This window comes from Spirulina subsalsa PCC 9445 (genome assembly GCF_000314005.1).
Classification (GTDB): domain Bacteria; phylum Cyanobacteriota; class Cyanobacteriia; order Cyanobacteriales; family Spirulinaceae; genus Spirulina_A; species Spirulina_A subsalsa.
Genome location: NZ_JH980292.1, coordinates 3,366,099 through 3,481,441 on the forward strand (window position 1 = coordinate 3,366,099; position 115,343 = coordinate 3,481,441).

At 46.7% G+C, this 115,343-nt stretch carries 104 protein-coding genes, 1 tRNA gene, 3 pseudogenes and 1 CRISPR repeat array (2 of these 109 cut by a window edge); of the genes and pseudogenes, 56 read left to right on the forward strand and 52 right to left on the reverse strand.

Going from position 1 to position 115,343, the window contains the following annotated elements; genetic code table 11:
• Nucleotides 1-362: the 3' portion of a TIGR00297 family protein gene (locus SPI9445_RS0115270; protein ID WP_017305640.1), read on the forward strand. It extends 382 nt beyond the left edge of the window; the window shows 362 of its 744 coding nt (coding positions 383-744); its start codon lies off the left edge, out of view; it ends in the stop codon at nucleotides 360-362.
• A gap of 89 nt (nucleotides 363-451) precedes the next feature.
• Here the strand turns inward: SPI9445_RS0115270 and SPI9445_RS0115275 are convergent, their stop codons facing one another.
• Entirely contained in the window at nucleotides 452-673 is a 222-nt protein-coding gene (locus SPI9445_RS0115275; protein ID WP_017305641.1) for a hypothetical protein, read from the reverse strand.
• Between the two features lie 90 nt (nucleotides 674-763).
• Between SPI9445_RS0115275 and SPI9445_RS0115280 the strand changes: the two genes are divergently transcribed.
• On the forward strand, nucleotides 764-1,408 hold the full coding sequence (locus SPI9445_RS0115280) for a pseudouridine synthase (RefSeq protein WP_017305642.1): 645 nt from the start codon (nucleotides 764-766) through the stop codon (nucleotides 1,406-1,408).
• The gene (gene bcp, locus SPI9445_RS0115285) at nucleotides 1,402-1,872 is read left to right on the forward strand and encodes a thioredoxin-dependent thiol peroxidase (protein WP_017305643.1); all 471 of its coding nucleotides are present in this window, start codon (nucleotides 1,402-1,404) and stop codon (nucleotides 1,870-1,872) included. The genes SPI9445_RS0115280 and bcp overlap by 7 nt, the downstream gene beginning before the upstream one ends.
• 171 nt (nucleotides 1,873-2,043) lie before the next feature.
• On the opposite strand, the gene SPI9445_RS0115290 is transcribed toward bcp, so the two are convergent.
• Both SPI9445_RS0115290 and SPI9445_RS0115295 read right to left on the reverse strand, forming a co-directional pair.
• The gene (locus SPI9445_RS0115290) at nucleotides 2,044-2,529 is read right to left on the reverse strand and encodes an acyl-CoA thioesterase (protein ID WP_017305644.1); all 486 of its coding nucleotides are present in this window, start codon (nucleotides 2,527-2,529) and stop codon (nucleotides 2,044-2,046) included.
• A gap of 63 nt (nucleotides 2,530-2,592) precedes the next feature.
• The gene (locus SPI9445_RS0115295; RefSeq protein ID WP_017305645.1) at nucleotides 2,593-3,717 is read right to left on the reverse strand and encodes an ATP-dependent 6-phosphofructokinase; all 1,125 of its coding nucleotides are present in this window, start codon (nucleotides 3,715-3,717) and stop codon (nucleotides 2,593-2,595) included.
• Between the two features lie 765 nt (nucleotides 3,718-4,482).
• Between SPI9445_RS0115295 and SPI9445_RS0115300 the strand changes: the two genes are divergently transcribed.
• The 4 genes and pseudogenes from SPI9445_RS0115300 to SPI9445_RS0115315 all read left to right on the forward strand — a co-directional run bounded on the left by SPI9445_RS0115300 (nucleotide 4,483) and on the right by SPI9445_RS0115315 (nucleotide 8,215).
• Entirely contained in the window at nucleotides 4,483-5,394 is a 912-nt protein-coding gene (locus tag SPI9445_RS0115300; protein WP_017305646.1) for a sulfotransferase, read from the forward strand.
• Complete coding sequence (locus SPI9445_RS0115305; RefSeq protein WP_017305647.1) at nucleotides 5,395-6,753, forward strand: sulfotransferase family protein; 1,359 nt, start codon at nucleotides 5,395-5,397, stop codon at nucleotides 6,751-6,753.
• Nucleotides 6,754-6,779: 26 nt separating this feature from the next.
• Nucleotides 6,780-7,963 (forward strand): annotated as a pseudogene (locus SPI9445_RS27050) (RNA-guided endonuclease InsQ/TnpB family protein).
• Between the two features lie 12 nt (nucleotides 7,964-7,975).
• Nucleotides 7,976-8,215 (forward strand): sulfotransferase, encoded by a 240-nt coding sequence (locus tag SPI9445_RS0115315; protein ID WP_017305649.1) that lies wholly within the window; start codon nucleotides 7,976-7,978, stop codon nucleotides 8,213-8,215.
• Nucleotides 8,216-8,263: 48 nt separating this feature from the next.
• Here the strand turns inward: SPI9445_RS0115315 and SPI9445_RS31440 are convergent, their stop codons facing one another.
• Nucleotides 8,264-8,524, reverse strand: a complete 261-nt coding sequence (locus tag SPI9445_RS31440; protein ID WP_237747972.1) for a hypothetical protein — start codon at nucleotides 8,522-8,524, stop codon at nucleotides 8,264-8,266.
• Here SPI9445_RS31440 and SPI9445_RS0115325 point away from each other — a divergent pair.
• Nucleotides 8,517-10,223, forward strand: coding sequence for an ABC transporter ATP-binding protein (locus SPI9445_RS0115325; protein WP_237747973.1), 1,707 nt, complete (start codon nucleotides 8,517-8,519; stop codon nucleotides 10,221-10,223). The genes SPI9445_RS31440 and SPI9445_RS0115325 overlap by 8 nt on opposite strands.
• A 69-nt stretch (nucleotides 10,224-10,292) precedes the next feature.
• Here SPI9445_RS0115325 and SPI9445_RS0115330 read toward each other — a convergent pair whose 3' ends face one another.
• Nucleotides 10,293-10,985 carry a lipoyl protein ligase domain-containing protein gene (locus SPI9445_RS0115330; protein WP_017305652.1) on the reverse strand — a complete coding sequence of 231 codons (693 nt, stop codon included), beginning with the start codon at nucleotides 10,983-10,985 and terminating at the stop codon, nucleotides 10,293-10,295.
• 240 nt (nucleotides 10,986-11,225) lie between these two features.
• Between SPI9445_RS0115330 and SPI9445_RS0115335 the strand changes: the two genes are divergently transcribed.
• Nucleotides 11,226-11,762, forward strand: a complete 537-nt coding sequence (locus SPI9445_RS0115335; protein WP_017305653.1) for an alpha/beta hydrolase — start codon at nucleotides 11,226-11,228, stop codon at nucleotides 11,760-11,762.
• Nucleotides 11,763-11,984: 222 nt separating this feature from the next.
• Here the strand turns inward: SPI9445_RS0115335 and SPI9445_RS0115340 are convergent, their stop codons facing one another.
• The 6 genes from SPI9445_RS0115340 to rimP form a co-directional block, all read right to left on the reverse strand.
• Nucleotides 11,985-12,209 carry a hypothetical protein gene (locus tag SPI9445_RS0115340; RefSeq protein ID WP_017305654.1) on the reverse strand — a complete coding sequence of 75 codons (225 nt, stop codon included), beginning with the start codon at nucleotides 12,207-12,209 and terminating at the stop codon, nucleotides 11,985-11,987.
• Between the two features lie 110 nt (nucleotides 12,210-12,319).
• Nucleotides 12,320-13,477: a low-complexity tail membrane protein gene (locus SPI9445_RS28660; protein WP_017305655.1), complete on the reverse strand. Its 1,158-nt coding sequence runs from the start codon at nucleotides 13,475-13,477 to the stop codon at nucleotides 12,320-12,322.
• A 282-nt stretch (nucleotides 13,478-13,759) separates the two neighbouring features.
• Nucleotides 13,760-16,774 (reverse strand): translation initiation factor IF-2, encoded by a 3,015-nt coding sequence (gene infB / locus SPI9445_RS0115350; protein WP_017305656.1) that lies wholly within the window; start codon nucleotides 16,772-16,774, stop codon nucleotides 13,760-13,762.
• Nucleotides 16,775-17,327: 553 nt separating this feature from the next.
• Nucleotides 17,328-17,603 (reverse strand): YlxR family protein, encoded by a 276-nt coding sequence (locus tag SPI9445_RS28665; protein ID WP_026079831.1) that lies wholly within the window; start codon nucleotides 17,601-17,603, stop codon nucleotides 17,328-17,330.
• A gap of 143 nt (nucleotides 17,604-17,746) precedes the next feature.
• Nucleotides 17,747-18,988, reverse strand: a complete 1,242-nt coding sequence (nusA, locus tag SPI9445_RS0115360; RefSeq protein ID WP_017305658.1) for a transcription termination factor NusA — start codon at nucleotides 18,986-18,988, stop codon at nucleotides 17,747-17,749.
• Between the two features lie 99 nt (nucleotides 18,989-19,087).
• Nucleotides 19,088-19,549 carry a ribosome maturation factor RimP gene (gene rimP, locus SPI9445_RS0115365; RefSeq protein WP_017305659.1) on the reverse strand — a complete coding sequence of 154 codons (462 nt, stop codon included), beginning with the start codon at nucleotides 19,547-19,549 and terminating at the stop codon, nucleotides 19,088-19,090.
• A 463-nt stretch (nucleotides 19,550-20,012) separates the two neighbouring features.
• Between rimP and cruG the strand changes: the two genes are divergently transcribed.
• The 3 genes from cruG (at nucleotide 20,013) to upp (ending at nucleotide 23,323) form a co-directional block, all read left to right on the forward strand.
• On the forward strand, nucleotides 20,013-21,218 hold the full coding sequence (gene cruG / locus SPI9445_RS0115375; RefSeq protein ID WP_017305661.1) for a 2'-O-glycosyltransferase CruG: 1,206 nt from the start codon (nucleotides 20,013-20,015) through the stop codon (nucleotides 21,216-21,218).
• 33 nt (nucleotides 21,219-21,251) lie between these two features.
• On the forward strand, nucleotides 21,252-22,397 hold the full coding sequence (locus SPI9445_RS0115380) for an AAA family ATPase (protein WP_026079832.1): 1,146 nt from the start codon (nucleotides 21,252-21,254) through the stop codon (nucleotides 22,395-22,397).
• A 287-nt stretch (nucleotides 22,398-22,684) separates the two neighbouring features.
• Nucleotides 22,685-23,323, forward strand: a complete 639-nt coding sequence (upp, locus tag SPI9445_RS0115390) for a uracil phosphoribosyltransferase (protein WP_017305664.1) — start codon at nucleotides 22,685-22,687, stop codon at nucleotides 23,321-23,323.
• Between the two features lie 118 nt (nucleotides 23,324-23,441).
• On the opposite strand, the gene SPI9445_RS30665 is transcribed toward upp, so the two are convergent.
• The 4 genes from SPI9445_RS30665 to treS form a co-directional block, all read right to left on the reverse strand.
• Nucleotides 23,442-23,570: an AraC family transcriptional regulator gene (locus SPI9445_RS30665; RefSeq protein WP_164674531.1), complete on the reverse strand. Its 129-nt coding sequence runs from the start codon at nucleotides 23,568-23,570 to the stop codon at nucleotides 23,442-23,444.
• The gene (locus SPI9445_RS0115395) at nucleotides 23,567-24,526 is read right to left on the reverse strand and encodes a PRC-barrel domain-containing protein (RefSeq protein ID WP_017305665.1); all 960 of its coding nucleotides are present in this window, start codon (nucleotides 24,524-24,526) and stop codon (nucleotides 23,567-23,569) included. Before SPI9445_RS0115395 ends, SPI9445_RS30665 begins: the two co-directional genes overlap by 4 nt.
• 198 nt (nucleotides 24,527-24,724) lie before the next feature.
• Nucleotides 24,725-28,363 (reverse strand): chromosome segregation protein SMC, encoded by a 3,639-nt coding sequence (gene smc / locus SPI9445_RS0115400; protein WP_017305666.1) that lies wholly within the window; start codon nucleotides 28,361-28,363, stop codon nucleotides 24,725-24,727.
• A gap of 78 nt (nucleotides 28,364-28,441) precedes the next feature.
• Nucleotides 28,442-31,756: a maltose alpha-D-glucosyltransferase gene (treS, locus tag SPI9445_RS0115405; protein ID WP_017305667.1), complete on the reverse strand. Its 3,315-nt coding sequence runs from the start codon at nucleotides 31,754-31,756 to the stop codon at nucleotides 28,442-28,444.
• Between the two features lie 319 nt (nucleotides 31,757-32,075).
• On the opposite strand from treS, the gene SPI9445_RS0115410 reads away from it, so the two are divergent.
• Entirely contained in the window at nucleotides 32,076-33,026 is a 951-nt protein-coding gene (locus tag SPI9445_RS0115410; RefSeq protein WP_202803706.1) for an aldo/keto reductase, read from the forward strand.
• A 7-nt stretch (nucleotides 33,027-33,033) separates the two neighbouring features.
• Here SPI9445_RS0115410 and SPI9445_RS0115415 read toward each other — a convergent pair whose 3' ends face one another.
• Nucleotides 33,034-33,780, reverse strand: a complete 747-nt coding sequence (locus tag SPI9445_RS0115415) for a Uma2 family endonuclease (RefSeq protein ID WP_017305669.1) — start codon at nucleotides 33,778-33,780, stop codon at nucleotides 33,034-33,036.
• A gap of 550 nt (nucleotides 33,781-34,330) precedes the next feature.
• Between SPI9445_RS0115415 and SPI9445_RS0115425 the strand changes: the two genes are divergently transcribed.
• Entirely contained in the window at nucleotides 34,331-37,810 is a 3,480-nt protein-coding gene (locus SPI9445_RS0115425) for a GAF domain-containing protein (RefSeq protein WP_164674532.1), read from the forward strand.
• A 35-nt stretch (nucleotides 37,811-37,845) separates the two neighbouring features.
• Here SPI9445_RS0115425 and SPI9445_RS0115430 read toward each other — a convergent pair whose 3' ends face one another.
• The gene (locus SPI9445_RS0115430; protein ID WP_017305672.1) at nucleotides 37,846-38,286 is read right to left on the reverse strand and encodes a hypothetical protein; all 441 of its coding nucleotides are present in this window, start codon (nucleotides 38,284-38,286) and stop codon (nucleotides 37,846-37,848) included.
• 181 nt (nucleotides 38,287-38,467) lie between these two features.
• On the opposite strand from SPI9445_RS0115430, the gene SPI9445_RS0115435 reads away from it, so the two are divergent.
• Nucleotides 38,468-39,319: a class I SAM-dependent methyltransferase gene (locus tag SPI9445_RS0115435; protein ID WP_033374868.1), complete on the forward strand. Its 852-nt coding sequence runs from the start codon at nucleotides 38,468-38,470 to the stop codon at nucleotides 39,317-39,319.
• 89 nt (nucleotides 39,320-39,408) lie between these two features.
• Nucleotides 39,409-39,481: transfer RNA gene (locus SPI9445_RS0115440), tRNA-Thr, on the forward strand.
• A 69-nt stretch (nucleotides 39,482-39,550) separates the two neighbouring features.
• Here the strand turns inward: SPI9445_RS0115440 and SPI9445_RS0115445 are convergent.
• Entirely contained in the window at nucleotides 39,551-40,198 is a 648-nt protein-coding gene (locus SPI9445_RS0115445; protein ID WP_017305674.1) for a phosphoribosylanthranilate isomerase, read from the reverse strand.
• 156 nt (nucleotides 40,199-40,354) lie between these two features.
• Here SPI9445_RS0115445 and psaK point away from each other — a divergent pair, with 156 nt between their 5' ends.
• Nucleotides 40,355-40,627, forward strand: a complete 273-nt coding sequence (gene psaK, locus SPI9445_RS0115450; RefSeq protein ID WP_017305675.1) for a photosystem I reaction center subunit PsaK — start codon at nucleotides 40,355-40,357, stop codon at nucleotides 40,625-40,627.
• A gap of 642 nt (nucleotides 40,628-41,269) precedes the next feature.
• On the forward strand, nucleotides 41,270-41,662 hold the full coding sequence (locus SPI9445_RS0115455; protein WP_026079835.1) for an FHA domain-containing protein: 393 nt from the start codon (nucleotides 41,270-41,272) through the stop codon (nucleotides 41,660-41,662).
• Between the two features lie 240 nt (nucleotides 41,663-41,902).
• Here the strand turns inward: SPI9445_RS0115455 and SPI9445_RS0115460 are convergent, their stop codons facing one another.
• The 3 genes from SPI9445_RS0115460 to SPI9445_RS0115475 all read right to left on the reverse strand — a co-directional run bounded on the left by SPI9445_RS0115460 (nucleotide 41,903) and on the right by SPI9445_RS0115475 (nucleotide 44,500).
• Nucleotides 41,903-42,667, reverse strand: coding sequence for an alpha/beta fold hydrolase (locus SPI9445_RS0115460; RefSeq protein WP_202803707.1), 765 nt, complete (start codon nucleotides 42,665-42,667; stop codon nucleotides 41,903-41,905).
• 4 nt (nucleotides 42,668-42,671) lie between these two features.
• Entirely contained in the window at nucleotides 42,672-43,184 is a 513-nt protein-coding gene (gene fldA / locus SPI9445_RS0115465) for a flavodoxin FldA (protein ID WP_017305678.1), read from the reverse strand.
• A gap of 287 nt (nucleotides 43,185-43,471) precedes the next feature.
• Nucleotides 43,472-44,500, reverse strand: coding sequence for a chlorophyll a/b binding light-harvesting protein (locus SPI9445_RS0115475; RefSeq protein WP_017305680.1), 1,029 nt, complete (start codon nucleotides 44,498-44,500; stop codon nucleotides 43,472-43,474).
• 401 nt (nucleotides 44,501-44,901) lie between these two features.
• Here SPI9445_RS0115475 and SPI9445_RS30670 point away from each other — a divergent pair, with 401 nt between their 5' ends.
• Nucleotides 44,902-45,873: a universal stress protein gene (locus tag SPI9445_RS30670; RefSeq protein WP_017305681.1), complete on the forward strand. Its 972-nt coding sequence runs from the start codon at nucleotides 44,902-44,904 to the stop codon at nucleotides 45,871-45,873.
• A gap of 158 nt (nucleotides 45,874-46,031) precedes the next feature.
• Here SPI9445_RS30670 and SPI9445_RS0115485 read toward each other — a convergent pair whose 3' ends face one another.
• The gene (locus SPI9445_RS0115485; protein ID WP_017305682.1) at nucleotides 46,032-47,108 is read right to left on the reverse strand and encodes an ABC transporter ATP-binding protein; all 1,077 of its coding nucleotides are present in this window, start codon (nucleotides 47,106-47,108) and stop codon (nucleotides 46,032-46,034) included.
• Nucleotides 47,109-47,242: 134 nt separating this feature from the next.
• On the opposite strand from SPI9445_RS0115485, the gene SPI9445_RS0115490 reads away from it, so the two are divergent.
• Entirely contained in the window at nucleotides 47,243-48,919 is a 1,677-nt protein-coding gene (locus SPI9445_RS0115490) for an ABC transporter permease (protein WP_017305683.1), read from the forward strand.
• 32 nt (nucleotides 48,920-48,951) lie between these two features.
• Here SPI9445_RS0115490 and SPI9445_RS0115495 read toward each other — a convergent pair whose 3' ends face one another.
• Nucleotides 48,952-49,935 (reverse strand): threo-3-hydroxy-L-aspartate ammonia-lyase, encoded by a 984-nt coding sequence (locus SPI9445_RS0115495; RefSeq protein WP_017305684.1) that lies wholly within the window; start codon nucleotides 49,933-49,935, stop codon nucleotides 48,952-48,954.
• Nucleotides 49,936-50,052: 117 nt separating this feature from the next.
• Between SPI9445_RS0115495 and cobW the strand changes: the two genes are divergently transcribed.
• From cobW to SPI9445_RS0115550, 11 genes are all read left to right on the forward strand, one after another.
• A complete protein-coding gene (gene cobW, locus SPI9445_RS0115500; RefSeq protein WP_017305685.1) occupies nucleotides 50,053-51,102 on the forward strand; it encodes a cobalamin biosynthesis protein CobW in 1,050 nt (349 codons plus the stop codon).
• Nucleotides 51,103-51,314: 212 nt separating this feature from the next.
• Nucleotides 51,315-51,821, forward strand: coding sequence for a photosystem I reaction center protein subunit XI (locus tag SPI9445_RS0115505; RefSeq protein WP_017305686.1), 507 nt, complete (start codon nucleotides 51,315-51,317; stop codon nucleotides 51,819-51,821).
• A 146-nt stretch (nucleotides 51,822-51,967) separates the two neighbouring features.
• On the forward strand, nucleotides 51,968-52,084 hold the full coding sequence (locus tag SPI9445_RS28680; RefSeq protein ID WP_071525295.1) for a photosystem I reaction center subunit VIII: 117 nt from the start codon (nucleotides 51,968-51,970) through the stop codon (nucleotides 52,082-52,084).
• Nucleotides 52,085-52,509: 425 nt separating this feature from the next.
• Nucleotides 52,510-53,046 (forward strand): phycobiliprotein lyase, encoded by a 537-nt coding sequence (locus SPI9445_RS0115515; RefSeq protein WP_017305688.1) that lies wholly within the window; start codon nucleotides 52,510-52,512, stop codon nucleotides 53,044-53,046.
• Between the two features lie 563 nt (nucleotides 53,047-53,609).
• Nucleotides 53,610-54,128, forward strand: coding sequence for a phycocyanin subunit beta (locus SPI9445_RS0115520; protein WP_017305689.1), 519 nt, complete (start codon nucleotides 53,610-53,612; stop codon nucleotides 54,126-54,128).
• A 119-nt stretch (nucleotides 54,129-54,247) separates the two neighbouring features.
• The gene (cpcA, locus tag SPI9445_RS0115525) at nucleotides 54,248-54,736 is read left to right on the forward strand and encodes a phycocyanin subunit alpha (protein WP_017305690.1); all 489 of its coding nucleotides are present in this window, start codon (nucleotides 54,248-54,250) and stop codon (nucleotides 54,734-54,736) included.
• A gap of 128 nt (nucleotides 54,737-54,864) precedes the next feature.
• On the forward strand, nucleotides 54,865-55,719 hold the full coding sequence (locus tag SPI9445_RS0115530; RefSeq protein WP_017305691.1) for a phycobilisome linker polypeptide: 855 nt from the start codon (nucleotides 54,865-54,867) through the stop codon (nucleotides 55,717-55,719).
• 205 nt (nucleotides 55,720-55,924) lie between these two features.
• Complete coding sequence (locus SPI9445_RS0115535) at nucleotides 55,925-56,185, forward strand: phycobilisome linker polypeptide (RefSeq protein ID WP_017305692.1); 261 nt, start codon at nucleotides 55,925-55,927, stop codon at nucleotides 56,183-56,185.
• Nucleotides 56,186-56,224: 39 nt separating this feature from the next.
• The gene (locus SPI9445_RS0115540) at nucleotides 56,225-57,040 is read left to right on the forward strand and encodes a HEAT repeat domain-containing protein (RefSeq protein ID WP_017305693.1); all 816 of its coding nucleotides are present in this window, start codon (nucleotides 56,225-56,227) and stop codon (nucleotides 57,038-57,040) included.
• Nucleotides 57,041-57,083: 43 nt separating this feature from the next.
• Nucleotides 57,084-57,698, forward strand: a complete 615-nt coding sequence (locus SPI9445_RS0115545; RefSeq protein ID WP_017305694.1) for a HEAT repeat domain-containing protein — start codon at nucleotides 57,084-57,086, stop codon at nucleotides 57,696-57,698.
• 377 nt (nucleotides 57,699-58,075) lie between these two features.
• Complete coding sequence (locus tag SPI9445_RS0115550) at nucleotides 58,076-59,188, forward strand: DNA-methyltransferase (protein ID WP_017305695.1); 1,113 nt, start codon at nucleotides 58,076-58,078, stop codon at nucleotides 59,186-59,188.
• Here the strand turns inward: SPI9445_RS0115550 and SPI9445_RS25820 are convergent.
• Complete coding sequence (locus SPI9445_RS25820) at nucleotides 59,172-59,831, reverse strand: BglII/BstYI family type II restriction endonuclease (RefSeq protein WP_017305696.1); 660 nt, start codon at nucleotides 59,829-59,831, stop codon at nucleotides 59,172-59,174. The genes SPI9445_RS0115550 and SPI9445_RS25820 overlap by 17 nt on opposite strands.
• A 124-nt stretch (nucleotides 59,832-59,955) precedes the next feature.
• On the opposite strand from SPI9445_RS25820, the gene SPI9445_RS0115560 reads away from it, so the two are divergent.
• Entirely contained in the window at nucleotides 59,956-60,153 is a 198-nt protein-coding gene (locus SPI9445_RS0115560; protein WP_017305697.1) for a hypothetical protein, read from the forward strand.
• A 71-nt stretch (nucleotides 60,154-60,224) separates the two neighbouring features.
• On the opposite strand, the gene SPI9445_RS0115565 is transcribed toward SPI9445_RS0115560, so the two are convergent.
• Nucleotides 60,225-60,923: a potassium channel family protein gene (locus SPI9445_RS0115565; RefSeq protein WP_017305698.1), complete on the reverse strand. Its 699-nt coding sequence runs from the start codon at nucleotides 60,921-60,923 to the stop codon at nucleotides 60,225-60,227.
• A gap of 79 nt (nucleotides 60,924-61,002) precedes the next feature.
• A complete protein-coding gene (locus SPI9445_RS0115570) occupies nucleotides 61,003-62,340 on the reverse strand; it encodes a TrkH family potassium uptake protein (RefSeq protein ID WP_017305699.1) in 1,338 nt (445 codons plus the stop codon).
• A gap of 147 nt (nucleotides 62,341-62,487) precedes the next feature.
• On the opposite strand from SPI9445_RS0115570, the gene SPI9445_RS0115575 reads away from it, so the two are divergent.
• The 7 genes from SPI9445_RS0115575 to SPI9445_RS0115605 all read left to right on the forward strand — a co-directional run bounded on the left by SPI9445_RS0115575 (nucleotide 62,488) and on the right by SPI9445_RS0115605 (nucleotide 69,416).
• A complete protein-coding gene (locus SPI9445_RS0115575; protein ID WP_017305700.1) occupies nucleotides 62,488-63,756 on the forward strand; it encodes a GTP cyclohydrolase II in 1,269 nt (422 codons plus the stop codon).
• Between the two features lie 225 nt (nucleotides 63,757-63,981).
• Nucleotides 63,982-64,986, forward strand: a complete 1,005-nt coding sequence (gene hpsE, locus SPI9445_RS0115580) for a hormogonium polysaccharide biosynthesis glycosyltransferase HpsE (protein WP_017305701.1) — start codon at nucleotides 63,982-63,984, stop codon at nucleotides 64,984-64,986.
• A gap of 15 nt (nucleotides 64,987-65,001) precedes the next feature.
• Nucleotides 65,002-65,961 carry a hormogonium polysaccharide biosynthesis glycosyltransferase HpsE gene (hpsE, locus tag SPI9445_RS0115585; protein WP_017305702.1) on the forward strand — a complete coding sequence of 320 codons (960 nt, stop codon included), beginning with the start codon at nucleotides 65,002-65,004 and terminating at the stop codon, nucleotides 65,959-65,961.
• Between the two features lie 17 nt (nucleotides 65,962-65,978).
• A complete protein-coding gene (locus SPI9445_RS0115590) occupies nucleotides 65,979-66,956 on the forward strand; it encodes a glycosyltransferase family 2 protein (protein ID WP_202803708.1) in 978 nt (325 codons plus the stop codon).
• A 36-nt stretch (nucleotides 66,957-66,992) separates the two neighbouring features.
• Entirely contained in the window at nucleotides 66,993-67,631 is a 639-nt protein-coding gene (locus SPI9445_RS0115595) for a class I SAM-dependent methyltransferase (RefSeq protein WP_017305704.1), read from the forward strand.
• Between the two features lie 88 nt (nucleotides 67,632-67,719).
• Nucleotides 67,720-68,325 (forward strand): class I SAM-dependent methyltransferase, encoded by a 606-nt coding sequence (locus tag SPI9445_RS0115600; RefSeq protein ID WP_017305705.1) that lies wholly within the window; start codon nucleotides 67,720-67,722, stop codon nucleotides 68,323-68,325.
• On the forward strand, nucleotides 68,322-69,416 hold the full coding sequence (locus SPI9445_RS0115605) for a sialate O-acetylesterase (protein ID WP_017305706.1): 1,095 nt from the start codon (nucleotides 68,322-68,324) through the stop codon (nucleotides 69,414-69,416). The genes SPI9445_RS0115600 and SPI9445_RS0115605 overlap by 4 nt, the downstream gene beginning before the upstream one ends.
• On the opposite strand, the gene SPI9445_RS0115610 is transcribed toward SPI9445_RS0115605, so the two are convergent.
• Nucleotides 69,326-70,483 carry a hypothetical protein gene (locus SPI9445_RS0115610; RefSeq protein ID WP_017305707.1) on the reverse strand — a complete coding sequence of 386 codons (1,158 nt, stop codon included), beginning with the start codon at nucleotides 70,481-70,483 and terminating at the stop codon, nucleotides 69,326-69,328. The genes SPI9445_RS0115605 and SPI9445_RS0115610 overlap by 91 nt on opposite strands.
• Nucleotides 70,484-70,491: 8 nt before the next feature.
• Nucleotides 70,492-71,967, reverse strand: coding sequence for an MBOAT family O-acyltransferase (locus SPI9445_RS0115615; RefSeq protein WP_017305708.1), 1,476 nt, complete (start codon nucleotides 71,965-71,967; stop codon nucleotides 70,492-70,494).
• Nucleotides 71,968-72,123: 156 nt separating this feature from the next.
• On the opposite strand from SPI9445_RS0115615, the gene SPI9445_RS0115620 reads away from it, so the two are divergent.
• The gene (locus SPI9445_RS0115620; protein WP_017305709.1) at nucleotides 72,124-73,335 is read left to right on the forward strand and encodes a URC4/urg3 family protein; all 1,212 of its coding nucleotides are present in this window, start codon (nucleotides 72,124-72,126) and stop codon (nucleotides 73,333-73,335) included.
• Between the two features lie 350 nt (nucleotides 73,336-73,685).
• Nucleotides 73,686-74,624 (forward strand): hypothetical protein, encoded by a 939-nt coding sequence (locus SPI9445_RS0115625; protein WP_164674533.1) that lies wholly within the window; start codon nucleotides 73,686-73,688, stop codon nucleotides 74,622-74,624.
• On the opposite strand, the gene SPI9445_RS0115630 is transcribed toward SPI9445_RS0115625, so the two are convergent.
• Nucleotides 74,608-75,702 carry a hybrid sensor histidine kinase/response regulator gene (locus SPI9445_RS0115630; RefSeq protein ID WP_017305711.1) on the reverse strand — a complete coding sequence of 365 codons (1,095 nt, stop codon included), beginning with the start codon at nucleotides 75,700-75,702 and terminating at the stop codon, nucleotides 74,608-74,610. The two genes, SPI9445_RS0115625 and SPI9445_RS0115630, sit on opposite strands and share 17 nt — an antisense overlap.
• Before the next feature lie 252 nt (nucleotides 75,703-75,954).
• On the opposite strand from SPI9445_RS0115630, the gene SPI9445_RS25825 reads away from it, so the two are divergent.
• Nucleotides 75,955-77,148 (forward strand): histidine phosphatase family protein, encoded by a 1,194-nt coding sequence (locus tag SPI9445_RS25825; RefSeq protein ID WP_017305712.1) that lies wholly within the window; start codon nucleotides 75,955-75,957, stop codon nucleotides 77,146-77,148.
• A gap of 127 nt (nucleotides 77,149-77,275) precedes the next feature.
• On the opposite strand, the gene SPI9445_RS0115640 is transcribed toward SPI9445_RS25825, so the two are convergent.
• A complete protein-coding gene (locus tag SPI9445_RS0115640) occupies nucleotides 77,276-77,470 on the reverse strand; it encodes a hypothetical protein (protein WP_017305713.1) in 195 nt (64 codons plus the stop codon).
• Here SPI9445_RS0115640 and rimO point away from each other — a divergent pair.
• The 4 genes from rimO (at nucleotide 77,469) to SPI9445_RS0115660 (ending at nucleotide 83,718) form a co-directional block, all read left to right on the forward strand.
• Nucleotides 77,469-78,794: a 30S ribosomal protein S12 methylthiotransferase RimO gene (gene rimO, locus SPI9445_RS0115645; protein WP_017305714.1), complete on the forward strand. Its 1,326-nt coding sequence runs from the start codon at nucleotides 77,469-77,471 to the stop codon at nucleotides 78,792-78,794. The genes SPI9445_RS0115640 and rimO overlap by 2 nt on opposite strands.
• A gap of 482 nt (nucleotides 78,795-79,276) precedes the next feature.
• Nucleotides 79,277-80,716 carry a DEAD/DEAH box helicase gene (locus SPI9445_RS0115650; protein WP_017305715.1) on the forward strand — a complete coding sequence of 480 codons (1,440 nt, stop codon included), beginning with the start codon at nucleotides 79,277-79,279 and terminating at the stop codon, nucleotides 80,714-80,716.
• Nucleotides 80,717-80,869: 153 nt separating this feature from the next.
• Nucleotides 80,870-81,979 (forward strand): threonine synthase, encoded by a 1,110-nt coding sequence (gene thrC / locus SPI9445_RS0115655; protein ID WP_086010356.1) that lies wholly within the window; start codon nucleotides 80,870-80,872, stop codon nucleotides 81,977-81,979.
• Between the two features lie 341 nt (nucleotides 81,980-82,320).
• Nucleotides 82,321-83,718 carry a TldD/PmbA family protein gene (locus SPI9445_RS0115660; RefSeq protein WP_026079839.1) on the forward strand — a complete coding sequence of 466 codons (1,398 nt, stop codon included), beginning with the start codon at nucleotides 82,321-82,323 and terminating at the stop codon, nucleotides 83,716-83,718.
• Nucleotides 83,719-83,968: 250 nt separating this feature from the next.
• Nucleotides 83,969-86,459: a CRISPR direct-repeat array (repeat unit 37 nt; unit sequence CTTGAAATGAGCTATAATGCCTATGAGGTATTGAAAC).
• A gap of 95 nt (nucleotides 86,460-86,554) precedes the next feature.
• On the opposite strand, the gene SPI9445_RS0115665 is transcribed toward SPI9445_RS0115660, so the two are convergent.
• From SPI9445_RS0115665 to SPI9445_RS0115675, 3 genes are all read right to left on the reverse strand, one after another.
• The gene (locus SPI9445_RS0115665) at nucleotides 86,555-86,980 is read right to left on the reverse strand and encodes an ExbD/TolR family protein (RefSeq protein ID WP_017305718.1); all 426 of its coding nucleotides are present in this window, start codon (nucleotides 86,978-86,980) and stop codon (nucleotides 86,555-86,557) included.
• Between the two features lie 254 nt (nucleotides 86,981-87,234).
• Nucleotides 87,235-88,188 carry a PEP-CTERM sorting domain-containing protein gene (locus SPI9445_RS25830; protein ID WP_017305719.1) on the reverse strand — a complete coding sequence of 318 codons (954 nt, stop codon included), beginning with the start codon at nucleotides 88,186-88,188 and terminating at the stop codon, nucleotides 87,235-87,237.
• Nucleotides 88,189-88,706: 518 nt separating this feature from the next.
• Nucleotides 88,707-89,111 (reverse strand): Fur family transcriptional regulator, encoded by a 405-nt coding sequence (locus SPI9445_RS0115675; protein WP_017305720.1) that lies wholly within the window; start codon nucleotides 89,109-89,111, stop codon nucleotides 88,707-88,709.
• A 205-nt stretch (nucleotides 89,112-89,316) separates the two neighbouring features.
• Here SPI9445_RS0115675 and purS point away from each other — a divergent pair, with 205 nt between their 5' ends.
• The 5 genes from purS to SPI9445_RS0115700 all read left to right on the forward strand — a co-directional run bounded on the left by purS (nucleotide 89,317) and on the right by SPI9445_RS0115700 (nucleotide 93,403).
• Complete coding sequence (gene purS, locus SPI9445_RS0115680) at nucleotides 89,317-89,592, forward strand: phosphoribosylformylglycinamidine synthase subunit PurS (RefSeq protein WP_017305721.1); 276 nt, start codon at nucleotides 89,317-89,319, stop codon at nucleotides 89,590-89,592.
• Between the two features lie 36 nt (nucleotides 89,593-89,628).
• The gene (purQ, locus tag SPI9445_RS0115685; RefSeq protein WP_017305722.1) at nucleotides 89,629-90,324 is read left to right on the forward strand and encodes a phosphoribosylformylglycinamidine synthase subunit PurQ; all 696 of its coding nucleotides are present in this window, start codon (nucleotides 89,629-89,631) and stop codon (nucleotides 90,322-90,324) included.
• A gap of 8 nt (nucleotides 90,325-90,332) precedes the next feature.
• The gene (locus SPI9445_RS0115690; protein ID WP_017305723.1) at nucleotides 90,333-91,184 is read left to right on the forward strand and encodes a ChaN family lipoprotein; all 852 of its coding nucleotides are present in this window, start codon (nucleotides 90,333-90,335) and stop codon (nucleotides 91,182-91,184) included.
• Nucleotides 91,185-91,409: 225 nt separating this feature from the next.
• Nucleotides 91,410-92,603: a M20 family metallopeptidase gene (locus SPI9445_RS0115695; protein ID WP_017305724.1), complete on the forward strand. Its 1,194-nt coding sequence runs from the start codon at nucleotides 91,410-91,412 to the stop codon at nucleotides 92,601-92,603.
• Between the two features lie 233 nt (nucleotides 92,604-92,836).
• A complete protein-coding gene (locus SPI9445_RS0115700; RefSeq protein ID WP_017305725.1) occupies nucleotides 92,837-93,403 on the forward strand; it encodes a hypothetical protein in 567 nt (188 codons plus the stop codon).
• Between the two features lie 50 nt (nucleotides 93,404-93,453).
• Here the strand turns inward: SPI9445_RS0115700 and SPI9445_RS0115705 are convergent, their stop codons facing one another.
• From SPI9445_RS0115705 to SPI9445_RS0115790, 16 genes and pseudogenes are all read right to left on the reverse strand, one after another.
• Nucleotides 93,454-94,752, reverse strand: a complete 1,299-nt coding sequence (locus tag SPI9445_RS0115705; RefSeq protein WP_017305726.1) for an RNA-guided endonuclease InsQ/TnpB family protein — start codon at nucleotides 94,750-94,752, stop codon at nucleotides 93,454-93,456.
• 247 nt (nucleotides 94,753-94,999) lie between these two features.
• A complete protein-coding gene (locus tag SPI9445_RS0115710; RefSeq protein ID WP_017305727.1) occupies nucleotides 95,000-95,791 on the reverse strand; it encodes an LmeA family phospholipid-binding protein in 792 nt (263 codons plus the stop codon).
• A gap of 281 nt (nucleotides 95,792-96,072) precedes the next feature.
• The gene (locus SPI9445_RS0115715) at nucleotides 96,073-96,786 is read right to left on the reverse strand and encodes a tetratricopeptide repeat protein (protein WP_202803709.1); all 714 of its coding nucleotides are present in this window, start codon (nucleotides 96,784-96,786) and stop codon (nucleotides 96,073-96,075) included.
• A gap of 189 nt (nucleotides 96,787-96,975) precedes the next feature.
• Nucleotides 96,976-97,092 (reverse strand): annotated as a pseudogene (locus SPI9445_RS32165) (transposase); the annotation flags it as partial.
• 270 nt (nucleotides 97,093-97,362) lie between these two features.
• On the reverse strand, nucleotides 97,363-97,560 hold the full coding sequence (locus SPI9445_RS0115725; RefSeq protein WP_017305730.1) for a ribbon-helix-helix domain-containing protein: 198 nt from the start codon (nucleotides 97,558-97,560) through the stop codon (nucleotides 97,363-97,365).
• Nucleotides 97,561-97,562: 2 nt separating this feature from the next.
• Nucleotides 97,563-97,913 carry a hypothetical protein gene (locus tag SPI9445_RS25835; RefSeq protein ID WP_017305731.1) on the reverse strand — a complete coding sequence of 117 codons (351 nt, stop codon included), beginning with the start codon at nucleotides 97,911-97,913 and terminating at the stop codon, nucleotides 97,563-97,565.
• A gap of 121 nt (nucleotides 97,914-98,034) precedes the next feature.
• On the reverse strand, nucleotides 98,035-98,262 hold the full coding sequence (locus tag SPI9445_RS0115735) for a type II toxin-antitoxin system HicA family toxin (RefSeq protein WP_017305732.1): 228 nt from the start codon (nucleotides 98,260-98,262) through the stop codon (nucleotides 98,035-98,037).
• Nucleotides 98,263-98,264: 2 nt separating this feature from the next.
• The gene (locus SPI9445_RS32170; protein ID WP_033374005.1) at nucleotides 98,265-98,471 is read right to left on the reverse strand and encodes a type II toxin-antitoxin system HicB family antitoxin; all 207 of its coding nucleotides are present in this window, start codon (nucleotides 98,469-98,471) and stop codon (nucleotides 98,265-98,267) included.
• A gap of 131 nt (nucleotides 98,472-98,602) precedes the next feature.
• On the reverse strand, nucleotides 98,603-98,794 hold the full coding sequence (locus SPI9445_RS25845) for a hypothetical protein (protein ID WP_017305734.1): 192 nt from the start codon (nucleotides 98,792-98,794) through the stop codon (nucleotides 98,603-98,605).
• Nucleotides 98,795-98,938: 144 nt separating this feature from the next.
• The gene (locus tag SPI9445_RS0115750) at nucleotides 98,939-99,184 is read right to left on the reverse strand and encodes a DUF4926 domain-containing protein (RefSeq protein WP_017305735.1); all 246 of its coding nucleotides are present in this window, start codon (nucleotides 99,182-99,184) and stop codon (nucleotides 98,939-98,941) included.
• 19 nt (nucleotides 99,185-99,203) lie between these two features.
• On the reverse strand, nucleotides 99,204-99,536 hold the full coding sequence (locus SPI9445_RS0115755; protein WP_017305736.1) for a DUF6883 domain-containing protein: 333 nt from the start codon (nucleotides 99,534-99,536) through the stop codon (nucleotides 99,204-99,206).
• Between the two features lie 60 nt (nucleotides 99,537-99,596).
• Nucleotides 99,597-99,956 carry an NYN domain-containing protein gene (locus tag SPI9445_RS29355; RefSeq protein ID WP_083883552.1) on the reverse strand — a complete coding sequence of 120 codons (360 nt, stop codon included), beginning with the start codon at nucleotides 99,954-99,956 and terminating at the stop codon, nucleotides 99,597-99,599.
• Nucleotides 99,957-100,033: 77 nt separating this feature from the next.
• Nucleotides 100,034-100,792, reverse strand: coding sequence for a class I SAM-dependent methyltransferase (locus SPI9445_RS0115770; protein ID WP_017305739.1), 759 nt, complete (start codon nucleotides 100,790-100,792; stop codon nucleotides 100,034-100,036).
• A gap of 818 nt (nucleotides 100,793-101,610) precedes the next feature.
• Entirely contained in the window at nucleotides 101,611-101,892 is a 282-nt protein-coding gene (locus tag SPI9445_RS0115775; protein ID WP_017305740.1) for an addiction module antidote protein, read from the reverse strand.
• Between the two features lie 9 nt (nucleotides 101,893-101,901).
• The gene (locus tag SPI9445_RS0115780; protein ID WP_017305741.1) at nucleotides 101,902-102,192 is read right to left on the reverse strand and encodes a type II toxin-antitoxin system RelE/ParE family toxin; all 291 of its coding nucleotides are present in this window, start codon (nucleotides 102,190-102,192) and stop codon (nucleotides 101,902-101,904) included.
• A gap of 541 nt (nucleotides 102,193-102,733) precedes the next feature.
• Nucleotides 102,734-103,303 carry a hypothetical protein gene (locus SPI9445_RS0115790; protein ID WP_017305743.1) on the reverse strand — a complete coding sequence of 190 codons (570 nt, stop codon included), beginning with the start codon at nucleotides 103,301-103,303 and terminating at the stop codon, nucleotides 102,734-102,736.
• A gap of 360 nt (nucleotides 103,304-103,663) precedes the next feature.
• On the opposite strand from SPI9445_RS0115790, the gene SPI9445_RS0115795 reads away from it, so the two are divergent.
• Entirely contained in the window at nucleotides 103,664-104,659 is a 996-nt protein-coding gene (locus SPI9445_RS0115795) for an integron integrase (RefSeq protein WP_017305744.1), read from the forward strand.
• 139 nt (nucleotides 104,660-104,798) lie between these two features.
• Here SPI9445_RS0115795 and mraW read toward each other — a convergent pair.
• From mraW to SPI9445_RS0115810, 3 genes and pseudogenes are all read right to left on the reverse strand, one after another.
• Nucleotides 104,799-104,990: pseudogene (gene mraW, locus SPI9445_RS0115800) on the reverse strand (16S rRNA (cytosine(1402)-N(4))-methyltransferase); the annotation flags it as partial.
• Between the two features lie 76 nt (nucleotides 104,991-105,066).
• Nucleotides 105,067-106,068 (reverse strand): cytochrome d ubiquinol oxidase subunit II, encoded by a 1,002-nt coding sequence (cydB, locus tag SPI9445_RS0115805; protein WP_017305746.1) that lies wholly within the window; start codon nucleotides 106,066-106,068, stop codon nucleotides 105,067-105,069.
• Nucleotides 106,069-106,321: 253 nt separating this feature from the next.
• Nucleotides 106,322-107,761 (reverse strand): cytochrome ubiquinol oxidase subunit I, encoded by a 1,440-nt coding sequence (locus SPI9445_RS0115810; protein ID WP_017305747.1) that lies wholly within the window; start codon nucleotides 107,759-107,761, stop codon nucleotides 106,322-106,324.
• A 298-nt stretch (nucleotides 107,762-108,059) separates the two neighbouring features.
• Between SPI9445_RS0115810 and SPI9445_RS0115815 the strand changes: the two genes are divergently transcribed.
• From SPI9445_RS0115815 to lysA, 4 genes are all read left to right on the forward strand, one after another.
• Nucleotides 108,060-109,244, forward strand: a complete 1,185-nt coding sequence (locus SPI9445_RS0115815; RefSeq protein WP_026079842.1) for an NAD(P)H-quinone oxidoreductase subunit H — start codon at nucleotides 108,060-108,062, stop codon at nucleotides 109,242-109,244.
• A gap of 439 nt (nucleotides 109,245-109,683) precedes the next feature.
• Nucleotides 109,684-110,379 carry a DUF928 domain-containing protein gene (locus SPI9445_RS25855; protein ID WP_017305749.1) on the forward strand — a complete coding sequence of 232 codons (696 nt, stop codon included), beginning with the start codon at nucleotides 109,684-109,686 and terminating at the stop codon, nucleotides 110,377-110,379.
• Between the two features lie 114 nt (nucleotides 110,380-110,493).
• Nucleotides 110,494-114,213 carry a CHAT domain-containing protein gene (locus SPI9445_RS27715; RefSeq protein ID WP_164674536.1) on the forward strand — a complete coding sequence of 1,240 codons (3,720 nt, stop codon included), beginning with the start codon at nucleotides 110,494-110,496 and terminating at the stop codon, nucleotides 114,211-114,213.
• A 393-nt stretch (nucleotides 114,214-114,606) separates the two neighbouring features.
• Nucleotides 114,607-115,343, forward strand: partial view of a diaminopimelate decarboxylase gene (gene lysA / locus SPI9445_RS0115830; protein ID WP_017305751.1) — the 5' portion only. It continues 664 nt past the right edge of the window; only the first 737 of its 1,401 coding nucleotides appear in the window; the start codon lies at nucleotides 114,607-114,609; the stop codon falls past the right edge of the window.

Sequence of the window (115,343 nt, forward strand, 5' to 3'; positions counted from 1 at the left end):
CCAAACTCTCCGACACTTGCGCCTCAGAAGTCGGTAAAGCCTACGGAAAACGCACCTTTTTAATCACCACCTTCCAACCCGTCCCCCGAGGCACAGAGGGCGCAGTGAGTCTAGAAGGCACCTTAGCAGGTCTTTTCGCCTCCGTAATCATCGCCCTAATCGGTTGGGGTGTAGGTTTAATCAGTCCTTGGGGTCTGCTTTGGTGTACCCTTGCCGCCTTCATCGCCACCAACTTAGAAAGCGTCATTGGGGCAACCTTACAGACTCAATTTGATTGGCTTTCCAACGAGTGGGTGAATGTGATTAATACCCTCATCGGCGCAGTTGTAGCTATTCTCGCCGCTTCGTTAGGTTTTCAGTAGTAGGGAACGGGGAACGGGGGGGAGAGGGGGAGCAGGGGGGTATCACCTATTCCCTATTCCCTATTCCCTATTCCCGACTCCCCCTATTCTCAACACTTCACATAAAGCTGTGCATCAATGTAGATGCGCACAGGGATTTGAGGAGAAGCCTTTACCGAAGCCGCCCAAATATGTTCCGCCATGCGAGGACTAATCGTTTCCACAATCAAGTTGCGACGGTGAAACCTGATATTCAGATAATCTAGACTACAAGCCGTGTTAGCACGAATCGTCCCCAGCCACTTTAGGAAAGCTAAGTCAAAATCTGTCATGCTTTATACCAAATTCCAGAATTTATGATTTCTTCATTATTCCCATAATAGGGAAAATCTTCAACCCGCAGCGTCCAGAGTGAACCTTTTATGCACCATCACTACATTCTCTTTTACAAACCCTACGGCGTTCTCTGCCAATTCAGCCCAGAGGGAGACAGCCCCCGAGAAACCCTAAAATCCTATATTCCCATCCCCTCCGTTTATCCAGCCGGACGCTTAGACCAAGACAGCGAAGGTCTATTACTGCTCACCAACGACGGCCGACTCCAGCACCAACTCTGTCATCCCCGTTTCGCCCACCTACGCACCTACTGGGTCCAAATAGAAGGCATCCCCCACCCTGAAGCCCTCACGCAATTGAGACAAGGAGTTAAAATCAAGGACTATCACACCCGCCCCGCCCAAGTCGCCTTACTCGAACAGGAGCCAAACTTACCCCCCAGAAATCCCCCTATTCGTTTTCGCAAAAGTATCCCCACCCGTTGGTTAGAAATGAGCCTCACTGAGGGCAAAAATCGTCAAGTCCGCCGCATGACTGCCGCCGTCGGTTATCCTACGTTACGATTAGTCCGAGTCGCGATGGGGTCTAACCGAAAATATGCTAAAGTAAGGTCTGTTTTTCCCACCAATCCCCATGCTTTATTCACCTTAGAAGGGCTAGGCTTGGGGGAATGGCGAGCGTTAAATGAGCAAGAACAGCAACTATTAAAAAAAGGATTAGTTTCGTGTTGAATATTGGGGATATTGCACCGGATTTTAGTCAAAACGACGCAAACGGTACAGCTACAGAGCTTAAACGTTTTCAAGGAAAATGGCTCATTTTATATTTTTATCCTAAAGATAATACCCCCGGTTGCACCACAGAAGCTCAGGAGTTTTCCGCCTTAGCTGATGAATTTTTAAAATTCAATAGTGTAGTTGTGGGAGTCAGTCCTGATAGTGAAAAGTCCCATTGTCGCTTTCGCGATAAACACAATTTATCCTTAATTTTATTAAGTGATCCGGAGCATAAAATGGCGGAGGATTATGGAGTCTGGCAGATGAAAAAGTTTATGGGCAAGCAGTATATGGGAATAGTGCGTTCTACCTTTTTAATTAATCCCGAGGGTAAGTTAACCCAAATTTGGACAAACGTGAAGGCTAAAGGTCATGCTCAAGTGGTTTTAGACAGTTTACAAAAAAACACGGGAGCATGAAAGCTCCCATCGTTTAAGTGGAAGATGAAATGCGACTCGCTACAACAAGCGCACCATGACGCTAAGAGGGTATCAGTTGAACCTTTCGTACATTGGTCAGCGTGAAAAACTCATCCTCAATGTGCCGGAGCATTTTCGGGAGATTGTTTCTTCCTATTCCCACTTTTCCAATCACTTTGATAACTGCACCAAGGCATCCTTAACCGTTGGAGGGAGTCGGCGCATAATTTTCCCCTTGTCTCGGTCTACGGCCACTAATGTGATTTTTGCGGTGAGTAATAATTCTTGAGAGTCGAGGCCGACCATTTGATAATCCCAATCGATTCTCACCCCGGTCATCTCTAACATTCGGGTTTTAATTAAGGCTGACTGTCCTAAACGCAGGGCGCGATGATACCGCACAGACAAATCTACAACAGGTAAATCACACCCAAGCTTGACTAATTCGGCAAAATCAATGCCAATAGAACGCAAACATTCCACCCGGGCTTCTTCGAGCCAAGTTAAATAAGCCCCGTGCCAGACGACCCCCCCATAGTCGGTATGGTGAGGTTGAGCTTTAACCAAATACTCAAACCAGCCCTCGGTTTTAGCGCGCAGGGCGTTGTCTCGTGCGATCGCCCTTGTCGGTGGTAATTGTGGCTGTTCTTGACCCATCGATTCCCTATTCTCACAACAAGCTTAGAGGAGAGGAGATTCTATCCCCCTCCTCTTTGCATCTTAGCCTATTGAGGCGTTCAGAATCTTGCTGTCTGCGAGGGGAAACATTTGGGCAGGGTGTCCTGAACCGTTGTGAGAGATTTCTAAGGTCCCTTCATGTTCACCAATATAAATCCCCAGACCGACGGCTGTTTTCACTAAGGTATCGTGAGGATCCACAATGCGAATCTTGCCTGTCGCTTCTTCAATGGGAACCGGTACCACTTGATGATTTTGCCAAGCGACAATCTTGTTGTAATTTTCTTGAGCGATTAAATCCACAGCGGCAACCCCAAAAGAAGAGGCTAAAATTCGGTCAGCCGGACTGGGCATTCCACCCCGTTGGACATGACCTAAAACCGTCACCCGCGTATCAATTCCGGTGAGTTCAGTAATCATATCTGCGAAGAATTGCCCGATTTTACCCACGCGACAAGTGCCATTACGAGTATAAACGGCTTCAGACACAATCATGACGGTATGATTAAACCCGTGTTGTTTCCGTTCGGCAATTTTCCGGCAAATATTCTCGATGTTGTAGGGAATTTCGGGGATCAGAATAATATGCGCTCCTCCGGCAATCCCGGCGTTGAGGGCAATATGTCCGGCATCCCGTCCCATGACTTCTAAGATCATAATCCGCTCATGACTTTCGGCGGTGGAATGGAGACGATCTAAGGCTTCTGTGGCTACGTTAACGGCGGTTTGATACCCAATGGCATATTCCGTTAAGTAAACATCATTATCAATGGTTTTGGGAATGCCTACAAAGTTAATGTTGCCGTATTTGGCGATGCGGTGCAGAATGGCTAAACTCCCATCTCCCCCAATGCCGATCAGGGCATTAAGATTCAGACGGTGGTAGTTTTCTACGATGAGATCTAAGCATTCTTCTAGTCGTTTTTCTCCTTTGTTGGTGGTGCCAAGTAGGGTTCCGCCTTTGGTGAGCAGGGACTCTACTTTGCTCAGTTGTAAGTCTATGTATTCGGGGGGTGTGGTCATTAGGCCGTTGGTGGCACCTTTAATCCCAACGACTTCCCACCCATAAGTGACGACGGCGCGATTGACTATAGCGCGAATGGTGGCGTTTAATCCAGCACAGTCGCCGCCACTTGTCAAGACTCCGATCCGTTTTTTTTCTCCCATGATTTGTTCCTCTAAGAACTAGAAGCACAGCCATCATTTTCGGGTCTTTCTCGGGGAGTTTTGAATTTTGCGGGGTTTGATTTTAGATTTGCCTTGGACGGATTTTCGGCGTTGACATACTCTCCTGCCTGAAGGTAGAAGATTCTCCAGACATCACTGTACATGGATTTCTGGTTCAGCGACTCAACTTAAATTAAAGATATGGCAAGAACTAGACGACTGCAACTTTTAGTTTCCGACGAAGAATAGGAGACTCTTGCTGATTACGCCAAGCCGAAGCGAATCCTTATGCCTGATGTACTTAGGGTCTGCGTTCCCTAGCCCCACGAGTAGAGTTATTCAGCAAGCCCTACTTAGAGACTCATTAAAACCCGCTCAGAAGTCGCCCTAAAGGGCGAGGCCTTAGACTCACTTTCTTGGGTAATGATTCCGCTTCTGAGTTTCCAAAACCCATACAGGACAAGAAACCGACACTTCCAAGGAAAAACCAGTGTTTCGGCCATTTTCCCGGAGCCTCTAACCACAACAGTGCTTTCCGTGAACTAACCGACGCTGAATCGAGGTTGCCAAAGATTTTGGGTCTAAAGCCCCGTCCTTCTAGGACGGCTTTTCAGGTTAGACTGTTTTTTAGAAAACTATCAATTCTGGACAAGAATAAACTCATCATTGTAAAGAATGAATGATTAATACTTAATGGTCAATTATTCCATTTGTGCTGAGAGACGTATTTTGATCTCACGGTTATGATTTGAGGTTAAAATCACGGTGCAACTTGTTGATTCAACCCATTTAAACCCCTTGAACCACCCAGAACCGAGAATTAACCAAAAAGTGTGTTTTATCGCTGGAACAGGTCACTCCGGCTCTACCTTATTAGGACTACTATTAGGCAATCATTCCAGCAGTTTTTTTTGTGGAGAAGGGAACAAAAGCCAATATATTGGGAAAGAAAACGCTCCGGCTCGGAAACGGTTTTGTAAGTTTTGTGGTGCGGACTGTGCCATCTGGGGAGAGCTTGCTCTCAACCCAGAACAGGATCTCTATGAACAATTGACTCAACGCATTCGGCACAAGCAGCATCAAGAGAAAACCTTGATGATTGATTCCACGTCTGGCACCCATTGGATTCGTAAGCAATGGAACTATTTAAAGGCAACTACTGCCCAACCTTACTTAATTTTCCTCCAACGGGATGGTCGCGGTGTGGTGAATTCTTATCGCCGTAAGTACCCAGAACGAGATTTTAGGGAGATTATAAACAACTGGTTGGATAATATCCGAGAGGCTCAAGCATTATTTAATGAGTTCACTGGGTCTAAAATGATTCTACATTATGAAGAATTAGCGGTGAATACCCATGCAGTATTAAAACGCCTGTGTGAGTTTTTAAATATTGCTTATGAACCGGAAATGATCAATTATGGCAACCGTGAGTATCATGTGTTAGGGGGAAACAATGGAACACAATACTTGGTCGCCCAAAATCGAGCCAATGCCCAGGATAAATTTTTAGGTCGGATGTCTTCGATGAACCGTCAATATTATCAAGGTCACAAGCCGGAAATTGTTTTAGATGTGCGTTGGCAAACTGAACTATCCGAGGAGCAGAAAGCTATCTTTGCTGACTTGGCTGGTGAAATTAATCAATCTTTTGAGTGGAACACTTCGGTAAACTAAATGAACAAAAAAATTGACCTCGTTTTTCGGACAATTGGCGAGCGAACCAGTGATATTGCTCTGGATTTAGCCATCCAACAAATTCAGCCTAATCAAGTGCATCTGATTGAAAATGTGCGCCCTTTTTCGGCGGCGGTGCAGAAGATGCTCCAGATTGACTATGATTGTGATTTTGTGGTGTTCATGGATGCGGACTGCTTGCTGATGGAAAATATGCAGGCTTTTCTCCAGCGTAATGAGTTCCCTTATGTGGATTGTTATGTGTTAGATAAATTCCGGGGTCATATTCATCAAGGGGTGCATATTACCCGGGTGGATGTGGTGCGGTTGATGGCACAGATTAAACCGCCGCAAAATGATGAAAAATATGTGTTGCGGCCTGAATCTCGACTGCGCTCTATAGCTCTTTCTCGAATGAAGGCTAATAAGCATTTTAAGACGTTCCGTATTTTGCATGATTATTTCCAACGCTACGATCATATTTATGCGAAGATGGCGCTGCGAGAACTGCGGAGTCGCACGGAGGAAAATCGCCGGGAATTGGAGGTTGCTCAACAGTATTGGGAGAGATATCTTGAGGATGTAGATTTTCAGATTGCGAAGTTGGCGATCGCACAAACCCGAGCCGCCGTTCCCCAAAACTCCACCCCGGCGGAGATTGACGACTATATTGTACGTCTCCCCGAAATTGCCGAGCGGGCTATTTCTGAGTTCCCCCTACCCCCCCAACCGGAAATCACCTCGGCCGAAATTGACCAACAGACGAAAAAAATCTGGTCTTGGCAACTGGTCAACGTGGGAGCCGGTACTCTTGAACCCCCGGCTGAACCCCGTTCCCCCTATAAAGTCTTTGGGGTGGGGTTAAGTCGCACGGGAACGAAAAGTCTCACTAGTGCTCTGCACATTTTAGGCTTTAAGGTCATTCACTACCCCGAAGATGAAACTACCTTACGGGAGTTAATGGAAGGGAATTATAAGTTTTCCCTCTTGGAGCATTTTGATGGCATTACTGACATTACGGTATCGGCTTTTTATCCCCAACTGGATCAACTGTTCCCCGGCAGTAAATTTATTTTGACTGTGCGGGATAAGGAAAGCTGGCTCACTTCTCTTGAGAAACACTGGTTCAATCGTCCGGCCTTTGATGCTAACAACCAGATAGAGAAAGAAATTCATCTGCACATTCGGCGCTTCTTACGGAGTACCGTCTACGGGTGTTATGAGTTTAACCGTGAGCGGATGTCCTATGTCTATGACCTGCATTATCTTGATCGTCGGAAGAAGACCCTCGATTTTATCGACGGGATGAATTACGACATATTACAACAGCATACCCCAAATTGTAAAATCCTGCTATAATCTTTCTAACAATGAGCAAGAATTGAATGCTTAACCTTACTTACAACTATAAGATAATTCCAACCAAAGAGCAGACAGAGAAGATCGAATTAAATTTAACTGTCTGCCAATCTGTTTGGAACTATGCTTTGGCCCAAAGAAAGCTTTGGTATAACAGTCGTAGTTGTCAGGTCAACGCTTGCTCTATTCGTTCTGAATATATTGTTGCTCCCTTTGAATATCCTAACTACCCTACTCAATCTGCCAATCTAACCCAAGCTAAAAAGACTAACGATTTCCTTAAGTCTGGTAATGCCCAAGCGATGCAGCAAACATTGCGGAAATTGGAGCGGGCGTTTAACGACATGAAAAGCAAGGGACTAGGTTTTCCTCGCTTCAAAAGGAACATGAAGTCTTTTAATTTAGTTAGTAGCAGAATTGAAATCAATGGTAACAAGCTAAAGATGCCTCTATTGGGGGAAGTTAAGTTTGTCAAGTCACGGGATATTCCAGAGGGTTTTAAGATCAAACAAGTTCAAGTAATCAAGAAAGCATCGGGTTACTATGTCAACGTAGCAATTGAGCTTGATGTTAATATCCCAACTCCAATACCTCACGGTCACGCTTTGGGGATTGATGTTGGGATTCAAAGTATGCTGGCAACTTCCGATGGTTTGATTCTTCCTAGACCGAAGTTTTTAGATAAAGCACTGCGTAAGATTAAATTACTACAAAGAAGGCTTAGGAATAAAACAAAGGTTCTAATAAATGGCAGAAGCTACAGCATCGGATCGCTCTATTACATGAAGCCGTAGCCAACAGAAGAAAGGATTACCATTTCAAGTTAGCCCATCAACTCTGTGATGGAGTCGGGATGGTATTTGTTGAAGATATTAACTTCACAGCTTGGAGTAGAGGACTATTCTGTAAGCAATCCTTGGACATGGGTTTAGGTCAATTCTTTACTATTTTGGAATATGTTTGTTCTCAAACGGATACATATTTTGCCAAGGTCAATCCAGACTATACCTCTCAAGTTTGTCCTGAATGTGGAACCCATACAGGTCAGAAAGAACTCTCTCAAAGGGTTCACTCTTGCTCTGAATGTGGCTACACCGTGGATCGGGATGTTGCTGCTTCAATAATAGTAAAACAGCGTGGATTAACTGCGGTCGGTGCGCCCGTGGTCAAACAGCCCAGTAATGGCGTTCTGTCGGGGACTTCGGTCTAGATAAGAGTCTATATGGGAATCCCTCGCTTTCAGCGATGGGAGGTTCAAAAGAACACCTTGGATTATTTTTGCGATCGCCCCGACTCCCTCTTAGTCCTCAATATTGGCGCAGGAGAAGGCTGGGATAAACTCTGTCCTTTCTTAGGTTTAGACCCCTTAGATCAACCCTTCCCCTATATCAAGAAACAATCCCTCTTGAAGTCCTTACTCAACGAGGAAGCGCAACTGATTGATGCACCTGTATCTGCTTAATCGGGAACAGGGGAGAGAGGAGAGAGGAGAGAGGCCTCACTCCTCACTTCAGGGAACAGGGGATGGGGAATAGGGAATAGGGAATAGGTAATGGGGAATACTAATCAACTCCCCGACTCCCGACTCCCGACTCCCCGACTCCCGACTCCCGATTCCCGACTCCCGACTCCCGACTCCCGACTCCCCACCCCCCCCACTTGACCCAAAAGTGAAATTCCGCTTTTTTGCCGTCCTTTCCACCACTCCCCGACTGCTTCGTTTGGTTTGGTCTGCCAGTCCGAAGTGGCTGCTGATTTCGTTATTGACCACGTTTATTGCGTCTCTCTTACCCGCCTTTCAGTTATATATCGGCAAACTGACCATTGACCGTATTTTAGCCACGGTGGGGCAACCCTCCAGTCAGTGGTCAGGGGTGTTTATCCTTGTGTTGGCTACTCTAATCTTAACCCTTCTCACCGATAGCTTAAAAGAACTCTCGACCTATGGGGGGCAAGTTTTAAGCGATCGCTTTACCCTCTACGCTAGTAATATCCTTCTCCGTCAAGCCACCCGTTTAGACCTCGCCCACTACGAAATCCCCGAATTTTACGATCTCCTCAGTCGCGCTCAACAAAGTGGCAGTACCTACCCCGTGCGGGCGCTGGCGAGTTTCACCAGCTTTCTGGGACAAAGTGTGAAGTTAATCACCCTTTTAGGCTTAATGATTAACTTTAGCCCCCTCGCTACTTTTCTCCTATTACTCACCTCAATTCCTGCCTTTTTAATCGGCGTAAAATTTTCTGGTAAACGCTTTAAAGTCCTACGAAGACAAACTCAAAGTGGTCGTTTTGCTGATTATTTACAGCGCATTTTAACCCATCAAGATTTTGCCAAAGAACTGCGGTTATTTAATTTAACAGAACATCTTTTAAAACAATGGTATAATGTCAAATTTAGATTCAACCGTGAAGCGGAAGGACTTTCCTCTCAACAAGCTTGGGCGCGCACGGGGTCTAATTTATTATCTAAACTGGGGTTTTATTTAACCTATAGTTGGATTGTAGTCCAAACCTTACGCAATCAAATCACTATCGGTTCTCTGACCATGTATGCTGGGGCGTTTCGTCAAGCTCAGGGGGCAATGCAGGGGATGTTAGAAGAGATTGCTAGTTTGTATGAAGTGAATCTTTATGTGAGTCAATTTTTCGAGTTTTTGGCCTTAGAACCCTACGTTAAAAACCCTGATTATCCCCATCCTTTCCCCTCACCCATTCAAAAAAGGTTAGAATTTAAGGATGTAACCTTTACCTATCCGGGAGCGAAGAAAACCAGTTTAAAGGGCTTAAATTTAGTGGTTTATCCGGGGGAAAGTATTGCCTTAGTGGGAGTGAATGGAGCGGGAAAAACGACCTTACTTAAGCTTTTAACCCGCTTTTATGATGTGAGTGCCGGGGAAATTACCATAGATGGGATTCCCTTACAACAGTTTGATTTAACGGAATTACGGCAAAATGTGGGGATTATTTTTCAAGACTTTGCCCGCTATCATTTAAGTGTTGCGGATAACATTGGCTTTGGCAATATTAAGGAACACCATAATCTCAAACTCATTCGGCAAGCGGGAATTGCGGCGGGGGCTGATGAAATGATTAGTAATTTTGAACACGGTTATCACACCATGCTGGGGAAGATTTTTCCGGGGGGGCGAGAGTTATCTGGAGGACAGTGGCAACGAGTCGGATTAGCCCGGGCTTTTATGAGTGCTGCCCAGATTCTCATTTTAGATGAACCTACGGCGGCTTTGGATGCGATCGCCGAATATGATCTCTTCCAACGCTTCCGCCAACTTGCGGCCGGAAAAATCACTTTTTTAGTCAGTCATCGCTTTTCCACCGTGCGCATGGCTGATCGGATTGTAGTCCTAGAAGGGGGCGAAATTCGGGAAATTGGTAGTCATCAAGAGTTAATGGCACAAAATGGCCTCTACGCCAAAATGTTCACCCTCCAATCGTCCAGTTATGAAATTTAGTTCTGTTTATGGGGTGGGGGGAATTCAGGAATTCCCCCGACGATATCCAGTGAAGTTCAATGATAGACGTTAGCGAAACTCCTGCCACTCCTGAGTTAACCAATCCCCTCCAAACCACTCCTGGGCGGCCTCCCTTAACACCGTAATCACTTCTTCCACCCCATAAGGCATAGGATAATCCCCAACCCCCTCCGATGCCCCAAAAACCTGCTCAAATAACAGCGCATCGGGACATAAACGCATAGAACCATGTTGTAACACAGAAGAACCGCGACGCAATTGGGCGCTCCCGATTAACTTATACCCCTCTGGTGTGACTAAATCCGCCGCCGTTGCCGTGCCGAAACAACTCGGATTGTGAATATATCCCCGTCCTGCCTGACCATAGTTCAAGGAAATGCCCAATTTTGCCCACCCAAGGCGTAAAAACTCACAAATCTCCTGATAAAGTTCCTGACGCTGTTTTCTTTCCCCAGACATCACCACCATATAGGTTAAGTCCCCTTGGTGTAAAACCGCCCTTCCCCCCGTTGGACGACGCACGATGTCCAGTTTCTGCCCCTGCCAGCTTAATTCTGACCAATGTTTTGGGTAGTGTTTTTGATGGTATCCCAAGGATAGGGCGACAGGGTGCCAAGTATAAAAGCGGAGGGTAGGAGGCTGTTCTCCGGTACAGTGTTGTTGAAACAACTGGTGGTCAATGTTCATCTGAGTTGTGCCGTCGGCTGTTATGGGGGGAATCCATCGCCAAAGAGTGGACATATAGCAATCCTCAATAGTTGGGGTAGGGGGAATTTTTCAAATCTGAGAACGTCTTCATGACTGGAACTCTAAAGCGGGTGGTGCGTCTTGTGCTATCAAGTCTGGGACAGTCGTTTTGATGTGTCATGGCGATTTAATCCCTCTCTAGCTGTCTAGGAATTGCTTCCTACTGCCCCAATAATCAACAATAAACGTCAGCTACAATTAACCTCAACTCATGCCCAATACACCTGAGATATTATGCTAAATTCTATCCTGCGCTCTGCTCTCGCTGGTACAGTGCTGACTGTAGGGGTGCTTTGCACCAGTTTTAATTTAAATGCGATCGCCGCCGAGCGTGTGGTTCTGCGCTACAGTATCCTTGAAGCCTCTATTTCTGTGGCAGAATTAGCCGATTTAGCGGAACGGGGGGAAGTGTCCCCAGAATTGCAAGCTTATTTAGAACTCGCCAATCAAAGCCCAGAAAACTTTAGAGAGATTTTAACCAAAGAAATTACTGTAGATGGGGTTTGGTTATCCCGCTTGTTGAATAATTCAATTGGCGAAAGGCTCTTAGATCAAGTGAGTGATGTGATTCATACGCCAACCAAACAAGCCAATCGCGAAGCGCTACGATCTGCTTTAGTTAGTTCTGCCATGACGGACGGTAAAATCACCCTAATTGAAGTCTTACAGAACTATCCCACCTCTGAACTTCATATTAATGGCGATCGCCTTGTAGAAGTCATTCAGCAAATCGAGAAACTTCGCCAAGGTTTGGCCATCCTGGGCTTGTGAACCCTTTGGGGATAGTATTTTTGACCCTCCCCATTCAGGCTTACCGCTAAAACTCCCCTAGAGTCACTATTCTGGGATTCCCTGAAACAGGACAATAGGGGAGTTTCGGTTCACTGAGATTAAAAAACAAGTTAAGAAACTTACAAAAATTAGCGGACTGTTTGTTAATGTTTGTCGAATTGCTGATTATTCAGAGAATTCTTGATCTGGCTAAAAATTGATTTAATACGCCAAAGTATCTAAGGTTTCCCGCAGATAACGACGCACCAGTTGATCCAAATCCCGCTCTAAAATGGCATCCCCAAACTGCTGCTGGACTTGCCAACGACGAAAACCAGAACTTTTTGCGATCGCTTGTTTCAAATTCTCCCAGACCCCATGATCTTGCCCTAAACCTTGAGTCTCAGTAGCTTGAGCATCATTAGCCTCAATTGCGAAATGTGCCATTTGCACCTCCAATTTAGTTCACAAACATTTACATTTCTTCTAACATAACCTACCATCCCTTTTAATTATGCTGCATAGAACACAAAACGGGAAAAAAACAGAAGAAAAAGTTAAGGTTTCTCCGTTGAATCATCACTCTTGATTTCCCCAACAGCCTCATCTTCCACTTCAGAAGCCACTAGAGAATCATCACTCTTGATTTCCCCAACAGCCTCATCTTCCACTTCAGAAGCCACCAGAGAATCATCACTCTTGATTTCCCCAACAGCCTCATCTTCCACTTCAGAAGCCACTAGAGAATCATCACTCTTGATTTCCCCAACAGCCTCATCTTCCACTTCAGAAGCCACCAGAGAATCATCACTCTTGATTTCCCCAACAGCCTCATCTTCCACTTCAGAAGCCACCAGAGAATCATCACTCTTGATTTCCCCAACAGCCTCATCTTCCACTTCAGAAGCCACCAGAGAATCATCACTCTTGATTTCCCCAACAGCCTCATCTTCCACTTCAGAAGCCATCAGAGAATCATCACTCTCTGCCTCATCAGGACTAATTTCCCCCTCAGATGTACTATCAGTCATCACCTCCTCACTTGACCCCTCAGCAGGCGGAATATCCACCTCTGGAGCCACAATCACATCCCCTTGCTCCCCAGCTTCCCTCTCCCGTGCTTCCAGTAAAGAACGGGGTAAAATACTAGCCACTGGGAAACCCAAAACCAAGAAATCCCGACGAATATTTTCCACCTCATAGGGAGGCGTTTGAGCAAAAGCCGTTCCCCCCGTTAACCAAACCCCCACCACACTCAGGGGAATCAGTAAAAACAGATTGGCAGCCAAAAAGCCCCCTATTGCCACCAACACCCCCAAAGCGTGCCAACCGGGGGGAAATAGCGCACTCGAAGCCGCCAGAGGGGTTAAAGCGTACAGTTGCCAGAGCAGCCACACCATCAACAACGCTCCTCCTACCGTCAACATGCGAGTTTTAACCCCTTTCAACAGGCGTAAAATCCGCCGTTGTTCTTCCGTGAGTTGTTGAGGACGCACAGCCACCAGCAACAGGCTAAAAATATCAAAAGGTCGAGTCCACTGCATCCAGAGGATGGGGATAATCCCCACGGCTGCCACAACAGTTAACTCTAACCAATAGGGGAGAATGGGATCTCCTACCGCCAACCCCAGCCACACTAGAAGTAGAAACAGGGGCAGGACGGCTAAACCTGCAAAATGAATCCATAAGTAAGGTTCTGAGCGAAAAGAAGCCATTTTTAATAATAGGGAATAGGGAACAGGGAACAGGGAGAGCAGGGGAGCAGGGGAGAGGGGGAATAGTGGCTAGTGGGTAGTGAATAGCCAAAACTCTTTTATTTTAGGGAACGGGGAACGGGAAGGGGGAGGTAAGAGGGAATAGGTAATACTAATCAACTCCCGACTCCCGACTCCCTAGGGCGCAAGCATTGCGCCCCTACACCGATTCCCTTATATCTAGAAAAAACAAGGGCAAAGCGGTTTATCTTCACCCTTGTTTTGTGACTCAATCACGACGGTTTAAGCGGGGGATAAAGTCCGGCGTTTTGTCACCATTTGATAGGCCTCAATGGAGTCTCCCTCCTGCCAATCATGGAACTTGTTCACCCCAATCCCACACTCGAATCCGGTGTTAACTTCTCGGACATCATCTTTCATCCGTTTTAAGGAATCCAGAGGTCCATCATAAATCACCTCGCCCTTGCGACGGACACGGATGCGGCGATTACGCATGACTTTACCCGATTGGACATAACACCCGGCGACGGCTCCCTTGCCAATGGTGAAGACAGCGCGGACTTCCACGGTTCCTAGATATTCCTCGATTTCCTCGGGCTCCAGTAACCCTTCCATCGCCCCTTGAATGTCATCCAAGAGTTTATAGATGATGTTGTACTCCCGCACATCTACCCCTTCTTGGTCGGCGGCGTGTTGCGCACCGGGGGCGAGGTCGGTGTTGAAGCCCACCACAACGGCACCACTGGCGGCGGCTAGGTCTACGTCAGTTTCGGTGATCTCACCGGGGGCAGATAGGAGGACGCGGATTTGTACCTCGTTTTGGGGTAATTGTGCCAGAGAGCCTAAAATGGCCTCGACTGACCCCTGAACATCGGCTTTGATAATCAGGTTGAGTTCCTTCAGTTCCCCTTCTTTGGCTTGAGCGGATAAACTGCTCAGGGTGACACGACGGGACGAAACAGCCTGTTGTAAACGGCTTTCCCGTTGAACCTGCGCCCGGTCTTGGGCAATGGCGCGGGCTTCTTTCTCACTGGGGAAGACATCGAATTCATCCCCGGCGGACGGAACATCATTGAGGCCGAGGACTTCCACGGCAAAGGAGGGAGTAGCCACATCCACGCGATCGCCTCGATCATCAATCATCGCCCGAATCTTACCAAAGCTCGACCCGGCCACAATACAATCCCCCACTCGTAAGGTGCCATTTTGGACCAACAGGGTGGCCACGGGTCCGCGAGATTTATCTAAGTTCGCTTCAATGACCGTGCCTTTCGCCGGACGATCGGGATTCGCCGAAAGTTCGGCCATTTCTGACACCAGAATGATCATTTCCAACAGGGTGTCTAGGTTTTCGCCTTTAATCGCGCTGACGGGAACCATGACGGTATCGCCGCCCCATTCTTCGGCTAATAACCCTTGTTCGGCTAGTTCCTGTTTCACCCGGTCGGGTTCGGATTGGATTTTATCCATTTTGTTAATGGCGACCACAATCGGCACTTCCGCCGCCCGAGCGTGACTGATGGCCTCTTTGGTTTGGGGTTGTACCCCGTCATCGGCGGCCACGACTAACACCGCTACGTCGGTGACTTTAGTTCCTCGGGCGCGCATGGCGGTAAAGGCTTCGTGACCCGGTGTATCTAGGAAGACCACTTGATGGGATTGCCCCTCGTGTTCCACATCCACATGGTAAGCCCCAATATGTTGGGTAATGCCTCCGGCTTCCCCTTGGGCGACTTTGGTTTTGCGGATGGAGTCCAGCAGGGTGGTTTTCCCGTGGTCAACGTGACCCATAATGGTGACAACCGGAGGACGACGTTGGAGTTTTTCCAGGTCTTCGAGATCGAGCATTTCCGTCTTCGTGGCGGCGGCTCGTTCTTCTGGTGTTTCTACCGCAATGCCTAGTTCTCCGACCACCAGTTTGGCGGTGTCTAAATCGAGGGTCTGGGTAATATTAACGGCGATGCCTTTGGAGAACAGTTGCTTAATGATGTCCGTTTCCGGCACATTGACCAACTCTGAGAGTTCCCGAATGTTGAAGTTGCCCTGTAACACCACACTTTCTGGGCGATCGGTATTCTTGCGATCGCGGTTGGCTCGATTCTCCCGTTGCGATCGCCCGCGTTGTTCTCCCCCGTCGGTTTTGGGTTTCGCCCGCCGTCCCTTACTCGCCGCTACCGTCGGAGTCGCTGGTTTATTTTGATTGGGTTTCGGCGGACGGGCTGTAGACAAGCTAACCGACAGGCCATTTTCCCCATCAGCGTCCAGTGCATCCAAATCATCCTCATCCTCGTCCAACAAGAGGGTTTGAGAGCGCCGCTTAGGTTTGGCGCTGGTTTTGCTGGTTTTACTCGCCTTCCCGCTCTTACTTGCCTTAGCGGTTTCTTCCGTTTCTTCTTCCTCTTCTTCCCAATCCCGACGCTTACTCCGAGAGGGCGGCCGTTTTAACTTGGGTTGAGGGCGTTCTGGAGGGGCTAAAAGGGTTTCTTCCTCAATAACCTCTTCCGCCGTTTCCGAATCCGGCTCTTCGTCGTTCAGGTCTTTGACGACAACATCTTTGCCCTTGCCATCTGGTTTCAGCGCTTTAGGCGGTTTGGGTTTTTGTGGTTTTTGCAGTTTGGGCGGTTTGACCTCAGTTTCCCCTATCTTGGGAGATTCCCCTTTCACGGCTGGGGCGGCGACTGGTGCTTTTTCTTTTTCCTCTCCTTCTCCCTTCCGATTCCGTTTGAGAACTGGACGTACCTCTAACTTATTCTTTTGAGGGGGTTGGGGCCGAGGGGGTGGAGACAACAAATCCGGTGCCTCAACCTCGGCTGGCGGTTGTACTGCCTCGCTGCTCGCCGCAGGTTTCACCGGAGCTTGCACCTTAGGATTAGGACGGGCTGGCGGTTTAACCAGTGGACTGCTTTCCTCCTCACTGCTAACCTGACTGCTAACCTTGTTCATGCCTTGGCGACTCGGAGGGGGAGTTAGTGTCGGGGATCCATTAGCACTACTCACTTCTCCCGTCTCTTCCGCATGTTTGACAATGCCTCGAATTTGGGGTTTTCGAGGCCCTTTCGGTTTAGGGTTTGAAGTCCCACCAGAATTAGTAGCCGGATGACTTGATTGCTTGTTGCCCATTTGACCAGACTTGTAGCGTTTCGATGCAGCACGAATCCGTTCGACCTGAGATTCTGTAATCGTACTGCTATGACTTTTCACAGCTATATTAAGCTGTTCACAAATATTTAAAATATCTCGATTTTCCAAATTCAATTCTTTTGATAATTCGTAAATGCGAGTTTTTCCGTTGTTCATCCACTATCCTCATGATACTGATCAGATTTTTCAGGACTGCTTTAGAAATGCAGCCGTTTCCTGCGACGTTAACAGCAGGGAGAACCTCAATAAGTTGAGTTCAAATATTGATGGGGTATTTTCCTTGAATGCGTTTTTCCTCCTTGAGCCAATTGCTTCTAACCTTTTGAAATGGGGGATTCTACTTAGGTTCTGATCACCCGAGAAGGGAGACAGACTAGGTTCCGTAGAACACCCGTTTTTAAAAACCTAGCTTGAGTGTATAATGCGGGCAAATTGCCCCGGAAAATCATCCTTGAACATCAAATTCCTTGAACATCAACTTTTGTGAGAAAACATGGAAGATCAGATCAATTGAGCCGTGAGTTTAGCTAGGATTCGGTTTGACTGAAATTTCAGTCTAGACTTGCAACCTAGACTTTCAACCTAGGGATTGAAGTTAGGGATTGATTTATAGATAGAACCGATAGTTTAGACGGTTTGAGGGATTGACTCACACTATTAAGCTGGGGTGGGTAAGCCGAGCTAGGCAAAGTCATTTAGGACTTAACACCTAGGACTTAACAACTGGCACTTGTATTTTAGCGTTCAGTCGTTGCCAGAGTTCCTCATAGATAGTTAAGGGAACTTGAGTTTTTAGCGATCGCCCCAAACGATTCTTTTTCTGAGCCGCTTGTAGACAGTCCGCCCGAGGACACAAATAGGCAGAACGCCCCATCCCTCCATCTAATTGTACCGTTTGGGAGGGATAGAGGCGAACAATTCGCCAAAATGACGTTTTCGGAGCTACTTTACGGCAAGCAACACATCGCCGAACATTAGGTTTCACGTCAATAAATCTCCCTCCTTGAGACAACCAGCACCCGGAAGAGATTCAACCGTTATCTCCAGACTAGATAGAGAGATACTATTCTGTTGAGACTCTTCCACGCTTCCCATTGTGGCATTTTCTTGAGAAGTCTGGTTGAGCAATTATTCCTCTTCGGTCAGGGGTGTTGCACTTTCGGAGAATTTCTCCTCCGTGCCTTCCTCATCCGTCGCAGGAGTAGCCGCTACGGGGGGCAAATTCCCCTGTTCCGATTGATAACGGGCTGTATCCTTAATATCAATCTTCCAGCCCGTTAAACGAGCCGCTAGGCGCACATTTTGCCCTTCCTTGCCAATGGCGAGACTCAGTTGATTTTCCGGCACTAAAACCAAGGCCTGACGTTCCTCCGTATCCACCAGTAAAACTTGATCAACCATTGCCGGACTCAAGGCATTAGCGATATAGGTAGCCGGGTCAGGCGACCAGCGAATGGCGTCAATTTTTTCCCCCCGCAATTCGTTGACCACGGCCTGAATGCGGGACCCTCTCGCCCCAATACAAGCCCCCACAGGGTCTACATCGCGTTCGAGGGTATCGACCGCAATTTTCGTGCGTGGCCCCACATGACGGGAGGGCGGATTAGCTTCTCGGGCGACGGCCACAATACGCACCACCTCATCCTCAATTTCCGGGACTTCCGTAGCAAACAAATCCACCACTAGACCCGCGGCCGCCCGGGAGACAATTAATTGCGGTCCCCGATGGACACCATCCCGCACCTTTTTCAACCAGACTTTAAATGTCGCCCCAGAGCGATAATTATCATTGGGTAGTTGTTCCCGTTTCGGTAACTCGGCCTCAACTTCTGGTTTACCGTAGCCACTACTGACAGCCATCACCACGGATTGCCGTTCAAAGCGTAACACTCGCGCCTGTAAAACCGTCCCTTCTAATTCTTGGAACTCTTCCTGAATCATTTTCCGTTGCTGGTCGCGCAACTTTTGCAACAGCACCTGTTTGGTTTGAATGGCGGCCATCCGGCCAAATTCTTTCTGGTCGGGGGTAACATCCAATACCACAGAGTCCCCAATTTGGGCTTCGGAAGTAACTTCTTGGACTTCTTTTAAGGCAATGTGATGATCGGTATTTTCAATCTCATCCACAATAATTTTGGTGGAGAGAATGCGAAATCCTTCCTCGTCTGTATCGAGTTCCACTTCAAAATTATCGAAGTAGTCCTCAGCATACATTTGTTTCTTCTCCATTTGTTGCGCTCTGCGATAGCGCTCATAGCCTTTCAGTAAGGCTTCTCGCAGGGCATCCCGCACCGCAGATTCCGGTAGGCGGTGCAGATCACTAATTTCGACAATCATTTGCTTTAGACCGGGCAAATTTACCAGGGACATAGGCAAAATCTCCTTTGACGCTATGCTCTATAGAGGTTTACAAATTGTGCAATCGGGGAAACTTCCAAAGACGAGAACGGAGGCCCTTGGGCAAGGTCATTATTCGGGATTATCCAGTAGCACTTGAGCCACTAAATCTCGCGGAATTTTGAGGGTTTTTCCCTTCTGGTTGAGATACACCGTTTCTTCATCACGACCTTGTAGGCGACCTTGCCATTGTTGTTTCCCCCCGTGAGGTGCAGAGGTTTTGACGAGAACCGAAAAGCCCTTAAACACGCTAAAATCTCGATCGGTTGTGAGGGTTTGGGAAACACCCGGGCTAGAAATTTCTAAGACATAAGCATTCGGAATTAACCCGGTGGTATCTAGTTGTTCTTCTAGCGCCCGGCTCATCCGTTCACAGTCATCTAAACTGGTGTCATCCGTTGGGTTGCGGATATCTACTCGTAACACCGGAGGACTTTTGCTGGTTTGGAATACGGCTTCTACCACTTCTAAGCCGAGTTGTTCAGCTAGGGGGGTGGCTAACTCCAGAATGGATGGGATAAGAGGATGAGTCATGCAGGCAAAAGGATTCAACAAAAAAAGCGGGCTGTACCCACTTCCCAAAGACATCAACGTTTGGCAGTTGGTTTGAACTCCCGGAGGGGAGTTACCAAGCGTTTCTCATTATACCATGTTGTGGGGGTAGGAAGTCGGGAGTCGGGGGTAGGGAGTCGGGGGGCAGGGGGGCAGGGGATTGCTTCGTACCTTCCTTCGGAACGCTACGCGTTCACTTCGTGACGCTCCGCGAACGCGTAGCGTTGCGCAGCAAACCCAATGACATTACTCCCGATTCACCCTCGTTTCACCCTCGTTACTTGGCTGGTGCCAAGTAACACCCTCTCTCTGCCTCCATTGCAGGCGGCAGAGCCGCACAATACCCGTGTCACGGCTTGGGCCATGATACGAGACGAGAGAGGGAGGAGTTGATTACTGATTACGGATTACGGTTTACTGGTTACTGGTTACTGTTTACTGAAATATGACTGTGTGGTTTTCTGTCCTAGCTCTCCTCACCCTCGTCTTTAGTCTTCCTCCCTTCTTCATTGGGTTAGCCCGTCTGTTGAAAGGCCCCAGTCGCCGCCCCCCGGTTGCGCCTCAAAGTCCTACCCTCGAACAGTTGGGGACGGTGACGGTAGTCGTGCCGACCTTGAATGAAGCGGCGCGGATTGCTCCCTGTTTGGGGGGGTTGACTCGACAAAGTTATGAGGTGCGGGAAATTTTGGTCGTGGATAGTCGTTCAACGGATGGCACGCCGGAACGGGTCAAGGCGGCACAGGCTAAGGATCCCCGCTTTCGATTGTTAAATGATGATCCCCTGCCCAAGGATTGGGTAGGTCGTCCTTGGGCGCTGCATCATGGGTTTTTAGCCAGTTCTCCGCGCAGTGAATGGGTGTTGGGGATTGATGCGGATACCCAGCCTCAAGTGGGTTTGGTGGCGGGGTTGTTGCGGGTGGCGGAGGCGGAGGGGTTTGATCTGATTTCTCTGTCCCCTCAGTTTATTTTACGGGAGCCGGGGGAGTGGTGGTTACAGCCTGCTTTGTTGATGACGCTGTTGTTTCGGTTTGACCCTTCGGGGAGTGATGCGACGGTGCCGGAACGGGTGATGGCCAATGGACAGTGTTTCTTCTGTCGTCGTCGGGTGTTGGAAGCGGTGGGGGGGTATGAGTTGGCGAAGGGGTCGTTTTGTGATGATGTGACCTTGGCGCGGGAGATTGCTAAACGAGGGTATAAGGTGGGGTTTTTGGATGGGCAACGGGTGATTAAGGTGCGGATGTATGAGGGGTTTGGGGAAACGTGGCGGGAGTGGGGGCGATCGCTTGATCTCAAGGATGCTACCTCTAAAGCCGAACTGTGGGGGGATTTGTGGCTTTTAACGATTATGCAGGGTTTACCGTTGCCCTCTCTGGTGTTTTGGGGGATTCTGGTCAGTCAGGGGGTGAGTGGTGGTCTGATTTGGGGGGTGCTGGGACTCAATGGGGCGCTGGTGTTGATGCGGTTTGCTTTGTTGTGGGCGATCGCACCCTCCTATGATCGTTCGACTCCAACCTCCGGCCGTTGGTGCTTTTGGCTCTCTCCCTTGGCGGATTCCTTGGCGGTTTTACGGATTTTCCTCTCCGCCCAACAAGTCCCCCAACAGTGGCGCGGTCGCTTATATTTGGGAAAGGAACAGGAAACCAAGCCCTAAGCAAGCTCAACGACTTTTACTAATTGCAGCCCTATGGACAGATTTGAAAATATATCAGTTAGAGGCTTTCGCCGCCTGCGACAAGTTGACCTTGAGATGAGGGATCTTATTGTTATGATTGGGGCGAATGGAGTCGGAAAAACTTCGTTTTTGGATGTTGTTTCAACACTCGCTGCTTCAGCCAATGGTAAGTTACAAGAAACGTTACAATCTAAAGGTGGATTAAATGAGATTTTAACCCGAGGTAAAGCCCAAGAACTTGGGATTACTGTGTCGATGACAGTACCTGAAAGAGAGCCGTTGAAGTATGGATTAAGCTTGTCCCCCAAAAGCTTGTCCTACGAAATTCAGGAAGAGAGTTTAACACAGCAAAGCAATCCAACTGCACCTCAACCTTTCAAATATATTGAATCCGTTGGTTTGGACATTAAATATTTTAGTCAAGAAGATCGTAAACTACTCAGACCAAATTGGGATCATAATTATCTAGAAACCTCTCTTTCCCAAGTTCCTAAAATGTATCGTGAACCTGAAAACTTGAGAAAAAGTCTGGCTTCTTGTACTTACTACGGAGCCCTTGATGTTTCTGAGAAAAGCCCGATTCGCTTACCTCAGCCCATGCGTCCCACAAAACTACCCGGTGCAAGGGGTGAAGGTTTAGTGTCCTGTCTCTATGATCTTCGGGAAACAGATAGAGATCGTTTTGAAATGGTTGAGGATGTTCTTTCTACAGCATTTCCAGATTTTGAGCGGTTAAATTTTCCTCCTGTCGCTGCCGGAACTATTTCCATGACTTGGACAGACAGAAACTTTTCCCAACCCATATATCTGCATGAACTATCAGAAGGAACATTACGTTTTCTTTGGTTAATAAGCCTACTGCAAAGCCAAAGTTTAACGACAATTACTTTACTAGATGAGCCAGAAGTTAGCTTACATCCTGAGCTTTTGAGACATTTAGTATATTTGATGAGAGAAGCTTCAAAATACACACAGCTTATAGTAGCCACTCATTCAGGACTCATCAGGTTTCTTGACCCCCATGAGGTTTTAATCTGTGATATTGAAGAAGGTGAGGTAAGAATGACTTGGGCAGATACGCTAGATTTAGATAAATGGTTAGAAGACTACAGCCTTGATCAAGTTTGGGCAATGAATTTAATGGGAGGTCGCCCATGAAAATTGCTATCTTAGTTGAGGGATTATAACAAGCCTATTCAGGGCCAAAAATTTTTGAAAAAAAATGATTTGATGCTTGCCATTCAAGCTTGTCCAGAACTGAAAGCTTTTATTAATCGAATTATTTCTCTTTGTGATGAAAGCAAAGTAATTCCTTGAGATTAATTTTACTGGTTGATATTCACTGAGGAAAACAGTTCTCTGAGAAAATTGTACTCAACTCTATTACCTCTTGCCTATTCCCTATTCCCCGTTCCCTGTTCCCTATTCCCCACTAATTGATAACTATGAACGTTTTACCTGTGACCATTATTGATCATCCCTTAGTCCAACATAAATTAACCCTGATGCGACAAGGGGAAACCAGTACGACGAAATTCCGCCAACTGCTTAAAGAAATTGGGATGTTATTGGCCTATGAAGTGACAAGGGATCTCCCCCTGAAAAACCAAACTATCCAGACTCCTCTGGCCTCCATGGAAGCCCCTATGTTGGCCTCAGATAAAAAGCTGGTGATTGTCCCCATTTTACGCGCTGGACAAGGGCTATTAGATGGGATGTTAGAACTCATTCCCTCGGCAAGGGTGGGACATATTGGCCTCTATCGAGATCCCACGACTCATATTGCGGTGGAATATTATTTTAAACTGCCCCATGATGTGGAGCATCGGGATGTATTGGTGGTGGATCCCATGTTGGCGACGGGGAATTCTGCGGTGGCGGCGGTGGATCGGATTAAGGAATATACCCCCCACTCGATCAAGTTTATCTGTTTGTTGGCTGCCCCGGAAGGGATTGCCCATTTTCAAGAACAGCATCCTAATGTCCCCATTTTCACGGCGGCGGTGGATGACAAACTGGACGAACACGGCTACATTTTGCCCGGTTTGGGGGATGCAGGCGATCGCCTTTATGGAACGAAATAGGACGAGTTGGGGAGGGAGTCGGGAATAGGGAATAGGCAACCTTAACAAGTTAGGCTTGTGTGCATTTTGTCAAGTCCCATATATAGCGTTCCACAAATTGGACAACACTATTTATGGACTATTCACGATTGGACACAACCGCATTTTCCCGACTCCCGACTCCCGACTCCCGACTCCCGACACCTTGACTTCTAACGTTGAGCCTTAACTTGTCAAGATTGCCCGTTCCCCGTTCCCTAGAATTCAACCATCCTCATATTCCGGGGTGCGAGTGCGTTCGGGAATATTGACCCGTGCGGGTTTATAGGGTTCTTCCTCCCGGCTATCATCCCAAATGTCCGCCTCAACATCATGATCATAATCCGGTTCTGGCTCCACATAGGCGCGCTGTTGATAGCTGGGAGTATCCCCCCAGTTTGACTCCTCATATTCTGGTTCTGGCACGTCTTGGTAACGCACCGCTTCCGCTTGACGACGGGGTAAAGAACGGGGTTGGGCGTCTTGCCATTCGTCCTCATCCCAAGCGGGTTCATAGGCCGCTGGACGGGCTTCAATAGGCTTATTCGACACCGGAGGGTTAATGGGGATCCCCGTGGGGAGTTGGTTCTCTGGCCGCGCTGTGGGGGTATAGTAGGGGTCTTCTTCGTCTCGCTCCCACGGGGGACGACCAATCCCTAAGCGCTCTAAGAATCCTACAGTTACTTGCACTAAACGCTCTTCTGCCCCTTCAAAAACAATAATTCGGTTGGGGCCACTACTGACAATTTCTTCCACAGGCAGTTCATAGGTACTTAAAACCTGTTCGGGAATTTGGGGTAAACCAATGGAGGCGATAATCAACGAGGAGATTTTGCCATCTTCTAGGCTAAATTGAAAATCCCGCACCCGACCCAAGAGTTCCCCCGCTTCGGTGATCACCTCGCAGTTAATTAATTTACTGTAGGCCTCAACGTCTACGTCTTCAATAACATCTTCATCGGGGACTAAAATCACATCCCCCGTTTTTTCAATCATGTTGAGGTACATATAACGGGGCATTCCGGCCACCGACAGGATATTGTCCCGTAGCCCCAATGCTACAACTTCCCGACGGTCGATATCCACCAGCAGACTTTTAACAATACCCAACTGTCGGGCGGTGTTGTTGGCGATGACTTTGGTATTAATAAATTCAGAGCGTAGACGGATAGTATCTGTGGTCATTGTGTCTTTTAGTTGAAGCTCTCGCATTCTATAGGGGTTCAATATTGTGTAGTCGGAATACCCTAACGGGGGTTTTGGGCGATCGCACTAGAGAATCCCAGTGAATAATCCCAAACTGACGCAATTGTACTCAATTTATTGATATAACTTAACAAATCATAACCTATTCCTCAATCCCTCTGGCGGAATCCCGACGGGCTAGAGTTTAATTCCCAGCACCTGAGTATAAGCCCCTCTCGCTTGGGTTACACCAATCGTGCGCTCCGCCGATTCAATCATGGGTCGGCGTAAACTCACTACAATAAACTGAGCTTGTTGAGCCTGTTGTTTAATCATTTTAGCTAATCGTTCGACGTTTGCCCCGTCTAAGAACATATCCACCTCATCAAAGGCATAGAAGGGAGAAGGGCGATAACGTTGGAGGGAAAAGATGAAACTTAAGGCCGTGAGGGACTTTTCCCCCCCAGACATAGAACTGAGGCGCTGAACGGGTTTCCCTTTGGGGTGAGCAATCAAATTAAGACCACCCCCAAAGGGGTTTTCCGGGTTATCTAGTTCTAAGTAACCATCCCCTTCAGAAAGGGTGGCGAAGATGGTTTTAAAGTTCTCGTTCACCGCATCAAAGGCCTCATGAAAAGCTCGTTGACGGAGGGTGGTAAAGTTTTCAATGCGCAGTAATAATTCTGTCCGTTCTCCTTCTAAGGTGGTGAGTTTGTCGGTGAGTTCTTGTAAGCGGGTTTGGGTTTGTTCATATTCTGTTAAGGCCAACATATTGACCGGTTCCATGCCTTCTAGACGTTTTTGGGCATAGCGTAGGTCTTTCTGTAGGTTTTCTAGGTAGGGGGGGAGTTGTTCGGGGGTGAGGTTTTGCGCGTCGGGAGGGAGTTCTGGCAAGGGTTCCGGGAGGTCTTGCCGTTGGGTTTGTTCTTGGTCCTGGAGGTGGGCTAAATCCTGCTGACGTTGTTGTTGGCTTTCTTGGAGTTTTTCCCGTTGCCATTGGGCTTGTTGCTGTTGGGTTTGCAGGTGTTGTAAGGTGTCTTCCGTGCGATCGCGCTCTTGTTTAACAGCCCCCAATTGTGCCGTCAATTCCCCCAGTCGGGTTTCTGTTTCTTGAATTTGGGTTTCTAGGCTGTGACGTTCCAAAGTTAAGGTCTGCAACTGCTCCCGACTGGTAGAAACCTGTTGACGTTTTTGTTGGGTTGTTTGTTGGGCTTGGTCAATTTTTTCCTGCAAACGCGACGCTTGATTAGTCAGTTCTAACTGTCGCCCTTGAGTCTCCCGCAGCCTCTGTTCTTTCTCCTCTAACCTCTGTTCTTGAGCTTTAATTTGTTGTTGAATAGCCTGCCACTCGCTAGAAGTTTGGGAGGCTTCCAATTCCGCTAGTTTTTGTTGTTCTAACTGCAATTCCTCCTCTTGTAACGGAATCGTCTCCCCAAGGGTTTGCAAATGTTGGGTTAAGGTTTCATATTCCGCCTCATTCTCGGCTAATTGTTGACTAATTTGGGCGTTTTGTTGGCTTAACTTTGCCCGTTCCTTTTCCAGTTGTTCCTTTCTTAACTGCTGCTCCCGCAACTGCTGACGCAATTCGACTAATTCCTGAGAAATTTCCTTACTTTTTTCTGTAATTTCTTGCAAATTAGACTCACAATAGGCTATAATCTTGTCAAGTTCTATTAGGCGATTTTGTAACTCCTCAAGCTCCCGAGATTCCCCCTGTAAACTTGTGCCGAAATGGAGGGTATGGCGGCTTGATTGACTGCCCCCCGTCATCGCCCCGCTACTTTCCAGTAATTCCCCCTCTAAGGTGACAATCCGCACCTTTCCTAAGTGTTGCCGCGCATCATTGAGGGTTGCAAAAACTACCGTATTGCCGAAAACATAGCCAAAGATTTTTTTATAACGGGGTTCACAATAAACCAGTTCAATGGCATAATTAACAAAGCCTCTGGCTTGACGCAACGAAAGAATTTCCTGAAAATGGGGGGGATTAATTTTATTCAACGGTAAAAAAGTAGCCCGTCCTGCCCGCTTATTTTTCAATAGTTGAATCCCCTGGGCAGCCACCCCATCATCTTCTACGACAATATGACCTAATCTTGCCCCGGCCGCCGTTTCTAAAGCCAATTGATAACGAGCATCGACTTGTCCCAACTGAGCCACTAAACCACAAACCCCCCGGATATTTTCCTGTAAAATAATTTGGGAAGCGTGAGTACCTTGGGCTTCTCGTTGCGCTTGATTAGTGGCCTCTAGTTTATCCAGTTGTCGGTTTTTCTCCCGTTGTTCTTTCAGCAAACGATCTCGGGTTTGTTCTGCCACAGTTCGCTCTTGATCTAACCCCGCTAAAGCTTGAGCAAGATCGGCAATTTTTCCCTCTGCCGCCGCAAGATTAAACCCTTTTAAACTCTGCTCTTGACTGCCCAACTCTTGGTTAATTTCTATTAACTGTTGCCGTTGCTTTTCTATATTTTGGGTCAGTTGGTTATATCGCTCCGTTGCCCTCGCTTGCTCTGTTTTTTGGGGATTTAAACGATTTTGAATATCTTGGATTTGTTTAGTAATCGCCGATTGTTCTTGTACCCAAATTTCCGAAGCCGCCGCAATACTATCCGCTTGTTGGCGATAGTCTGCTAATATTTGTTTCGCCTCATCCCGCTCTTGGGTTAAATATCCCCTAATCCCTTCTTCTAATTCCCCTTGTTCCTGATTAACCTGATTAAACTGTTGGCTATAGGTAATTAATTCTTGCCCCTTTCGCTCAATCAACTCCTCCCCGTCTCGGATTAAATTTTCCAATTCACTATAACGCTGTTGTAGTTGGGAACGCTTCAACTTTTGGCTAGCCAGTTTAGAGTTAAACGACAGTTGTTCATCCTCCCCCAACGCCTTCACCCGACGGTTTAAATCCTGTAGTTCTGCCGTTTTCGTGGCAATTTGACCCGCCAGATTGTGTAATTGTTCCTCTAGATTTTGCTGTTCCTGTTCCCCCTTTTTTAGGGTGTTTTGGAGTTGTTGGACTTGGTGCTGAAGAGAACGCCAAATTAACACCATTTCCCAGCCTTGTTTCTGGTGAATTTGGTCTTTCAGTTTTTGATATTTCTCCGCTTTTGCCCGATCACTCGCCAATTTTTCTAAAGAGCGTTGTAACTCCTGCTCAATAATTCGATAGCGTTCCTCTCGCTCTCGTACCTCGTCTAAAGTAGACTTCACCTGTTCAATTTTGCGGTCAAATTCTGCCACCCCGGCCAACTCATCAATAATCTCCCGTCGCTCCCGTGCATTCATCGTAATAATGCGCGTCACATCCCCTTGTAGAACCACATTGTAGCCTTCAGGATAAATGCGCAAACGGCGTAAATATTCGTGAAGTTCCCCGGCCGTTGTTGGTTCTCCATTAATGAAGAAATTAGAGGAATAATTCCCCCCCTTTGTCACCCGTAAACGCCTTGTTACAGACCATTCTAGGGATTCTGCATCAGGGGCCAAGGAGGGGGAATCGGAGGCTTCTGGGGACTCGCTGGGGGGCTGTGGGGGGGTTTCTGTCAGGGCAGTGGGATCTTGCCATGCCCAATCGGACAAATCAAAGGTTACGGTAACACTCACTTCTGATGTGCCCCGTTGATTGACTTGATTATGGTTGACTAAATCGGGCAACCGTTCCGCTCGCATCCCTTTTGAACTGGCTAATCCCAAGCAAAAGAGCAGCGCATCGAGAATGTTAGACTTTCCTGAACCATTGGGGCCAGAAATCACCGTAAATCCGGTTAAAAGTGGGACATCTGTTGTCCCACCAAAGGATTTAAAGTGAGACAATTCGACGCGCTTAATATGAACCATAGGCGCAGAGGGGCGATAAAGGTACAGGCGTATTTTTTGAGTTTACCAGAGAGGAAGAAGAGAGCGGCAAAGTTCGGCTTAAACTTCCAATAACTGCAAAATCCGTTGCAGGGTAATCTCTACCCAATCTTGCCGTCGGTCTAACTCCCGACTTAACTCCTGAATAGCCTTTTCTAACAAATAGGCATCAAGTAGCACCTGTAATTCCTGCTCGGTTTTGGGTAAAAAGGTTAGGCTAGAACCGTCCTCTCCCGTTAAATAAGCATTAAGGAAGGTGATATTAACCCAACTTTGCCAGAATTGCGCCCACTGTTCCATCATGGGCAGAGTATCGGGTCGAATTATACCGCTTTCGACTTCTCGGCGAAGGGCAATATTCACAGCGTAGTTAAAGGAGAGTAACATTCCCGCTACATCGCGCAGGGGCGATCGCTTCATTCGTCGTTCACTCAGAGGACGGTTCTTCTCCCCTTTAAAATCAATGATGGTGAAGTCCTTCCCGGTATATAAAACCTGCCCCAAATGATAGGCCCCGTGGGAACGAGTCCGTAAAGCGGTGATTTTTTGGTTCAACACTAGGCGAAATCGCCCCAGAATTTGCTCTTGTCGGTTTAAGACCGTTTGGGCGAGTTGTTGTAAGGGTTCCGGGAAATGAGTTAAGCGCTTTTTGAGATTCAGAAAGACTTGTCCGGTTAAATTGCGACTGTATTGGTAAATCGACCGTTGATAGAAGGAGGTAAAAGGTTCTGGGGCAAAATCGGGGTTGTCGGGGTCGGAGGCGAGGGTAATATGTAATTCAGCCGTCCGTTGTCCTAATAACTGCACGGAGCCTAAATAAGTCCCGATGATTTCATAGACGAAATCCGGTAACTCCAGTGTTTGAGCGGCTCCGAGGTCGTTGGGAGCAAAAATGACATCATTGATGTCCGGTTGTTGCACCATCACCTGTTCAAAGTACCCCCGCAGATGATCTAGGGTGTAAGACCAAGCGTCTCGGGTGTCGGGGATGTAGCCTTGGAGTACCCCTAGGGTAATGGTGCCATTATTCGAGCGTTGGTACTCAATCGCGCCGCCAATGGGGGCGAAATGGTCTTTTTGTTGTTTGGTGGCTAAGAAACGCCCTACTTCAAAATCGGGGTTAATGCCTTCCTCGACACGACGGTAGAGTTTGAGGATTAAATGATTGCCGTAGATGATGGAACTATTATCTTGTAGGCCTCGGTAGAGATGGGGGTCAAGGGAGGTGGCTTCTTGGGTAATGGTTTTGAATAGTTTGGTGGAAGTGCCGATGATTTGCCCCTGACTGCCTTTATAGCGCCGTTTTTTGGCGATCGCATCCAAAGGCAATGTTAGATAGTCTGGGTCTTGTAGAGAGGGATATAGCACCCCTTCCCCCTCCTTACAGACAATTTTCAGGATGGCCTGTTCCTGACTGTCTAAACTGAAGCTTAAGTGCAGTACATAGCTTTCTGGAAAGCCTTCGGTATAGTCCATTTGCAGGATGACAATTTGCCCTTCTTTATCCCGGTAGCTAATGGGAATAACATCCAGAATGGTGCTAGTCTGAACAACCCGATTGCGACCTTGAAACCAAGGGCAGGTCTGCACATAATCCCCTAATGCCCGTTCAAGGGTCGGTCTAGTCCCTTTTTGGGTGAACACGGCCTGCCATTTACTGTTTACGGTGAGGGTGGGGAGATTTTTGGTCGAGATGGGGGTAGGAGTCTTAACATACAAACTATCGACAGGTTGCAGGATAAACCAATAGAAGTTATAGGGGCCCACAGAAAGGAAATAGGGCGACCCGGTAATGGCTGGGAAGCGGGTACGACCGAAGATTTCCACGGGGATCATATTTTGGAAGGCCGCTAGGTCTAATTCCACCGTTTGGACAAAGCGGGAGAGATTGGCCACGACAAGGATATGTTCCCCGGCATAGGTGCGGGTAAAAGCAATGACCTTGCGGTTTTCGGGATAAAGTAGTTCAAAAGTTCCACGACCAAAAGCCTGATGACGGGCGCGGGTGGCGAGGAGGCGCTTAGTCCACCACCAGAGAGAGGTGGGATTAGCTCGTTGGGCTTCTACGTTGACCGCTTCATAGTGATATTCTGAGTCTAAAATCACCGGGAGATAGAGACGTTGGGGGGGGGTGCGACTAAATCCGGCGTTGCGGTCGGCGGTCCACTGCATGGGGGTACGAACTCCATCGCGATCGCCTAAATAAATATTATCCCCCATACCAATCTCATCCCCGTAGTATAAAACCGGAGTACCGGGCATAGACATTAACAGGACATTCATTAATTCAATTTGGCGGCGGTCATTGCCCAATAGGGGGGCCAAACGGCGACGAATCCCCAGATTGATGCGGGCTTGGGGGTCTTGGGCATAACTGCGATACATATAATCCCGGTCTTCATCGCTGACCATTTCCAAGGTTAATTCATCATGGTTGCGGAGAAAGAGGGCCCATTGACAGTTACTGGGAATAGCGGGAGTTTGTTTGAGAATATCGGCGATGGGGAAATTATCCTCCATACGCAGAGACATAAACAGACGAGGCATGAGGGGGAAGTGAAAGTTCATGTGGCACTCATTACCCCGCCCAAAATAGGCCGCCGCGTCTTCAGGCCATTGATTCGCCTCAGCCAGTAACATGATATTGCGGAAATTTTCGTCAATGTGCGATCGCAACTTTTGTAAAAAGATATGGGTTTCCGGCAGATTCTCGCAGTTCGTGCCTTCCTTTTCGTAGAGATAGGGCACCGCATCCAAGCGTAACCCATCCACCCCCATCCCCAGCCAAAAATCCACCACATTAAACACCGCCTCCTGTACAGCCGGATTGCGGTAATTTAAATCCGGTTGATGGGAATAAAACCGGTGCCAATAATAGGCCCTCGCCACCGGGTCCCAGGTCCAGTTAGAGGTTTCAAAATCTTGGAAAATAATCCGCACATCGGGATACTTTTCCGGGGTGTCACTCCAGACATAAAAATCCCGTTCCACACTACCGGGGGGGGCTTTGCGGGCTTGTTGGAACCAGGGATGGCGATCGCTTGTATGATTGACAATTAACTCAATAATCACCCGAATTCCCCGATCATGGGCTTCATCCAACAGTTCTTGAAAATCCTCCAAAGAACCATAAACCGGATTAACCTGCATATAATCGGCAATATCATAGCCATCATCCCGTTGAGGCGAAGGGAAAAAAGGCAACAACCAAATCGCCGTAATCCCCAAATCCTGAATATAATCCAGCTTTTCCGTCAATCCCCGAAAATCACCAACCCCATCCCCATCACTATCGGCAAAGGCTTTTATCGGAACTTCATAAATAATGGCATCTTTAAACCACAGGGGATCATCTTTGAGGAGCGTCGTATTCATTAAATCAAGTCTCAGGAAATGAGTGCATCTGAAAACCATTATAGGACGACACCCCCTCACTCCCCAAATCCCTCACAGCACAAGCCCTAACCCCAGATTAATGGGAGGGGGGGATGGGTTGATTACTGTTGCATGAGTGCCTATTCCCGACTCCCTAGGGCGCAAGCATTGCGCCCCTACACCGACACCCAACACCCGACACCCGACTCAATGCTAAAATAAAGACTTGACGGAGATGTAGGATAGGGATCTCATCATCAGTTGACCTCCCATCCACAATATCCATCACAATCATGGGGAGTGAGACAAAACGACACAGATGAATATGGAGCAGGATAAGATTTCTGATTCTTTTATGGTGGGATGCTGGCAACTGGATGATCGAAGTTGGAAAGCACTATCAGAAATCGATGTTGAGCGAACAATTGGGACATATTTAGCTTGGGGAATTAAACGATTTGATACAGCCGATATCTATGGTCGTAGCGAGAAACTTTTAGGCAAATGTTTAAAAGGGCGTTCTGATTGTGAAATTTGGACAAAAGCCGTCTTTTTTGGTGCCGTTCCTACCTTGCCACAAATCCAGTATAAAATAGACAGTTCCCTGCGCAATTTACAACGGGATCATCTCGATTGTGTCCAAATCCATTGGCATGATCCTAGTTTAGATTTTGCATCCACCTTTGAAGTCTTTAATCAATACTTAGAAAGCGGCAAAATTCGTCAATTAGGCGTGACTAATTTCAACACCGCCATGTTAAAACGGGCGTTAGAATACGCTCCCATAAAAACCCATCAGGTGCAATACAATCTGATTGATCGGCGAGTAGAAACCTCCATGCAAGCCCTTTGTCTTCAACATAAAATTCCTCTCATTGCCTATGGCAGTTTGGCCGGAGGATTCCTTTCTAATAGATTTCTAGGGGTAAAAATCCCCCCAGCCGAAGGAGAACATTGTCGGGGATTTTATTATAATCATATGATTGCTAAACACGGGGGATGGAGTGCGGTACAGGAGTTATTGCAAACTATGGCAGAAGTGGCGCAAAAAAATCAGCTAACCATTGCTCAAGTCGCTTTAAATTGGCTTAACCAACAACCGGGAATTGGGGCAATTCTTTTAGGCTTAACAGAAAATCGCCAGCAAATTAAGACCGATCTAGAGGCATTAAAAATGTCTCTAGATCCCATAGATATTCAGAAATTATCCAAACGTTCCCAAGAATTATTTCAACAAGTGGGAGATATTTATTCCTACGAACGACAATAAAACCCCCTTAATCCATCTCAATTCCCCGTGCTTTGAGTTGTTCCAACAGAGCTTGATAACGTTGCCGTTCTTGGGATAACTCATCTAAGGCACTATCAGCCCGCAATTTTTCCCGTTCTGCTCGTTGCTTCTCCTGTTCTAATTCCTCTATGGCCTGTTCGGCCCGTTGGCGTTCCTGTTCTCGCACTTCATCAAGTTCCACCGGGGTTAAAAACTTGCGCCCACTGGTCGTATAAATTTCTAATGTGTCCGGCAGTAGTTGAAAGCGAATATTGAGCAAAGGACTAATCCACCCATTCATCTGCTCAATACTTTCTAATAAATCCCCCTGACGTAGCGCTCCCGCTAACTGGTTGCGATGGGGGCTATACATATAATACTCTTGTACGCCGTATTTTTGATAAAAGAGTAACTTGCTCTGCATTTCTAGAGGATGATTGCTAGGGGAGAGAATTTCAAATACCACTTGGGGGGGGATATTATCTTCTTCCCATTGTTTATAAGATCCTCGCTCCCCTTTGGGTCGTCCAAACACCACTAACACATCGGGGGCTTGACAAATCCTATTTTGACCTTGTACAGGATACCAGAGTAAGTCTCCAGCGACAAAAACATCAGGTTGACGGGCAAAGCCAATCTCCAGATTCTCCTTAATCGTCACAATCCAGCGAAACTGTAGGGTATTATCTGCCATCGACTGACCATCACTTTCAGGATACTCGATGTCTGTATTGTTTAAGAGGTCTTGGAGCATAGGTCTTCGGGGAGAGGAATGTCCCTAGATTTTAACAAATTTGCCGGAAATTCCCCATGCCGCAAGTGGAGTAGTTCGCCCCATCTCTCCCAAAGGTTGAGGATTTGCTCACAAGGACGCACAATCTGTTACCAAAACTTGTTACAGTCAAAAAGTAATCCTAACCTGTTAACTCTGAACAGAGAGATCGGTATCCTATAGAGATCCGACTCTCTTTTTTTTTGGTACGCTATAAAGGCATCGGGGGGAGGAAAGCGTGGTAAATAACTTCTTCCCCCTTTCTTAAATGTCGCAAGAGGACTCCCGTTACAGCGCAGCTTAACGGTAACATGAATGACGACCAAGTAACTCCGACTGAACGCAGCGAATCCTTGCTACAGCAATCATTAATGAATTTGGGGACGGCGTTCACTAACTTCTTTGAAGGAAGGGAGAAGTTTCCTAAATTCAAAAGTAAACATGAGATATCCTGATTTGCGATTAACTGTTACCGACCCGAAAATCTAAAATAATGATGTGGGAAGCTTTGGAATTTTTGATATCACCTGATTTGTACCAACCTCAAGGGAGTTGTTATCTTTGGCAAACGCCCCTCCTTTGGTTATTTGCGGTTAGTGATATCGGTATAGCGATCGCATTTTTTACCCTTCCCATCCTTTTGTTGTATTTTTTCTGGCGCAGACGGGATCTGCCTTTCTCGGGGATTTTTGCGATTCTCGCGGCGTTTCTCCTATCGGCTGGACTCAGTACCTTACTTAATTTATGGACTGTTTGGTATTCCAACTATTGGCTATCTGGGGCTTTTAGATTGCTGACAGCCATCTTTGCTCTGCTAACTGTGGTTAGGGTTGTTCAAGTTTTTCCCGCTAGTTTATCCTTAAAAACTCCAGAATTTTTGGAAGATTTGAATCAAAAGTTAAAACAGGAAATTCAAGAACGGCAAAAGGTTGAGATAGCCCTACAAACCCTAGTAACAGGTACAGCCTCAGTTACTGGTCGTGAATTTTTTCCCGCCTTAGTTAAACATCTTGCCCAAGCTTTAGAAGTCGATGCCATTATGGTGACAAAAATTATGGCTGATTCTCCTTGTGTCCTAAAAACTCTGGCGTGTTGGCAGGATGGAAAATTACAAGAAAATCGGGATTATTGTTATTTAGGTTCACCTTGTAGCCAAGTGATTGAACAGGGCGAAAGCTACTATTTTGCTATGAATTTACAGCAATATTTCCCCAACAGTGAACTCTATCAAAATCTACCCGCAGATGGCTATTATAGTGTTCCCCTTTGTGATGGTCAAAAACGGGTAATCGGTAGTTTGTGTTTAATCCATCGTCAGCCGTTATTACTAACTGAACAAACCCAAGCCATTTTAAAAGTTTTTGCCGCCCGTGCTAGCACCGAATTACAACGACAAAAAGCCTTAGAAGCTCTCCACCAAGCCTATGATGAATTGGAGGAACGAGTGGCAGAACGGACAAGAGAATTGGTGCAAGCTAACCAAACCTTAGAGGCAGAAATCCAGATGCGTTGTGCAACGGAAACTGCCTTGCAGGAAAGTCAAGATTTTCTAGATCGCGTGTTAAATGCGATCGCCGATCCTATTTATGTTAAAGATCGTCAGCACCGCATCACGACTATTAATGAGGCTTTTTGTGACATGGTAGGTTGTCCTCGGGAACGTATTCTAGGGAAAACTGATTTTGATCTATTTTTCCCCGAAGAAGCTGAGGCTCTTTGGAAAGCCGATGAGAAAGTATTTATCCGTCAACAGGCAACTAATAATGAAGAAACTTTAACCACCCCCTCGGGAGCCGTGCGGGTTTTTTCTAGCAAAAAAATCACCTTTAGAGATGCTTCTGGGGAATTGCGCTTAGTGGGGATTAGTCGAGACATTACCCAGCGTAAACAAATGGAAATTAACCTGCGCAAAGTGGCTGAACGAGAACAGGCTATTTCTCGCGTCATTCAACGGATGCGGCAGTCTTTAAATCTCCAAGATATCTTTAATGTCACCACGAAAGAACTCCGTCATGCGGTGAAGTGCGATCGCGTTCTCATCTATCGTTTTAAACCTGACTGGAGCGGGGAATTAGTCGCTGAATCCGTTGCCAGAGGCTGGAAAGTTCTTGTTTCTGAACAAAGTAATCCGACTCTGACCCAAGTTGCTATTAATAAAGCCGAATGTGCGGTTAAAAACCTAGACAGTGACAATGTTCTGATTCAAGATACCTATTTACAAAGCAACCAAGGCGTTTTTACGAGACAACGTTCAAGTTACCGTTGTGTGATTGACGTAGAATTAGCGGGTTTTGATGCGTGTTACTTGGATTTATTAAAAGAAATTGAAGCAAAAGCCTATATTATTGTTCCGATTTTTCGGAGCAATCAACTGTGGGGTTTACTGGCTGTTTATCAAAATACATCCCCCCGGTATTGGCAAGAATCGGAGATTAAAATGGTTATGCAAATTGCCATTCATTTAGGCGTAGCCGTGCAACAAGCGGAACTATTCTCCCAAACCCAAGAACAAGCCGAACAACTGCGCCAAGCCAAAGAAATCGCCGACCAAGCCAACCGAGCAAAGAGCGAATTTCTCGCCAATATGAGCCACGAGTTACGCACTCCTTTAAATGCTATTTTAGGCTTTGCTCAACTGATGGCGCGTCATCCTAATCTAATTGCTGAACAACGCCAATATGTAGATATTATCAATCGTAGTGGGGAACATTTATTGGATTTAATTAACAACATTCTCACTATGTCTAAGATTGAAGCAAGACAGGAACAATTAACCCTGAAACACTTTCATCTTCCTCAATTTTTAGAAGCGTTAGAAGCGATGTTAGTTCTCAAGGCTGTTAGTAAGGGGATTAGTTTAAACTTTGATCTTGCTCCGGATCTACCTTGTTTTATCATCACAGATGAAAATCGACTGCGCCAAGTTTTGCTGAATTTATTAGGCAATGCCTTGAAATTTACAGAACAAGGGGGTGTCACCCTGGGTGTGGGTTTTTTGAGGCAGGAGGAAACCCCGGAGATGCTCCAACTAGACAACTCCTCAGATGAAATGTCCTCCTCGTCTTGTTGGCTCTGTTTTGAGGTTCAAGATACTGGCCCGGGTATTGCAGAACATGAACTGGCTCAACTCTTTGACCCCTTTACTCAAACGTCAACGGGTCTAAAATCGGGGCAGGGTACGGGTTTAGGGTTGCCTATTGCCCAGCAGTTTGTGGGGCTGATGGGGGGTGAAATTACGGTGCAAAGTGTGGTCAATCAGGGGACTTGTTTCCGGGTTATCCTGCCTGTGGAGGTGGTGGAAGATTCTCCCGAAAGTCCATCGGAAGGGAGTAGTTCTCTCGGACAAGTGTTAGCTCCTCATCAACCTATTTATCGGATTTTGGTGGTGGAAGATCAAATGACCAACCGTTTGGCTTTGGTGACGTTGTTGGTACAGATGGGTTTCCAAGTGCGGGAGGCGAAAAATGGTCAGGAGGCGATCGCGATTTGGGAAACTTGGCAACCTCATTTAATCTGGATGGACTTACGGATGCCTGTTTTGGATGGTTACGAAGCAACCCGCCAAATCCGCACTAAGGAGCGTCAAGGGGAGTCTCCCACCGCTTTCCCCGTGAAGATTATCGCTCTAACCGCTAGCGCCTTTGAAGAAGAACAGGAGCAGATTCGGGAGGCTGGATGTGATGATATTGTGCGCAAACCCTTCCGAGAAAAAGATCTAATTCAAACCTTACAAGATCATTTAGGGGCGGAGTATGTCTCCACCCCTAACCCTGTTTACTTGGCTGTTACTCCTTCCCCCAATCTATCAACATCGGATTCTTTAGAGGAGCTAATTGAACAGCTACCTGCGGCTTGGAAACAAGAGTTTTTGTATGGGGTGCAAGCTTGTAGCGATCGCCTCTGTCAAGAATTAATCGACCAACTCCCCCCAGAATACGACCAGTTAGCCCAGCAACTCCATCAACTCATTGATGACTTTCGCTTTGACCAACTCTTAACCCTGCTAGAGTGACAACCCAGAAAGATAGAAACAGTCCCCATCTCCCCTTAATTGCCTTGGCAATAGGTGTTAATCCCTTGGACTAGCTCCTGTTCCGGTTGGGTTGCTCGTTGTAAATTGGCCAGGGCTGCTTCTGCTCTAGGACGGTCTTTTTTCTCGAAGGCATCGACAAAATTTCGGGTCGCTTCTGCGGTTTGAGCATACATTTCAATAAAACCGCTTTGGTAGGTTTGCAGTTGCTCATCGGTCAATTCTAGTGCTTTCATTCCCTCTGCGGCCTGTTCCATCGCATCAGCCGCTTGTAACATGGCTTGGGGTTCGTTGGTTTGTCCACCGTTAGTCAGCTTTTTCGCTTCCTCTACGGCTCCATTAGCAATTTGAATAATACTTTTGCACTGAGCATCCCGACTGGGAGCGCAGCCTAAAGCGGTGAAGGCGAGTATAACCGCAAGAACTATTGTCAGGGTTGAACAAGGCAAGGCGCGCATAGGACTCTCCTAAGATCAATTCGGCTAAAAGTCTAAAGTTGTGGGTTAGCAAATGACGAGGATGTGTTGTTTCTTCACCGTTGGAGAGAGCTACTCCGGAAATGGTCTTCCACTCAAAAAGCCTTGCTATACAATACAATATTAGGACGATTCTCAGGTTCATCTGATGGAGTGGAGTCTGATGGCAGTTGGTCAAAATACCCTATGGGAGAGATTTCTCCAACCCGTGATCCGTCCTTTGATTAATGAGGCGGAAATTAATCAACTCTATGAAGGGATTGATTGGGACACAGAAGGCGATCGCCTGCGCAACCCTAATGTAGTCTATCCCGATTATTACAAAAGCCAAAACTTTCACGGTATCGCGGAAGGGTACTTGAATCCCCGCGCGGCTGTCTCCTATGATCCCATCACTCAGTATGTTCTCCCCCCCAATGAACTCTGGGTGCGTCAAGCCTTAATTGAACAAATTGGCGGTACTCCCCACCGTATCCTTGATTTAGGTTGTGGTACGGGTTCAACGACTCTCTTGTTGAAAAAAGCCTTTCCTCAAGCGACGGTGATCGGGGTGGATTTATCCCCCTATATGCTGGTTATGGCTGCCTATAAAGGGGAAAAAGCGGGCTTAAGGATTGATTGGCGACAAGATAGGGCTGAAAGTACCCAGTTTCCCAGTCAGTCTTTTGATTTAGTCACGGCCTCTCTTCTGTTCCACGAAACCCCCCCCGAGGTTGCCCAACGAGTTTTAAAGGAAGCTTTTCGCTTGCTGGTTCCGAATGGGCAGGTTTTGATTCTAGACGGCAATCAAAAAACCCTCCGTTTTAGCAGTTGGCTGACAGAAATTTTTGAGGAGCCCTATATTCAAGATTATGCTCAAGGGAATGTCGATGCTTGGATGGGATCGGCTGGCTTTGAAGCGGTGAGAACGGAGGATTTTTGGTTTCTGCACCAAATTACACGAGGTCTAAAACCCCACCCAGTTCGTCATCCGGAGTCTCCGGTGAATTTCTCGGGGATGCCTTTTCCGGCATAAGGGGTTGTAGTATGGCATGGCTTGTCACTGATGGACAAGTTCGCTATAATGAGTAATGGCTTGCTGGGGTATGCCCTAGTCATTCCAACGCTCTCTTAGCTCAATTGGCAGAGCAACTCACTTGTAATGAGTAGGTTATCGGTTCAAGTCCGATAGAGAGCTTACCTGAAAAAAGCTTATACAGCTTAGGGGTTGTGGGGATTTACTCAGTCACCACACATCCCTATTTACTCAGTGTTTACTCAATTCTCGAAGGTTGTTCATCACCTGCCATAGTCGGGCGACTTTCTGTAAATCTTTATCTCCGGGCGATCGCTCCACACCACTAGAAAGGTCGATCCCACTAGGCTGGACTTGCTTTAAGGCTTCCCTAATATTCTCCGGTGTGAGTCCCCCGGCTAAAAACCAAGGCACGGGGGGCGCAAAATCCATTAAGTCCGCCCAGTTCAAAACCTGACCTGTTCCCCCATACTGTTGGGGGTGGTAGGCATCCAACAGGACAGCATCCACAAAAGGGGCGTAGTCCTCCACCGTCTGGAGATGTTGGGGGGTTTTGACGCGCAGGGCTTTCCACAATTCTACACCTGGCACTTCTTGCCTCAAGGCTTGACAAAAACGGGGGGACTCCTCCCCATGTAGCTGTATCCCGGTTAAGCCTGTCAGGGTCACAATCTCTTGAATTTCCGCTAAAGATGCGTTGACAAATACCCCTATTTTGTGCAGTCCGGGGGGCAAGGTCGCGAGTAGGTTTTTGAGGTGGGGAGGGGAAATAAAACGGGGGGAACGCTCAACACAAATGAAACCCAAGGTGGTGATTCCCAATGCGGCGATCGCCTGTCCCTGTTCCGGTTGGGTAATTCCACAGATTTTGATACGCATTATTACGAATGACAAATAATTATAAAGATTTATTGTATTTTATGAATTCAAGTGTGAAGTATTTCAACAAAGATCCAAGGAAGAGGGCGGAAATTTTTATAATTTGGGGGAATTTTTTAAGTATTTTAGCAAAAACGAGGAGTAAAATTCCCTATGATGACGACAAGCCTATTGCCCCTATTGGCGACCACCGCCAGCACCTCGGAATGGAATTTATCCATTGGGATTGTGATGATTGTCTGTAATTTAGTGGCGATCGCCCTAGGTCGTTTTGCCATCAAAAACCCCGGCCAAGGCCCTGACCTCCCCATTTCTAAACCCGCACTATGGGAAGGTTTCGGACTCACTGAACTCCTAGCGACCGGAAGTTTTGGTCATATTTTAGGAGCAGGGGTTATTTTAGGTCTGACCAACGCGGGAGTTCTTTAACAAATTTTCCGGGAATTCCCCAGACTACAATCCGTTTTACGGCGGTGAGAAGGTCAAGACCAGAAACTAGATTCAGACAGCATAGGGAGATCCAGCATAAGCCCCCAGCGACTCTCCCTGTGCTGTCTTAGCTGTTTTAGGGGGGAGTCCGTCAGGAATGAATTTTGGTCAAGCAATCAACTAGGATATCAGGTTAGAGTTGGGGGCGTTTTGAGTATGATCTCAATTACCCGGATCTTAGTCGGATGGCTCGGAAAATAATGAGTAGGATTGCCCTTGTCCTTGAATCAGGAAACTTCATTCTTGCTTTTGGCCGGATGGAGTAGTTCCCCTCAGTGAGTTGTCAGATGAAAGAGTTAAGCCCTAAAATGACAAGTACCCAGTCACCCAGTCCCCAGTTTAATTATTCCCAGTTCAAGCAACTAAGCGCGATCGCCTGGTTTCATTCCCACTCTTCCATTCAGACCCGCCCATTCAGACGGCATCCCGGTCTAGAGTTACGCTGATCTAACAGCAAGGGCAGGATATTATATCTAGGACATTCTTCCTCGGATACTACTCCTTGCCTTAACTCTGATCCATACTAGAGTGCTGGACTCAAAAACAGCAAATGTCAATCTATTAAACCCCAAGCAAGCATCAGTGATCACTCTAACTCTGCTGCATCCTCTCCAAGCGGTTCCAGTACAAAGCTGGACTTTTGAACCCAATTCTGTCATTCGTATTGGGCGATCTACCGATAATGAAGTTGTTTTATATAGTGCAGTTGTTTCTCGTCATCATGTGGAAATCCGCCCAGGTGCCACCACAGACTGGGAAATTGTCAACTTGGGGGCTAATGGAACCTATATTGATGGCAAGCGCATCACCCGCACCGAGGTTGTGAATGGGATGGTCATTCGTTTAGCAAGTTCAGGACCACAGATTCAGATTCGGATTGAAGAAAAAGACGGGGATGATACTAAGTCCTCTTCCTCCAAACGGCCCTTACCACCTTTGGGAGAAGATCGTTCCAAAGACACCTTAATCACCTGATATTCAGGGCAATAGGGGCAGAACTCGCTTTTTTCAACAGCAATGTAGGGTTTGCTGAATAAGTCCGAGAGTCAGGTATCGGGAGTCAGGTATCGGGAGTCGGGAATCAGGAATCGGAAAAAGGCAATAGTCAAGAGTTTTGGCTATTCACTATTCCCCTGCTCCCCCGCTCCCCTGCTCCCCCATTCCCTAGCCCAGTTGTTCGGCAGACGCTAGGGTAGGGTTTGTTGGCGATCGCCGTCAAAGGAAAGCGCTTTCCTGTGCCAGTTGATTCTCATAGACTTTAGCCTGCCAAAAGTTGAGGATTTGTTGTCCCACTTCTTGGGGGTAGAAGTAATGGAAAAAATAGCGTCCTCGGGGATATTGCCAAAGGCGATCGCATTTTTTCAGCCAACAAGACCATTCCTCACACATTTCGTGACCCACCACCTCATCATCCTCACTGCCACAAACCAACAGAGGAACATCGACCATCCGGGGGTGAAATTGCAACTGTTTCGCCAAAGTATGAGGAGAGATGGAGGTTTGTAGATCCTCCTCCAACAGTCGCACTAATTGATGACTCATAAAACCCGATTGATAGCCAAAGAGACTATTCACCATTTGCAACAACAGAGGTTGTCGTAAACAGGGCAGTTGGGACATTTTGCGGTAATAGTAGGCCTGCCAATCCATCCCCCCATCAACCCCAACGGATAATAAGGTGAGCGATCGCACCTTTTCGGGATAGCACTGCCCATAGAGTAAGCCCAACAAGCCACTAATCCCATGACCCACCAAATGGACAGGATGCTCTAAGGTCTTTAAGTAATGATGCAGCAGAATCACCACATCTTCCAAACACAAAGGTTTGTCTAAATTCGGACAATATTCCCAGTGAGCCACGGTACAATACCGAACCAGATATTTTAACAACGGTCGATCTAATTTTTGCAACGCCGGACTCCCATTCAACCAAACCACATCAGGCGTTTTTTTCAGTCGAGAATGTTCTACCAGTTTCACCACACTATACTCCAAATTCTTGTTTAATCTGTGCCACCCAAGCTTTAACCCGACTCTCCGTTAAATCACTTTGATTATCTTCATCAAGTGCCAACCCCACAAAACGATTATTTTTCACCGCTTTGGACTCATTAAAATCATAGCCATTCGTCGGCCAATATCCGACCGTCTTTCCTCCATTTTGGCTAATTTTTTCCTCTAAAATTCCCATAGCATCTTGAAAATTATCAGCATAACCAATCTGATCCCCCGCGCCAAAATAAGCCACCTTTTTTCCTGAAAAGTTAATCTCATCCAACTCATCATAAAAGCCTTCCCAATCACTTTGGAGTTCCCCCACATTCCAAGTGGGACAGCCGATAATTAAACACTCGTATTGCTCAAAGTCTCCCGCTTCGGCTTTAGAAATATCCTGAAGTGTAACCACACTGTCCCCACCGAATACCTGCTGAATCAGTTCAGCAATCGTTTCAGTATTGCCCGTTTGCGTGCCGTAAAATAAGCCAATTTTTGCCATGATTTTTCACTCCATGTAAGTTAGTCAGATCAAAAATTCTCTAAGCCAGCCATCCTGACAATTTGGATGGCTGCACTCCTGAAACAGAACAAGACTGATGTTCAGGGGTTTCTATTACATCAATCAGGGGTAAAATTTGACGACAATTGGGACAATACCAATACAATCCTCGGTGATTGATATGTCGTAAAAGTTTGTTAGAACAACAAGGACAATCCATGATCAAATAGTGTGAGAGACTGAGGTTTTAAATGAGGGAAAAAACACATCCCTCAATGGTAATAGGCTTAGGATTCTAAGGAATTAAATGCCCGTTCAATGCGCCGAAAATCAAAACCTAGAGCGCGGAGTGCGTGCCACAAATGCCCTTGTAAGAAGAAAAAGGCTAGGAAGAAATGGGCATTGGCTAACCAACAACGGGCTGTATGAGTCCCAAAGGGTAAAGAGGCGGTATCCGCAAAATAAGGAGCAATGCCTAGTTTAATTTCTAGGGGCGCGCCGTAAAATTCAACCGGATAAGCCAGGGGATTCACTGCGCAGAAATAAGCGGCGACAAATCCAGCAAGAGCAATCCCCCCCAAAGAGTAGGAAAGAATCGCTTCCCCCGAAAAAATCAGCACTTTTTTCGCCCAAGGAAGGGGGGGAACTAAGATATGCCAAACACCGCCTAAAATGAGCATTATTCCTACATAAATATGACCGCCCACCAAGTCCTCTAAATTATCTAGGGAGGCAAAATGGGTCTGATAGCCGTAGATGATGGCAGGATTAAGGGTGGGTTCCGTCACGACGCGCACTGTTTGGCTGGCCACGTCATACAGTCCACCCCAGTACATGGCTTTCCCTACCAGTAAAAGGGCTCCCATACCGAGAAAGAGCAGATGATGACCTAAAATCAAGCCCAACTGTTTGGAATCATCCCATTGGAAATGGAACTTTTTCGCCTGACCAGATGCGGTTTTCAGGTCTTCTGGAGCTTTAAAGGTATGGAAAAGAGCTCCCGCACCGAGGACGGCTGAGGCAATCAGGTGAATCACTCCCACCACAAAGTAGGGGTAAGTGTCCACCACTTCGCCCCCTTGACCGACACCGAAACCCAAGGTCGCTAGATGGGGCAGTAAAATCAGCCCCTGTTCTCCCATGGGACGCAGGGGGTCAAACCATGAGATTTCGTAGAGGGTAAATGAGCCAGCCCAAAAGGTAATTAGGGCGGCTTGGGCAACATGAGCGGCAATAAATAAACCCGAGAGATTGGCAAAGCGAGCGTTTCCCGCCCACCAGTTGTACTGGACTTTGGGATTGTCGTAAGTTTGCATATTGAGTCAATTACAGATGGTTTTGTTGGCTACTTATTGACTATAACTTGCAATAAGCTTTCAAAAATTAGTTTAGAAGAATTCTCAATAAAAAAATGTTAAGTTTTGTTAAGCTTGGGCAAAGGGGGGAGTCGGGAAAATGCCTTTTTATCAAATGGTCTGTAGTAGGGGTAATTCATGAATTACTCCTACACCCCACTCGGGAGTTGAGAATGGGCTGTTATCTCCAATAGGGACTACTCCATCTTGAATTTTGGTAGCAAGTTAGTGAATAAGTTTCTCAAATAGAGAGGGAATAGGAAAGAGAATTATTAGTAATAATGGGGGGGAGTCCCCTTGGCGGCTCATCCGGTGAGATGATAGAGATAGCGCCACCATGCAATGGGGAGGGAGGACGCATCATGACAGAAACACGAGAATCCATTAAATATCAACGGGTCTTAGTCGGGGTGGACTGCTCCACACAGGCGGAATTTGTGGTAGAACAGGCTATTCGCATGGCTCAATACCATCACGCTCAATTGTTGATTTTCCATGCTTTACCTTTTGATACAGACTTGAATGCGGGGTCTTATAGTGATCTTTATGGCCAGAATTTGAGCTATTTTGCCCGCACTATGCAGGAAAAACTGGAGGCGGAAGGGGAACAGGTGCGGGAATGGCTCTCGGCTTATTGCGATCGCGCTACACAAGCAGGAGTCCAAGCGGATTGGGATTGGCGAGTGGGAGATCCTGGCCGGAAGATTCAGGAATATGCCAAAAAATGGCAGGCTGACCTGATTGTTTTAGGCCGTCGGGGGGTGAATGGCTTGCTCGAAATGTTTATGGGGAGCGTGAGTAATTATGTGGTGCATCATAGTCAGTGTTCGGTGTTTGTGGTGCAAGGTCTGCCCAAAGATACCGAACAAGTTACCCACCAACGCATTTTGATCCCTCTCGACCAGTCTAAACATACTGACAAAATTTTGGCTCTGGGGCTACAGATGGCTAAACAGGAAAAAGCGGGGGTGATGCTACTCCATTGTCAACCCTTAGAAGACCGAATTGATTATTTCCGCGAGGCTTATAGTGAGGAGTTTTTACACCGCACTCAGGCTTTACAGAATGAAATTGTGCAGAATACGCAACGAGACGAAAAATGGCTCTCGGACTATGCCCAAGAAGCGATCGCCCAAGAAATTCCTACAGAATGGGAGATTAAACAGGGGGATGCGGGTTTTTGGATTCGCAAAGTAGCCGAAACGTGGCAAGCGGATCTGATTGTCATTGGTCGTCAAGGTCACTCGACTTTAACGGAGTTTTTCCTCGGTAGTGTGAGCAATTATGTCATTCACCATGCCCCTTGTTCGGTTTTGGTTCATCAAAAACACTAGAATTCATGGCAAGGGAACGGGGAGCAGGGGAGCGGGGGAGCAGGGGAATAGCTAAAACTCTTGACTATTCGCGACACCCGATTCCCTAGGGCGCAAGTATTGCGCCCCTATACCGACACCCGACACCCGACTCTCGGACTTATTCCGCAAGCCCCACCCTAGGACGCGGCAGGAGTGGGGAGGTCTAGGGGGAATAAGCGCAGACTTTGGGGGATGACCGAGATTTGCACCTTAGTCCCAATGGCTAAGGCTTTTTGCTGGGTGGTGCGTGCCATTAATCGCTGTCCGGTGGTGGTTTCGAGGCTGTAATAGTGTTCGCGACCTAAAAATTGGCGATCGCGAATCACCCCATTTCCCCCCTCATCAGGCTGCAAAATCAGATCCTCCTGACGCACCATAATTTCCCCCAACTCCTCCTGAGTCTCGGGCAACTCAAAAAACCCCAACTCCGTTTTCCAACCCTCCGGTCGTCGTTGGGCGGGCAAAAAGTTCGCCTGGGTGACAAATTCTGCCACAAAACGGGAAGACGGTTCTAAATACACCCTCTCTGGTGTCCCTAACTGTTCTAAATTGCCTTGCTGCATCACCCCCACCCAGTCAGAAATCGATAAGGCCTCCTCTTGGTCATGGGTGACAAAAACTGCTGCCGTATGAGCCGCCTTGAGAATCATCCGCAACTCTTGCCGCAAACGCAACCGGACTTGAACATCTAAGTTGCTTAATGGTTCATCTAGCAACACCAAAGCCGGACGAGGGGCCAACGCCCGAGCCAAGGCAACACGCTGTTGTTGTCCCCCAGACAGTTGATAGGGGTAGCGTTGGGCTAAACCTTCCAACCCCACTAAATGGAGGACTTCCCCGACACGCTGGCGCACACTCTGGCTCATTTTCTTGCCCTGTTGCAACCCAAAGGCAATATTATTCGCCACCGTGAGATGGGGAAACAGAGCATAGTCCTGAAAAACCATCCCCACCCCCCGCCTTTCTGGGGGCAACCATTGCCCTTGGCCGGCCACCCTTGTTCCCCCAATCTCTACCCAGCCCTGATCTGGTTCTTCAAACCCCGCAATCAACCGTAAGAGGGTGGTTTTGCCACAACCCGACGGGCCAAGTAAGCCCAGTAAGTCCCCTTCTTGTAGCTGAAGACTCACTTGATTAACCGCCGGAATGCTTCCGGCGGCGTAGGTTTTACTCACGTTTTCGAGGGTGAGAATAATGAGTGATTGAGCAGTCATGGGCAGGTTAAAAACAGACGAACAGTAAGGAAAAGCTAAAACTTCTCAAAAACAGACCGAATTTTATTGTAAAGTAGTTTTTGCAAGTAATTCTCATTAATTTTTAAATTTAGTCTTTCGGAGTTGCAGTTAAATTGTCCACTTTTTCCTTCCCAGTCAAAGAACGCCTATCCTTGAAAGCCCTACCCTTCAATGGGTGGACTCTGGGGGTGGGTGCGATCGCGCTCTTAATTGCCTGTCCGGTTTTGTTTGTTCTCAGCAACCTATTCACCGATTCCAGTGAGATTTGGAGTCATTTAGCCGCCACCGTCCTCAAAGATTATGTGGTCAATTCCCTCTGGTTAATGTTCGGGGTAGGGATTGGGGTATTAGTCCTTGGCACTAGCACCGCTTGGCTCGTCACCGTTTGCCGTTTTTGGGGGAGTGGCTGGTTTGAGTGGTTGCTGCTTTTGCCCCTCGCTGCTCCAGCCTATTTATTAGCCTATGTTTATACAGATATTTTAGATTATTTCGGTCCGGTCCAGCGCTTCCTGCGCAACCTCTTCGGCTGGACCAGTATTCAAGATTATTGGTTTCCCTCGGTGCGCTCCCTCCCCGGTGCGATCGCCATGTTAGTGATCGTCCTCTATCCCTACGTCTACCTCCTCGCCCGCGTCGCCTTCCTAGAACAATGTACCTGTACCCTAGAAGCCAGTCGCACCCTCGGTTGTAACCCCTGGCAAAGCTTCTTTAAAGTCGCCCTCCCCCTCGCCCGCCCCTCCCTCACCGCCGGATTAGCCCTCGCCCTCATGGAAACCCTCAACGATCTCGGCACCGTCGAATACTTTGGGGTTCCCACCTTCACCACAGGCATCTATCGCACCTGGTTAGGTATGAGAGAACGCAACGCCGCCGCCCAACTCGCTGCCGTCTTATTACTCTTTATCCTTACCCTGATTGTCCTAGAACGGGTGTCCCGTCGCCAAGCCCGCTACTACCAAGGCACAGGAGATTCCAAACCCCTCCAGCCCTACACGTTAAAAGGGTGGCGCGCTAGTTTAGCCATTATTGTTTGCAGTATACCTGTATTATTAGGATTCGTCATTCCCAGTGGTTTCCTCTTGGACATGACCTTAACCCATCTCAACCGTTCCTTTACCAGCAGTTTCTGGCAACTCGCCCGCCATAGTTTCATTCTGGCCAGTATTACCGCCTTCTTAGGCGTAGTCATTGCCCTGATTATGGCCTACGGGCAACGATTACAAAATAACTGGGCAATGGGAACAGCCGTGCGCATTGCCTCAATGGGTTATGCGGTACCAGGTTCCGTCATTGCCGTCGGGGTTTTGATTCCCATGGGTAACTTTGACAATACAGTTGATCAATGGATGCGTTCCACCTTTAATATTTCCACCGGATTGTTATTAAGTGGCACCATAACCGCCCTAATTTTTGCCTATTTAGTCCGTTTCCTCGCCGTCTCCTTCCACACCGTCGAATCCAGCCTAGGCAAAATCAAACCCAGTTTAGATGAAGCCTCCCGCAGCTTAGGACAAACCCCCACTAAGACCCTAATTAAAATTCATGCGCCCTTAATGGGAGGGGGGTTACTAACAGCCGTGATGCTCATTTTTGTAGACGTAATGAAAGAACTCCCGGCCACCTTAGTTATTCGCCCCTTTAACTTTGACACCCTCGCCATCCGAGTCTATCAATACGCCTCCGATGAACGCCTAACAGAAGCGGCTGCTCCTGCTCTGGCGATTATTTTAGTCGGTTTACTCCCGGTGTTATTCCTCAGTTATCGCATTGCCCGTTCTCGGGCTTGGTAAAACATATCGAGACTTATTTAGCAAGCCCTAACTTAGGAACAAAAACGTAAGACCTTATCAAGCTCGACATTTCCTCCTGTGATCACCACCCCCACCTTAGAACCTGCCGGAGGGGTAAACTTGCGCTGTAATAATGCCGTTGCGGCTAAGGCCCCTGTTGGCTCAATGATGACCTTTAAGCGCTCCCAAAGGTAAAACATTGTTGCCACAATGGCATCGTCCTTGACCGTCACCATATCATCAACATAGTGAAGAATCAGGGGGAAGGTGAGACTTCCTAAACAAGGAGTGCGAGCGCCATCGGCAATAGTATCTGGGTTTTCGACCCGTTGCAGGGTTTTGGTGTAAAACGAACGAGTGGCATCATCCCCCGCTCTGGGTTCTACCCCAATGATGCGACAATGGGGAGAGAGGGTTTTCGCGGCGATCGCACAACCGGACAATAATCCCCCACCGCCACAACAAACCATTAAGTAATCTAAATCCCCCACGTCTTCCAATAATTCCTGAGCCGTCGTCCCTTGTCCCGCAATAACAGGCTCATAATTGTAGGGTGGAATCACTGTCATTCCCCGTTCCCCAGCAATCCGTTGCGCCAATTCCTCCCGCACCGCTTCGGCCCGATTATACAAAATCACCTCGGCTCCATAGCCTTGGGTTGCCTCAATTTTGACCCGGGGGGCATCTTTGGGCATCACAATAGTTGTTTTAATCCCCAATAATCGTCCGGCATGGGCGATCGCCTGAGCATGATTCCCCGACGAGTAAGTAATCACCCCCCCCTGTTTCTGGGACTCCGAGAGTTGAGATAAGGCATTATAAGCCCCACGAAACTTAAAAGACCCCGTTTTCTGGAAATTTTCCGCCTTAAAAAATACCTGACAATCCACCTTTTCATTAATCAGACGAGAGGTTAAAACCGGGGTACGGTGGGCAACCCCCCGAAGCCGTTCGGCAGCGGCTGTGATATCCTCATAGGTCGGAGATAACTGGGTTAACGGTTGAACTTGGGTCATAGTTTTTGTTGGGTGGTATTTCTTCTGGATTCGTCCTAGAGAAAACAAGTTTCTGGGATAATGGTCTAACAAAGATTGTCAACGAAAACACTCTATCGATTGCGAGAGAAATTAAACATGGCTGCCAAAATTCCCGTCACGGTCATCACTGGGTTTTTAGGGGCAGGGAAAACCACCCTTATCCGTCATTTACTGCAAAATAACCAAGGTCGGAAAATCGCCGTATTAGTCAACGAATTTGGCGAAATCGGCATTGATGGGGAACTCTTGCGAGATTGCCAGATTTGCGACGAGGGAGAACAAGCAACGGATAATATTGTGGAATTGACCAATGGCTGCCTCTGTTGCACGGTACAAGAGGAATTTTACCCCACCATGCAGCAAATTTTAGCTCGGCGCGATCGCCTCGATTCCATCCTCATTGAAACCTCCGGCCTCGCCCTCCCTAAACCCCTCATTCAAGCCTTCCGCTGGCAGGAAATTCGCAATCACGCCACCGTTGATGGTGTCGTAACCGTTGTCGATAGTCAAGCCCTCGCCAGTGGCGCCCTCGTCGGCGATCTAGCCGCCCTCGAAGCCCAACGCCAAGCCGATCCCAACCTTGACCATGAAACCCCCCTCGAAGAACTCTTTGAGGATCAACTGGCCTGCGCCGATTTAGTCCTCTTAACCAAAGCGGATCTACTTGAAGCACAAGAACTGGAAAAAGTCAAGGTTTGGTTAGAAAAAGAAAGTCCCGCCGGAGCCAAAATCATCCCTTGTCAGGACGGAAAAATCAGCCCCGACCTGTTGTTAGGCTTCAATGCTGCTGTAGAAGACCAACTTGAACAGCGCCCGAGTCACCACGACCAAGAAGAAGATCATGATCACGACGACGAGATCAACTCCGTCGAGTGGATTACAGACCAAGCCTTTGATCCCAAATATCTCACCCAACAATTAAAACACCTAGTACAACAGCAAGAAATTTATCGCATTAAAGGGTTTGTCGCCGTCCCCAATAAACCCATGCGCTTAGTCTTACAAGGAGTTGGGAAATCTATCCAGTCCTTCTATGATCGTCCTTGGCGACCCGAAGAACCCCGCCAAACTCGCCTCGTTTTTATTGGTCAATCCTTAAATCGTGACGACATTCTGACTAGCATTCAGGGAATGGGGAATCAGTAAGAGGGGGGAGTCGGTGGTCATTGCATCTCGGCTACGCTCGATAACTGCATAGTCAAAGTGGAGTCGGGAGAGGGGGTAAAAATCTGAGAAAAGTAAACTTTTTTTAACACTCTGCTAAGATTGCGGCAACAAATTCCCCTTCACTGCCTAAAATAAGACAACCTCAACATTTGTATGAGCTTGCTTACAATTACCTAAGAGGAGATGGCAATATGCCAGATTTGATCAAACCTTATTATGATGACGAGTTCGCCCCCTTTAAAGGGCATTTAGCAACTCCTGTTTCAGCTTCGGGTTTCACAAAAGCGTTTATTGGCAATTTGCCTGCTTACCGGAAAGGGATTTCCCCCATCGTGCGCGGCCTAGAAGTGGGTATGGCTCACGGTTACTTTATGTTGGGCCCCTGGGTTGTAGTCGGCCCCCTGCGCGACTATCCCGACGCGGCGAACTTAGGCGGTTTAGTTTCTGCGATCGCCTTAATTCTCATCGCCACGGCCGGAATGTCTGCCTATGGTTTAGTGTCCTTCCCCCAAGACAACAGCAAAGCCGCCTACATTGAAAACACCGTCGGCGCTCCCGAAGAACTGAAAACCGGCCAAGGTTGGAGTCAGTTCACGGCTGGCTTCTTCGTCGGTGCAATGGGTGGCGCGTTTGTGGCTTACTTCTTGTTGGAAAACTTTATCAGCGTAGATGCCATCCTCAGAGGTTTAGTCAACTAGAGCTAAGGGAGATTTTGGGCGATCGCGCTCCCTCCCTCAACCTTTCTATGCAGAGAGGTTGAACACTAACCCTCTTTTCAACCCAGAATAGAGGTTAGGCTTACAATTTTGTTTGTCAAAACTTTGAAAATAAGGAAATACTGGATATGACAGGCGCATACGCAGCTTCTTACCTGCCTTGGATTCTGATTCCCCTCGTCTGCTGGCTCATGCCTGCTGTAGTGATGGGTTTACTCTTCATCCACATTGAAAGTGATGCCTAATCAGGATCGAATCCCTGAACAATAGATAGAATTCAGGATCTATCTAATATAGTTAGGGTTTTCCCCTCCCCACGTCTCCCTTACAGGGCGGCGTGGGGTTTTTCTCGGGCTGGATGGCTAATCCAACCAACCCGAAACCAAACAAACACCAAAAAACAAACACCAAAAAACAAACGCCCTGCCACGAGGCAGAGCATTACCTTAAATTATCAATTATCAATTCACCCCATTATAGCTCATCCTTCCCCAGCGACACCCCTTGAGCGCAAAAATTTTCTCTCAATAACGAATTGTGGATAAAATGAGCATTTTTACTTATCGTTTTTGAGTTTTTGTTAAGATTATTAAAAATTGTAAAAAATGCTGCTGTTTGCTTTACGAAGGTAACGCATCATGCAGCAACAAGCGAATCTAGGAAAAGCTCTATGCAAAACGTGACACAAGCGGTTGAACTATCCCCAGAAATGCTAGCTCAGGAATTCTTTCAGGATTCCGCCGGAGACTGGCACTCTCAACGGCGTTATTACACCCTGAGTAATGGGGAAGCGCAAGAAGTGGTCAGTTTAATCCATGTTCGCTATATCGAACCCGGAGCCCCTGAATTGATTCAACTAGCTAAAATGCACCATTTAGACAATTTAGAGGTCTTTATTTGTGGTTCAGAGGTCACTTGGGAAAGTAGCTATACCGGAACCGAGCGAAAACCTTCTAAAGGATCTACCCTCTTTGGTGTTTTAGGGAATGAACTTTATCGCGATCGCGGTTTTGCCACCCCCAAACCCATCAAAGCGCAATATTACTTTTCTCAACCTAAAACCATGTGCCTCCGCTCTGAGTATAAAGGCTCAGTGTTTGAAGAAGAATTGAAACTGATCGGCGAACTTTATCGCACTCGCCAGACCATCATCTCCCGTGCTGGACAAGAACAGATGATTGGTCAGTACCTCGAAAAACGGATTTAACCCCTATTTTGGGATGTTTTCCGGCAAAAGCAGGCAAAGTTGCCCCACAGACCCAACTTAGCCCCCGCTTATGCTCTTAGCTTTGGTCTAGTCAACGATTCTCCCATATCTCCCCGGCTTATTACCTAGGGGGGATTTTTTTTGCCAGCCAAACTTCCTATTGTAGGCATGGCAAACGTAAAAAAACGTTAAGAAAATTAAAAAAATCCCCCAAAATTTACTTAATAATTTGTAACTTTAAAATGACCCGGAAGCAGTGTATAAAGATAACCGGAAGGTTTAAACAAGAGGTCAAGCTCTAGTCGAGCAAGCCACCGTGAAGTTAGACCCAATTCTCATAAAACAAGAATATCCCTCTCAGGAAATTCGTTCTGTAAGTATAAATACACAATGAAACTGAGAAAGGAAGATAAAGCTTCACAAACGGTTACAAACTCACTAAGCAAAGACCAAGTTTTAAGAAAAGGGTTTTAAGCCCGTCTGATGCCTTTCAAATCTGAAGTAGCTAGAGCAAAAATCTAGCCAACCATCAAAACGAACCATAACAAGAGGAGATTGACTCAATGTTTGACGCATTTACAAGGGTTGTTTCTCAAGCAGACTCTCGCGGCGAATTCCTGAGCGGCGAACAGTTAGACGCTTTATCCGCCATGGTTGCTGACGGCAACAAACGCTTAGACGTTGTGAACCGCATCACCAGCAACTCTGCTGCTATCGTGACCGACGCTGCTCGCGCTCTGTTCGCTGAACAGCCCCAACTGGTGCAACCCGGTGGAAATGCCTACACCAACCGTCGTATGGCTGCTTGTTTGCGCGACATGGAAATCATCCTGCGCTATGTTAGCTACGCTACCTTAGCCGGCGATGCTAGCGTTCTCGAAGATCGTTGTTTAAACGGTCTGCGTGAAACCTACCAAGCTCTGGGTGTTCCTGGTGCTTCCGTTGCGGCTGGCGTTGCCAAAATGAAAGACGCTGCGGTTAAAATTGCTAACGACCCCAACGGCATCACCCAAGGGGATTGCAGCCAATTAATGTCTGAAGTTGCTAGCTACTTCGATCGCGCTGCTGCTGCTGTTGCCTAGAAATAGCCTTGTCTATCCGGTCTAGAGCAATTAGACCTGCTCAATTAGACCTTCGGCACAAATTTTTTAATCACAAACAATCCGGAAACAGAGTTTAAGTTTAGGAGAATCCGAGAACAATGAAGACCCCTATCACCGAAGCAATTTCTTCTGCTGATTCCCAAGGACGCTTTCTGAGCAACAGCGAACTGCAATCTGTACGTGGCCGCTTCGAGCGCGCTACTGCCAGCATGGAAGCGGCTCGCGCTTTAACTCAGAATTCTAGCTCCTTAGTAAGCGGTGCGGCTAACGCCGTTTACCAAAAATTCCCTTACACCACCCAAATGCAAGGGCCTAACTACGCTTACGACCAACGCGGTAAAGACAAATGCGCTCGTGACATCGGTCACTACCTGCGCATGGTGACTTACTGCCTGATTTCTGGTGGTACCGGTCCTATGGATGAGTACTTAATTGCTGGTTTAGATGAAATCAACAGCACCTTTGAACTCTCTCCTAGCTGGTATGTTGAAGCTCTGAAATACATCAAAGCTAACCACGGTTTGAGCGGTCAAGCGGCTAACGAAGCCAACACCTACATTGACTACGCTATCAACGCTCTGAGCTAGTCATCGCGGTTCCGTTGCCCGGAAAAATGAGCGAGTGTTGGCAAACTTGCTAGCAGTTGCCGATTTTTCCGGGCATTGTCTTTTCAAGCTCAAATCGAAAACCTCTGCTAATTGGGAGAAAAGTGCTTATGGCCACTTTAGTCGCCGCCAATTTAAAAGAAGCAGGCAGACTTGGCTTAGATTCCTTTGATGGAAGCAAAGTCGAGTTGCGTCCTGACTGGACAGAAGATGAAGTGCAGAATGTGATTCGTGCCGCTTACCGTCAGGTATTTGGTAATGATTACATTATGTCTTCCCAGCGTCTGACCTCCGCAGAATCTTTACTGCGTCAAGGGAATATCAGCGTGCGGGATTTTGTCCGTGCTTTGGCGAAATCAGATTTATACAAAGAAAAGTTTTTCCTCTCGAATAATAATCAACGTTTTGTGGAAGTGAACTTTAAGCACTTGTTGGGTCGTGCGCCTTACGATCAGGAAGAGCTAGCTTACCACACTAACCTTTGTGAAGATCAAGGTTTTGATGCGGAGATTGACTCCTATTTTGAGAGCGAAGAATACGCTCAGAAGTTTGGTGACAATATTGTGCCTTACTTCACGGGCTTTGGCGTAGATGCCGGTTCGAGAACTGTGGGTTTTACACGGATGTTTAACCTCTATCGGGGTTATGCTACCAGCGATCGCACCCAAGCGGGTGGGATGGTTGCCCGTTTAAACCGTCAACTGGCTACCAACGTTGCCGCTTCAATTACCGTTCCGACTGGGAGTGGCGAAGCTTACCAAGTGCCTCAAAGTTCTTTTGGTGGGATTGGCAATGAAGAAGGTCGGATCTATCGGATTGAAGTGACAGGCTTAATCAGCCGTCAAATTCGCCCGGTGATTCCCCGGAGCAAAACCGCCTACCTCGTCCCCTATGAGCAGCTGTCTCAACGGATGCAGCAAATTCTGCGTTCTGGGGGCAAAATCATCAGCGTGCGCCCTGCGTAAATAGATCAGTGCTAATAGGACAGGTGATGAGTCAAGAGATCAAGTCAAGATGGGCAGTTTTGAGTTTGAATCGTCCCAACTCTCCCCCGTCCTAAACTGCACTGCTCGTTGTTCAACGATGATGGTAGGCTTTCCTAGCTTACCATCATCTCTGCTATAAAAATTGTCTTTCAGTTGTTTATTTAAGTTAGGAGCAATTTCCACGATGTACGGTCAAACTACAGTAGCTAATGTTGCCGCCGATGCTCGGATGTTCCGCTTTGAAGTGGAAGGGATGCGCCAAAATGGGGAAACCAATAAGCGCAAGTTTCCTGTCCGTCGCAGTGGTAGCACGTTTATCACCGTGTCCTATGACCGGATGAGTGATGAGTACAAGCGGATTACCCGTTTAGGGGGTCGGATTGTGAACATTCAACCCCTAGATGGCAGCGAAGCACCTGCGGCGGCTGAGTCTGAGGAAGATTAAGACTAGAGGGGAACGATTGGCACAAGGGAGGGAGTCAAGATGGAGCAAGGGGTAGAAGGGTTAACGGTTGAACAGGCGATCGCCAATCTCCAACAAACCGAGGATTTAGGGCTGCGTTATTATGCCGCTTGGTGGTTGGGGAAGTTTCGCGTTAGCCAACCGGAAGCCATTGATGCCTTGCTCAGGGCACTAGAGGATGAAGCCGATCGTTCCCCTGATGGGGGCTATCCCCTGCGCCGCAATGCCGCCCGCGCTTTGGGCAAGTTAAACGAACCTAGGGTTGTTCCGGCGTTGATTCAGGGCCTAGACTGCCCGGATTATTATGTGCGGGAAGCTGCTGCCCAAGCTTTGGAACAGTTGGGGGATCAAAGTTGTGGATCCGCGCTGATCAACCTATTAGCGGGGGGGGTAGAGGCGGCCATTCCGGTGCCGGGGAAACCCCATTTAGTCCAGCCCTATGAGGCAATTTTAGAAGCATTAGGGACGTTGGGCCTAGAGGAAACGGTGCCCTTGATTCAGCCTTTTTTAAGTCATCCAGTAGAAAAAGTCCAGTTAGCGGCCGCCCGGGCGTTATACCAGTTAACCCAAGAGCCACAATATGGGGAACGACTGGTGCAAGGGTTACAGGCGGATAAGTTACCGTTGCGGCGTTCGGCGTTGATTGATTTGGGAGCGGTGGGGTATTTGTCGGGGGCTGATGCGATCGCCCAAACCCTAGCCGAAAATAGTTTAAAAGTAATTGCCCTCAAAGGTTTGTTAGAATACTCCCTGCGCCATCTCCCCTCCTCCCCTGAAACCGGGGAATTTTCCCCTGAGAGCATTCACATTATGCAATTAATGGACGGATTGCTTTAATACACCTGACTGATTCAGCAAGCCCTACTTAATCACTGATTCCATGACCCACGTTCAACAACTAATTACCGCCATTGAACAGGCCACCTCTCCGAATACTTTGGTTCAAGCGGTTTGGAATTTGGCCAACGCGCAGGATCTCGACGCGATTCCGACCTTAATCGAAGTCTTGGGCTACAATAACCCCGGCGCGGCCGTGGCGGCTGTGGAGGGACTGGTTAAACTGGGGGAACAAGCCGTTCCCATTCTCTTGGAAAATATTGACGGTTATGATTATGGGGCGAGAGCTTGGGCGAATCGCGCTCTGGCTCGGATTGGGGATCCTCGGGCCTTGGAGATGCTCCTAGAGGCGGCTAGTCAGGATTTCGCCTTAAGTGTTCGTCGGGCGGCGGCTAAGGGTTTGGGGGGGATCCAGTGGGAGAAACTGCCCCCGAAGGAGCGAACAACTGCCCAAGAACGCACCTTGACCACCTTAGCGCATATCTTAACCAAGGATGAGGAATGGGTGGTGAGGTATGCGGCCGTTGTGGGATTGGAGGGCTTAGGGCAACAACAGAGTCAGTTTCGGGAGCGGATTGGGGAGATTTGGCGATCGCATTTGTCCCAAGAATCGGAACTGGCTGTACGCGCTCGCCTTCAATGGGCGAACAAAATTTAGCGAAGGCTTGCTGAATAAGTCCTGGAGTTAGGAATAGGGCGGAGGGGGGAAGAGGTCAACTGTTCCCCCCTCCCCGAACCTTCCCCTTTTGCACACAACTCAAGTTAAATTGATATTAAGACTGATGTATTGCTTAAGAGGAAATCACCAGATACAATGGAATCCTAAGCTGATAGGCATTTAACCGCCGATTCCATACGCTAAAACCTTTGACTCCCTTGGATTGAGATAGAAATTTAAATGATTAACAGCTTAAGTTCCAAACTAGACTTGTCATTAGACCTTGAACAAAAATAGCAACGCATTCCCCCACCTCGCCCTAGGTAGGTGGGGGGAGCCTCATTGGTAGTTAATCTCCCAAATTTTTGATGAATTCGATGAACGAAACCACTCAGCACCAATATCTACCCATTAATGCCTTGTATTTGGGGGATTGCCTGACCTTCCTGCGGTCGTTGCCTGATCAATCTGTAGACTTAATCTTATCATCTCCGCCCTACAATTTAGGCAAAGAATATGAATCCAGAAAAGCACTTGATCTCTATCTGACAGAGCAGCGTAAGGTATTAAAAGAATGCGCCCGATTGTTAAAGTCTTCTGGTTCAATTTTTTGGCAGGTTGGGGCTTTTTCTCAATCTGGCTCTTTGATTCCATTGGATATCCGTTTTTTCCCAATTCTAGAGTCACTGGGGTTATATCCTCGGAATCGAATTGTTTGGATCAGACAACATGGTTTACATAGTCGCAACAAATTTTCTTGTAGACACGAAACAATTTTATGGTTTACAAAAAGTGATCAATACACTTTTAATCTTGATCCAATTCGAGTTCCACAAAAATATAAAAATAAAAAGCACTATCGCGGCGCAAAAAAAGGAGAATTTTCCTGTCATCCTGACGGAAAGAATCCTGGAGATATTTGGCTATTCCGCAATGTGAAACATAATCATGAGGAACAAACGATTCACCCTTGTCAGTTTCCCGAAGATTTAGTAGCGAGAATAATTCTATCTACTACGAATGAAGGTAATATTGTGCTTGATCCTTATATGGGATCGGGAACAGTTGCTGTAGTTGCACAAAATCATAATCGATACTATATGGGTTCAGAAATCGATGCCCATTATTATAAAGTTGCTCAAAGAAGATTATTAGGCATTCCGGATCAAGATAATTATTTCCCCAATTTAAAAACGTTACGTTCTTATGTAGAAAAAACAGGCGAACCTATTGAGAAATTTAAGTTTGACAAGCAAGTTGGTAAGTTTGCGACCCCTCAATCTCAAGCTTGTATTTATCCTGAAAGTTATCATCGTCAAGAATTAGAGAGACGCTTAGAGTATGAAGAATCAGTCTTTTCTGCAAAACTGAGAGAGGAAGCAGAACCAGAGGATTATTTTGAGGGAGGTCAAGTTAAAAATCAGTCAAATAGTCAAGAGACTTCTTGGAAAACATTACCTCTTTTCGAGAATATTAACCAATCGCTCTAATTTTAAAAGTTTTGCCACTTTTTTGAACCATACAATTGATGGGGGTTTGAGATTCAATCCTGCGACTCTGGGGAGACTGGTACTGGGTAAAAATCGCTTGGATCTCGTTTTCTATATCCACATTAAGTCCGACAATCCTAGTGGGTAAACTAAAGATATTTGCTGTTTCAATAACGAGCAGTTGCTCAACCGCTTGGGTATAATGGAGTGAACTATTTGCAGATGGTAATATATCGAACTTTGTTACTAAAACCATCAGAGCAACGGAGTGGCTATTGAGTGCTGATCTTGATTTGAAAAAAACTTCACTTCTGATAATATTATTCAGCAAGAATGCGTAGTGAGAAAACTGGATCTCTAATAAAACAGTATTTTTAGTAAAATCAACATCTTTGCCCAATGGGTTTATATGTTCTGGTATGGCTGCATTAGCGATCCATCCTTTAGATTGAAGACTGTTCTTGATATAAGCATTGGTTGCAATGGGATCAAAAACCATATTTCCTTTTATACCTTGCTGGTTTGATCCTTTGACATAAAGTGGCATAGAACATAACGTTTGCTCAACTTCCATCCACTCAGAGGCAAATTTTCGACTCAAATCCTCGTTCTGATTATTAAAATCTGTATACTCAATTAACATTACCTGGGATTCTTAAAAAAATTTGCAATGAATGAGGTCTAAGGATAATTTACTACATGATTCCCTCCCTAGACATCGGAGACAAGGCAATGCGCGCAGGATCTCGCCGCGATTCCGACCTTAATTGAAGTCTTATATCTTAGCCAAGGATGAGGAGTGGGTGGTGAGGTATGCGGCCGTTGTGGGATTGGAGGGCTTAGGACAACAACAGGATCTATTTCGGGAGCGGATTGGGGAGATTTGGCGATCGCACCTACCCCAAGAATCAGAACTAGCTGTGCGCGCTCGCCTTCAATGGGCGCAACAGAATCTACTTTTGTGATTTGGGCGGGAAATCCCTTGGTGGGCAAACTACCCCAGCGACAAGGGAATGGGGAATTGGCGGCCATCTGGTTAAATCGGCAAGCGCTTAATATCTTCATTGGAACCAATCACGACCATAGCGGTACCTTGACTTAAACGACGATTGGGCAGGGGATTAATCTCAAATTTCTTGTCATCTTCAGCGACAGCAATTAAGGTTAAACCATACCGACCCCGCAGTTGAATTTCTGCAATGGTTTTACCGTGAAACTCTTCGGGAACTAACACCTCTACAATACTGTGGTCGGGGTCAAGGTCAAACCGCTCTAAAATGGCGGGTTTGGTGAGAGTATAAGCCAAAGCACAGCCCGCTTCATATTCCGGAAACACTACCTGATCCGCCCCGACTCGTTCTAAGAGTTTGCCATGAATTTCTGAGGAGGCCTTAGCGACAACGTGCTTCACTCCCGCTTCTTTGACGTTAAGGGTGGTAATAATGCTTTCCTGCACATAGTTACCGATGGCAACAATCACGGTATCAAATTCAAAGATTCCCGCTTCTTTGAGCGCGTTGGGATCCGTGGAATCTAGGGAGATGGCATGGGTGGCGACTTTATCATTTAGGGCCTGGGCCACTAATTTTTCGCTGATATCGGTGCCTAGGACTTCATACCCCATTTTGTGCAGGGCCCCGGCAACGGAGCGCCCAAAACGCCCTAGGCCAATTACGGCGAATTGTTTGTTGTCTTGACCGAGACTGGTTAAAAATTTAAGCGATCGCAAGTTCACACCCAATCATCCTTTTTTGCTCTCATAGGAATTGATCTCAAATTATCCCCTGTTTTGCCTCTCTCGTCTTCCTCCCCCCTTAGCCAACTAATAAATTTTCCTCGGGATATTGCAAACTGGTAGGACGCGGATCGCCGAAAATCGCCGCCATAAAGACTAAAATCCCAATCCGTCCGGTGTACATCGTGAAAATCAAGACCAATTTACTGATATTGGATAAATCTGCCGTGATTCCGGTAGAAAGCCCCACAGTGGCAAAGGCGGATACCACTTCAAACACTAGATGGATAAAATCAAATTTCCCAGCTTCGGTAATTGATAAAATCGTGGTGACGCTCACCACCATGGTGGCTGATCCCAAGACAACAGCAATGGCTTTATAAATCAGGGTGTTAGGAATCTTGCGACCGTGCATAATCACCTGTTCATTGCCTCGTAGGGTGGAACGAGTACAATTAATTAAAATCCCCAAGGTGGTGGTTTTCAGACCCCCTCCGGTGCCACTAGGACTAGCCCCGATAAACATAAAGGCAATGGTAATAAATAAGGCAGTGTCGCTCATACTGCCAAAATCCAGACTATTAAATCCTGCGGTTCTGGTCGTGACCGACTGAAACCAAGCCGCGAAAATTTTTTCTTTTAACGTGAGTTCACCTAATGTATTTGGGTTTAAAAATTCCGTGGTAAAAAAACCAATTGTTCCGAGAATTAATAAAAACGCTGTCACGCGAACTACTACTTTAGTATTAAGCGAAAAAATAGATAACACTCTTTGTCCATTTAGTTTGGATTTTAACCAATATTGGAGTTCTAAAATAACTTGATAGCCAATGCCTCCAAAAATAATTAATAATGGAATCACTAGATTAATTGAAACGGAGTTTTGATAGCTAATCAAGCTGTCTTCAAACAAGCTAAATCCGGCATTATTCCAAGCACTAATACTGTGAAAAAAAGCTAGCCATAATCCTTGGAAAAAACCATGATCTTTTTGAAAAGTTTGCAACGTGAGCAACATTCCTGTAAATTCAAAAAACAGGGTTGTTATAAAAATAGACCGAATTAAATGGCGGCTACCTTGTAAAAAAGGACGATCAAAAGATTCTTGAATGGCCAGCTTTTGCCGTAAGTCAAACTTACGACGCAAGACTAAAATTAAAAAGGTACTGGTGGTCATGTACCCCAGACCGCCAATTTGAATTAATAACAAAATAAAACACTGACCCAATGGAGAAAAATGAGTTCCAGTATCGACAACAATTAACCCAGTGACACAGACCGCAGAAGTGGCGGTAAAGAGGGCAACAATCGGACTATTCCAATGACCGCTACTGGTGGAGATGGGCAGCAAGAGGAGCAATGTTCCGACGGAAATCACGGCCAAAAAACCTAAACAAATGGTGCGCGCAATAGTCATAAAGTTTCGGCGATTTCAGAAAACTGAACAAATGGTAAAGCAGGAGGATCAAAAGGTTCTGCTGAGAAAATCGTCCTGGAGTTTCCCCCCATTCTCAAGCAAATTGCTACAATCAGGGCTTATTTATAGCATGAGCCGTTACAGAAAATGAATCAGCCAAAACCTACGTCTAAGCCCAAGCATATTGTTCTCACCTCTCATCCCAACCGTCAAGGATCCTCGGTCTTACCTATTGACTGGGGGAATCCAGATCCCCTCAAACGAGGTGCGATTATTGGCAGTTTGACCCACCAAAGCCACCGTAACGTGATCGGGACTCATTCGGGGTCTTATGCCGTTTATCGGGCTTTAGCGGTGGCCAGTGGCTCCCTACAGCCCGATCACCGCGCTGATTTGACCCATACCGCCCCTCCGGTACAAATGGGGCCTTATCCAAGTTGGGGAGATCCCCATCGGATTGTTTCCCTCGATCCCTTTGGGGCGATGGTGGAGGAGGTTTATGGGTCTTTGATTGAACAGGGGTATGATATTCGCCCGACGATTGCTGTTACCAAAGCCCAGATTAATTTGCCGGAGTTGCAGGAGGCGATCGCACAAAACAGAATTGAAGTCGATGGGACTATTGTCAAAGCCAATGCCAGTTTATCGGTGATTAAAGTGGCCATTGACCCGGTGTGGTATCTCCCCGGTATTGCTCAACGGATTGGGGTCAAAGAAAGTGATCTGCGACGGATTTTGTTCCAACAGACGGGGGGAATGTTCCCGGAATTGGTCACTCGTCCCGATCTTCATGTGTTTTTGCCCCCCATTGGCGGCATGACGGTTTATATTTTGGGGGAATTAGAGGCCATTACGGATGAGAGGAAACCTGTCGCGGTGCGCGTTCACGATGAATGTAATGGGTCGGATGTGTTTGGGTCGGATATTTGTACTTGTCGCCCCTATTTAGTGCATGGGATTGAGGTTTGTATTCAAACCGCCCAGGAGGGAGGGGCGGGGGTGATTGTTTATAATCGTAAGGAGGGACGCGCTTTAGGGGAAGTGACTAAGTTTTTGGTCTACAATGCGCGGAAACGTCAGGAAGGAGGCGATCGCGCGGATGCCTATTTTACCCGCACAGAATGCGTCGCTGGGGTGCAGGATATGCGTTTTCAGGAGTTAATGCCCGATGTTTTACAGTGGTTAGGCATGACCCGGATTGATCGTCTTGTCTCCATGAGTAATTTAAAATACAACGCCATCACCCATTCGGGGATTGAAGTGGTGGAACGTATCCCCATCCCCCCCCACTATATCCCCGAAGATGCCCAGGTGGAAATTGCGGCCAAAATGGCGGCGGGCTACTACACGGAGGGGGAAGTTCCCGATGAGGAAAAACTCGCCCAAATTAGTGGGCGTGGTTTACAAGATTATTAGGGGGTAAGTCTTCTTAACCCATTATCCTTGGTTTCGTCTTGCCCTGTTTTTACTTTCGGGGTAGGATTAACTGAAAATTAAACAGCCAATCAGGGTAAGTTAAAGCTGTTCCCCCTCACCCAGGAGGGATAACTGGAGGAACTGTAGGCCGAGAAAGTAGAACTAGAGTATTAAACCTGAAAGCCTACTGTTCCTATCCGCCGCCATGAATCATGATGGATTGACATGATAGATTTAACAGTGGTCATTCCGACCTATAACGGGGAGAAGCGTTTACCAGATGTATTGGAAAAGTTGCGATCGCAAGTCAGCACAGAAGGACTCTCATGGGAAGTTTTAGTTGTTGATAATAACAGTTCTGATGGCACAGCCGCAGTAGTCCAGCAATTTCAGAAAAACTGGTCGCAACAAATTCCTTTACGCTATATATTAGAAACTAAACAAGGGGCTGCTTTTGCCCGTCAGCGTTCCGTCAGAGAATCCCAAGCCGAATTAATTGGCTTTCTAGATGATGATAACATCCCCGAATTAGATTGGGTCAAGCAAGCCGTTCAATTTGCCCGAGAACACCCCCAAGCCGGGGCCTATGGCAGTCAAATTCATGGATGCTTTAAGCAAGAACCTCCCCCTAATTTTTCCCGCATTCAATCCTTTTTTGCCATCATAGAATGGGGAGATGAACCTATACGTTATAATCCTCAAAATAATCTCGTTCCTCCTTCGGCTGGGCTAGTTGTGCGACGGAAAGTTTGGCTACAATTTGTCCCAGAAAACTGCATTTTGAGCGGTCGAATTCAAGGAAGTATGCTCACCGGAGAAGACCTGGAAGCCTTATCTTATATTCACCATTTATCTAACTGGGAAATTTGGTATAATCCCGCCATGCAGATTGATCATAAAATACCCCCTAAACGCCTAGAAGCGGAATATCTCATTCCCTTCTTTCGCGGCATTGGATTGAGTCGTTATGTCACTCGTATGGTGGGAGTTAAACCTATTTTAAGACCCTTTTTGACAACAGCTTACTGGGTCAACGACTCGCGAAAATTACTCCTTCATGTCTTCCGTTATGGTTTATCGGTTCAAGATAAGATTGCCGCTTGTGAACGGGCTTTATTAATCGGGAGTTTAAACAGCTTTTGTTATCTGTGGTCTAACGGTTACTTAAAGCGAAGAAATCGGCACAGACAACTTCCTAATTCCCCCGTCGGAGTAGTTGTGAATGAATAATTAGGTTTTTTCTTTATGACCCATGATTCATCTTTTCTCACCGTCGCGATTCCCACCTATAACGGAGCAAAACGTCTACCTGAAGTCCTAGATGCTTTAGGGAAACAGAGCCATACTGAACCCATCAACTGGGACATTATTATCATTGATAATAATAGCACAGATACCACCCATCAAGTGATTGAACATTATCAAAAAAATTGGTTGTACCCCTATCCCCTTAAATACTATTTTGAACCCAATCAAGGCCTTGCTTTTGCCAGAGAACGAGCCATTCAAGAAGCACAAGGAACTTATATCGCCTTCTTAGATGATGATAACATTCCAGCCCCAGACTGGGTTTCCTCCATCTACGAATTTAGCCAAAACTACCCCCAAGCGGGAGCATTTAGCGGACAAATTCACGGCGAATACGAGATAGAACCTCCTGCAAACTTTCAACAAATTGCCGCCTTTTTAGCCATTCGAGAACATGGTTTAGAACCCTTCCGTTTTGACCCCGATAACTTAAGATTACCCCCCGGTGCTGGATTAGTGGTTCAAAAACAAGCTTGGCAAGAAGCCGTTCCCAAAACCCCTCAAGTTGTTGGGAATCAGGGGACTATTTTAGCCAGAGGAGACGATTATGCACCCTTACTTTATCTCCACCAACAAGGCTGGGAAATTTGGTATAATCCCCAAATGCACATCAACCATAAAATCCCCGCATTTCGCTTAGAACGGGATTATTTATTGTCCTTAGCGCGGGCCTGTGGTTTAGCCACTTGTCAGTTACGGATGATCAATGCCAAAAATTCGCAAAAACCCGCCATTGTACTAAAAACAATTATAGGAAATTTACGCCGGATTGTCAAGCATTATTTACAGTACAAAAAACAGGTGCAGTCAGACCTCATTCCTGCCTTTGAAATGGAGTTTTATCGTGCAAGTTTAATCGGTGTATTCCATTGGTTAAATCAGGCAAGGAGTCGTTAAGATACGCTTAAAAATTAGTGACTTGGGGAGATAACATGGCGGCTATTTCGGTAATTATTCCAGCCTATAATGCGGCAAAAACTATTCAGGCAACGGCTGAGTCGGTTTTAAATCAAAGCTTTAAGGATTTAGAGTTAATTATTATTAATGATGGGTCTACAGATAACACAGTAGAGGTCATTTCTAGTCTCTCAGATGACCGAATTCGTCTCTTTTCTTACCCCAACGCTGGCCCCCAAAAAAGTCGCAATCGAGGGGTTGAACAAGCAACGGGAGACTATCTGGCTTTTTTGGATGCTGATGATTTATGGACAACGGATAAATTAGAATCTCAATGGACGGCATTACAAGAAAATCCAGATTGTGCGGTGGCCTATAGTTGGACAGATTTTATTGATGAATTTGGGAATAAACTGCCGGGAGGTCAACATTTTGGGTTTAAAAATCAGGTCTATGAACAGCTTTTATTAGGGGATTTTATTGGCAGTGGTTCTAATCCCTTAATTCGCAAAGATGCCTTGTTAGCGGTGGGTCCCTTTGATGAGTCACTCCTTGGGGGTCAAGACTGGGAAATGTGGATTAGATTAGCCTCTCAATACCCCTTTGCCTTAGTGCCTAAAACCCAAGTCTTTTATCGTCAGTCTATTGGGTCTTGGTCTGCGAATTTGGAACGACAGGAACGGGGATATAAACAGGTAATTGATAAATGTTTAGCTACGGCACCAGAACGGATTCAGCAGCGCCGCAAGGAAATTATTGGCAATCGCTATAAATTTCTCACCTTTGATGCGCTAGCCTATGGTATTAATCAGAAACAGAGTTTAATGGCTGCCCGTTTTTTGTGGACGGCTTTAAAACATCAACCTATTTTTTTAAAAAATAAGGTGATTTGGATTGTTCTGGTTAAAATTATACTCGGATTGCTACTTCCGAGTCAAGCCGCAAGAACCGTTTTAAGTCAAATTAAACGATTAAATCCCCAAAAGGTATCGTAAAATAGGTTCAGATTAAGCCATTTATTGTCAAGATTAATGTTTATCACGAAACCCACTCAGTTCTTGCTAAAAAATCTCATTAAAGCTTCGGCTTATAAGCTTAAAAAAGGCCCCCACATCACCCGTTACTATATGTATCAGCATTTGTCCGGTATTTTAAAGCCAAGAATCGCCCCCGGAAAAATTCTTTCTATTAGCCATTCTACGAATCTGTGCCGACAGTTTTTTGATTTAACTCAATCGGAGTTACAAGAAGCAAACTATCCGGATTGTAATTTTGTAGACTTACCCTTTGAAAACAATCAGTTTGATTATGTGGTGAGTGATCAGGTTTTAGAACATATCGAAGGCAATCCTCAGCAAGCTATTGATGAAAGTTGGCGCGTTCTAAAACCGGGAGGATTAGCCATTCATACTACTTGTTTTATTAATCCGATTCATGAATATCCGGGAGATTTTTGGCGTTTTACTCCTCAAGCTTTAACCTTTTTATGTGGTCAATTTTCTAATATTATTGAAGTAGGAGGGTGGGGAAATCGGTATGTTTGGGTAATGGATGCGGTGGGACTGCGTTATCAAGCGATTCCCGAAGCCCGTTGGCATCCTTTACATAAGATTGCAGAATATAATGATGAAAAATGGCCGGTTGTGACTTGGGTCATTGCCGAAAAATAGGTTAATTCGGGGGTAAACGAAAGCCTAGATAGGTCCGATTTAAGCTGATTTAAACCAGTTTTTTTAGTTAAATTGAGCAGGAGGGAAAATGCCGGGAGAGTATTTAACCAAGCAGAGAATGATCAGCCAATATAACCAAAAAAGGATGATCCGGTTATTGGGAGAGTCGGTTAAAAATGTGTTAGAGATTGGCATTTATAATTCTCTGTTTTATCATCTCTTATCCTCAGAAGGGTATCAGGTGACTCGTGCGGATTTTAACCCGGATTTAAAGCCAGATTTTGTTTTAGATTTGAGAAGTGATTTTGAACTGCCAAGAGATACTTTTGATGCGATTGCTTTATTTCAGGTGTTGGAACATATTCCCTATGAGGATTTTGAGAAAGCCATTAAGCGATTGGCTGATTTTACTAAGAAATATCTTGTGATTTCCTTGCCTTATAATAGCAGTTATTTTAGCGTTCAGTTTCAACTCTCGTTTAATCGTCGTCCTCGGAGTTTGCTGTTACAAATTCCCAAGTTTTGGAGTACGGAAACTTACACTCGGGATGAGCATTACTGGGAAATTGGACTGAAAGGATATCCGAAAAAGCGTATCGTTGCATCTTTAGAAAGTGCTGGGTTAAAGATTCGTCAGGAATATCAAGATCCTCTCTATCCCTATCATTACTTTTTTATATTAGAGAAACCATGAAGATTATTTATTTTTGGCTAAAGGTTGGCAGTTATATCGCGGTATTGTTGGGGTTTTTCTTGCCATTGAATGCGATCGCCATGATGAGTCCTACTTCAGAGGAAGGTAGAAGTCGAACAACTCCTTGTGTCTCTAGTTCACCGACTATTCCTTTGTTGATTTTGGCGGGTCAATCGAATATGGTGGGATATCGGTCTAATTTGGAGGATTTACCGCCTCAGTGGCGAGAGCCTCAGCCCGGTGTGTTATGGTACAGTGGGGAGGGGGAGTGGGTCACGCTACAAGTGCCGACGGAACCCTTTGATTTTAGTCCTAGTGTGGCCAATGGGGAGGGATTTGGGCCGGAAATTACCCTCGGTGTGACGATGGCAAGACAGCTACAGCGACCTGTTGCCATGGTTAAATATGCACAGAATGGGACGGATTTGGAGACTCAATGGAATCCTAAGTTAGAGGATTCGTTGTATCATGAGATGATGGCACGGGTACAAAGGGCGATCGCACAACTTTGTGAGGTGGGGTATCGTCCCGAAGTAGCGGGGTTTTTCTGGATGCAGGGAGAGTCTGATGCAAAAGGGGATTCTCTGAACGAGACACTAAGTGACCGCAATCGGGCCATGAATTACGCGCAAAACCTCACCCAGTTTATCTCTCGACTGCGACAAGATTTAAACTCCCCCCAACTGCCATTTATTCAAGGTCTAATTTTCCTAGAAAACGATCATCCTACCCTTAACTTTGGCACATTTGAGCATGGAAATACTGTCCGTCATGGACAATTAATCGTTGATCAAACGGTCAATTATACCCAAATTGTTGAAACTCGTTACTTTCCCCGACATGAAGATAATTTACACTTGGATTCCTTTGGGTTAATCCATTTAGGTTATTACTTCGCCTTAGAATGGTTAGAGATGCACGGATTGACCAGAAAAAGCAGGTCGAAGCTAAGTATTTTAGAGGATTCTTTCTCTTGTTTAATTCCGAATTCATTAACCGATTATTCAGGTTTTAACCCCTCGACAAACTTCACCCACTCCGGGTTATTTTTCACCCAAACGGCTCGATCTTGGCGAATTTGTGCTAAATGATCTTTAAGATTATTAGGAGTCAATAACATCCCAAAATCTGGGGGAACTTGTTCAAGATTGTAGTTCAAGATTCGATTGAGGATTAAATCCCCGACTTCTTTCCGATAGTGAGAACTTTCGATATAGTGAACCATTGAATCCGTGAGGGGTTCAGTAGTGATGCTATTGTAGCCGGAAAAGTCCCAGATCGGGGCAAGGTTAACAAGTTCTCGTTTCCACTGTTCAAATTCTGGCCAGAGTCCAGATACGCGAATAGCTTCCCATTGCATGGCATGGGAGGGAGAAATAAAGAGAGTTAAATCAATTCCTTGCGCTTGAGATGTTGTAATAATTGCCTTTAAGTCTTCTAGATAGTCTCGGGAAAGCTGATAGTTGCCATATAAATCTTCCCGCGTCATAAAATCTGCTAAAACTTTGGCAAAGCGAGCTTTTTTCGGTTGATTATGATAGGTTTTAGCTATATAAAAATCAGGATTAATACGACCATCAGGATAAAAAAAACCAATTGCATCGGGTTCTCTTTGACTGCTTCTCAAGGTTCTAAAACTGGCAAGCAGTGCGCTTTTAGAGAATAGCACATCGAATAAATCTTTGAGAATAATGTGACGCACTTCTAAGCGATATTCATTAAAATCGGGGGTGACTTGTTGGAACTGATTAAACATAAAAAAATCAAGCCCTAGAACAATTTTTTCAACCTCTGGCTGGGTCGCAATAACATGATCAAAATAACGTCTGACCTCATACATATTACCGCCACTAATGGCCAAATTATACCCCGGTTGTAGGTGACTTAAGGCGGGATGATTTGAATCTAAACCGAATTCGGTTCGGGATGAACCGAGGAATACACTCTGGACTTGTAGGCGATTAATGGCGAGGGTTTTAAACAGTCGAACTTGAGTATTCTTTTCTGGTTTAATATTATTAATTCCTCGAATTTGTCTTGTTCCAAGGGCTTCATAAGGGTCTATCCCTGCATTTAATCCGGCAATCAAACTTAAACTGAGTAGGGTTAAAACCAATACCCGGAGGGTATAAAAATGATAGGAATTCTGCTGAGGCATGGGGTCAATTAGAACTGAAAATAGAGAAATTCTGAGACTTGATTCAGGGAAATAAAACAGGCTACACTTAAGAAGACAATCCACAGTGTCCAACCCCAACTAGGGGTAAATTTTGTAACCATTTGTTGTGTATTAGGAACGGCAAAGACGAGCCAGGCACATCCGGCTAAAATTATCAGGGTTTGATTAATGAGTAATGGGGGTAAATAGGCAAAGTCGGCACTATTTTTAAATTGAACACCTAGGGGAGTTAACCATCCTAAAAATGGCTGATGTGCGGCGTGTAAAACGACTCCTTTGATGCCTAGCATGGACTGTAAAAGGGCTAAACTATCGGGGAAACTAGCGGCACGAAATAAAACCCAACTCGCGACTACCGCTAAAAAGGTGAGGAGAACACCAAGGAATTGAGGGAGAGGAATTCCCCATTTTCGCCAAGCGTGATTAATGCCTAAAAATAAGCCATGAAGTCCCCCCCAAATCACATAAGTCCATCCGGCACCGTGCCAGAGTCCACCTAATAACATGGTGAGCATTAAGTTCAGGATACGGCGGATTTCTCCTTGGCGACTTCCTCCGAGGGGGATATAGAGATAGTCCCGTAAAAAAGCAGATAGTGTCATGTGCCAACGCCGCCAAAAGTCAATAATTGAACGGGCTTTATAGGGGGAGTTAAAGTTAATGGGTAGGTTAATATTCACCATCCAACCTAAACCAATGGCCATGTCAGAATAACCGGAAAAGTCAAAATAGAGTTGAAAGGTATAGCTTAATGCACCTACCCATGATTCTAGGAAGGTGACAGAATCAGCATGACTAAAAACAGGTTCAACCCAAGGGGATAAGTTATCGGCAATTAGAACTTTTTTCGCTAAACCAAGGATAAATAAGGTTAAACCTTGGGCGAAATTTTGCTGAGAAAAGATGAAGTTTCGCGGTTGACGGAGTTGGGGAATGAGTTCATCATGACGGAGAATGGGGCCAGCGATTAATTGAGGATAAAAGGAGACAAAGAGGGTATAGGTGATAAACTCATAACGGGAGTTTTTTGTTTCTCCTCGGTAGGCATCGACTAAATAAGCAATTTGAGTAAAGGTGTAGAAGGAGATGGCAAGGGGGAGAAAAATCTCGGGATTTTGCCAAGTTTGATTAAATAGGGTATTTAAAGAACGGACGAAAAAGGCGGCGTATTTATAATAGCCAATGAGAGCTAAATTTAGGGTAATGCCGAGGATCAGGAAGAATTTAGACTTGGGACTTTTGAGGGGGCGTGAGGCAATCCCACGGCCTAGGGTATAGTTTAAGGTAATGGAAACCAGCAACAGCAGCAAATAGGGGGGATTCCAGTACCCGTAAAAGAATAAGGAAGCTAGGGCCATCCAAACTAAGGCTACCCTAAGATAGTGTAGGCGGGTTAAGGAGAAATAGACGAGGAGGGTGAGGGGGAGAAAGGCGAAAATAAAAATGTAGGAGTTAAATAACACAGGCTGCCTAGAATAGAATGTTACTGAGTTTTCGATACTCCCTGATTTGGCGATCGCAATCTAATCTAGAGACTGGCATCATTCCGTAGCGTCTCGGAACGCAAATCGCCTAAAATAGCTACTTTGGCTTAATTGTACCCTCAGAATCAGCCCATCATGACCCTACCCCCCTTATATTTACAAACTCCCCTCGCCATTCGTCAAAGATGTGACATTTTGTTTCAAAAGGCTTGCCAAAATGAACTAAATCACTTTTTTTGTGACTTAACTCAACTGGATGCCGTCACAGACTATGTGCTAAAAATTACCCAAGAAACCTACCCTGATTTGAACATTCCTTTTCATAGTCGTTGGCGACATTTTGAAGTGGGAAATTATTCCCGTTTAGCTGAATTAAAAGCCGTGACTCAAACCCTTTCCCCCTTAGAACAAGCTAAAGTTTTAGTCGATTTGGTGATTGTGAGTGTGTTACTAGATGCAGGTGCAGGGGAGAAATGGCAGTATTTTGAACTCCAAACTGGGCAAATGTTTCAGCGTTCTGAAGGATTAGCCGTGGCTAGTTTCAGGATGTTTTGTTCTGGGGCGTTTTCCAGTGATAAAAACTCCCCGTTCCAAACCGATGGGTTAGGATTAGAAGGGTTGACGCTAGAGGAACTTCGAGAACAGTTTCAAGTTAGTTCAGAGAATTCCTTAGTGGGGCTAGAAGGGCGACTAAATTTGTTGCAAAAACTAGGAAACGTGATGAGAAAGTCGCCGGAATTGTTTGGGAAGGATTGCCCCCGTTTAGGAAATTTGGTCGATTATTGGCTGAGTCAACAGGAGAAAGGGGGACAATTAAGCGCGGTGACGGTGTTCAATACCATCATTCAAGGACTGGGTGAAATTTGGCCAGGACGCTTTACCCTAGAGGGGGTAAACTTGGGGGATGTGTGGCAACATTCCGCCATTCCTGATGATCATTTTGTGCCGTTTCATAAATTGAGTCAGTGGTTAACTTACTCGTTATTAGAACCTTTAGAAGGGGTGGGGCTAAAAATTAAGGACTTAGACCAACTCACGGGACTCGCTGAGTATCGGAATGGGGGACTTTGTATTGATTTGAAATTATTACAAGTCAAACAACCGAAAATATTAAAAATCCCCCATGTTCCCCGTTCAGAAGTGATTGTAGAATGGCGTGCTTTAACGGTTATTTTGTTAGATAAAATTGCTGAAAAAATGCGAGAAAAATTACAATTAACGGCCGCAGAATTGCCGCTAGTGAAGGTATTGCAAGGGGGGACTTGGACGGCAGGACGACGGATAGCGGCACAGTTACGGCAAGGCATTCCCCCGCTTACCTTAGAGAGTGATGGGACGGTATTTTGATCTTGTCCCCCTCTGGGGTGAGGAACAAGGGTTTTATGAGAAAAAAACTTATTATTTTTTTACATTTTGCTTCAAACCTTTGCCGGGTAAATATTTCAGCCCATTGAGATAATTTTATGGTCAGAGAATTAGTTTAGGATCAAAGTATATGGACTGAGAAAATTCTGTTAGGTTTTCTGGGTTCACTACGGTAATATAGGCTAGGTTCTGATTGGAACAATACTCACTCTACTTAAACTCTCTGTGTTTGCAACAGAGGGAATTAATGGGGTATATCTAACTCTAATGTGACTCACTCTCACATTCCTATCAATGCCTAGCCTTTCTCTTGATACTCAAGGGGGAATTGTATGATGTTAGGTAAACGTTCGTTGTTAGTGTTAACCAGTGGCTGTCTGGTTTGGGGTTGGGGTACTGGTGCGATTGCCGCTACATTTTACTCAATGTCCGTTTTGGGAATCTTCCCAACTGAAATGAGGATCGGGTATGGAGACAATCTCTATAATGAAAGCCTGATTTTCCAAATTGATGAAACGGGAAAGGTAGACCTCAAACTTTATGGTAGTTGCAATTACTATGGGGGGCCTTTTGTCCGCAACTGTGAACAGATTAATTATGGGGATACTTTGGCGGTAAATAGCCAAGGTCAGGGGATTTTTAATGGTTTACCGATGCCCAATCCAGCCCAAGCGTATTTTAGCGCAGGAAGTGGGGCAATGCCCCAATTAATCGGCGCAGGGTTAGCGACAGATATTAATAATCACGGTTTAGTGACGTTTAATCTGGGGAATAATATTCTCCCGTTTTCGGGTGGGTGGGGCTATAATACCCCAGAAAATAGCACAGCTTACTTATGGAATAGTCAAGATAATAGCTGGCTGAATTTAGGGCAAGGAAAAGCCTTTGGGGTGAATGATTTCGGTCAGGTGGTGGGGAGTTTTGGGCTGTGGGATAATGGGGAGTTAATGACTCTGGCTATGGTGAATAATGCCGTAGTGAATCGGGGATATAATATGCCGATGGAAGGCAATTATAACATTCTACAACTGCGTGCAATTAATAATCAAGGGCAAATTGTCGCCCTCGCAGAAGGGCCGTTAAAAATGCCGCAAATTGTGCTGTTAAACCCCTTTACTCCCGCAGAACCGAATCCTGAACCGGGGGATGGGGAGATAGTTAATCCTAACCCAAATAAAGTCCCAGAACCGAGTTTTTGGTTAGGTTTATTGGGGTTAAGTGTGTGGGGATTTTTGCGAAATTGGCGGCTTAACGTTAAAGGGTTAGGGTGATGGTAAAGGTACTCCCTTTTCCGGGTTCAGAATCTACGGTAATGTGTCCATGATGGGCGGCAATAATACACTGTGACAGGTGTAATCCTAACCCACTGCCAGCGCGGGTGTGGTCGCCTTGTCGGAAGCGTTGAAAGAGGTTTTTTTGCTCGTCGGGACTAATTCCTTGTCCGGTGTCTTGGACGGCTATTTTCACGTGTTGGGGGGTGTGGTGTAGGGCAATTTTCACGCCCCCTTGATCGGTGAATTTAATGGCATTGCCGATAATATTGATTAAAACCCGACGCAATTCTAAGGCATCTCCTGAGACGGTGGGAAAGGTTTCTGTTGTGGGGTGATAACTAAGAGATAACCCTTTTTCTGTGGCCAGTGGGGTGAGTTCTTCGATCACTTCTAGGATAATTTGGGGGAGATGAAGGGGGGTAATATTTAACCGTTTGCGGCCGGCTTCATAGCGATAGACATCTAGTAAAGTATTGACGAGGGCGAGTAAATTCTGATTACTACGAATCATAATAGATACGGCTTCCTGCATTTCTGAAGGAAGATCCCCGAAAGCGCCTTGTTGAAATAAATCTAACATCCGATCGGCCGCGACTAGGGGGGTGCGGAGATCGTGGGTGAGTCGGGAAACAAAGTCTTCTCGTTGCCGTGCGATCGCATCTCGTTCATCGACACTCTGTTTTAAGCGCAAAAGCGATCGCACCCGCGCTAACAATTCCTCAATTTCAACGGGTTTGCGGATAAAATCATCCGCCCCACTGTCCAATCCCTGCACGACACTAGCTTGATCATAAGCCGTAATTAAGAGAATCGGAATATAGGAAAGATGGGGGTTTTCTCGAATCCTTCGCGTCACCTCAAACCCGTCCATTCCGGGCATCATCACGTCTAATAAAACCAAATCTGGGGGGTTTTCTTCAATCAGGGCGATCGCATCCTGTCCATTTTCCGCCAACTCACTCTCATACCCCTCCTCCTCTAAAATACTTTGAATCAAAAACAAATTATCCGGGGAATCATCCACCACCAAGATTTTATTCACTGCCGGAGTGGGTTCAAGTCGGAAAAAGCTCATCGGGATTACACCTTACAGGGGTTCAGATAGCCAGTCAGAAAACCTTCAGGGGGACTACAACTGACAGAAGTTCAAACACAGAAGAACAGGAGAAAGGGTATGATCTTAAAGGGTTTATCCTCCCCTTGAGACAACTTTGCTCTTGAACTCAAGGATCCCCCTTTATGCCATAGTGAGAAATAGCAACCAGCAATAGATCGGGAAAACACATCCTTATTCTGACCTCAATTCTGATTTTTTGATTCAACTTCTATGCCCAGTCATCAAACACGAGTTATTTTAGTTCGCTATGGACAGAGTACCTACAATCAACAGGAGAAATTTCAAGGACAATCCCCCCATTCACAACTAACGGAACAAGGGCATTGGGAAGCCCAACAAACCGGACTCGCCCTACAACGCCTCACCCCCACCACTATTTATAGCAGTCCCTTACCCCAAGCCCAACAAACCGCCGAGGTAATTTGGCAAAGCTTCCGTTCCCATCCCCCTCATTTCCAGATTACTGAATCCTTACGGGAGATTCATCTCCCCACTTGGCAGGGGTTATCCTATCGCGTGGTACAGGAACAATTTGCCCAAGAGTATCGCATTTGGCGACAAGATCCCCAACAGTTGCAAATGCCCACCCCGGAAAGGGTTTCCCTACTCCCTCCTTTAGGGGGTGATGGGGCTACTTCCCCCCTTTTTTATCCCGTTTTAGAACTGTATAACCAAGCGCGTCAATTCTGGCGGGAAATCTTACCCCAAAATGTGGGAAAAACGATTTTGTTAGTCACCCACCGAAGCACCATCCGGGCTTTAATTAGTACCGCTTTAGGTTTAGCCCCTCAACACTATCATCGCCTGCAACAAGGGAATTGTGGGATTACTGTACTAAATTTTGCTCTCTGTTCTCATCAATTAGAACAAGAGATTCCCCCATTCGGCCAACTGGAAACCCTTAATCTAACCAGCCATTTAGGGCAAACGCTGCCCCGGTTGAAGAGTGGACAGGAGGGTTTACGCTTATTGTTAGTGCCGTCTGGGGTAAATACAGATATCATTCAATGCGAACGTCTGTCCCAATGGTTACAAACGATTCCCATTCATTTTAGTCTGACGGGGGATCTCTTAGAGTCCGATCAACTGACGGATCATCTCTTGCGTTATCATCCCACAACGCTCCAGTTACAGGTGATGCGGGAGGATTTTCCCCAAGTGTGGCAGCGCACGTTACAAACTCGTCACGCTTTTTCCCCCCATCCGGATCATCCGTCTTTAGTGACAGGTTTAGTCGTAGCACGAGATTCTCTCATTCGGCAGTTTCTGGCACAGGTCATTCAGTTACCCCCAGAACAACTCTGGCGGATTCAACTCCAAGGGGGGGCGGTAAGTGTGTTATATTGTCCCCTCAACGAGCATGGCGCTCCCACTCTTCAAGCACTGAATTTTAGGCCTTGTTGAAAGTGGAGCGCGGGAGAGAAGTTGATTACTATTCCCCATTCCCTTGACTTGTCGGCCTTGAATCGGGAAGGGGAAGAGATTCTCTAAAAAAGTAGACTATTGGGGACTGGAAACGCTATACTACCCATTACCTATTACCTAATTTGAGGATGGGGGGGAGTTCATCGAACAGTCGGGCAGATTGCCCCACCCCCCATCCTTTAGTTTTGACCTTCTTCGGATGTTGACGGGTCAAGGTTGCCCATCCTCTAACTTTTTCCTTGCCATTCTCCTCCCCTTGTGTTACAATGGGGAGTCCGACATCCAAAAGAATGGAAAGCATGGGCAACAAGCCAACCATTGCGCTCTCGCACTTGGGCTGTGAAAAAAACCGAGTTGATTCAGAACACATGATCGGTCTGCTAGTGGAAGCGGGCTATGGTGTGGACTCCAACGAAGAAACGGCTGATTATGTAATCGTTAACACTTGTAGCTTTATCCAAGCCGCACGGGAAGAATCAGTCCGCACCTTAGTTGAACTAGCAGAAGCCGATAAAAGAATTGTCATTACGGGCTGTATGGCCCAGCACTTTCAAGCAGAACTGTTAGCAGAAATCCCCGAAGCGGTGGCCGTGGTAGGCAGTGGGGACTATCACAAAATAGTCGATGTGATCCAACGGGTGGAAGAAGGGGAACGGGTGCAGGAAGTCTCCGCCGAACCGGTGTATATTGCCGATGAAACGGTGCCGCGTTATCGCACTACAACGGAGGGGGTGGCTTATCTGCGGGTAGCAGAGGGCTGTAATTACCGTTGTGCCTTTTGTATTATTCCTCATTTGCGAGGGAACCAGCGATCGCGCTCCATTGAATCCATCGTCCAAGAAGCCCAGATGTTAGCAGATCAGGGCGTGCGGGAATTGGTCTTAATCTCCCAAATTACGACCAACTACGGTATAGATTTGTATGGAGAACCCAAACTCGCCGAACTGTTGCGGGCATTAGGTCGAGTTGATGTACCTTGGATACGGATGCACTATGCCTATCCCACAGGACTCACCCCGGCGGTATTAGCCGCCATGCAGGAAACCCCGAACGTTTTACCGTACTTAGACCTGCCCCTGCAACATTCCCACCCGGAGATTTTGCGCGCCATGAATCGTCCTTGGCAAGGGCGAGTGAATGACGAAATCATCGAGCAACTGAAAACCGCTTTGCCTGATGCCACCTTACGGACGACCTTTATTGTAGGTTTTCCGGGAGAGCAAGATCACCACTTCGAGCATTTAGCAGAATTTGTCCAACGTCACGAATTTGATCATGTGGGGGTGTTCACCTTCTCACCGGAAGAAGGCACCCCGGCTTATAACTTGCCCCAACAGGTCGATCAAGAGATTATGGACGAACGGCGCGATCGCCTGATGTTGATACAACAACCCATTGCCACCCGCAAAAACCAAGCCCAAGTCGGGAAAACCGTACAAGTCTTAATTGAACAAGAAAACCCCGCCACTGGGGAGTTAATCGGTCGTTCAGCCCGCTTTGCCCCCGATGTAGATGGTTTAGTCTACGTGCAAGGTTCCGCCCATTTAGGCAGTCTAGTTCCTGTAAACATTACGGATGCGGATGTTTACGACCTCTACGGGGTTATTTCAGGGAACAGGGAATAGGGAATAGGTAATAGGGAATAGGTAATAGGGAATAGGTAATGGGGAATAGGTAATGGGGAATAGGTAATGGGGAATGGGGAATAGTAATCAACTTCTCTGTCTCCCTCTCTCCCCCTCCCCCCGACTCCGGCCACTGAGCGAAGTCGTTCACTTCGTGACGCTCCGCGTTTGCTGCGCAACGCTACGCGAACGCGTAGCGTGACCTAGGAAAGTGCCGATTCCCGACTCCCGACTCCCGACTCCCGACTCCCCACTCCCCACTCCCCACTCCCGACTCCACAAGCCCTACCTACCCACCCAAACTCATCCAGAAGAAAGATTAACGGACAGAAAGTAAGAAACCTTCTACAATGGGAAGTAAGCTTAGGATTTCTTAACAAAATGGGGTAAATTTAGAGAGTCCCCTTGACAATCCGCCCTTTTCCCTATTTGCAAAATTCGTTAACTTTCCTAAACTATACGAAAGCAACAACAAGTAACCTATGACAATTTCGTTCAAAAGCCTGGGACTGTCTGATGTGCGCGTCGAACATCTCGAAGCAATGGGTTTCAGTGAACCCACCGAGATTCAAACGCAAGCGATCCCGCAACTGTTAGCGGGGCGCGACGTAGTGGGTCAATCCCAAACAGGAACAGGTAAAACCGCAGCTTATTCTTTACCCATCCTTGAACAGATTGATCTGCAAGGGTCCGAGGTGCAAGCCTTGATCTTGACTCCGACCCGTGAACTCGCACAACAAGTCGCCCAGGCCATTGAAGATTTTTGGGTCAACCGGAAGTTACGAGTTTTAACCGTTTGTGGAGGTCAATCCATCGAGCGGCAAATTCGCAGCCTCCGCCGGGGGGTGCATATTGTTGTGGGAACACCGGGACGGGTGATTGATTTACTGGATCGCAATGAGTTAAATCTCGATCAATTACAATGGGTCGTCCTCGATGAAGCCGACGAAATGTTAAGCATGGGCTTCATTGACGATGTGAAGAAAATTTTACGAACCACGCCGGAACAACGGAAAACTTGCTGTTTTTCCGCTACCATGCCCGGAGCCATTCGGGAATTAGTCCAACAGTTCCTAAAATCTCCCGTCACAGTCACCGTCTCTCAGCCCAAAGCCGCACCGACTCGCATTGAGCAGAAAATCTATATGGTGCCTCGCAGTTGGACTAAAATTAAAGCCCTACTGCCCATTTTGGAAATGGAAGATCCCGAATCTGGGATCATTTTTGTGCGCACGAAACGCAGTGCCGCCGAAATTACCAGCAAACTCCAAGATGCCGGCCACAGCGTAGACGAATATCACGGCGACTTGAGCCAAAACCAACGGGAACGCTTAGTGCAACGCTTCCGTTCCGGTCAAGTGCGCTTAGTGGTGGCTACGGATATCGCGGCGCGGGGGTTAGATGTGGAAGACCTCAGCCATGTGATTAACTACGACTTACCCGATAACACCGAAACCTATATTCACCGCATTGGACGGACAGGACGGGCTGGGAAAACCGGAACCGCTATTTCCCTGATTCAGCCGATGGATCGTTATCTGTTACGTCGCATTGAACGACGGGTGCGCCAAACCTTGGCCGTGGATAAAATCCCCAGTCGTTCCGATGTGGAAGCCCATCGCTTGGATAAATTACAAAGTAAGGTACAAGAGACGTTAGCCGGGGAACGGATGGCCTCCTTCCTCTCTACGGTTAAGGAATTGAGCGCGGAATATGATCCCCAAGCGATCGCCGCGGCCGCCTTACAGATGGTCTATGACCAGTCCTGCCCCAATTGGTTAAAGTCAGATTGGGATGTGCCGAATGTTGACCCCAATAAACCGATTAAGCGGAGTCAGTTACGCAAACTGGGAAAGCAGAATAGCGAGGACTCGTCGGATTCCTTGCCGCGAAAATCGGCTGTTCCCAATAAAGCGCGTTAAGCCATGAGGTTGGGGTGAAACTCCCGGTTTTCAATTCCCTTGGGGTTGAAGTCTGGGAGTTCACGCATTCAATGGAATAATGGAAAAAGAAGCTGGAAGGGCGCTCTTAAGGCTCTCTTCCAGCTTGTAATTGATGTTTAAGGTTCAAGGACTGTGGTTCTGAGTTATTCTGCAACAAATTCATCGGATCAAGTGGCTAATCGAGGGCAATGGCGAGGTTTGATTGAAGAGTATCGGGCGTTTTTGCCAGTGAGTGAAAATACCCCGGTGGTGACATTACAGGAAGGGAACACCCCCCTGATTCCGACTCCGGCGATCGCACAACAAATCGGTCGGGGGGTGAAAGTCTATGTGAAATATGACGGCTTAAACCCCACAGGCAGCTTTAAAGACCGGGGGATGACTATGGCCATCTCGAAGGCCAAGGAAGCGGGCGCTCAGGCTGTGATCTGCGCCAGTACCGGGAACACCTCGGCGGCGGCGGCGGCCTATGCCAGACGCGCCGGACTCAAGGCGTTTGTGGTAATTCCCGATGGTTATGTGGCCTTGGGGAAATTGGCGCAGGCCTTAGTTTATGGGGCGGAAGTAATTGCCATTGAGGGCAACTTCGACGACTGTTTAAACGCCGTGCGCACGATGGCTCAAGAGTATCCTGTAACCTTGGTGAATTCGGTGAATCCTTTCCGATTAGAAGGGCAAAAAACCGGGGCTTTTGAAGTGGTGGATGTTTTGGGAGACTCTCCCGACTGGCTTTGTATTCCCGTGGGGAATGCGGGGAACATTACGGCCTATTGGATGGGGTTTTGTGAGTATCATCAGGTGGGCAAGTGTCAAAAACTGCCCAAAATGATGGGGTTTCAAGCGGCGGGATCCGCCCCGATTATTCAGGGGCATCCTATCGCGGATCCGAAAACCATTGCCACGGCCATCCGCATTGGCAATCCGGCGAGTTGGGATAAAGCGATCGCCGCCCAAGAAGCCTCCCAAGGGGCTTTTAATGCGGTGACAGACGAGGAAATTTTAGCGGCCTATCGTTTATTGGCAAGTCAAGAAGGGGTATTTTGTGAACCCGCCAGTGCGGCCTCGGTGGCGGGATTACTGAAGGTGAAAGAACAAGTCCCCTCTGAGGCGACGGTGGTTTGTGTGTTGACGGGGAATGGCTTAAAAGACCCGGATTGTGCCATTCAAAACTGCAACAATCCCATTAAATCCGGCGTAGCCCCTAATGTGGGTGCGATCGCTCAAGCAATGGGGTTTTGTTAGGGGATAGGTAATCTTGAGCAGTTAATGCCCAAAGATTAGAAGTCAAGGGAACAGGGGGGAGGGAAAATCTGGTTGTGTCCAAAATTGAAGACCCTACAAATAGTGTCGTCCAATTTATTGGACACTATATATGGGACTTGACAAAATGCACACAAGCTTAACTTGTTAAGGTTGCCTATTCCCTATTACTTATTACCTCTCCCCTGCTCCCCCATTCCCTAGCCCAGTGATTCAGCAAGCCCTCTAGACACCAACGGGCATTGTAATGTTTTTTGGCTTTTCCTTCCAGTATCCTAGAGGAATAGAGGATAATGTTGCCCTGTTGTGGTTTTGAATTCACCATGTCCCACCTACTCACCGACCGGAAAGAGCTATTGACGGATTTAATTGCTCGCTATCGCCACACGGTAGACTTTCTCGCCATTCGTCTAGAATCCTCTCAAGGCACGGAGATTTTATTACGAGGTGAAAATGTGGAGACGTTGAGCGAAGGGGTATCCTTGGGGGGGCAAGTGCGGGCTTGTCATAAAGGGGGCTGGGGTTTTGCTAGTTTTAATCAACTTTCTAGCTTAGATGAGCGCGTTTCAGAAGCCATTAGTGCCGCTCATTTGGTGGGGGAAGAAGAAACCCTATTAGCCCCGATTGACCCGGTGCAAATTAACTGTAAACTGCCCTTAATGGGAACAGATCCCCGTCTTGTTCCCTTGAGTGACAAAAAACAATTATGCGATCGCTACAACAACCTCCTCCGCCACTACAACCCCCAAATCACCACAACTTCCGTCCGTTACAGTGACAGCACTCAAACCATCCTCCTCGCCACCTCCGAAGGCACCCTGATGGAGCAATCTTGGTCAGACATGGAAATGCGCTTTTCAGCCACAGCCCGACAAGGAGACACAGTACAAACCGGACGAGAAACCACCGGATCCCGCAATGGTTACGAAGACCTACTGAACTTAGAACATCAAGTACAAGGGGCAGCACAACGGGCTGTCTCTGCCCTCTCCCTGCCCCCTGTACGAGGCAAAGTGTACCCAGTGGTTATTGACCCCATTTTGACTGGGTTGTTCGTTCATGAGGCTTTTGGACACCTCTCCGAGGCCGATATGGCCTACGAAAATCCCGACCTCTTGGAAGTCATGACAATGGGTAAGCGCTTTGGCCCCCCGGACTTGCAAATCTACGACGGGGCAGCCCCTTCTGGACATCGAGGCAGTTATTTCTATGATGACGAAGGCACCCCAGCCACAACTACCCAGTTGATTCGGGATGGGGTGTTAGTGGGACGCTTGCATTCTCGGGAAACGGCCGGAAAGTTGGGGGAAAAACCCACAGGTAACGCACGCTGTTTAAATTATTTTTATCCCCCCATTGTTCGCATGACCAACACTTGGATTGAACGGGGTAAAACTCCTGTCGCGGAGTTATATTCGGATATCCGGGAAGGGGTGTATGCCAAAAACTGGTTAGGGGGGATGACGAATGGGGAAATGTTCACCTTTACAGCCGGGGAAGCGTGGATGATTCGCAATGGGGAATTAGCGGAACCCGTGCGGGATGTTACGCTTTCGGGCAATGTGTTTAAAACCTTGGCTAATATTGAGGCCATTGGGGATGATTTTTATTGGGATGAGTCGGGAGGATGTGGCAAAGGGGGACAAAGTGGTTTAGCGGTAGGCTGTGGGGGGCCAAGTTTACGGATTAGAAATGTGGTCGTGGGGGGAGAAGCGGATTGAGTTGTTTGTCTCTCCCGGGATTTTGCGCGACGGGGTAGGTGTTTTTGAGAGGGGGTGTTTGAAAAGGGCTGTAACTCAAGGTGGCTCTGGTTTTGCTGTGTGTTCAGGGTTGGAGGGTGTCGCGCACCTTACAGGGCAAGGGTTTCAGCCGTTTCTTGTCTTTTTCCGTTGGCTGTGTTATAGTTTTTTTGTGGGTGTCGCGCAAGTGAGGCGGGAAAGTCCCACAAGGTCACGGTTTCAGAGTGCCGCTCTTGAAATGAGCTATAATGCCTATGAGGTATTGAAACTTTGAGCAAATTTTTTATCCGATTGAGCAAGCTGCTCTTGAAATGAGCTATAATGCCTATGAGGTATTGAAACCGGCTGGTCGTGAGGATTGGTTGTTGTTGCTGGTCAACTTGAAATGAGCTATAATGCCTATGAGGTATTGAAACACATGGGGACTCAAAGGACATCAAAAACAACACTTGAAATGAGCTATAATGCCTATGAGGTATTGAAACACTTTAAGCGACGGTATCAAAATCAGTGCCTACCTCTTGAAATGAGCTATAATGCCTATGAGGTATTGAAACGCAAAACTCTGGGTCGGTTTCGGAGATTGTAACCTTGAAATGAGCTATAATGCCTATGAGGTATTGAAACGAGTTGAAAATACAAAGGGGCGTTACTGGTGCATCTCTTGAAATGAGCTATAATGCCTATGAGGTATTGAAACTTCCCTTTAAGGATATCCATTTAAAGGAAATCCAATCTTGAAATGAGCTATAATGCCTATGAGGTATTGAAACAAAATTTGAAATGGCTCGAAAATTCCCCTACGAAGACTTGAAATGAGCTATAATGCCTATGAGGTATTGAAACGAGTGCAGCCTTAACCTGTGCATTCCTTGCCGCCTTGAAATGAGCTATAATGCCTATGAGGTATTGAAACAACAAATTTTGTGGCAATAGTGCAACAATTGCAACCTTGAAATGAGCTATAATGCCTATGAGGTATTGAAACTTGAAACTGTGTTTGAATTACAATCCAATCCGTCCCCTTGAAATGAGCTATAATGCCTATGAGGTATTGAAACGTATGTTTTCATTCTTCCTTCTTCCTTGCTTCCTTGAAATGAGCTATAATGCCTATGAGGTATTGAAACATTGATCCTGACTACGATCTGACCATCTCCAACTTGAAATGAGCTATAATGCCTATGAGGTATTGAAACGGTGTATTCGGGCAAGAGATCATCTTCTAGCTGCCTTGAAATGAGCTATAATGCCTATGAGGTATTGAAACAATCAATATGATTGGATCATTTATTCGTCCGACGCTTGAAATGAGCTATAATGCCTATGAGGTATTGAAACCGGCGAGGTTGGCAGCGTTGGCATCGATGGCGGATTCTTGAAATGAGCTATAATGCCTATGAGGTATTGAAACTGAGACATAGACAAACCCTCCGCAAGAGAGGTTGCGCTTGAAATGAGCTATAATGCCTATGAGGTATTGAAACTTCTCTACCGAATACCTTGTTTTCCCATACTGGTTCCCCTTGAAATGAGCTATAATGCCTATGAGGTATTGAAACTCCTATGTCGGGCAGCCCTGGCGGATTCCCTTTGGACTTGAAATGAGCTATAATGCCTATGAGGTATTGAAACCAGTCCCTGAATATCCTGTGCCGGGTGAATTCAGCTTGAAATGAGCTATAATGCCTATGAGGTATTGAAACGAGGAGGTGGAAAATCTCCTGCTCCTCAGATATCACTTGAAATGAGCTATAATGCCTATGAGGTATTGAAACCGGAAAATCCCCGAACGGACTCGCTCAGTTGTACCCTTGAAATGAGCTATAATGCCTATGAGGTATTGAAACACTTTCTTGAAAGCCATAACAGATTTAACAGACTTGAAATGAGCTATAATGCCTATGAGGTATTGAAACCTATGGCCGCCAGTGTTGGCAATTTCGCCACCGTACTTGAAATGAGCTATAATGCCTATGAGGTATTGAAACCAAACGCTAGAGCCACACCGATTCTAAAGGTTTCAACTTGAAATGAGCTATAATGCCTATGAGGTATTGAAACATTGAATAATAAATACTGCAATAATCATCCCTGTTGACTTGAAATGAGCTATAATGCCTATGAGGTATTGAAACCTGACCAAACACACCGAAACTCCCATCGTAAGACTTGAAATGAGCTATAATGCCTATGAGGTATTGAAACGCCGTCCATTTTCTCTCGTTAGTACCCCATTACTCCTTGAAATGAGCTATAATGCCTATGAGGTATTGAAACTCGTAATTTCATGCTGCATAAAATCATAAAGAGTGCCTTGAAATGAGCTATAATGCCTATGAGGTATTGAAACGCATCAAAGATTCCCAAAATTTGCATGGGTTCCAAAATCCTTGAAATGAGCTATAATGCCTATGAGGTATTGAAACCAGTTACAAGGGCGATCGCTTCCGGTGTCAAAGACTTGAAATGAGCTATAATGCCTATGAGGTATTGAAACGGGGGGCGGGACTCCTCGGCCGAGCATATACACCAAGAATCGGCTTGAAATGAGCTATAATGCCTATGAGGTATTGAAACCTTGGGAAACACTGGCCACAGACTCACCCTGTATGCTTGAAATGAGCTATAATGCCTATGAGGTATTGAAACGCAAAACTCCAAAACAGGAATTTCTGTAAATTTACTTGAAATGAGCTATAATGCCTATGAGGTATTGAAACCCATCACTCACCCCCGCCTCCATTCCAAGCGGCAGAGCCGCGCAATCCCCGCGTCACGGCAGAGCCATGACACGAGAGGGAGACAGGAGAAAGGTCTACTGCTCCATCGGTTCAATGCCCAAAGAAACCCGATCTCCTCCTATAGTTTTCATCGCGGCTAACCATTGAATCACCACCTCATAGGGAACATCTGGTTCTGCCACCAAAACAACAACTCCGTCGGGAACTGTAGCTAAATAGTTGGGAATTTGGGTCAAGATTTGTTCTTGAGTAAAAGGCTCTTCATTGACAATCCCTTGCTGAGTTGCTGTCAGACGCACCAGAAAAAAATCCCGCTCTAACTGATCAGATACTTCCCCATCTTCCGGCCCAGGTAGTTGTACTTCTACCCCATCGGGTGCGGTGGTGAGCAACATGGAAATCAAGACAAAAAAGGCTAAAACCGCCATCATCACATTGAGCATAGGGATGAGGTCAATTCTAGGAATAGGGGCGAGATTGTTTTGAGATTTAAAGCGCATTTGAATTATCCTGCCCTGTCCTTGGGGAGGATGGGACTTCCTGATTTAACGGGAAAAGCATCAAAGTAGTTTAACATGAAAAGCCGTCCTAAAAGGAGGGGGCTTTGAACCCAAAATCCTTGGTAAGTCAACAAGCCCTAGTTAGCCCTCAAGAACAAAATATCCTCCCAGTTGCCAAGAACAGGGGGGATATTAATTGAGGGCAAAAACCCTCTACTCAGGAAGAAACCAAAAATCAAATTAGGTCAATCAAACTAGGTGATTGGTTGACGACGTTTTGCACCGACGAGAGCCGCAGCACCCAAGGTTAAACCCAGTAAAGAGGCGGGTTCGGGAACGGCTTCAGGCTCAACGGGTGTATTATCCGCAAAAGTTCCCATCATGCCCATTGTGTCATTGGCACATTCAGCTAACACATGAGCAATCCAAGATAATTCGCCTTGAGGCAGTAAGGAACGCGCAAAGCTGAAACCAAAGGTTTGAGTTCCTAATACTGTGCCTAAGCCATCTTGCGCCGCTTGTCCTTTGAAGTCTAACCCTAACGCAGAGAGTTGAGCAACGTCTAAGAGGGTAATGTTGCCGACTTTCTCTTGATAGGTGTTGATAACGCTATGACCATGAGTGCCTAAGTAGGCTTGGCTTTCTGCTAAGGTCATGCCGTCGATTAATTCCACGGTGCCGCCTTTGGAATTAACATAGTTATTGAATTGGGTATAACTGCTGTAGCCTTGGTTTACTTGAGTGACGTTTTTGGTGGTGACACCGGAGAAAATTCCGGTTTCTCCTCCAGCTACACCGGAATCATTTTTGGATGAGAAACGAATCGCTAATAAATCAGAAGTTCCTTTGACTTGTTCAAAGGTTTTGTCGGGATTCAAGTTCAGGAATAAGTCGCCCCAAGCAATGGTTCCGTTTTGTACGTTGTTATGTTTCCAGCCATCTAGGTGGATATTGGAGTTAAAGGCAAAAGTAACAGTATCATTTACTAAATCTTCAACATAGGCCATGCCAAACATCTCAAAGTTACTCTTAACACCAACCCCATGTCCACCTGTTCCACCGTTTTGGTTTAAGGTTCCTGAACCATCTTTAAAGGAGTCCCAAGAATAATTCCAAAGGGTTCCAGCTTGGACAGGTAAAGCCATTGCACAAGCACAAGTGGTCGCTAAGGCTGTACCAAATAATGTTTTAACAAGATTAGTTTTCATTGTCGTTCCCCCTGTTGAAGTGTGCGTATTTTGCTTTCTTGTAGATACGCCCTTGTTGTCTTGATATTTCAACTTTAGCGTTACGATTAGAGCGTGACAAGAGGAAATCAAAAACTTGTTCTAAGCTTTACAAAAAAAGTTCCCGATTGTTACAAAAGTTTATTGTTTGAGGAATCTTTAACGTTTTGGTTACTCTTCCTTCAGTGATAATACTTGTTTCCCAGTATTATCACTGAAGCTTAAAGCTAATTTTTTATGTATTTTCCGCAAGTTTGGATAGGTGATGAGGATGGAGATTAGTGATGAGGATGGAGATTAGATGAAGTATCTACTCTTTGAGGATAGAAAAAAATCTAGGGCTTCTATTAATTAATCCGCTAAATGTTTAGATCAAGTCAGCCAATTGTCGTAAAAAGGAGGGGGTGTTTTCTGAATTAATGACTAACCGGGAAAGTCAGATACCATCTCCCCCATAGGGAAGAGGCAATAGGGGGGCTAGGGGGGATTGTCCGGGGTGGTCAAGGTTGAAGTGGGGGGGAGTTGCCCTCTGCTTGACACTCTTGGCAGAGGCCGAAAAATTCTAGGGTGTGGTAGTAAACTTTGAACTGGTGGGAGGTTTGCAGTTGGTGTTCGAGTTCATGGACGGGACATTCTGCGATCGCAATGGAACGACCACAATTGAGACAAGTCAGGTGATGCTGGTCTTTTTGGACTAAGCTATACAGGGATTCCCCAGTGGCTAAGGTGCGGACTTGTACTAACCCTTCTAGTTTCAGCGCTTCAAGAGAACGGTAAACGGTGGCGAGTCCCATGTTCTGCTTGCTTTTGCGCAGTTCTAAATACATCTCTTGAGCAGAAAGGGAGGTGTTGAGAGTTTTCAGTAAGTTTAAAATCCGTTCTTGAGAACGAGTCCGGGTTTTCATAGAGGTCTTGTCTGGGGGGTCAGCCAAAAAATAAAATCGCCATCTTGTTTAACCTCAGTGTAGCTGAAGACCGCAAATTCCGTGAACTGCCCCACCCACAAGGGGATGGGGAATTCCCGGAGAATTCCTTAAATCTTAAGCTTTATCGGTTTCCCCCGCCCTAGAACCTGAGATATGATGGAGTCTGTCACTTTTTCCGAGAATCATGGCGATTAACTATAAAGCGCGTATCTATGTGACACTTCGCCCGTCTGTGTTGGATCCAGCAGGGGTTGCAGTGAAGTCTGGATTAGAACAGTTGGGCTATACCACCGTGGAACAGGTGAGAATCGGTAAGTATATTGAGGTGAGTCTGAGCGCAGAGAATGAGGCCAGCGCCAAGGAACAGCTAGAACAAATGTGTGATCAGGTTCTGGCGAATCCGGTGATTGAGAATTTTTGTTTTGAGTTGGACGAAGTAGCGGATCCAGTAAGGGTTTAGGGTGTTTTTGTTGTTGTTTTTGGCTGGGACATAACCATGAAATTTGGGGTGATTGTTTTTCCGGGTTCTAATTGCGATCGCGATATGACCCATGTCACTCGTGATTTATTAGGACAACCGACGCGGATGATTTGGCATCAGGAAACGGATCTCTCTGATCTGGATGTGGTGGTAATTCCGGGGGGGTTTAGTTACGGGGATTATTTACGCTGTGGTGCGATCGCCCGTTTCTCCCCCATTATGCAAAGTGTAATTGAACACGCCAAACAAGGGAAGTATGTATTAGGGGTGTGTAATGGGTTTCAGGTCTTAACTGAGGTGGGATTACTGCCGGGGGCCTTAGTGCGGAATCGGGATTTACATTTTATTTGCGATCGCGTTCCTTTGAAAGTGGAACGAACCGATCTCCCTTGGACTCAAGCTTACACCCCCCAAGAAGTCATCACCATCCCCATTGCTCACGGTGAGGGGCGCTATCATGCCGATGAGGACACCTTAAAGGCCTTAGAAGATAATCAGCAAGTTGTGTTCCGCTACTGTGACGCTGACGGGAACTTAACCCCAGACAGTAACCCCAATGGCTCCCTAAACCATATTGCAGGCCTTGTCAACGAAACCGGAAACGTTTTAGGCATGATGCCTCACCCGGAACGAGCGTCCGATCCCCTGCTAAAAGCCATCGACGGGTTTAAACTATTTACAGGTTTATTAACAGTCCCATCGGCAATTTAGAATCAATCATGAACTGGCGAAAATGGTTTGCAATCTCCTTGGGTGTTGCCTTGTGTGTGAGCGCCCCTTATGTTGTAAGTTTGGCAAGACCTCCCCAAATGGGTGCAACCGTTAGCCAGTCGGCCACCTTAAGCGCCTTAGAACGCGCTCAGATTGTCTATCTTGGGGAGGTCCATGATAATCCAGACCATCATGAGCAACAGTTGCGGATTATTGAGTTTCTTCACCAACGGAATCCTAAACTGGCGATCGCCTTAGAAATGTTCCAAAAACCCTTTCAACCCGTCCTAGACCGCTATTTAGCCGGAGAAATTAGCGAAGACGAACTAAGGGAACAGAGCGAATATGATCAGCGCTGGGGGTTTGACTGGGAATTTTACGCCCCCATCCTCCGCTATGCCAAAGCCCACCAACTCCCCTTAATTGCCCTGAATACCCCCACAGAAATCACCCGGAAAGTGGCAATAAACGGTCTAGAAAGCCTCTCTGGGGAAGATTTGGTTTATATTCCCCCTTTGAGCGAAATCGACACCAATCAGCCAGAATACCGCGAAAAAATCGCCCAAGTTTTCGCCCAACACGGCGCCCACGGCCATAGTTTATCCCTCGATAACTTTTTTGCGGCTCAAGTCCTCTGGGATGAAACGATGGCGCATACCATCGCCGAGTTTTGGCGCAATTCTCCCCAACGGCAGATTATTGTTTTGGCGGGAAAAGGTCATATTTACCGCAATTATGGCATTCCCAGCCGCGTCGAACGGCGTTTAGGGGAGGATTTGGTTCATTATTCGGTGGGTTTTGTCCACCCCAGCGAGTGGGAAAATCGCCCCAATGGGTTTGATTTATTGTGGCAGTATTAATAGGGAAGGGAACGGGGAACGGGGAGCAGGGGGAGCAGGGGAATAGTGGGTAGGGTGCGTTAGCGGAGCGTAACGCACCGTTCGGGCATCCCAAGGGCTATTGCCTTTTCCCGACTCTCTAGGGCGCAAGCATTGCGCCCCTACACCGACTCCCGATTCCCGACACCCGACACCCGACACCCGACACCCAACACCCGACTCCCGACTCCCTATCCCTAGTGGCTCATGCTAACTCAAATCAAACAAATTGCTGAAAACTTAGCCCCGCGACTGATTGAGATTCGTCGTCATATTCACGCTCACCCTGAATTGAGTGGCCAGGAATATCAAACGGCCGCCTATATTGCTGGGGTGTTATCCTCCTGTGGATTGCACGTTCAAGAAGCGGTGGGAAAAACGGGGGTAGTGGGAGAGTTAACCGGACAGGGGAAAGATCCTCGGATTCTCGCCATTCGGACTGATATGGACGCTTTACCCATTCAAGAATCCAACGATTTGGAGTTTGCTTCCCGTATTCCGGGGGTGATGCACGCTTGCGGCCATGATGTCCATTCGACGGTGGGATTGGGAACGGCGATGGTTTTATCTCAACTGCGCGATCGCCTCCCCGGAACCCTGCGCTTTATTTTTCAACCCGCCGAAGAAATCGCCCAAGGGGCCGGTTGGATGGTGCGGGATGGTGTGATGCGGGATGTTAGTAGTATTTTTGGACTCCATGTTTTCCCCTCCATTCCCGCCCGTTGTGTTGGGATTCGTTACGGGGCCTTAACCGCCGCCGCCGATGACCTAGAAATCTTTATTCAAGGGGAATCGGGACATGGAGCGCGCCCCCATGAAGCCAAGGATGCCATCTGGATTGCTGCTCAAGTGATTACCACCCTACAACAGGCCATTAGTCGCACCCAGAACCCCCTACGCCCCATTGTGTTAACCATTGGACAAATTAGCGGAGGACGAGCGCCCAATGTGATTGCGGATCAAGTGCGTTTGGCCGGAACCGTGCGATCGCTCCATCCCGAAACCCACGAAAATCTACCCCAGTGGATAGAGCATCTCGTCGCCAATGTCTGCGCCACCCACGGGGCAAAATACGAGGTCAATTATCGTCGCGGTGTGCCTTCCGTCCAAAACGACACCGCCTTAACCCAATTAGTCGAGGCCGCCGCTAGAGAAGCTTGGGGTAACGAGCAGGTGCAAATCATCCCGGAACCCTCCCTCGGAGCCGAAGATTTCGCCATCTACCTTGAACAAGCCCCCGGTACCATGTTCCGTCTGGGGATAGGGCAGCCCGAGCAAGTCAACCATCCCCTACACCACCCAGAATTTATGGTGGACGAGTCCGCCATTTTAACCGGAGTGGTAACGTTGGCTTACGCAGCTTATAAATATTGGGGAAGTGAGTCTAAATCCTCATGTTAATTAGGGCTTGCTGAATGAGTCCGGGAGTCGGGAGTCGGGAGTCGGGAATCGGGAATCGGGAGTCGGGAATCGGGAATCGGTGATAGGTGATAGGGAATAATTATCAATTCTCCCCTGCTCCCCTGCTCCCCCCGTTCCCCGTTCCCTGTTCCCTATTCCCTATGATTCGTCAGGAATTGTTGTAACTCTAGCTGTAGTTTTCTTTGTAGTGAAGTTAACGGGCAGATTTCATCATGCAAGCCTACAGTCCTTCCTCTCATTGTAACTCTCAGCATCAGCTTCTCTCTGACTTGCGAGAGATGATTCTAGTAGAAGCCAAAAGGACAGGAAACCCTTGGATTAAAAGTTCTAAACTCCTCGCCCTCTATGCAGAACATTATCATGATTCTTCTGCCCATCCTTCACGCATTACCCGAGATCATTTTAAACAGTTTCTTCGCCATTCACCGGACTTTACCCTATATATCACGGCGAATCCTGATGTATTTTTTGTGAAGTTACAAACCGAACCAGACTCCTATTTCTCGCCCCGTTTCCAGCCCTTTCAGCCTATGGAATCTCCCCGAAATATGAGAGAGGAAAAATCGGAAGTTTCTCCGGTTAAAGTTGAGTTAAATTCTGCGCAAAATCTGAAAACCGCGCTCAGAAATATTGTCATGAGTTTAGAGAATAATCACCCTAATCATGCTGTAGAAATCAGCGCAGTTAACCAAGCTTTCTATCAGTCTTATCATCTGCCGCTTAAACCCATGTTGCGGCAATTTTATCCGGGGATGAAGCTGATGGACGTGATCCAGTGACATCCTCCCGACACCGACCCTAGGGGTACGGTGCGGGCTTCCCCATATCACTATGAGGCTTTCCTGTTTCTACGGGAGGCTCTAGATGTCTTTTTAGGGACATCCCCGTTCGCGTTCACTTCGTGACGCTTCGCGAACGCGAAGCGTTGCGTAGCAAAGCGTTGCGTAGCAATAACCTCTTCCTCTACAGGCAGCTTGACCCCCAGTCCAAGGGCTGCAAGTCCACGTTGCTCAACAACCATCGCCGCAGCAACGTCCCTATCCGTTACAAACCCACAATGAGAACATTTATGCACTCGTTGAGACAAGTCCTTCTTACCAGTCACTACACCACAATTCGGACAAATTTGGCTAGTGAAATTAGCATCAACTTTCTCAAAATAAACATCTCGTTTCCAGGCTACGTGCTTTAATACCTCTAGAAAACCCCCAAAGCCAGCATCAAGGGTATGTTTACACAACATTCCCCTAGACATGGCTTTGACGTTTAAATCTTCGGCAAAAATGATATTGGCTTGGTCACAAAGATGATGAGCGACTTGATAATGAAAGTTTTTGCGAGTGTTGTAAATATGTTCATGAAGTTTAGCTACTTTTTCCCGGGCTTTATGCCAGTTTTTTGACCCTTTCTGTTTCTTTGATAATCTTCTTTGTAGCCATTTAAGCTGACTTTGAAGCTCCAAGAAAAACTTAGGTCTAGCTATTAATTCCCCCTGAGATGTTGCCATAAACTTCTCCAGTCCCAAATCAATCCCTAGAGATTTTCCTTGAGGCTTTGGAGAAGGAATATTAACATCTGATTGAATATAGATAACAGCATACCAACCCGAAGCTTTTTTAACGATCTGAACTTGTTTAACTACAAATCCATCCGGTATAGGTCTGTGTAGATTAATGACCACAGAGCCGAGCTTGGGGAGTCTCAATTGATATCCAGTTACAGGGTTTTCCCTGAATTGAGGAAAGTTAATCGACCGAAACTGACCATATTTCTTAAACCTAGGAAAACCAAAACTTCTTTTCCAGAAAAAGTTAAACGCTTTGTCTAAACGCCCCATAACCTCTTGCAAGACCTGAGACTGAACCCGTTTAAGTTCTGGGTATTGCTGTTTGGCTTGAGTTAAAGCTTTTTTCTGTTTATAATAGTCGGGAAAAGGTTGATCCGCAGGTATAATGTACTCAGAATGGAGGCTACAAGCGTTAACCTGACACTTGCGAGAATTTATCCACTCTTTTCGTTCTGCCAAGGCATAATTATATACCCCTCGACAGATTTCTAGCCAGTCAAGTAGTTCTTTTTCTTGACTGGCATCTGGATAAATTCTGTAGCAATAGTTGAGGTTTAACACGAATAGTAGCTGATTGACCTGAACCGATTATACAATGTCTAGGGATAAATCGTCACTCCCTAGTAAATGATTGTTGGTTAATTTTCGGGGCATCGAACCCCTCAATTAACCGTCTTTCATCCCGACGATGAGCTAAACCCGTTGTAGGGGCAGGGGGAATTCATGAGTTCCCCCCCGAATGAAGCTCTCCCTACCTGCGGCGAGGTAGGGGATTGTGTCGCTATTTTTGTTCAATCGTCAGGAAAAATCAACCACTGCGGGGAATGCGTTCAATTTGAGCATAGCCACTGAACAGCAATTCTTTCCCCTGAGTTTCTAGACGATTTAACCGCAACAGCACCCCATCTAAGTTGAAACGGTCAAGGTCTACCATCTCGTTCAGGATATCTACCAGAATCCCCATTAGTAGCCGCGATAAGCCCTGTAAACCTTCGGGAATGGTTTCTCCCTCAAACACGGCGTTTTCATAGGTAATCCGTCTCCGTTTGGCTAAACCTAGCTCACAACTAAAGACAACTGGAACTACTTGATTGGGTAAATTGGTTTGAGCGAATAACTTAATCCGATTTTGAGGCAACAGTTCTAAGTAAACATCGGTAAAGGAAACCGGCTCCCCCCCGGATAACTCCAGTAAACGGGAGTCCGTGAGGTTTTCTAAACGTTTCCGCACTAACTCGGCTTTAAAAGCGTGGTTAATGTCGGTTTCTGTCAGTGTTACGAGTGCGATCGCCTGAGTCGGTTGTTTCAGGGCAATTGTTCCCTTTAACACTGACCCAAAATCCAAGGCCACCGCGTCTGTCTCAAAGGACATGGCCGCTGTGCGGAAATCCCGGCGAATCACCAAACCTCGCCCCTGCATCTTAAAGCTATCGATACTCCCCTGTAGCAGCTTGCTAGAGGGCTGACAGCGCACTTGTACCTCAACCGATTCACACTGCGTAAACAGGTGGCGGATGGTATTACTGGCAACGGTATTGAGGAGATTCTCCCCCCAATCCGCCCCTTGATTTTGATTTGAACCAACAAAGCCACCAAACATTGTGTTAAGTTCTGCGCTGATAAACAAAATTTTCCTTTCTCCTTCCTTTGTAACAAAATGTTAACGATTCGGCAAAGGTTAAGGCACTCTGTCGGAGGAATGAGTTCAGGAATTGGGAGTCGGGAATAATTATCAATTCTCCCCTGCTCCCCCTTCCCTGTTCGCTCTTGCCCATTCAAGTTGAGCCAAAAGGAGAGGGGCGTAAAGAATCTTATCTCTACACCCCTCTCGCTGTGATGCTTCAGGTTTCATTGGCAGTCTTAGGCTCCCATTCTGCTTTCTTAGGCTGTCATGGGATTTAATAGTTCTTCGAGCCACTGTTCAAGCTGTTTGCGGTAACGACGAGAGGAGAGAGTATTAGAAAGGCTTTCTAAGGCCCGTTGATAGTCTCCCATCGCCAGATTCCAGTCGCCGCGTAAATGGTAGGCGCGGCCGCGTTCGCCGTAGCTGCGGGCTTTGAGGCGTTTTCCAAGGACTAATACGAGATCAAAGTTCTCAATGGCTAAGTCATAAAGTCCCATGTCGCGGTAGGTGATGCCTTGATTAATCCAAGCGCGCCAGTTCGCGGGGTTAAAATCGAGGGCAATTTGATAATCGGCGATCGCATCGGCTAGTTGACCTTGAGCGATATAGCAATTAGCACGGTTATTATAGACGCTATCTAAACGGGGATTAAGCGCGATCGCCTGATTGTAGTCGGCGAGGGCTTGATCATATTCCCCAGAGTTAAAATACATCAGGCCGCGATTGTTATAATCAATGGCACTGTCTGGATTACAGGCAATCAGTTCATCTAAAAGTGCGATCGCCATTTTATAATTGCCCAGATTGGAATGTTCTAAAACTAAAGCCCGTAAGTAGCGCTCACCGAAGGGCGACGAACGATCCAGCCCATGACCCACAATGCCATGATCTACCCCAGAATAATCAGACGGCTTCACAAAGGCATCCTCTAGACTCTGAATAAACGGTGCTGCATCTGGATAGTTCATCATTTCCTCCCGGCTCATCCATCCTACTCTCTACCCTAGTCTTTGACCCCACCCTCCACACAGCGATCTGTGTCACTCGTTGGGGTGTCCTCGATCGGTTCTTCCGTTATAGATTCAACCTCAGCCCTAGAAGTTCCAGAGGATTAGACAGTATGAAGCTCTCTCACCTGGCGTAGCGGAGGTGGGAGTGTCCTATGCTAATCTTGAACTATCCACAGTCCAAAGATCACACAGGCAAGCCCAGCTTCGGGGTGACCGTCCAGAACATTGGCTGGAACGATCCTCACTGTCCTTGCGGCGAGTGAGCTTATTCGAGGTGGGGGAATGCGTCGCTTGTAGCTAGTTGTGGTGGTGTCACAATAGACCAACTTAAAAAATCTGTCGAGAATCAGGATTCCCCTGAATATTAGCTGTGCTTCGCTGTCTTATATTGGTCGGCTTTTCATCTCATCGGTAAAACCGGGAGTCTTCAAGCCGACATTTTAGATAAACCCACATCCCGCAAACCTAATGCACCTCCCGATTCTTCTACAACCCGACGATGTAATTTGAGGACTTCTGTGAGAGTTAAATACCTGATCATGCTAAACGCTGATAGAGTTCAGCATTTTTGGTTAGGACATACTCTGACGCCCTCACAAAGTCATTAGATGATGAATCAAGCCAATCTTTTATGTAAGCTTGCAGAAACTCTTCGGGAGAAATGCCTGTTTCCAACGCAAGTTGCTTAATTCTTTCTAGTTTGTCGTCTGGCAGAGAAATTGTGATTGAAGCCATAACTAGGTAAGTTTTGATCTAATAAGATTTATGGCATCCTTAAGTTCATCAGCATGAACCCAAACGAAGCCACCGTATAGCATTTTACCATCTGGATCGGCTAAAAAAACATGGTCACCACCGACTGCTCTATTAGTCCAAGTCCTGACTTGACTGCCATCCTGTAAAGAAAACTTAAAATAGGAGTGCTTAAATAAACTCGTTCGACAAGGGGTCATCCCTGGTACATTGTCCAAAATCTCAATGGCTTTTTCTATGCTTGATGAGCGATAGGTTGAGGTGGTTTCATATTCCGTAACATCATATACCAATCCACGAACAGCCTTGCCAGCAGCGTCAAACAAACCCCACATTTTAACTACCTCGCTATTATCAAGCTAACGGTGAAGTTGTGCGGCGGCAAGTAATCTTGAAATCAGCACCAGTAATGCCCGAACGTCCGCTGCATTTGAATTGTTAGCCCTCTGCAATTACTCATCTCATGCCGGAAACAAACTCTTGCACCGTAAGTCCAGCAGTACGAATAAGACTACGCAACGTCCCTTTTGCTACTTCACGATGATCAGGAACGGAGAGCGTCGCTTGTTCACCTTCCTTGACCATAATGATATGACTTGCACTCTGACGTACAACTTGCCAGCCAAAAGCTTCAAATACCCGGACTACCCCACGTCCACTGAGAACAGGAAGGGCGGAAGACATGATTATGCCATCACCTCTACTTGGTGAGTCTCAATTGTAAGCGGTAGCCCACGTTCTGCTCGGACTTGAAGGCACGCAGTAATTGCATCCCTGATATTTTCGAGAGCTTCACCTCTAGTTTGACCTTGGCTGACACAGCCAGGAATACTAGGACATTCCACAATCCAAACCCCGTCTTCATCACGGTCAATTGTCACAGTCAACTTCATCAATCTTTGCCGCCAGATATTGATCTATAGTTTACCTCTTAACCTCATATATCTGTTCGCAGGCAAAAATAGCTTTTAATCTTTAAGCTTACGTCAAAATGCAGCGGCGGCAGATAACCCCGAACTCAGCATCAGCGACTTTCGTCCGTCCGCTGCGTTGGGGTTGTTAGACCGTGCTTCCGCGACAAATTCACAACTTTTCGGCCACTCTCAGCTTGTTGCTTTTGCAAATCAGCAAAAAGTGCTTTTAAGTTATGGTTGAAAGACCGTGAATACTCTTCACGGATTCTGTGAATTTCTTCCACAATTGCATCTTGATACATAGTTAATCTCCAAGCAGTTCATAGGGTGTACAAAGAATCGGCAACTCATACCCAGAGCCGAAACTGATCTCTTTCATTGTTCCTAATTCTCAGAACGAAGTAGCGATCCTTCAACTGTCCGCTCCAACCGGGTTGTTATGCCGCTTATACCGCGACTATTTTGGGCTTTGTTTCAGGGGATGCTGGTTCAAAACGCAATACTATAATTTGCTCTGGGCGTAATCCTACAGACTCGTAGGTGCGCCCGTCACGATCGCTGAATTCAACTTCAAATGCTGCACCATTGGCCAACATCTCAACTACTGTACCAACTTGCCCACGCCACAAATTGTATTCGGGGATATCTACTGTCAAGGCTACAACATCTAGCAATTTAGCATCACTTGTCATGATTAATACCTCCACTGAGCTACAGAGGGTAGCAGGTCGTTAATCTTGGAATCTCTGAATCATGTTCGATAATCCAGCCACTCCGAAGGGTTGCACTTCTATTTTGCCATTCGATCGTAAAATCTAAAGTGTAGCGTTGCCCAAACTCATCTTGTCTTCCTAACCGCGCTTCGTGAGTTTTAACGACTTCAAGCAGAATTTGGCGCAACTCCTCAGCATCGCTAGCTACAATACCCAAAATTGATGAGAAGAGCCGAGCTTTATGGTTTCCGTCATCATGCTCTGGATTAAGGCAGTAGTCACGCAGTTTACGAATATCAACAACTGCTTGGTCAGCGTTTGGAATCAGCATTCAAAGCTATCTCTTAGCCATCGGTGTGTATTGTAATTGTTATGCTGCTTTATGCCTAGCTCAATAACCTAGATAATCAAGGTGTGAGTCAAGCGGAACAAACTTATCACAAGCATTTTTCAATTCTTGTGAAGCGTGATTCCAGAAAAATACTTCAATTACGTAACCGTCCCTACGAAGACTTTCAATAGTAGGAACAAAATCAGCATCTCCTGCAACCAAGGTAAGAACATCTTCAGTTTTGTCAATTTTGGTATAGGCATCCCGCATCATTTCTGTAACGATGCCCGTGTCAACTTTCTTCTCCTTATTTGCAATATTACGATCAACAATAATAGGTTCAAAACCAACACGTTGAGCAATACCCCAAAGCGAATCGCTTGCTGGAGGACGAGATCCAAATAAAACAGCCCTCTTAATTTTTGCCCGTAGAAAGCACGCACAACTTTTCCCTTTCCGTAGCTGTCAAGTTCAACCTCTCCTAACACGACTCAAGATTAACGCGAATTGAGAGACTTACTAGCAGAGAACCGTAATCGGATGTAATCAGCAAACCACTGACCCGCAGCATCACACAAATCAGGTTTCAGAAGGGCGATAACTTCTTCGAGGAAAGCATCACGTTCGGAGGTTACGATCACAGCCATAAACGGATTCGCAAATGTTGAAAGCCAGCCTCTAATATCTGTCGGAAGTAGAGTAGGACGAGGAATGAGAGCAATTTCGTTAACTTTAACTCCTCTTGCTTCCAATCGGAATTGATACTCTTCTACAGTTGGAAAGTACCAGGGGTTAATCGGGTCTGGATCAATGCCGCGCTTCTTCAGAGCTGTATGCAAAGCAGTTGCGATTTTTGCGACATTGCCATGACCGCCAAACTCACCAACAAACCTTCCTCCTGACTTCAACGACTGCCATACCCCCTCAATTACTCGGTCAGGTTGCGTCATCCAGTGCAGTGCAGCATTGCTAAACACAGCATCAAATTCACTGTTGAAATGAAGATTATGACCATCAAGCAGACGTGCATCTAAGCCAAGTGATTTGGCTGAGTGAACGAAGTCTGGACTAGAATCAACGCCTATTACTTCGCATCCAAACTCCTGCAACTTTACTGTTAACGCTCCGTCCCCACATCCTAAATCTAAGATTCTTTCTCCTGGCTTGGGATTAAGCCATTCAATCACAGGCATCCCTAAATCAGAAACAAAGCGAGCGTTCTTAGCGTAGCTCTTGGAATCCCAACTTTGCGTCATGAAGAAAAATTCCCAAGACTTGACGATTCAATTAGGATAGCTTGTCTTTCAGCAGAAACTTTCTTAAAACTCACTAAAGATTTTCCAATACTGCCACAACCGAAGACTAAGCAGGCTAACTATTAATTGTACCGAATTTTTCTGGATAATCAACCCCTAAAGGGTAAAAAACTGAAATTTTCCGTATAATCACCCTATTCAGGGTGTTATCAAGAAATTTTCGGTATATTTTCCGATGATAGCCCGAAACATTCTGGATAACATCCCAAATAGTCATGTTATCCAGAAAAATTCTGGATATTACCCTATGGAACATCGTCCCAGGAAACTGCTGGAACAAGTTAGAAAAAGTTTCTAAAGAAATGTGAAGAGGTGATCAGATCTCCAATCCCTTCTGGTGTAGTCGCAGAGAGGTAGACTTGTTGAGAGCCATGACCCGTCAACCCTATCCCAGTGACTTAAAGCGATCGTGAATGGGTAGCGCATTAATGGACAGGTCAGAAAAAAACCAACTAGAAACAGCGATCGACTGCCGTAAGGTTTTTAGGGTTGCTTGATTATTCTCTAGCCTATGTGAAAGGGCACTACCCACCTTCTCAACTATCCCATCAACCAACTCCCCCCATGATTGCAAGAGGTACGATCGCCCCTGACTATCGCCTCACCCTAAAACCCCTCCTATCCTTGGTCGCTCCATCAATGAATTGGACAACCAACGCAAGGACTCAACGCGGGGACAGCTAACGGTAAAGTGCAGCGGCGGCAGATAACCTTAAACTTCCACCAATAATCTCTGTTCTGTCCGCACCAACGCAGTGTTAGGCAATTGGTACAACTTGGAGACGTAACCCAAGTGATTGCAAGACCTTAAGAACGGTGGCGAACTCTGGATTGCCTTCGATTGACAAAGCTTTATAGAGACTTTCACGCCCCAACCCTGTTTCACGGGCAATATGTGTCATCCCTTTAGATCGAGCAATATCACCTAATGCTGCTACCACTAAGCTTGGATCACCATCTTCAAGGGCAGCTTCAAGATATGCAGCTATATCTTCTTTTGATTCCAGATGTTCCGCCGCATCCCAAGGGTAAGTAGCCATAAAAACCTCCTATAAGTCTTGCGCTAAATCTAGCGCTGTTTTGATGTCCCTTTCCTGAGTCCGTTTATCTCCTCCTGCCAAGAGGATGATTAAGGTCTCACCTCGCTGGATGAAATACACCCGATAGCCTGGGCCATAATCAATTCGCAGTTCCGACACCCCTTGCCCTACTGGTTTAACATCTCCTGGATTGCCCATAGACAAGCGACGAATACGAATATCTATCCGCGCTTTTGCTTGGCGATCGCGCAGGGATTCAAACCAATTAATGTAAGTCTCAGTCTGACGAACCTCAATCATGCACCAAGTGTATCCTGTAGAATACACAAAAGCAAGGGAGATTTGAATTGGCGTTCTCTAAGAAAAAAGATACGTGGCTAAAGTGTCACGCATCTAACAAGCAAAGTATTTAGCTTTTTTTGAAAGATGGTCTCAAATTAGTTGTCTTGCGCTAGGGACCTAATGCAACTGTAATTGCTGTTCTTACCACCTCTCTTGTTCCAAAATACCCATTGAAATTGCTGTGGAAAGTTGACCAATCTAGATTCCCGTTGCTTCCGTAATCAACGCGACAATGGGGATCATCGCTAGTGTAGTTTCCTACAGGGCGCATCAGTATATATTTGGGACGTTGTTTCATTTCCCATTCTGTACCCTCTGCATACCCAGCACTTTGCCATCCTTTCGTAATCATGGTTATCCTCTTTGAATTCCTTCAAGCTGTACGCCTAACGGCTGAATTGAGCGGCAAACGATCGCCACCGACTCAAACCAAAAATATTACGATTTGTCCGCTCCAATGATTTGTTAGCTTGAAGCTTGGCACTTCGGGGAAGGCTCCTCAAAATCTGACTTGTACGAAAGCTTCTTCTATTAACTCCATTTCCTGACCATTCCATCGCCACAGATGGTCACCGCCTACTCCACACATCTCTCCCCATAAGTCTCCACTAGTGTGAATGCGAAACTCCTCTGCATTGACTTTAGGATAGAGCTTACATGCTTTGGTAAGTAGCTCTCGATCAATCGGTCGAAAATAACTCCAATGGTGAATATGAAAAGTAAACTCGTCTACTGGATTCTGCCGCTCCCATTCCTCAAACTCGGAGTGAGGCAGGTAAACTAAATTTTCAGGGGGATCCCGCATGATTTCCTGTGCTGCAACCAATCCGGGGATTGTTGTGGTGAATACCAGGATCGGTTTCGGGTCAAACTGCCTTACTCGTAGAGCCATGCGCTCTTCAAGAATACTTCTCAGATGATGTTGATACCAGCCAATGAAGTCACCGCCAATGATGCGACAATGCCATTCTTCTTCATCGGAGAGGGTGTTTCGCCGAGGGATCGGGTTGCATCGATACTTTTCTTGTATGAAAGATTTAAGTGTAGTCAACCATTCTTGTTTATTCATTTCGTCACCTGACAATTTTATTGTCTATTGTCTGCAATAAACCGTCCCAGCAAGCTAACTATTGATTAGGCAGCGATTAGGAACTCAACATACCTAAAATTTGGGGATCTGAAGTCTCCATAACCAAGCCTTAGCAGGACTTTAGCACATCAATATTGAGATGTCAAAAATTTCTAGATCTAGCATATACAAAACTTTATATTTCACTAAAACCCTTAACTGGCAAGGGTTTTAGTCCTTAAAAAGGTTAATGTTATACAGAATCAAGCAGATATGCACTTTAGCCTTAAAGAGGTATAAGCCTTCGCTGACAAGAGTTATAGTGCTAGAATAACAGAGTGTCATGCTGCATCTGTTTCCATGGAATCCCTGCCCCCAGATCCTCCCAAGCGAAAACTGTTAGATCAAGTCCGCGATGCCATCAGACTAAAACACTATAGCTACCGCACTGAACAAAGCTATGTAGCCTGGATTCGTCGCTATATCCTTTTTCATAACAAACGCCACCCTAAAGATATGGGGTCACTAGAGGTTGAGACCTTCCTCACCCATCTTGCAGTTACAGAAAACGTTGCTGCATCTACCCAAAACCAAGCATTGAGCGCTCTTTTGTTTCTCTATCGCTATGTGCTTGAACAACCCCTAGAGCAGAATATTGATGCCATTCGCGCTAAACGTTCCAAGCACTTGCCCACTGTTCTGACTGTTTCAGAAGTACAAAAACTCTTGGGTGTAATGACAGGCACACCTCAATTAGTGGCTGAAATACTCTATGGAGCAGGGCTACGCCTCAATGAAGGATTACGCCTACGGGTGAAAGATGTTGACTTTCACCAACAGCAAATTATTGTGAGAGATACCAAGGGCAATCAAGATCGAATCACGGTTCTCCCCCAACGAGTCATCGAGCGGCTCCAAGCTCATCTAGTTTTGGTCAAACACCAACATCAGCAGGATCTGAACCAAGGTTATGGTCAGGTTTATCTCCCCTATGCCTTAGAACGTAAATATCCCAATGCTGATCGCGATTGGGTTTGGCAATATATTTTTCCCGCTAGTACCCGATCTAAAGACCCTCGCAGTGGCATTGTCCGTCGTCATCACTTGCATGAAAGCGTAATTCAAAAGGCAGTTAAAGCTGGAATCCGGCAAGTAGGGATTGATAAAAAAGCAAGCTGTCATACCTTTCGCCATAGCTTTGCGACTCATCTACTTCAAAATGGTTATGACATCCGTACTGTACAGGAATTACTGGGTCACAAAGATGTGAAAACGACAATGATCTACACCCATGTACTGAATCAAGGAGGCAAGGGAGTGATTAGTCCACTTGATCATATACACCCCAGTCTGTAGTCTCTGTTTAGCGTGGGAAGCGGCTAATTCTGAAACCCATGAGGAGGCTGTAATTCTCTAAAGGGAAAATGGAGCGACAATCCTTGAGGGTTTGCTTAGGTAATCAGCGTAGGACGATAGTGCCATCACCGCCAGAGTGGGCGATCGCCTCCCCATCCCGATCCAGTGCCATCACCCGCACATCAGGCGCACCCGCTAAAATTAAAGCCGTATGACCTCCCCCCCCCACAGTGGCATCTAGATAATATCCCCCCGCCTTAACATCTAAGCCAGTGATTAACTCTTGACTCAACACGGGAATATGGACAAACGAGGGAGAGGAACTAGACATGATCGAGGTAACAGGTAACTTGTCCCCATTATCGTTCAAGGTTGCCCCTTCCTTCTATCCCGTCTTCCCTCCTCCCTCATTCAACGGTGATTTTGCCTCGAAAGACCACATACTGATAAATGTTGTAGAACAACATCACCGGAATTAAAGCCCCAATGAAAATAATCATAATCACTAACGAACTCGGGGCGGCGGCCGCTTGGTAAATGGTGATCGAGTTGGGAATAATGTAAGGGAAGATGACTAAAGCCAGCCCAATAAAGGTTAACAAGAACAGGAGAATCGTCCAGACTAAAGGTAGGGCTTCTTTCTTCTTCTCCAAACTCTGCCAAAGTTGCCAGATTAAGAGAATCCCTAACAGGGGGATGAGGGCGAAGATATAAATGAGCGGTTGGGAGAATAAACGCGATCGCGCCGATTCATAGACAATTGGAGTCACAATAGTAATCACAATCGCCCCGATTAAAGTCGTTAAAGCCGCAAGTTTAGCCGTTTTGTAATGGGTTTGCTGTAGTTCTCCCTCCGTCCTCCAAATTAAATAGGTAGACCCAATCAAAACATAACCCTGCACCAACGTTAACGCCACGACTACCGAGGGGAAACGCAACCAATCCCAACTCCCCCCAATAAAGTGACCCGAGGCATCCACTTGAATCCCTTCTAAAACCCCTCCCAACGCAAAACCTTGTCCCAAAGCCGCCAGAAAACTCCCCAAACCAAAGGCAATATTCCAAAACCATTTCCGGTTCGCCTGTTCCCGAAATTCAAAAGCCACCGCCCGAAAAATCAGACCAAAAATCATGATAAACACGGGGATATAGAGAGCTTGTAAAATCGTCCCATAGGCTAAAGGAAACGCCCCAAACAGACTTCCGCCCATCAAAATGAGCCAGGTTTCATTGGCATCCCAAATATTGCTTAAACTGGTCATTAAGATACTACGACGTTCTTCACTAGAGGAAGTGAGGGATAAAATCCCAACCCCTAAATCAAAACCATCTAGCATCACATAAAGGAACAAAAACAACGCCAAAATTCCAAACCACACCTGGGGCAATAAATAATCTAATGTTTCCATCGGTTTTGAGGTGAAATACTATTTTTTATCAACTTAGGAATAACCCGTTAATCGTCAGTCGTTAACAACAGACTGCGGGCTGATAACTAATGAGAGATGGTGCGTCAGTAAGATCCGAGTTCGGCGTAATGTCACCGGAGTTATTCCGTTTGACACACCCTTGATTACCGTCCGCCATCCCCTAAAGCCCAGAGCAAAAAGTGGGGTGCTAAAAAAGGAGAGAAACACAATCAATCTCTCCCCATGCCTCTCCTTACTGTTGGGCTTCTGCTGGACGTTGATCCGGTTTAAATTGCCCCGGTTTCACATCCAAAACGGGGGTCATTTCCCCCGGTATCGGTAACTCTAAATTGGGACCTTTGAGGATAATCCGACGACCAAAATAAAAAGCCGCGAAGAGTAACAGCGTGTAGGTAACGGCAAAAAAGATCAGGGTTGTCAAAACATTCCCCGGAGGTAAATTGGCCGCCGCATCACTGGTGCGAATGGTATTATAAACCGTCCAAGGTTGCCGTCCTACACAGCGCACAATCCATCCCGATTCAATGGCAATGTAACCCAAGGGAGCCGCCAAAATCCAGCCCCCTAAAAGCCAACGCTGTTGAGCGATAGTGTCGGGGGAGAGTTTGCCGCGTATCCACTGGAAAACCGTCACCACCATTAATCCAGCCAAAAAGAACCCAATCCCTACCATGATCCGGAAAGCATAGTAAATTAATCCCAACAGATGGGGGCGTTGTTCAACCGGCCATTCCTTTAAACCCAGAACAGGTTTCGAGAGAGTCGGTTTGAGTTCTAAAATATACCCTAAAGCTTGGGGAATTTTGAGTTCCCAATCGTTCTGTTCCGCCTTTTCGTTGGGAAAGGCTAGCACACTCCAAGCCGCACTTTGTCCAGCCGGAATGGTTTCCCACTGCGCCTCCATAGCGGCTAATTTGGTGGGTTGATATTCTTGGACTTGTTCCCCGCTTAAGTGACCTACATAGATTTGTAGAGGAGCAACCGCGATCGCCACCACCAAAACAATTTTAAAAGATTTACTGAAAAACTCCCTATGTCGTTGTTTCAAAATATACCACGCACTGATTCCCCCAATCACAAACAGAGAGGTTTCTAGGGTGGCTAATACCATGTGCATCACACTGTTAATCATGAACGGGTTAAAAACCGCCGCCACATAATCAATCACTTCATATTTCCCATCTACCCACTCCACCCCGGCCGGAGTCTGTAACCACGAATTAGCCGTTAAAATCCAGAACGTGGATAAATTCGCACCGATAGCCACCAGAATAGTCGCGATGTAGTGAATAATCGGATTAACTCGTTCCCAACCAAAGACCATAATTCCCAAAAAGGCCGCCTCTAGCATAAACGCCCAAGAAGCCTCAAAGCCAATAATACTCCCGAAAAAATTACCAATCGCCTCAGACAACGGCGCCCAATTGGTGCCAAACTGAAACCCCATGGGAATCCCACTCGCAACACCAATCCCAAAGTTCAGAACATAGAGTTTCACCCAAAAACGAGCATGGTGATAATAGTCTTTGTTCTTGGTCTTTAACCAAAGACCTTCGATAATCACAAGATAAATCCCCAAACCTGTGGTTAATACAGGCCACAGCATATGAAAAATAGCGGTCAAGGCAAACTGCATCCGCGATAAAACAACCGTGTTAGAGAGAAAGTCCATGATGACCAGTGTAAGCTAATCCTTATTTGACCTAGATTGTGACCCAAGGTTCTCAATTATTACCAAACTTTAAAAAAAATTAATATTTTGTTGTATAGTCGAATAGTTTTACAGTCTGTCGAAGATCCCGACTCCCCCTTAAACCAGCAAATCCAACCTCAGATTCAGTGTTCAGCCTACACTGTCCCCTATAATCAATGATGATGTGCAATAACCAATCGACTCAAGCGTTGAAGATTTATCACCGCGTTTTCGAGTCTTCGAGCAACCAGCAGATAAGAGGGACACTGCCGAATCTATGGCACAAATAGAAACTAGAACCGAACCCATGGTGTTAAACATGGGGCCACACCATCCCTCGATGCACGGCGTTTTACGTCTGATCGTCACCCTCGATGGGGAAGACGTGATTGATTGTGAACCCGTGATCGGCTACCTCCACCGAGGGATGGAAAAAATCGCCGAAAACCGGACTACCGTGATGTATGTTCCCTACGTCAGTCGTTGGGACTACGCCGCCGGGATGTTTAATGAAGCCATTACCGTCAATGCACCGGAACAGTTAGCGGATATTGAAGTGCCCAAACGCGCCCAATATATCCGCGTCATCATGTTAGAACTGAACCGCATTGCTAACCATTTACTCTGGTTAGGGCCCTTCTTGGCAGACGTAGGGGCGCAAACCCCCTTCTTTTATATCTTCCGAGAACGAGAACTCATTTATGACCTCTGGGAAGCGGCTTCTGGCTCTCGCTTGATTAATAACAACTATTTCCGGGTAGGTGGGGTATCCGTGGATCTGCCCTACGGGTGGATTGACAAATGCCTCGACTTTTGCGACTACTTCGCCCCGAAAATCGATGAATATGAAAAATTAATCACCAATAACCCTATTTTCCGCCGTCGGGTGGAAGGAGTCGGCACTATTAGCCGCGAAGATGCCATTAACTGGGGATTATCCGGCCCCATGTTACGGGGATCTGGCGTAAAGTGGGATCTGCGCAAAGTGGATCACTACGAATGCTATGACGAATTGGATTGGGAGGTGCAGTGGGAAACCGGAGGGGATTGTTTCGCCCGGTATCTTGTGCGCATTCGGGAAATGCGCGAGTCCCTTAAGATTGTTCGCCAAGCTTGTCAAGGGATTCCGGGCGGCCCCTACGAGAATCTGGAAGCCAAGCGCTTAATGGAAGGTAAGAAGTCCGAGTTTAACGGCTTTGATTATCAGTACATCGCCAAAAAAGTCGCCCCCACCTTTAAGATTCCCGCAGGAGAACACTATGTCCGCCTAGAAAGTGGTAAAGGTGAACTAGGGGTGTTTATTGTCGGCAATGATAATGTCTTCCCCTGGCGCTTTAAAGTTCGTCCACCGGATTTTAATAATTTACAAATCCTGCCCCAACTCTTAAAAGGGGTAAAAGTTGCCGATATTATGGCAATTTTGGGTAGTATCGATGTAATTATGGGATCAGTTGACCGTTAGGTTTCATCCTCTAAGTTGAGCCTGAAGACAGTGGCTCAACCCGGACGACATCCCCAACAAAAAGCGGGTAGCTTCACTACCCGCTTTTTGTTGGCCATGTAATACCGCTCCAGATTTCACCCCAATGGGTGAGAAAAAACTTCCGGAAAAGAATTTTAAGAAGGTGAAAGTGTAAAGAGAATTAATCAATCAAATCTGGTGGATTTTTCTCTGGGAAGTTCTTATTAATCCTTGGATCAAGCATTAGCTTTGCCGGGCTAGAGAGAATCCTAAGCCGGAGATATGTCTGGGGGAGCAGGGAAAAAAAGTGATTTCTCTGAAAACAAGTTAAACTAGAAGTAGTTGGATCACTTTACAAAAGATCAGCCATTTGTTCACAGTATCTTTAAAGACTTAATTGTACAATCAATAGAGGGAGACGTTTATGGGAAAGAACATCATGAAATCCTATTCTAGACTTGGTATCGCCACCTTCCTGACCGCAGCCCTGAGTTTCGCAGGAATGTCTGTCGGTCACGCGATGGAGTTTCGTCCGCCGGATCGGGGGGCGCCGCGCAGTGCCGCCGATGGTGGGACTCGGGGATGCACAGTTCAAGAATCCGGTCAGAAGACCTTAAAAGCCTTAACTCCCGGACAGGCTTTGCCTTTAACCCTGTCTAGTCATCCCACATTTTTCTGGTATATGCCGGAAACTCGCGCTGAATCTGTAACCTTTGTCCTCAATGACCGCTATGAAAATACGGTGTATTCTGTGACCCTAGACAACCCCAACCAAGCGGGGATTATGAGCATGAGTTTGCCGGAAGAAGAACGCTATGCTCTTAAAACGGGGGAAAATTATCATTGGTATGTGTTCCTGACTTGTAATGCGAATGACCCGACGGGTGATGTGTTTGTGGATGGTTGGGTACAACGTTTAGATGAAAGTGATCCCCTTGCTCAACAACTCCTGAGTCCGGGTGGAAATGCTGATCTAACACGCTTTGCGGAAGCAGGCATCTGGCATGAAGCCCTGGCTGGATTGGTTCAAAAACGGCAAAATGCCCCCAATGATCAGGAATTGGCTGCTTCTTGGCAAGAATTCCTAGAGTCTGTAGATTTAGGACAATTAGCTCAAGAACCATTCTTGCGGTGAAAATAATCGGAAAATTGTCCGGTCAGGCTGGATCGAGGTTGTAAGAGAGTGTATAGGGCTAATTCTGCCTCGGTCTAGACTGGAAAAACTTAAGCCATGCTTAGGAGTGATTCTGTGAATCATTGGAACATTGAACCGATTAGCCTAAGACCACTGGGGTTAGCCCGGAAGGTTTTAGGCTTTTTCGTTGGGTTTGGAACTTGCGGCATTGGGATGAGTCCCGTTGGCGCACAGTACATTGTGCCTGCCAATGATGGGACGGGAACTTTCATTGACCAGCAAGGAAATTCTCTGCGGATTTTTGGCGGTACCGCTTCAGCCGATGGTCAGAATTTGTTCCATAGTTTCTTACAGTTCAACCTACAGTCTGGTTATACGGCAAATTTTGAGGCGGCCTCTGGGGTTCAAAACATTTTAGGTCGTGTGGTGGGGGGAGATCCTTCTTTAATTAATGGGATGCTTCAGGTGACGGGGGCAAATGCGAACTTGTACCTGATGAATCCGGCGGGAATTATTTTTGGCTCTGGTGCTTCCCTCAATGTTCCGGCGGATTTTACGGCGACGACAGCAACGGGGATTGCTGTGGATGGGGGGGTGTTTCATGCCCAAGGGAGTAATAATTACGCGGCTTTAATTGGTGCGCCGAATCAGTTTATTTTTTCGAGTCCTTACCCCGGTGTGATTGTTAATGCTGGGGATTTGGCGGTGAGTCAAGGTCATAATTTGTCGTTGTTGGCTGGGACGGTGGTCAATACGGGGAGTTTGAGCGCGCCGGGAGGCCATTTAACCGTGGCAGCGATTCCGGGAACCGGGCGGGTGCGGATTAGCCAGACGGGGATGATTTTGAGTTTGGAGGTGGAGGTTCCCCAAACAGCCGATGGACAACCTGCGCCGATTCATGCCCGGGATTTGCCGAGTTTGTTGACGGGGGCGGCGAATCACTCAGAGTCACAGATCCGGCTTGGTGAGGCAAAAACGGGGTTAAGTGTGGACAGTGCAAATCATGACTCTAGTCGGCCAACGGTGCGATTTAGCCATTCTGGGGCGACTATTCCTAATTTATCGGGTTTGGTGGCTTTGACGGGGAGCTTGGATGCCAGTAGTGTCACGGGAACTGAACAGACGATTCAGGTTTTAGGCGATCGCATTGGTCTTTGGAATGCCCATCTCAACGCGGCGGGAGAACAGGGGGGCGGCACCATTTTACTGGGGGGAGAACACAAAGGACTCGGCCCAACTCCCACCGCTCAACGGGTGTTTATTGACTCAAATTCTACCTTAAACGTCAATGCCACTGGGAACTATGGAGACGGGGGACGGGCGATCATTTGGTCTGATGATAGCACCGTGTTTAACGGCTCCATTGGAGCCCGAGGAGGGACGCTGGGGGGCAATGGGGGCTTTGTAGAAGTGTCGGGGAAAGAAAAGCTACACTTTAACGGCACCGTTGAGATGAAATCCTTGGGACAGCCCGGTACGGTGTTGTTAGATCCTCATACCATCTGGATTACCCAGTTGAATTCTGGAGCCGATGATGATGAATTAAATGACGGGCAAATCCTCGCCTCGGATAGTCCGGGCGCTAATTTTGTGATTTCTCAAAATAAGCTCAATGACTTAGCGAGTCAAGGGGTTCATATCATTTTAGAAGCGACGAATTTGATCGACCTTCACCCCGCTCGGTCGCTTGATTTTTCCCCTGCCGCATCCGTCCGGTTTTCCGCTCCTTTGGTGAATTTAAGAGGTTCCATCAGTATGGGCAATACACCCTTAACCCTAGATGCCACTGGGCTAGATATGCGGGATTTACAGGGAACAGGTCAACTGAACATTCGTCCTTTTGAGATTGATGGAAGTATTCGCATTGGCGGAACACCACCCACCAGTGCAATGGATTTAGACGAGCCAGACCTCAACGGTATTAAGCCCGGTTTTGAGGTGATTAATGTGGGTCGTCCTGACGGCACCGGGACTATTTTTTTAGATGATTTGAGTGCGGTGACTTCTCCTTTAAATATTGTGGGAGGGTCTACTGTATATGGGCAAAATCACAATACAACCTGGACGTTAACGGGGGCTAATACGGGTCGCATGGCGACGAATCAGCATCAGGTGACGTTTAGTAATATTAACCGTCTGGTGGGGGGCAGTGGGGCGGATACTTTTGTTTTTCAAGACGGGGTGAATTTTAATGGCGTTCTCGATGGAGGTGGAGGAGTTAATCGCTTAGATTATTCGGCTTATACTACTCCTGTGACCGTTGATTTACCGAATAATTCTGCAACGGGAACTCTGGGGGTTTTTAACATTGCTCAAACCGTTTTACCCTCGTTAAAACCTCCCCCAACTCCCTCAACTCCCCCAATGGCCCCCACGGCCTCCACTCCATCAAATCCGGTGAATAATCCCCCTCCGGTGAATAATCCCCCTCCGGTGGTCAGTGCGGAAGAATCCAAAACGCGCCCTGATTTTGCTCAGGTGGCTATTGCTTCGATCTTCCCCAATTTAGCGCAAAACCGTTTACTGATTAGTCTAGACTCTGGTGAGGAATTGGAGTTAGATACAGGACTATATCTGAATCTCAATCCCTTTTTTGACCGAGGGGATACGGCTGGGGCGGTTTTAGCGCTGGATAATCATTTTACGGGACAATTTGGGCGTTACCTGAATAAGGAAGTGGCTGGGGAAGAGCCAACCGTGGAGGAAATGCAAAGCCATTTACAACAGATGGCTGGAGAAACGGGGATGAATACGGCGGTTATCTATGCGTTTATCCGACCGGAACATTTAGAATTAATTCTTGTGCCTCCGACGGGGGCGCCGATTCATTATCGGGTGCGGGAAGCAAATCAGAGTCGGTTATTAGAAGAGGTGCGTAAGTTTCAGTTTGAAATTGGCAGTCCTATCCGTCGTCAATCGAATAGTTATCTTGCAAGCGCCCAACAACTCCATCAGTGGTTAATCGGGCCGATGGCGAAGGATTTACAACGGTTTGATATTCAAACCCTGTTGTTGATTGTGGATGAAGGATTGCGTTCTCTGCCTTTTGCGGCGCTCCATGATGGGGAACGGTTTTTGGTGGAGGATTATAGTATGAGTTTGGTGCCGAGTTTCCACTGGTTAAATCTGGAACGGGGGAATGTGCAGAATAGTCCTTTGTTAGCCATGGGAATGTCGGAATTCCGGTCTAAAACCCCCTTGCCTGCGGTTCCGACGGAGTTAAAGGCGATCGCGCAAAAATGGGAAACTAGCACCACCTTACTCAATGAACGCGCCACCCTCCGCAGTTTACAACAGAATCAAAATCGGCAGAACTTTGGGATTGTTCACATTGCCACCCACGGCGAATTTCAACCCGGTTCTTTGGAAGAGTCTTATATTCAACTGTGGGATCAGGCCATTGGGTTAAATGATATGGCCAATCTGAACTGGGAGCAAAATCAGGTTAATTTGTTAGTCTTAAGTGCCTGTAGAACTGCATTAGGAGATACTCAAGCCGAATATGGTTTTGCCGGATTAGCGGTGAAAACAGGGGTGAACACAGCTTTGGCGAGTTTATGGTATGCCAATGATGTGGGAACTTTAGGGTTAATGAGTGGATTCTATAATAATTTACGCCAGGTGACGACCAAAGCAGAAGCCTTAAGACAAGCGCAAATTGCCCTGTTACGGGGGCAAGTTAAGATTCAGGAACAGACACAGAATCAAGGTCTAATGTTGGTGGGTGAGTTTGGCGAAATTCCTTTAACCTCTGAGTTTAATGATTTAGGGATTCGGAGTTTACAACACCCCTACTATTGGTCTGGTTTTGCCATGATTGGCAATCCTTGGTAGGGTCTGCTGAATATCCCTCTAAGCACTGTTACTAAGACTTTTAGCCGTTTATACCAAATTAAATAGACTTGAGGGCAAAAACCTGAATTTCCCCTGTTCCCTGTTCCCTTGACTTCTAAGAGCGAGAAAGTGCAAGGTTTTAGGGATAAATCATCAAAAAAGCTTACCTTTTTCTGACTCCCCCGTTTCCCATCCGGAGCAGAGTGATTCAGCAAACCCTTGGTCGTGGGGAATAGGGAACAGAAAGAGTCCATACAGGGAGTGATTCACTGAACCCCGAATAATGCTACGGTGAAAAAGAAAGTTGGGCTAAAGAAACCCCCAACGGATAGCAAAACTGGGGATAATTGTTTTATCCTAGAACTCCTCAACTACTCAAAGACCAGAAAATTCATGTTATTAACGGACTCCTCGCCTAAAACCACTGCCGGAACCCAATATCTGCCCCAAGGCGATCGCACTTTACTTTCTCCCAATCAGTGTTTAATGCCCCTGACCGCCCAAGTCAACGACCAAGACACCCTAGAAATCGGGGGCTGTAGTATAGCGGACTTAGTGGCTCAATATGGCTCTTCCCTCTACATCTTGGATGAGTTCACCCTACGCACCGCTTGCCGTCAATATCAAACCGCCCTCGCCCGCTATTACCCCGGAGAAGCCACCGCCATTTATGCCTCCAAAGCTTGGAACTGTTTAGCCGTCTGTGCCATTGTCGCCAGTGAAGGCCTGGGAATTGACGTAGTATCCGGGGGAGAACTTTACACCGCCCTCAAAGCCGGATTTAACCCCCAAAATATTTATCTGCATGGGAACAACAAATCCCGGAGCGAACTGGAATTTGCCTATCATAAAGGCTGCACCATCATTGTAGACAACCTCCTAGAACTGGAACTCTTAAGCGCGATCGCCTCCCCCAACGCACCCGCCCCCATCCTCCTCCGTCTCACCCCCGGCATTGAATGCCACACCCACGAATATATCCGCACCGGACACATCGACAGCAAATTTGGCTTTGACCCCAATCAACTCCCCGCCATCTTTGCCACCGTCGCCCAAAATCCCTCCCTCCACTGTCTGGGGCTCCATGCCCATATTGGCTCCCAAATCTTTGAACGGCAACCCCACCAAGA

What these genes read in the sequence shown, in the direction of transcription:
- SPI9445_RS0115515 (WP_017305688.1), top strand. Translation starts at nt 52,510, where the DNA reads ATGCAAAACGTGACACAAGCGGTTGAACTATCCCCAGAAATGCTAGCT.
- SPI9445_RS0115545 (WP_017305694.1), top strand. Translation starts at nt 57,084, where the DNA reads ATGACCCACGTTCAACAACTAATTACCGCCATTGAACAGGCCACCTCT.
- SPI9445_RS0115485 (WP_017305682.1), bottom strand. Translation starts at nt 47,108, where the DNA reads ATGACTGCTCAATCACTCATTATTCTCACCCTCGAAAACGTGAGTAAA.
- SPI9445_RS0115330 (WP_017305652.1), bottom strand. Translation starts at nt 10,985, where the DNA reads ATGTCCACTCTTTGGCGATGGATTCCCCCCATAACAGCCGACGGCACA.
- SPI9445_RS0115550 (WP_017305695.1), top strand. Translation starts at nt 58,076, where the DNA reads ATGAACGAAACCACTCAGCACCAATATCTACCCATTAATGCCTTGTAT.
- SPI9445_RS0115640 (WP_017305713.1), bottom strand. Translation starts at nt 77,470, where the DNA reads ATGCTTTCCATTCTTTTGGATGTCGGACTCCCCATTGTAACACAAGGG.
- SPI9445_RS0115610 (WP_017305707.1), bottom strand. Translation starts at nt 70,483, where the DNA reads ATGCCTCAGCAGAATTCCTATCATTTTTATACCCTCCGGGTATTGGTT.
- SPI9445_RS0115395 (WP_017305665.1), bottom strand. Translation starts at nt 24,526, where the DNA reads ATGACCACAGATACTATCCGTCTACGCTCTGAATTTATTAATACCAAA.
- SPI9445_RS0115520 (WP_017305689.1), top strand. Translation starts at nt 53,610, where the DNA reads ATGTTTGACGCATTTACAAGGGTTGTTTCTCAAGCAGACTCTCGCGGC.
- SPI9445_RS0115715 (WP_202803709.1), bottom strand. Translation starts at nt 96,786, where the DNA reads ATGATGAACTATCCAGATGCAGCACCGTTTATTCAGAGTCTAGAGGAT.
- SPI9445_RS0115335 (WP_017305653.1), top strand. Translation starts at nt 11,226, where the DNA reads ATGCTAAATTCTATCCTGCGCTCTGCTCTCGCTGGTACAGTGCTGACT.
- infB (WP_017305656.1), bottom strand. Translation starts at nt 16,774, where the DNA reads ATGAACAACGGAAAAACTCGCATTTACGAATTATCAAAAGAATTGAAT.
- SPI9445_RS0115620 (WP_017305709.1), top strand. Translation starts at nt 72,124, where the DNA reads ATGACCCTACCCCCCTTATATTTACAAACTCCCCTCGCCATTCGTCAA.
- SPI9445_RS0115695 (WP_017305724.1), top strand. Translation starts at nt 91,410, where the DNA reads ATGCTAACTCAAATCAAACAAATTGCTGAAAACTTAGCCCCGCGACTG.
- SPI9445_RS0115495 (WP_017305684.1), bottom strand. Translation starts at nt 49,935, where the DNA reads ATGACCCAAGTTCAACCGTTAACCCAGTTATCTCCGACCTATGAGGAT.
- SPI9445_RS0115295 (WP_017305645.1), bottom strand. Translation starts at nt 3,717, where the DNA reads ATGGGAGAAAAAAAACGGATCGGAGTCTTGACAAGTGGCGGCGACTGT.
- SPI9445_RS0115540 (WP_017305693.1), top strand. Translation starts at nt 56,225, where the DNA reads ATGGAGCAAGGGGTAGAAGGGTTAACGGTTGAACAGGCGATCGCCAAT.
- psaK (WP_017305675.1), top strand. Translation starts at nt 40,355, where the DNA reads ATGACGACAAGCCTATTGCCCCTATTGGCGACCACCGCCAGCACCTCG.
- SPI9445_RS0115380 (WP_026079832.1), top strand. Translation starts at nt 21,252, where the DNA reads ATGGACAGATTTGAAAATATATCAGTTAGAGGCTTTCGCCGCCTGCGA.
- SPI9445_RS0115650 (WP_017305715.1), top strand. Translation starts at nt 79,277, where the DNA reads ATGACAATTTCGTTCAAAAGCCTGGGACTGTCTGATGTGCGCGTCGAA.
- SPI9445_RS0115475 (WP_017305680.1), bottom strand. Translation starts at nt 44,500, where the DNA reads ATGCAAACTTACGACAATCCCAAAGTCCAGTACAACTGGTGGGCGGGA.
- hpsE (WP_017305702.1), top strand. Translation starts at nt 65,002, where the DNA reads ATGACCCATGATTCATCTTTTCTCACCGTCGCGATTCCCACCTATAAC.
- nusA (WP_017305658.1), bottom strand. Translation starts at nt 18,988, where the DNA reads ATGTCCCTGGTAAATTTGCCCGGTCTAAAGCAAATGATTGTCGAAATT.
- fldA (WP_017305678.1), bottom strand. Translation starts at nt 43,184, where the DNA reads ATGGCAAAAATTGGCTTATTTTACGGCACGCAAACGGGCAATACTGAA.
- SPI9445_RS25820 (WP_017305696.1), bottom strand. Translation starts at nt 59,831, where the DNA reads ATGTTAATTGAGTATACAGATTTTAATAATCAGAACGAGGATTTGAGT.
- SPI9445_RS28660 (WP_017305655.1), bottom strand. Translation starts at nt 13,477, where the DNA reads ATGGCTTCTTTTCGCTCAGAACCTTACTTATGGATTCATTTTGCAGGT.
- cpcA (WP_017305690.1), top strand. Translation starts at nt 54,248, where the DNA reads ATGAAGACCCCTATCACCGAAGCAATTTCTTCTGCTGATTCCCAAGGA.
- SPI9445_RS25825 (WP_017305712.1), top strand. Translation starts at nt 75,955, where the DNA reads ATGCCCAGTCATCAAACACGAGTTATTTTAGTTCGCTATGGACAGAGT.
- SPI9445_RS0115750 (WP_017305735.1), bottom strand. Translation starts at nt 99,184, where the DNA reads ATGACAAGTGATGCTAAATTGCTAGATGTTGTAGCCTTGACAGTAGAT.
- cobW (WP_017305685.1), top strand. Translation starts at nt 50,053, where the DNA reads ATGGCTGCCAAAATTCCCGTCACGGTCATCACTGGGTTTTTAGGGGCA.
- SPI9445_RS0115275 (WP_017305641.1), bottom strand. Translation starts at nt 673, where the DNA reads ATGACAGATTTTGACTTAGCTTTCCTAAAGTGGCTGGGGACGATTCGT.
- SPI9445_RS0115605 (WP_017305706.1), top strand. Translation starts at nt 68,322, where the DNA reads ATGAAGATTATTTATTTTTGGCTAAAGGTTGGCAGTTATATCGCGGTA.
- SPI9445_RS0115780 (WP_017305741.1), bottom strand. Translation starts at nt 102,192, where the DNA reads ATGATTGAGGTTCGTCAGACTGAGACTTACATTAATTGGTTTGAATCC.
- SPI9445_RS0115790 (WP_017305743.1), bottom strand. Translation starts at nt 103,303, where the DNA reads ATGAATAAACAAGAATGGTTGACTACACTTAAATCTTTCATACAAGAA.
- SPI9445_RS0115675 (WP_017305720.1), bottom strand. Translation starts at nt 89,111, where the DNA reads ATGAAAACCCGGACTCGTTCTCAAGAACGGATTTTAAACTTACTGAAA.
- rimO (WP_017305714.1), top strand. Translation starts at nt 77,469, where the DNA reads ATGGGCAACAAGCCAACCATTGCGCTCTCGCACTTGGGCTGTGAAAAA.
- SPI9445_RS0115280 (WP_017305642.1), top strand. Translation starts at nt 764, where the DNA reads ATGCACCATCACTACATTCTCTTTTACAAACCCTACGGCGTTCTCTGC.
- SPI9445_RS0115700 (WP_017305725.1), top strand. Translation starts at nt 92,837, where the DNA reads ATGCAAGCCTACAGTCCTTCCTCTCATTGTAACTCTCAGCATCAGCTT.
- SPI9445_RS25855 (WP_017305749.1), top strand. Translation starts at nt 109,684, where the DNA reads ATGAAATCCTATTCTAGACTTGGTATCGCCACCTTCCTGACCGCAGCC.
- SPI9445_RS0115725 (WP_017305730.1), bottom strand. Translation starts at nt 97,560, where the DNA reads ATGGCTTCAATCACAATTTCTCTGCCAGACGACAAACTAGAAAGAATT.
- SPI9445_RS25835 (WP_017305731.1), bottom strand. Translation starts at nt 97,913, where the DNA reads ATGTGGGGTTTGTTTGACGCTGCTGGCAAGGCTGTTCGTGGATTGGTA.
- SPI9445_RS0115530 (WP_017305691.1), top strand. Translation starts at nt 54,865, where the DNA reads ATGGCCACTTTAGTCGCCGCCAATTTAAAAGAAGCAGGCAGACTTGGC.
- SPI9445_RS28680 (WP_071525295.1), top strand. Translation starts at nt 51,968, where the DNA reads ATGACAGGCGCATACGCAGCTTCTTACCTGCCTTGGATTCTGATTCCC.
- SPI9445_RS0115660 (WP_026079839.1), top strand. Translation starts at nt 82,321, where the DNA reads ATGTCCCACCTACTCACCGACCGGAAAGAGCTATTGACGGATTTAATT.
- upp (WP_017305664.1), top strand. Translation starts at nt 22,685, where the DNA reads ATGAACGTTTTACCTGTGACCATTATTGATCATCCCTTAGTCCAACAT.
- SPI9445_RS0115755 (WP_017305736.1), bottom strand. Translation starts at nt 99,536, where the DNA reads ATGCTGATTCCAAACGCTGACCAAGCAGTTGTTGATATTCGTAAACTG.
- SPI9445_RS0115435 (WP_033374868.1), top strand. Translation starts at nt 38,468, where the DNA reads ATGGCAGTTGGTCAAAATACCCTATGGGAGAGATTTCTCCAACCCGTG.
- SPI9445_RS0115630 (WP_017305711.1), bottom strand. Translation starts at nt 75,702, where the DNA reads ATGAGCTTTTTCCGACTTGAACCCACTCCGGCAGTGAATAAAATCTTG.
- SPI9445_RS0115410 (WP_202803706.1), top strand. Translation starts at nt 32,076, where the DNA reads ATGAATATGGAGCAGGATAAGATTTCTGATTCTTTTATGGTGGGATGC.
- SPI9445_RS0115775 (WP_017305740.1), bottom strand. Translation starts at nt 101,892, where the DNA reads ATGGCTACTTACCCTTGGGATGCGGCGGAACATCTGGAATCAAAAGAA.
- cruG (WP_017305661.1), top strand. Translation starts at nt 20,013, where the DNA reads ATGACTGTGTGGTTTTCTGTCCTAGCTCTCCTCACCCTCGTCTTTAGT.
- SPI9445_RS0115415 (WP_017305669.1), bottom strand. Translation starts at nt 33,780, where the DNA reads ATGCTCCAAGACCTCTTAAACAATACAGACATCGAGTATCCTGAAAGT.
- SPI9445_RS0115810 (WP_017305747.1), bottom strand. Translation starts at nt 107,761, where the DNA reads ATGGACTTTCTCTCTAACACGGTTGTTTTATCGCGGATGCAGTTTGCC.
- SPI9445_RS0115575 (WP_017305700.1), top strand. Translation starts at nt 62,488, where the DNA reads ATGAATCAGCCAAAACCTACGTCTAAGCCCAAGCATATTGTTCTCACC.
- SPI9445_RS32170 (WP_033374005.1), bottom strand. Translation starts at nt 98,471, where the DNA reads ATGAAGTTGACTGTGACAATTGACCGTGATGAAGACGGGGTTTGGATT.
- hpsE (WP_017305701.1), top strand. Translation starts at nt 63,982, where the DNA reads ATGATAGATTTAACAGTGGTCATTCCGACCTATAACGGGGAGAAGCGT.
- purS (WP_017305721.1), top strand. Translation starts at nt 89,317, where the DNA reads ATGGCGATTAACTATAAAGCGCGTATCTATGTGACACTTCGCCCGTCT.
- treS (WP_017305667.1), bottom strand. Translation starts at nt 31,756, where the DNA reads ATGAATACGACGCTCCTCAAAGATGATCCCCTGTGGTTTAAAGATGCC.
- SPI9445_RS0115445 (WP_017305674.1), bottom strand. Translation starts at nt 40,198, where the DNA reads ATGCGTATCAAAATCTGTGGAATTACCCAACCGGAACAGGGACAGGCG.
- purQ (WP_017305722.1), top strand. Translation starts at nt 89,629, where the DNA reads ATGAAATTTGGGGTGATTGTTTTTCCGGGTTCTAATTGCGATCGCGAT.
- SPI9445_RS0115430 (WP_017305672.1), bottom strand. Translation starts at nt 38,286, where the DNA reads ATGCGCGCCTTGCCTTGTTCAACCCTGACAATAGTTCTTGCGGTTATA.
- SPI9445_RS0115595 (WP_017305704.1), top strand. Translation starts at nt 66,993, where the DNA reads ATGTTTATCACGAAACCCACTCAGTTCTTGCTAAAAAATCTCATTAAA.
- SPI9445_RS0115795 (WP_017305744.1), top strand. Translation starts at nt 103,664, where the DNA reads ATGGAATCCCTGCCCCCAGATCCTCCCAAGCGAAAACTGTTAGATCAA.
- SPI9445_RS0115505 (WP_017305686.1), top strand. Translation starts at nt 51,315, where the DNA reads ATGCCAGATTTGATCAAACCTTATTATGATGACGAGTTCGCCCCCTTT.
- SPI9445_RS0115735 (WP_017305732.1), bottom strand. Translation starts at nt 98,262, where the DNA reads ATGTCTTCCGCCCTTCCTGTTCTCAGTGGACGTGGGGTAGTCCGGGTA.
- SPI9445_RS0115535 (WP_017305692.1), top strand. Translation starts at nt 55,925, where the DNA reads ATGTACGGTCAAACTACAGTAGCTAATGTTGCCGCCGATGCTCGGATG.
- SPI9445_RS0115625 (WP_164674533.1), top strand. Translation starts at nt 73,686, where the DNA reads ATGATGTTAGGTAAACGTTCGTTGTTAGTGTTAACCAGTGGCTGTCTG.
- SPI9445_RS30670 (WP_017305681.1), top strand. Translation starts at nt 44,902, where the DNA reads ATGACAGAAACACGAGAATCCATTAAATATCAACGGGTCTTAGTCGGG.
- cydB (WP_017305746.1), bottom strand. Translation starts at nt 106,068, where the DNA reads ATGGAAACATTAGATTATTTATTGCCCCAGGTGTGGTTTGGAATTTTG.
- rimP (WP_017305659.1), bottom strand. Translation starts at nt 19,549, where the DNA reads ATGACTCATCCTCTTATCCCATCCATTCTGGAGTTAGCCACCCCCCTA.
- SPI9445_RS0115290 (WP_017305644.1), bottom strand. Translation starts at nt 2,529, where the DNA reads ATGGGTCAAGAACAGCCACAATTACCACCGACAAGGGCGATCGCACGA.
- SPI9445_RS0115570 (WP_017305699.1), bottom strand. Translation starts at nt 62,340, where the DNA reads ATGACTATTGCGCGCACCATTTGTTTAGGTTTTTTGGCCGTGATTTCC.
- SPI9445_RS0115665 (WP_017305718.1), bottom strand. Translation starts at nt 86,980, where the DNA reads ATGCGCTTTAAATCTCAAAACAATCTCGCCCCTATTCCTAGAATTGAC.
- SPI9445_RS0115710 (WP_017305727.1), bottom strand. Translation starts at nt 95,791, where the DNA reads ATGTTTGGTGGCTTTGTTGGTTCAAATCAAAATCAAGGGGCGGATTGG.
- SPI9445_RS0115770 (WP_017305739.1), bottom strand. Translation starts at nt 100,792, where the DNA reads ATGACGCAAAGTTGGGATTCCAAGAGCTACGCTAAGAACGCTCGCTTT.
- SPI9445_RS0115815 (WP_026079842.1), top strand. Translation starts at nt 108,060, where the DNA reads ATGGCACAAATAGAAACTAGAACCGAACCCATGGTGTTAAACATGGGG.
- SPI9445_RS25845 (WP_017305734.1), bottom strand. Translation starts at nt 98,794, where the DNA reads ATGTATCAAGATGCAATTGTGGAAGAAATTCACAGAATCCGTGAAGAG.
- smc (WP_017305666.1), bottom strand. Translation starts at nt 28,363, where the DNA reads ATGGTTCATATTAAGCGCGTCGAATTGTCTCACTTTAAATCCTTTGGT.
- SPI9445_RS0115340 (WP_017305654.1), bottom strand. Translation starts at nt 12,209, where the DNA reads ATGGCACATTTCGCAATTGAGGCTAATGATGCTCAAGCTACTGAGACT.
- SPI9445_RS0115305 (WP_017305647.1), top strand. Translation starts at nt 5,395, where the DNA reads ATGAACAAAAAAATTGACCTCGTTTTTCGGACAATTGGCGAGCGAACC.
- SPI9445_RS0115690 (WP_017305723.1), top strand. Translation starts at nt 90,333, where the DNA reads ATGAACTGGCGAAAATGGTTTGCAATCTCCTTGGGTGTTGCCTTGTGT.
- SPI9445_RS25830 (WP_017305719.1), bottom strand. Translation starts at nt 88,188, where the DNA reads ATGAAAACTAATCTTGTTAAAACATTATTTGGTACAGCCTTAGCGACC.
- SPI9445_RS0115315 (WP_017305649.1), top strand. Translation starts at nt 7,976, where the DNA reads ATGGGAATCCCTCGCTTTCAGCGATGGGAGGTTCAAAAGAACACCTTG.
- SPI9445_RS0115600 (WP_017305705.1), top strand. Translation starts at nt 67,720, where the DNA reads ATGCCGGGAGAGTATTTAACCAAGCAGAGAATGATCAGCCAATATAAC.